Source organism: Roseibacillus persicicus, assembly GCF_014651675.1.
GTDB classification, from domain to species: Bacteria; Verrucomicrobiota; Verrucomicrobiia; order Verrucomicrobiales; family Akkermansiaceae; genus Roseibacillus; species Roseibacillus persicicus.
Map to the genome: position 1 here is coordinate 78085 of NZ_BMXI01000002.1, position 115343 is coordinate 193427.

At 56.4% G+C, this 115343-nt stretch carries 101 protein-coding genes (1 of these 101 running past the window's edge); 49 read left to right on the plus strand and 52 right to left on the minus strand.

Annotated features, from left to right (window positions below):
- From IE099_RS02600 to IE099_RS02615, 4 genes are all read left to right on the plus strand, one after another.
- Positions 1-668: the 3' end of a penicillin-binding transpeptidase domain-containing protein gene (locus tag IE099_RS02600; protein ID WP_189567087.1), read on the plus strand. It extends 1522 nt beyond the left edge of the window; 668 of the gene's 2190 nt are visible here — the last part of the coding sequence; its start codon lies beyond the left edge, outside the window; it ends in the stop codon at positions 666-668.
- A 94-nt stretch (positions 669-762) separates the two neighbouring features.
- Positions 763-1452 carry a CPBP family intramembrane glutamic endopeptidase gene (locus IE099_RS02605; protein WP_189567089.1) on the plus strand — a complete coding sequence of 230 codons (690 nt, stop codon included), beginning with the start codon at positions 763-765 and terminating at the stop codon, positions 1450-1452.
- A gap of 186 nt (positions 1453-1638) precedes the next feature.
- Positions 1639-2214: a CIA30 family protein gene (locus IE099_RS02610; RefSeq protein ID WP_229809358.1), complete on the plus strand. Its 576-nt coding sequence runs from the start codon at positions 1639-1641 to the stop codon at positions 2212-2214.
- Positions 2215-2282: 68 nt separating this feature from the next.
- Entirely contained in the window at positions 2283-3215 is a 933-nt protein-coding gene (locus tag IE099_RS02615) for a hypothetical protein (RefSeq protein ID WP_189567091.1), read from the plus strand.
- Between the two features lie 120 nt (positions 3216-3335).
- Here IE099_RS02615 and IE099_RS02620 read toward each other — a convergent pair whose 3' ends face one another.
- Positions 3336-6146 carry a metallophosphoesterase gene (locus IE099_RS02620; RefSeq protein ID WP_189567093.1) on the minus strand — a complete coding sequence of 937 codons (2811 nt, stop codon included), beginning with the start codon at positions 6144-6146 and terminating at the stop codon, positions 3336-3338.
- Between the two features lie 293 nt (positions 6147-6439).
- Between IE099_RS02620 and IE099_RS02625 the strand changes: the two genes are divergently transcribed.
- From IE099_RS02625 to IE099_RS02635, 3 genes are all read left to right on the plus strand, one after another.
- Positions 6440-6862, plus strand: a complete 423-nt coding sequence (locus IE099_RS02625; RefSeq protein ID WP_189567095.1) for a DUF6941 family protein — start codon at positions 6440-6442, stop codon at positions 6860-6862.
- 147 nt (positions 6863-7009) lie between these two features.
- On the plus strand, positions 7010-7822 hold the full coding sequence (locus IE099_RS02630; protein WP_189567097.1) for an SDR family NAD(P)-dependent oxidoreductase: 813 nt from the start codon (positions 7010-7012) through the stop codon (positions 7820-7822).
- A gap of 1 nt (position 7823) precedes the next feature.
- Positions 7824-9164: a glycoside hydrolase family 75 protein gene (locus IE099_RS02635; protein ID WP_189567100.1), complete on the plus strand. Its 1341-nt coding sequence runs from the start codon at positions 7824-7826 to the stop codon at positions 9162-9164.
- An 18-nt stretch (positions 9165-9182) separates the two neighbouring features.
- On the opposite strand, the gene IE099_RS02640 is transcribed toward IE099_RS02635, so the two are convergent.
- Both IE099_RS02640 and IE099_RS02645 read right to left on the minus strand, forming a co-directional pair.
- A complete protein-coding gene (locus tag IE099_RS02640) occupies positions 9183-10124 on the minus strand; it encodes a methyltransferase family protein (RefSeq protein ID WP_189567102.1) in 942 nt (313 codons plus the stop codon).
- On the minus strand, positions 10121-10993 hold the full coding sequence (locus IE099_RS02645) for a hypothetical protein (protein WP_189567104.1): 873 nt from the start codon (positions 10991-10993) through the stop codon (positions 10121-10123). Before IE099_RS02645 ends, IE099_RS02640 begins: the two co-directional genes overlap by 4 nt.
- A 253-nt stretch (positions 10994-11246) precedes the next feature.
- Between IE099_RS02645 and IE099_RS02650 the strand changes: the two genes are divergently transcribed.
- The 4 genes from IE099_RS02650 to IE099_RS02665 all read left to right on the plus strand — a co-directional run bounded on the left by IE099_RS02650 (position 11247) and on the right by IE099_RS02665 (position 14307).
- The gene (locus tag IE099_RS02650) at positions 11247-11477 is read left to right on the plus strand and encodes a hypothetical protein (protein ID WP_189567107.1); all 231 of its coding nucleotides are present in this window, start codon (positions 11247-11249) and stop codon (positions 11475-11477) included.
- Positions 11470-11688, plus strand: a complete 219-nt coding sequence (locus tag IE099_RS02655) for a VF530 family protein (protein ID WP_189567109.1) — start codon at positions 11470-11472, stop codon at positions 11686-11688. Before IE099_RS02650 ends, IE099_RS02655 begins: the two co-directional genes overlap by 8 nt.
- Positions 11689-11767: 79 nt before the next feature.
- Entirely contained in the window at positions 11768-13081 is a 1314-nt protein-coding gene (locus IE099_RS02660) for an MraY family glycosyltransferase (protein ID WP_189567110.1), read from the plus strand.
- 122 nt (positions 13082-13203) lie between these two features.
- Positions 13204-14307 (plus strand): lactonase family protein, encoded by a 1104-nt coding sequence (locus tag IE099_RS02665; RefSeq protein ID WP_229809359.1) that lies wholly within the window; start codon positions 13204-13206, stop codon positions 14305-14307.
- Positions 14308-14320: 13 nt separating this feature from the next.
- On the opposite strand, the gene lpxA is transcribed toward IE099_RS02665, so the two are convergent.
- The gene (gene lpxA, locus IE099_RS02670; RefSeq protein WP_189567112.1) at positions 14321-15097 is read right to left on the minus strand and encodes an acyl-ACP--UDP-N-acetylglucosamine O-acyltransferase; all 777 of its coding nucleotides are present in this window, start codon (positions 15095-15097) and stop codon (positions 14321-14323) included.
- A gap of 157 nt (positions 15098-15254) precedes the next feature.
- Between lpxA and mscL the strand changes: the two genes are divergently transcribed.
- The gene (gene mscL, locus IE099_RS02675) at positions 15255-15689 is read left to right on the plus strand and encodes a large-conductance mechanosensitive channel protein MscL (protein WP_189567113.1); all 435 of its coding nucleotides are present in this window, start codon (positions 15255-15257) and stop codon (positions 15687-15689) included.
- 186 nt (positions 15690-15875) lie between these two features.
- Here mscL and IE099_RS02680 read toward each other — a convergent pair whose 3' ends face one another.
- From IE099_RS02680 to IE099_RS02720, 9 genes are all read right to left on the minus strand, one after another.
- Positions 15876-17003, minus strand: coding sequence for a hypothetical protein (locus IE099_RS02680; protein WP_189567114.1), 1128 nt, complete (start codon positions 17001-17003; stop codon positions 15876-15878).
- A gap of 74 nt (positions 17004-17077) precedes the next feature.
- Positions 17078-17527 carry a hypothetical protein gene (locus tag IE099_RS02685; protein ID WP_189567115.1) on the minus strand — a complete coding sequence of 150 codons (450 nt, stop codon included), beginning with the start codon at positions 17525-17527 and terminating at the stop codon, positions 17078-17080.
- A gap of 85 nt (positions 17528-17612) precedes the next feature.
- Positions 17613-18944, minus strand: coding sequence for a polysaccharide deacetylase family protein (locus IE099_RS02690; RefSeq protein ID WP_189567117.1), 1332 nt, complete (start codon positions 18942-18944; stop codon positions 17613-17615).
- 145 nt (positions 18945-19089) lie between these two features.
- Positions 19090-20043, minus strand: coding sequence for a M56 family metallopeptidase (locus IE099_RS02695; protein WP_189567119.1), 954 nt, complete (start codon positions 20041-20043; stop codon positions 19090-19092).
- Positions 20044-20061: 18 nt separating this feature from the next.
- Positions 20062-20436, minus strand: coding sequence for a BlaI/MecI/CopY family transcriptional regulator (locus IE099_RS02700; protein WP_189567121.1), 375 nt, complete (start codon positions 20434-20436; stop codon positions 20062-20064).
- An 86-nt stretch (positions 20437-20522) separates the two neighbouring features.
- Positions 20523-21593 carry a hypothetical protein gene (locus tag IE099_RS02705; RefSeq protein ID WP_189567123.1) on the minus strand — a complete coding sequence of 357 codons (1071 nt, stop codon included), beginning with the start codon at positions 21591-21593 and terminating at the stop codon, positions 20523-20525.
- 92 nt (positions 21594-21685) lie between these two features.
- Positions 21686-22171: a magnesium-dependent phosphatase-1 gene (locus IE099_RS02710; RefSeq protein ID WP_189567125.1), complete on the minus strand. Its 486-nt coding sequence runs from the start codon at positions 22169-22171 to the stop codon at positions 21686-21688.
- Positions 22172-22189: 18 nt separating this feature from the next.
- The gene (lysS, locus tag IE099_RS02715) at positions 22190-23671 is read right to left on the minus strand and encodes a lysine--tRNA ligase (protein ID WP_189567127.1); all 1482 of its coding nucleotides are present in this window, start codon (positions 23669-23671) and stop codon (positions 22190-22192) included.
- 94 nt (positions 23672-23765) lie between these two features.
- The gene (locus IE099_RS02720) at positions 23766-24728 is read right to left on the minus strand and encodes a DMT family transporter (protein WP_189567129.1); all 963 of its coding nucleotides are present in this window, start codon (positions 24726-24728) and stop codon (positions 23766-23768) included.
- A 416-nt stretch (positions 24729-25144) separates the two neighbouring features.
- Between IE099_RS02720 and IE099_RS02725 the strand changes: the two genes are divergently transcribed.
- The 6 genes from IE099_RS02725 (at position 25145) to tal (ending at position 29533) form a co-directional block, all read left to right on the plus strand.
- A complete protein-coding gene (locus IE099_RS02725; RefSeq protein WP_189567131.1) occupies positions 25145-25837 on the plus strand; it encodes a hypothetical protein in 693 nt (230 codons plus the stop codon).
- 37 nt (positions 25838-25874) lie between these two features.
- Positions 25875-26357, plus strand: a complete 483-nt coding sequence (locus IE099_RS02730) for a hypothetical protein (RefSeq protein WP_189567133.1) — start codon at positions 25875-25877, stop codon at positions 26355-26357.
- Positions 26354-27448, plus strand: a complete 1095-nt coding sequence (locus tag IE099_RS02735; protein WP_189567135.1) for a hypothetical protein — start codon at positions 26354-26356, stop codon at positions 27446-27448. The genes IE099_RS02730 and IE099_RS02735 overlap by 4 nt, the downstream gene beginning before the upstream one ends.
- A 52-nt stretch (positions 27449-27500) precedes the next feature.
- Positions 27501-27914, plus strand: coding sequence for a DUF2147 domain-containing protein (locus tag IE099_RS02740; protein ID WP_189567138.1), 414 nt, complete (start codon positions 27501-27503; stop codon positions 27912-27914).
- 56 nt (positions 27915-27970) lie between these two features.
- Positions 27971-28414, plus strand: coding sequence for a hypothetical protein (locus IE099_RS02745; protein WP_189567140.1), 444 nt, complete (start codon positions 27971-27973; stop codon positions 28412-28414).
- Positions 28415-28576: 162 nt separating this feature from the next.
- Positions 28577-29533, plus strand: a complete 957-nt coding sequence (tal, locus tag IE099_RS02750) for a transaldolase (RefSeq protein ID WP_189567142.1) — start codon at positions 28577-28579, stop codon at positions 29531-29533.
- Between the two features lie 87 nt (positions 29534-29620).
- On the opposite strand, the gene IE099_RS02755 is transcribed toward tal, so the two are convergent.
- The 6 genes from IE099_RS02755 to IE099_RS02780 form a co-directional block, all read right to left on the minus strand.
- Positions 29621-30358 (minus strand): hypothetical protein, encoded by a 738-nt coding sequence (locus tag IE099_RS02755; protein WP_189567144.1) that lies wholly within the window; start codon positions 30356-30358, stop codon positions 29621-29623.
- A 114-nt stretch (positions 30359-30472) separates the two neighbouring features.
- The gene (locus IE099_RS02760; RefSeq protein ID WP_189567146.1) at positions 30473-31120 is read right to left on the minus strand and encodes a NirD/YgiW/YdeI family stress tolerance protein; all 648 of its coding nucleotides are present in this window, start codon (positions 31118-31120) and stop codon (positions 30473-30475) included.
- A 328-nt stretch (positions 31121-31448) separates the two neighbouring features.
- Positions 31449-32297 (minus strand): ABC transporter permease subunit, encoded by an 849-nt coding sequence (locus IE099_RS02765; protein ID WP_229809360.1) that lies wholly within the window; start codon positions 32295-32297, stop codon positions 31449-31451.
- Positions 32294-33181 (minus strand): ABC transporter ATP-binding protein, encoded by an 888-nt coding sequence (locus IE099_RS02770; RefSeq protein WP_189567149.1) that lies wholly within the window; start codon positions 33179-33181, stop codon positions 32294-32296. The genes IE099_RS02765 and IE099_RS02770 overlap by 4 nt, the downstream gene beginning before the upstream one ends.
- A gap of 4 nt (positions 33182-33185) precedes the next feature.
- The gene (locus IE099_RS02775) at positions 33186-33731 is read right to left on the minus strand and encodes a type II secretion system protein (RefSeq protein ID WP_189567151.1); all 546 of its coding nucleotides are present in this window, start codon (positions 33729-33731) and stop codon (positions 33186-33188) included.
- Positions 33728-34351, minus strand: coding sequence for a hypothetical protein (locus IE099_RS02780; RefSeq protein WP_189567153.1), 624 nt, complete (start codon positions 34349-34351; stop codon positions 33728-33730). The genes IE099_RS02775 and IE099_RS02780 overlap by 4 nt, the downstream gene beginning before the upstream one ends.
- 261 nt (positions 34352-34612) lie before the next feature.
- Between IE099_RS02780 and IE099_RS02785 the strand changes: the two genes are divergently transcribed.
- From IE099_RS02785 to IE099_RS02795, 3 genes are all read left to right on the plus strand, one after another.
- Entirely contained in the window at positions 34613-35032 is a 420-nt protein-coding gene (locus tag IE099_RS02785) for a hypothetical protein (RefSeq protein ID WP_189567155.1), read from the plus strand.
- Positions 35033-35156: 124 nt separating this feature from the next.
- Positions 35157-36122, plus strand: coding sequence for a tryptophan--tRNA ligase (trpS, locus tag IE099_RS02790; protein WP_189567157.1), 966 nt, complete (start codon positions 35157-35159; stop codon positions 36120-36122).
- 52 nt (positions 36123-36174) lie between these two features.
- On the plus strand, positions 36175-37107 hold the full coding sequence (locus IE099_RS02795) for an aryl-sulfate sulfotransferase (RefSeq protein ID WP_189567159.1): 933 nt from the start codon (positions 36175-36177) through the stop codon (positions 37105-37107).
- 18 nt (positions 37108-37125) lie between these two features.
- Here the strand turns inward: IE099_RS02795 and IE099_RS02800 are convergent, their stop codons facing one another.
- The 4 genes from IE099_RS02800 to IE099_RS02815 all read right to left on the minus strand — a co-directional run bounded on the left by IE099_RS02800 (position 37126) and on the right by IE099_RS02815 (position 40009).
- On the minus strand, positions 37126-38064 hold the full coding sequence (locus IE099_RS02800; RefSeq protein ID WP_189567161.1) for a type I phosphomannose isomerase catalytic subunit: 939 nt from the start codon (positions 38062-38064) through the stop codon (positions 37126-37128).
- Between the two features lie 36 nt (positions 38065-38100).
- Positions 38101-39171 (minus strand): mannose-1-phosphate guanylyltransferase, encoded by a 1071-nt coding sequence (locus IE099_RS02805; protein WP_189567163.1) that lies wholly within the window; start codon positions 39169-39171, stop codon positions 38101-38103.
- Positions 39172-39247: 76 nt separating this feature from the next.
- The gene (locus IE099_RS02810; protein ID WP_189567165.1) at positions 39248-39517 is read right to left on the minus strand and encodes a gamma-butyrobetaine hydroxylase-like domain-containing protein; all 270 of its coding nucleotides are present in this window, start codon (positions 39515-39517) and stop codon (positions 39248-39250) included.
- 51 nt (positions 39518-39568) lie between these two features.
- On the minus strand, positions 39569-40009 hold the full coding sequence (locus IE099_RS02815) for a c-type cytochrome domain-containing protein (protein WP_189567167.1): 441 nt from the start codon (positions 40007-40009) through the stop codon (positions 39569-39571).
- Positions 40010-40049: 40 nt separating this feature from the next.
- Here IE099_RS02815 and IE099_RS02820 point away from each other — a divergent pair, with 40 nt between their 5' ends.
- Positions 40050-40772: a hypothetical protein gene (locus tag IE099_RS02820; RefSeq protein ID WP_189567169.1), complete on the plus strand. Its 723-nt coding sequence runs from the start codon at positions 40050-40052 to the stop codon at positions 40770-40772.
- 8 nt (positions 40773-40780) lie between these two features.
- On the opposite strand, the gene IE099_RS02825 is transcribed toward IE099_RS02820, so the two are convergent.
- Positions 40781-41785 (minus strand): hypothetical protein, encoded by a 1005-nt coding sequence (locus IE099_RS02825; protein WP_189567170.1) that lies wholly within the window; start codon positions 41783-41785, stop codon positions 40781-40783.
- A 127-nt stretch (positions 41786-41912) separates the two neighbouring features.
- On the opposite strand from IE099_RS02825, the gene IE099_RS02830 reads away from it, so the two are divergent.
- The 6 genes from IE099_RS02830 (at position 41913) to IE099_RS02855 (ending at position 52586) form a co-directional block, all read left to right on the plus strand.
- Positions 41913-42581: a hypothetical protein gene (locus tag IE099_RS02830; protein WP_189567171.1), complete on the plus strand. Its 669-nt coding sequence runs from the start codon at positions 41913-41915 to the stop codon at positions 42579-42581.
- 18 nt (positions 42582-42599) lie between these two features.
- The gene (locus tag IE099_RS02835; RefSeq protein ID WP_189567172.1) at positions 42600-44621 is read left to right on the plus strand and encodes a flotillin family protein; all 2022 of its coding nucleotides are present in this window, start codon (positions 42600-42602) and stop codon (positions 44619-44621) included.
- A gap of 219 nt (positions 44622-44840) precedes the next feature.
- The gene (gene tnpA, locus IE099_RS02840) at positions 44841-45287 is read left to right on the plus strand and encodes an IS200/IS605 family transposase (RefSeq protein ID WP_189567173.1); all 447 of its coding nucleotides are present in this window, start codon (positions 44841-44843) and stop codon (positions 45285-45287) included.
- Between the two features lie 191 nt (positions 45288-45478).
- Positions 45479-50527, plus strand: coding sequence for a DNA repair ATPase (locus IE099_RS02845; protein WP_189567174.1), 5049 nt, complete (start codon positions 45479-45481; stop codon positions 50525-50527).
- A gap of 311 nt (positions 50528-50838) precedes the next feature.
- Positions 50839-51462: a transposase gene (locus tag IE099_RS02850; protein WP_189567175.1), complete on the plus strand. Its 624-nt coding sequence runs from the start codon at positions 50839-50841 to the stop codon at positions 51460-51462.
- A 413-nt stretch (positions 51463-51875) separates the two neighbouring features.
- Entirely contained in the window at positions 51876-52586 is a 711-nt protein-coding gene (locus IE099_RS02855; protein ID WP_189567176.1) for a sulfite exporter TauE/SafE family protein, read from the plus strand.
- Between the two features lie 254 nt (positions 52587-52840).
- Here the strand turns inward: IE099_RS02855 and argB are convergent, their stop codons facing one another.
- Positions 52841-53698 (minus strand): acetylglutamate kinase, encoded by an 858-nt coding sequence (gene argB, locus IE099_RS02860; protein ID WP_189567177.1) that lies wholly within the window; start codon positions 53696-53698, stop codon positions 52841-52843.
- Between the two features lie 182 nt (positions 53699-53880).
- On the opposite strand from argB, the gene IE099_RS02865 reads away from it, so the two are divergent.
- The gene (locus IE099_RS02865) at positions 53881-55035 is read left to right on the plus strand and encodes an FIST signal transduction protein (RefSeq protein ID WP_189567179.1); all 1155 of its coding nucleotides are present in this window, start codon (positions 53881-53883) and stop codon (positions 55033-55035) included.
- Between the two features lie 13 nt (positions 55036-55048).
- On the plus strand, positions 55049-57070 hold the full coding sequence (locus IE099_RS02870; RefSeq protein ID WP_189567181.1) for a response regulator: 2022 nt from the start codon (positions 55049-55051) through the stop codon (positions 57068-57070).
- Positions 57071-57150: 80 nt separating this feature from the next.
- On the opposite strand, the gene IE099_RS02875 is transcribed toward IE099_RS02870, so the two are convergent.
- The gene (locus IE099_RS02875; RefSeq protein ID WP_189567183.1) at positions 57151-58284 is read right to left on the minus strand and encodes a hypothetical protein; all 1134 of its coding nucleotides are present in this window, start codon (positions 58282-58284) and stop codon (positions 57151-57153) included.
- 160 nt (positions 58285-58444) lie between these two features.
- On the opposite strand from IE099_RS02875, the gene IE099_RS02880 reads away from it, so the two are divergent.
- On the plus strand, positions 58445-59602 hold the full coding sequence (locus IE099_RS02880) for a phospholipase D-like domain-containing protein (RefSeq protein ID WP_189567185.1): 1158 nt from the start codon (positions 58445-58447) through the stop codon (positions 59600-59602).
- A 282-nt stretch (positions 59603-59884) separates the two neighbouring features.
- The gene (locus IE099_RS02885; RefSeq protein ID WP_189567187.1) at positions 59885-60397 is read left to right on the plus strand and encodes a very short patch repair endonuclease; all 513 of its coding nucleotides are present in this window, start codon (positions 59885-59887) and stop codon (positions 60395-60397) included.
- 87 nt (positions 60398-60484) lie between these two features.
- On the opposite strand, the gene IE099_RS02890 is transcribed toward IE099_RS02885, so the two are convergent.
- From IE099_RS02890 to IE099_RS02905, 4 genes are all read right to left on the minus strand, one after another.
- A complete protein-coding gene (locus tag IE099_RS02890; protein WP_189567189.1) occupies positions 60485-61537 on the minus strand; it encodes a PDDEXK family nuclease in 1053 nt (350 codons plus the stop codon).
- Between the two features lie 700 nt (positions 61538-62237).
- Positions 62238-62723: a DUF2726 domain-containing protein gene (locus tag IE099_RS02895; protein ID WP_189567191.1), complete on the minus strand. Its 486-nt coding sequence runs from the start codon at positions 62721-62723 to the stop codon at positions 62238-62240.
- Between the two features lie 21 nt (positions 62724-62744).
- The gene (locus IE099_RS02900) at positions 62745-63329 is read right to left on the minus strand and encodes an HNH endonuclease (RefSeq protein ID WP_229809361.1); all 585 of its coding nucleotides are present in this window, start codon (positions 63327-63329) and stop codon (positions 62745-62747) included.
- Between the two features lie 218 nt (positions 63330-63547).
- Complete coding sequence (locus IE099_RS02905; RefSeq protein ID WP_189567195.1) at positions 63548-63817, minus strand: hypothetical protein; 270 nt, start codon at positions 63815-63817, stop codon at positions 63548-63550.
- A 459-nt stretch (positions 63818-64276) separates the two neighbouring features.
- Between IE099_RS02905 and murI the strand changes: the two genes are divergently transcribed.
- A complete protein-coding gene (gene murI, locus IE099_RS02910) occupies positions 64277-65074 on the plus strand; it encodes a glutamate racemase (protein WP_189567197.1) in 798 nt (265 codons plus the stop codon).
- Between the two features lie 56 nt (positions 65075-65130).
- Here murI and IE099_RS02915 read toward each other — a convergent pair whose 3' ends face one another.
- A complete protein-coding gene (locus IE099_RS02915) occupies positions 65131-65388 on the minus strand; it encodes a hypothetical protein (RefSeq protein ID WP_189567199.1) in 258 nt (85 codons plus the stop codon).
- A 338-nt stretch (positions 65389-65726) separates the two neighbouring features.
- A complete protein-coding gene (locus IE099_RS02920) occupies positions 65727-66005 on the minus strand; it encodes a hypothetical protein (protein WP_189567201.1) in 279 nt (92 codons plus the stop codon).
- A gap of 190 nt (positions 66006-66195) precedes the next feature.
- Between IE099_RS02920 and ilvC the strand changes: the two genes are divergently transcribed.
- From ilvC to IE099_RS02940, 4 genes are all read left to right on the plus strand, one after another.
- Positions 66196-67245, plus strand: coding sequence for a ketol-acid reductoisomerase (gene ilvC / locus IE099_RS02925; protein WP_189567203.1), 1050 nt, complete (start codon positions 66196-66198; stop codon positions 67243-67245).
- Positions 67246-67505: 260 nt separating this feature from the next.
- The gene (locus IE099_RS02930; protein ID WP_229809362.1) at positions 67506-69104 is read left to right on the plus strand and encodes an MFS transporter; all 1599 of its coding nucleotides are present in this window, start codon (positions 67506-67508) and stop codon (positions 69102-69104) included.
- A gap of 223 nt (positions 69105-69327) precedes the next feature.
- On the plus strand, positions 69328-72528 hold the full coding sequence (locus IE099_RS02935; RefSeq protein WP_189567207.1) for a DUF1553 domain-containing protein: 3201 nt from the start codon (positions 69328-69330) through the stop codon (positions 72526-72528).
- 4 nt (positions 72529-72532) lie between these two features.
- The gene (locus IE099_RS02940; RefSeq protein ID WP_189567209.1) at positions 72533-73987 is read left to right on the plus strand and encodes a DUF1501 domain-containing protein; all 1455 of its coding nucleotides are present in this window, start codon (positions 72533-72535) and stop codon (positions 73985-73987) included.
- 5 nt (positions 73988-73992) lie between these two features.
- On the opposite strand, the gene IE099_RS02945 is transcribed toward IE099_RS02940, so the two are convergent.
- Positions 73993-74457, minus strand: a complete 465-nt coding sequence (locus IE099_RS02945) for an FxsA family protein (protein ID WP_189567211.1) — start codon at positions 74455-74457, stop codon at positions 73993-73995.
- A gap of 88 nt (positions 74458-74545) precedes the next feature.
- The gene (locus IE099_RS02950) at positions 74546-75490 is read right to left on the minus strand and encodes an AAA family ATPase (protein ID WP_189567213.1); all 945 of its coding nucleotides are present in this window, start codon (positions 75488-75490) and stop codon (positions 74546-74548) included.
- A 93-nt stretch (positions 75491-75583) separates the two neighbouring features.
- On the opposite strand from IE099_RS02950, the gene IE099_RS02955 reads away from it, so the two are divergent.
- The 5 genes from IE099_RS02955 to yidC all read left to right on the plus strand — a co-directional run bounded on the left by IE099_RS02955 (position 75584) and on the right by yidC (position 79374).
- Positions 75584-75757 (plus strand): hypothetical protein, encoded by a 174-nt coding sequence (locus tag IE099_RS02955; RefSeq protein ID WP_189567215.1) that lies wholly within the window; start codon positions 75584-75586, stop codon positions 75755-75757.
- A gap of 30 nt (positions 75758-75787) precedes the next feature.
- Positions 75788-76249 carry a hypothetical protein gene (locus tag IE099_RS02960; RefSeq protein WP_189567216.1) on the plus strand — a complete coding sequence of 154 codons (462 nt, stop codon included), beginning with the start codon at positions 75788-75790 and terminating at the stop codon, positions 76247-76249.
- A 1-nt stretch (position 76250) separates the two neighbouring features.
- Positions 76251-77054, plus strand: coding sequence for an alpha/beta hydrolase (locus tag IE099_RS02965; RefSeq protein ID WP_189567217.1), 804 nt, complete (start codon positions 76251-76253; stop codon positions 77052-77054).
- An 87-nt stretch (positions 77055-77141) separates the two neighbouring features.
- On the plus strand, positions 77142-77420 hold the full coding sequence (gene yidD, locus IE099_RS02970) for a membrane protein insertion efficiency factor YidD (RefSeq protein ID WP_189567218.1): 279 nt from the start codon (positions 77142-77144) through the stop codon (positions 77418-77420).
- A gap of 4 nt (positions 77421-77424) precedes the next feature.
- Complete coding sequence (yidC, locus tag IE099_RS02975; protein ID WP_189567219.1) at positions 77425-79374, plus strand: membrane protein insertase YidC; 1950 nt, start codon at positions 77425-77427, stop codon at positions 79372-79374.
- Positions 79375-79763: 389 nt separating this feature from the next.
- Here the strand turns inward: yidC and IE099_RS02980 are convergent, their stop codons facing one another.
- From IE099_RS02980 to IE099_RS02990, 3 genes are all read right to left on the minus strand, one after another.
- The gene (locus IE099_RS02980) at positions 79764-80522 is read right to left on the minus strand and encodes an N-acetylmuramoyl-L-alanine amidase family protein (RefSeq protein ID WP_189567220.1); all 759 of its coding nucleotides are present in this window, start codon (positions 80520-80522) and stop codon (positions 79764-79766) included.
- 308 nt (positions 80523-80830) lie between these two features.
- On the minus strand, positions 80831-84148 hold the full coding sequence (locus IE099_RS02985; protein WP_189567221.1) for a LamG-like jellyroll fold domain-containing protein: 3318 nt from the start codon (positions 84146-84148) through the stop codon (positions 80831-80833).
- Positions 84149-84406: 258 nt separating this feature from the next.
- Positions 84407-87031 (minus strand): PA14 domain-containing protein, encoded by a 2625-nt coding sequence (locus tag IE099_RS02990; protein ID WP_189567222.1) that lies wholly within the window; start codon positions 87029-87031, stop codon positions 84407-84409.
- A gap of 648 nt (positions 87032-87679) precedes the next feature.
- On the opposite strand from IE099_RS02990, the gene IE099_RS02995 reads away from it, so the two are divergent.
- Both IE099_RS02995 and IE099_RS03000 read left to right on the plus strand, forming a co-directional pair.
- Complete coding sequence (locus tag IE099_RS02995) at positions 87680-88885, plus strand: glycosyltransferase family 4 protein (RefSeq protein ID WP_189567224.1); 1206 nt, start codon at positions 87680-87682, stop codon at positions 88883-88885.
- 14 nt (positions 88886-88899) lie between these two features.
- Positions 88900-90174 (plus strand): glycosyltransferase family protein, encoded by a 1275-nt coding sequence (locus IE099_RS03000; RefSeq protein ID WP_189567226.1) that lies wholly within the window; start codon positions 88900-88902, stop codon positions 90172-90174.
- Between the two features lie 12 nt (positions 90175-90186).
- Here IE099_RS03000 and IE099_RS03005 read toward each other — a convergent pair whose 3' ends face one another.
- Genes IE099_RS03005 through IE099_RS03025 form a run of 5 tightly spaced genes read right to left on the minus strand, consistent with a single transcriptional unit; the run spans position 90187 to position 95811 of the window.
- Positions 90187-91428: a glycosyltransferase gene (locus IE099_RS03005; RefSeq protein WP_189567228.1), complete on the minus strand. Its 1242-nt coding sequence runs from the start codon at positions 91426-91428 to the stop codon at positions 90187-90189.
- An 18-nt stretch (positions 91429-91446) separates the two neighbouring features.
- Entirely contained in the window at positions 91447-92205 is a 759-nt protein-coding gene (locus IE099_RS03010) for a PIG-L deacetylase family protein (RefSeq protein WP_189567231.1), read from the minus strand.
- Positions 92202-93044 carry a class I SAM-dependent methyltransferase gene (locus IE099_RS03015; RefSeq protein WP_189567233.1) on the minus strand — a complete coding sequence of 281 codons (843 nt, stop codon included), beginning with the start codon at positions 93042-93044 and terminating at the stop codon, positions 92202-92204. Before IE099_RS03015 ends, IE099_RS03010 begins: the two co-directional genes overlap by 4 nt.
- 13 nt (positions 93045-93057) lie before the next feature.
- Complete coding sequence (locus tag IE099_RS03020) at positions 93058-94416, minus strand: lipopolysaccharide biosynthesis protein (protein ID WP_189567235.1); 1359 nt, start codon at positions 94414-94416, stop codon at positions 93058-93060.
- A 60-nt stretch (positions 94417-94476) separates the two neighbouring features.
- Positions 94477-95811, minus strand: a complete 1335-nt coding sequence (locus tag IE099_RS03025) for a hypothetical protein (protein WP_189567237.1) — start codon at positions 95809-95811, stop codon at positions 94477-94479.
- 439 nt (positions 95812-96250) lie between these two features.
- Here IE099_RS03025 and IE099_RS03030 point away from each other — a divergent pair, with 439 nt between their 5' ends.
- From IE099_RS03030 to IE099_RS03040, 3 genes are read left to right on the plus strand one after another with little or no spacing between them, the layout of a single operon-like run.
- Positions 96251-97447: an outer membrane beta-barrel protein gene (locus IE099_RS03030; protein ID WP_189567239.1), complete on the plus strand. Its 1197-nt coding sequence runs from the start codon at positions 96251-96253 to the stop codon at positions 97445-97447.
- A 3-nt stretch (positions 97448-97450) separates the two neighbouring features.
- Entirely contained in the window at positions 97451-98017 is a 567-nt protein-coding gene (locus IE099_RS03035) for a polysaccharide biosynthesis/export family protein (RefSeq protein ID WP_189567241.1), read from the plus strand.
- A 30-nt stretch (positions 98018-98047) separates the two neighbouring features.
- Positions 98048-100255, plus strand: coding sequence for a GumC family protein (locus IE099_RS03040; protein WP_189567243.1), 2208 nt, complete (start codon positions 98048-98050; stop codon positions 100253-100255).
- 9 nt (positions 100256-100264) lie between these two features.
- Here the strand turns inward: IE099_RS03040 and IE099_RS03045 are convergent, their stop codons facing one another.
- The 7 genes from IE099_RS03045 to IE099_RS03075 form a co-directional block, all read right to left on the minus strand.
- Positions 100265-103423, minus strand: a complete 3159-nt coding sequence (locus IE099_RS03045) for a VIT domain-containing protein (protein WP_189567245.1) — start codon at positions 103421-103423, stop codon at positions 100265-100267.
- On the minus strand, positions 103420-104100 hold the full coding sequence (locus IE099_RS03050) for a hypothetical protein (protein ID WP_189567247.1): 681 nt from the start codon (positions 104098-104100) through the stop codon (positions 103420-103422). Before IE099_RS03050 ends, IE099_RS03045 begins: the two co-directional genes overlap by 4 nt.
- Positions 104101-104111: 11 nt before the next feature.
- Positions 104112-104867 (minus strand): hypothetical protein, encoded by a 756-nt coding sequence (locus tag IE099_RS03055; protein ID WP_189567249.1) that lies wholly within the window; start codon positions 104865-104867, stop codon positions 104112-104114.
- Positions 104868-104926: 59 nt separating this feature from the next.
- Positions 104927-105487, minus strand: a complete 561-nt coding sequence (locus IE099_RS03060; RefSeq protein ID WP_189567252.1) for a DNA-3-methyladenine glycosylase — start codon at positions 105485-105487, stop codon at positions 104927-104929.
- A gap of 136 nt (positions 105488-105623) precedes the next feature.
- Positions 105624-106433, minus strand: coding sequence for a PEP-CTERM sorting domain-containing protein (locus tag IE099_RS03065; RefSeq protein WP_189567254.1), 810 nt, complete (start codon positions 106431-106433; stop codon positions 105624-105626).
- Positions 106434-106687: 254 nt separating this feature from the next.
- A complete protein-coding gene (locus IE099_RS03070; protein WP_189567256.1) occupies positions 106688-107905 on the minus strand; it encodes a hypothetical protein in 1218 nt (405 codons plus the stop codon).
- Between the two features lie 60 nt (positions 107906-107965).
- Complete coding sequence (locus IE099_RS03075; protein ID WP_229809363.1) at positions 107966-109603, minus strand: peptide chain release factor 3; 1638 nt, start codon at positions 109601-109603, stop codon at positions 107966-107968.
- A gap of 178 nt (positions 109604-109781) precedes the next feature.
- On the opposite strand from IE099_RS03075, the gene IE099_RS03080 reads away from it, so the two are divergent.
- Entirely contained in the window at positions 109782-111326 is a 1545-nt protein-coding gene (locus IE099_RS03080; protein ID WP_189567258.1) for a pyridoxal-phosphate dependent enzyme, read from the plus strand.
- A 13-nt stretch (positions 111327-111339) separates the two neighbouring features.
- On the opposite strand, the gene IE099_RS03085 is transcribed toward IE099_RS03080, so the two are convergent.
- Positions 111340-111621, minus strand: coding sequence for a hypothetical protein (locus IE099_RS03085; protein ID WP_189567260.1), 282 nt, complete (start codon positions 111619-111621; stop codon positions 111340-111342).
- 137 nt (positions 111622-111758) lie between these two features.
- Between IE099_RS03085 and IE099_RS03090 the strand changes: the two genes are divergently transcribed.
- A complete protein-coding gene (locus IE099_RS03090; RefSeq protein WP_189567262.1) occupies positions 111759-112283 on the plus strand; it encodes a hypothetical protein in 525 nt (174 codons plus the stop codon).
- 32 nt (positions 112284-112315) lie between these two features.
- Here the strand turns inward: IE099_RS03090 and IE099_RS03095 are convergent, their stop codons facing one another.
- Positions 112316-114559 (minus strand): excinuclease ABC subunit UvrB, encoded by a 2244-nt coding sequence (locus IE099_RS03095; RefSeq protein WP_308428515.1) that lies wholly within the window; start codon positions 114557-114559, stop codon positions 112316-112318.
- Positions 114560-114576: 17 nt separating this feature from the next.
- Entirely contained in the window at positions 114577-115320 is a 744-nt protein-coding gene (locus IE099_RS03100; RefSeq protein WP_189567264.1) for a L,D-transpeptidase, read from the minus strand.
- Positions 115321-115343 lie beyond the last annotated feature (23 nt).

Consider the following 115343-nt stretch of genomic DNA (forward strand, 5'->3'; position numbering starts at 1 on the left):
ACCACGAAGGGGGAGTTCTGGAGGCTACCGTTCCGACCAAACGGAACTCTCTGGGCATCACCCCGAGCTCGGCCCGTATCGCTCGAACCGGGATGATGCAGGTCGTCAACGCCAGTTATGGAACGGGTAAGAACGGGGGCACGAGCTTCTGTCGCGTCGCAGGAAAAACAGGAACCGCCCAGTGGAAGGGGAGTGGTCGCAACAAGCAGGAGCTGGCGTGGTTTTCGGGTTTCCTTCCCTACGACAATCCTCGCTTTGCTTTTGCCATTCTCTACGAAGGCTCGCCGGGTCAATCAGTGAGTGGAGGGAAACGTGCCGCTCCCATGGTGGGCCGCTTCTTCAATCGCTTTGCGGGCGAAATTATGGAGAAAGCCAGCACCAAGATCGCCATCCCGACCGATGAAGTGATCGAGGAAGAGGCTGAAGAAACTGAGGAGATGGAACGTGAAGAACAGCGCGACCTTATCCTGCGGGCTCTCCCTGTTGATGGTGCTGGAACGGGAATCCCAGAGGCTCCAATCGTTGAAGAAGAGCCGAACGAAGGGCCTCTCGATAGCACCCCGCCTCTCCGTCCCTTGCGGGTTGCTCCCGAAAACGAGGGCCTTCTCCGCGCCGTTCCGATTCCGGAGGAAACTGAAGAGTCCGAAGAGCCCATCGTCGGCGAGTAGTTGGGCTGCCGCGTCACTTGATTGAGGGCGTTGATGTTCTCATTGACCGTTTCGATGACCGTTCGTGGCGGTTGTCGGATAAGCTATTCGCTCAATGTCCAAGAATTCTTCTTCCCTCGCGTGGTGCTATCTTCTGCCGGCTCTAGTGGTTCCCTTGTTGGGTTCGCTTCTCTATTTTGTTTGGCTCCCAGACAGCGCGGTGGCCCAAGGGACCTATACCGCGACCAAGATTTTCACGCTGGTCTATCCGCTCTTCTTCGTGGGGTGGAAAGAGCTTTTCACCGCTCGTCCTAACTCGAGCTGGGCCGCTGTTTTTGGAGTTGGATTGGCCTCGGGATTGCTCATCGTGGCGGCTGGGATTGGTCTGATGATGACTCCGGTAGGGGATATGGTGCGTGCTGGAGCTGAGCCGATTCAGGAGAAGGCTGAACTCCTTGGCTTTGCCAACCACTTCCTTCTTTTCGCGATCTTTATCTCGCTATTTCACTCCGCGTTGGAGGAGTTTTATTGGCGTGGCTTTGTCTTTGGAACGCTGCGGCAAAAGCTTGGGAAGGCAACGAGTCACGTGGTGGCCGCGTTGGCTTTCGCCGCACATCACTTGGTGGTGACCTGGCAGTTTTTCCCGCCGGTTCTCGCCATATTCCTCGCCTTTTGTGTCGCGGTGGGAGGGGTTATCTGGACGATTCTTTATCAGAAGCAGGGTTCGCTACTTGGCTGTTGGATCAGTCATCTGTGTGTGGATGTCCTGCTGATGGCCGTGGGTTATCAGTTGATCTTCAGCTAGAGACAAGAGCCCTTCGAGGCGGTTCTCAAGGGAGGGCTCGCAATGCCGGACATCTCTTTCCGACCATTGACAAACAGAGAAACTGTGACGGGTGAAATCGCGTTCAGACTCCGGATGGGATCTCAATTTTTCGCTTCGTGAAAAACAGGTGGACAGGCGTCAAATTGCGCGGAATGTGCCTTTGATATGAAATGGATTCCACTTGCGATGGCTTTTGCCTCAACCTCACTTTTTGCCGAAACTGAAAAGGAAGATTCGCGTTCTTCCTTCGTCCTCCAGTTTGAAGACACACAGTCAGAGCCACGATGGCAGGCCGTCAACGATGGAGTGATGGGCGGACTTTCTGAGGGAAAGGGAGTGATGGAAGACGGTATTCTCCACTTCACCGGAGTTCTCTCGTTGGAAAATAATGGTGGCTTCGCCTCGGTGAGAACCAACGACCTACAGTCCGACTTCAGCGGGGCCGATGGCATCGCGTTAAAGGTCAAGGGCGACGGTCGGACCTATCAGTTGCGCCTGGCAACCAATGCCCCGCGCATTTCCTATCAAGCAGAGTTCGAAACCCGGGAGGGAGAGTGGATTGAAGTCCAAGTTCCTTTTTCAGAAATGAAGCCCAGCTGGAGAGGGCGGATGTTGAGTGGACCGGAGTTGGATCGCTCGAAGGTCACCCAGCTTGGTATCCTTTTGGGAGACAAAAAGCCCGGGTCATTTGCCTTGGAAGTCGATTGGCTCGAGACCTATCTGACCTCCGGGGACTCATAGCGACTGAGTCCTTGAGCGCATTGAATTGAATTGACCTGATCGGCACATGGGGTGCTAGTTTGGGAAAGATGGATCGTAGAGATTGGCTCAAGCTCGCTGGACCGACTGCAGTTGCTTTGTCCCATGGCACGGCGTTTGGAGCAGAGAGCACGGGCAAGTGGTCTGACGAGGGTCGGATTGAGTATTCGGGGTTATTGATGGAATGGCTCAAGAATGACTTTGAGCTGCGGGCGAAGCGACTGGAGCTCTTGGACGGAAAGCCCTGCGACTTGTCCTACGATTACCTTCTGATTGGAGATGATCGAAAGAAGGAGAGAACTTTCGAAAGGTTTGCCGAAGGGCGTCTTTCGGATCGTCAAGCCTTCGAGCATATTGAGAAAAGTCTCGCTGAGTATGAGCTCGTGCGCCAAGAGCTCGCGGCCTTGGAAAAAGCTGCCGCCTTGAAATGGAAGGTCGAATCGGCCAAGCCGAAAATGGACAAGGGATACATCTACGGCATGGAGGTGAACGCTGGTCGGTTGGGAGTGATCCTCGATGGCAGCCGGAGCATGACCCGCTATCTGGAAAAATTGCGCGAGGAAATTGCTCGGGATTTTCCTGAGGCTCACATCGTGGAAGTCAATGGCTGTCACTTGGATCGAGCAGCCGATGTTCCTTGGTTCTATGCTTCCGCCGTTCCCGACGTCAATCCTTTCACTCCAGACCGTCATATCCCAGAAGTTCCTCAAGCCGACGATCGTCCTTTCAGTCGCTATATTTCTTGGACCCGCTCACTCCCGAGCGCGATTGTGAGTATGGTGGACTTGATGAAGGTCGATGCCATCTATTGGTTCTGCGATTTTGACGACGACGACGATGAGGATGTCATCAAGTATTTGGCTCGAATCATCCTCGATCAGAAAGTGAAGCTTTTTGTTCACACTGTGGATAAGCGGCCTCCCTCCCTGATATCCTTGCTAGCCGAAAAGTCTGGAGGAGAGGTCATCAAAAAGAGAATCTGAGTTGAGGGAAAAATCGAGGGAGGGAATCAACTGGGGTTGAAGAGTCCCGCCATATTGCACGGAAAAAAGCCGGAAGCGTTCAGCTCCCGGCTTTCTTGTGATTGGAATTGTGACCGCGTGTTAGTTCGTGGTCTCCTGAGCTCGAACTCTGAGAAAGGATTGGTCTCCCTCGACGGGCAGAGTCCATTCCACTGGGTCACCTTGCGCTTCGAAGGGGGCGTTTTCGAGGTCGGTGGTGGTTTCCAGTTGGAGCTCCAGTTTGAAAGCGTCGCCCTCTTTTCCCATTATTAAATTGCCCACATTGGCGTCGAGAATCTGAGCTTCGGAGAACAGGCCAAAGAGTTCGGCGTTGCCAAGAATGGCCTCGGCGGTGGCGTCGTTTCGAACTGATGGGCTGGTTCCGATCTGGGCTTCGATGGCATCGCTGAGACCGTCCCCGTCACTGTCGGTGTCGAAGGGATTGGAGCGCAGTTGCACGAACTCAGTGAAGTTGTCGATGCCGTCATTGTCGCTATCCAGTTCACTATCGAAATAGTCGGGGATGGAGTTCTCATTCACATCCTCGGGCGCATACCATTCGAAATCGAAGGAGAATTCCTGGTCAGCTTCGGAACGGAACTCGTTGTAGATCGGCGAGTAGCTTTTTGCTTCCACGGTGCCGTCGGGATTGACTGTGAGCAGGCGGAGAAAGCCGTTGCCGCCGAAGGGGGCCAGGAACTGATAGTTCACCAGCATCTGGTGGACGTTGAGACCGGTGTCGCTGGCGTCCATCCGATAACCGGTTCCATCACCCAGAACGTGTCCGTTGAGAGTGAGAACAAAGTCGTGTTTGCGAACCAGCTTTTGCCACAGTTCCTCCCCATCGTTTACTCCGCCGGGTGTCGAGTATTTGTGCGGATTGTAGAGCTGGGGGTTGTTGGCCTCGTCGGAGATGTCGTAGCGCAGATCGTTGTTGTTCATGTAGGCATGGGTCACGAGGATCGCCTTCTTGTCTGGGTTTGCGTTCATGATGTTGTTCGCCCATTGGATGGTCGCGTCGCGAGGACCCCATTCCAGGCAAAGAACGATCCACTCATAGCCGCCTGCCTCGAAGAAGTGGTAGGTGTTGTCCATCTCTCCCTCCACCATCGCGCCGCCAAAGTTGGGGCGGGAGGAATAGTCGTCGAAGAGGAAGAAGTCGTTCATGAGGGTCTCCCGCGTGGAGGCGTTGCCACTCGGGCCGTAGTCGTGATTACCCGGAACGAAGGCGTAGGGGATGTGGTCATCGAGCACCGCCATGGACTCGCGGGCGGCTTTCCATTCGGGTAGCGAATTGACATTCACGATGTCGCCCAGATGAAGAACGGTGCGGATGTTGTAGCGGTCGGCATTGTCGCGCAGCCAGGTGGTCTGTGCGGAGAAAACGCCCGGCCGATTCTGCGAATAGATCTGGGTGTCTGGCAGGATGGCGATGGTCCAGGCGCCTTCCGCGATTTCGGAGTCCCCGGGTTGCGGCGTGATGTTCACTGCGGGAGCGGTGCGGTCGCGCACATCGGCGGTGTGGCCGTAGAGGTTGGTGAAGAAGGCCGTGTTCAAAGTCGCATAGGTGGCATCGCCTTGTTCGGTGCCATTCGCACTGCTCAGAATCTTATCCGGAGCCATCGCTGCGAGTAGGAGCTGACCCTGGCCATAGGCCCCTTCCATGAGGGCGGGAAAGCGAGCCCGCTCGTCACCGGAGAGAATGACCTCGAAGCCGGCAAAGGAGGCAAACGCTTCCCAAATGACATCGTCAAAGTGAGCGGGAATGTGGTTCTGCTCATAGAAGACATCGCCCCCTTCATTGGTGGGAAAGTTCTGGATGATGGGGTGGTTGGGCGAGAGAATCTCGGCCTGTGGATAGTCGGTATCAATTCGGGCCGCATTCTGAGTGTCGGGCAGAAAGGCGGGAATGGATTCGGTCTGATCAGCCTGCGAAAGCTGGACCAGATAACCCGCTCGGTCGACATAGTCATCAAGGATGTCTCCGTAGGTCGCCATGTATTCCTGATAGCGGGGATCTTCGCTGAGAAAGGAACCGAAGAGAATCAGATCGACATCGGTCTCGGGGTCCGCGGCGAAGTCAAAGGGAGGTTGATCCAGTGGAAGAGGCATCACGTGGAAGCCCGCGCGCCGGAGCGATTCTCCCGCGCCGTAATGCGCCGAGAACTGGTCGGCGGTCTCCCAGACATAGGCGGTCAATCCCTCGGGATTCGTTCCACCCGCGGTGGCGGCGGGGTTGGGGGTCGCTCCGAGCAAGGACCAGCGGAGGGGCTGGGGATCGGGGGCCTCCGGGTCGGTCGGGGCCCGGCCCACGATTTCCAACACTCCCAGAGCCCCGAAGTCGGAAGACTCCTCAGCGGTGGAAATGGTCAGAGTAATTTGACCGGACTCATCGGGAACGATTCCAGCCACCGAGGCGACTCCCTCGGAGTTGCCAACGGCCTCCAACTGGGTCGATTCCGTATTGGTCCCGGCAACCTGATAGTCGGTGATGAATTTCTGCGGTGCCTGACGATTGGTGGAGACGAAGAACTTGAAGTCATAGACTTTCGCGGCATCCAGCCCTTCGACTTCGAGGACGGCAGTGGTGTTCCCGGTTTTTCCCAAATAGGCAAAGTCACCGGTGGCGGAGGGGGTATAGACCGTTTCCCCACCGAGGGTATTGGTGCTGACAGCTTGGAAGCCATCGCTCAGATTCAGAGTGATACCGGTCGCGTTTCCAGCGGCGGTTGTCGCCGGATGGAGAGTTTGGGTCGCGGAGCCCGAGAGATTGTTCCAGTGGTCTCCCCGCAAATCCGGGCTCGACGTTTCTTCAGTTGTTAGACCGAAATCGATGAGGATTCGCTCGGCGAAGCTCGCGCCCGACAGAGCGAAGGAAGCAATGGTTAGATAAAGAAAAGAGTGTGGTTTCATCCGTTGATTAGCTTGATGGATGGAGAAGTTATCTCTCTGGCCACGCCTTCCCACGGTTGGGCCGTGACGTTGTCGTCACTTTTCAGGCTATTGCTGGGAGCACTAAAGATTCATTCGGTAAGAAATAACTTTTGGAGGAAACGGGGGATTGAGTTTGGAGTAAGGCGCGGAAAGACCCTTTATCTTTTCAAGCTTTGATCGAGAGTCACTCGCTGGTTTCAAGGGCTTTATCGATTTCTCGGGAAAAAGGACTGGACCTATCGCCGGTCGGCAGGCAGGTAAGGGGCTCAATTATGGATTTTCAAATTGCTACTCTCTGTGACTACGCCGCTGACCACCAAGGTAAAATGACTGTCGTTGCTCCCTTCGACGCTCTTGCCGCTCGCGAGTTGCCCGTTCGTCACCCCCAGTGTGCTCTTGCCATGCGTGTTTGCATGACTCCTGATGACAATGGCGATCACACTATGCTCATCAGCCTGATCGACGAAGACGGTCAAGCGGTGAACCCACAGATGCCTATCAAGGCTGACCTCCCTGTGAAAATGCCGGATGATGTCGCTTTCGTGACTCGCAACCTGATCGTGAATTTCCAAGGTCTCGAGTTCAAGAAGACTGGCGTCTATTCGGTCGATATCACACTTGATGGCGAGCTTGCGGTTCGCATTCCACTTCGCGTCGTGAAGGTCGACGAGAAGGGTCAGCAGGTTCCTGCTTAATTTCCGACTTACCCTTTTTAATCAGCGGCTTTCCGGGACTTTCGTTCTTGGAAGCCGCTCTTTTTTTGCACCGGAATGTCCTGATGGGTTGGTCATCGTTCACCTTCAGGGCTTGAAAGTTCGCTTATCCCAGCCACCTTCCCAATCATGAGTTCAACTTTCGAAACGGGTCTGGTGACCGGAGCCTCGGCAGGTCTTGGTGAGGAGTTTGCGACCCAGTTGTCGCAGCGGCTTGCTCGTCTCGTTCTGGTTGCCCGCCGGGGTGAGCGCCTGGAGGAGATCGCCACTGAGTTGAGGGCCCGCTTCGAGGTGGAAGTTCTTGTGCTCAGTGCGGATTTGGCTGAGTCGTCAGAGCGGGAGAGAGTTTATCGCGAAGTCCGTGCCCACGGGTGGACCGTTGATGTGCTGGTCAACAATGCCGGTTTGGGTGATTACGGGGAGTTCCGCACTTCGGAGTGGCCTCGCAACGAGGCTATGTTGCGGGTCAATGTCGAGGCCTTGACGCATCTGGCTCACTTGTTTTTGCCCACCATGATTGCCAGCGAGGGAGGGGCGATCATCAATGTCAGCTCGCTCGCCAGCACTTTGCCTATCCCTGATTTTGCGGTCTATGCTGCGACTAAAGCCTACGTGAGCAGCTTCTCGGAGGCGCTTCGGATGGAAGTCCGGGAATTTGGCGTCGAGGTCCTCGCCGTCTGTCCCGGACCCGTGCAAACGGAATTCGGTAAAGTCGCGGCGCGTTCCGAAGGAGGCCCCGGGATGCCCGGAGGGCGTGAGAATTTCTACGTGCCACGCCAACAGGTGGTGGCGGAGTCGTTGGCTGCTCTCGAGGCTGGCCGGGCTCGTGTTTATCCTGGATGGAAAGTTGCCGCTGCTGCAGCTGGAATCTCGCTATTGCCCATGTTCGCCATCCGCCTCATCATGGCGTCCCGTCCCCGTCGTCAAAAGTTACTTGAGTGATATGAAGTCAACCCCCCCCAAGTCCTCTCTCTGGAAAATCCTTTGCGCTATCCTCGCGGTGGCGGTCGTCGTCCTTGGCCTGCGAAAACCCAAAACCGAAATCGTTGAGAAAACGGTGGAGGTGCCGGTTGTCAAAGAAGTGGTCAAAGTCGTTGAGAAGACGGTTGAAGTCGAAAAGCCTCCCGTCCGACCTCCCGTGATGGGGATTTCCCGTGATGCCGATCTCACCGAGACCTCCAAGGGCTTCACTTTCCGCTCTCAAGTAAAGTTGGAGAACGGCGGACTCGCCACCGAGGAACGGAAACAGAAGTCCTCCTATATGGCGGATTACGTGCTCACCGTTCGGGTCCCTCGTGCGGCAGCCACCTTGGAAGAACTGGAAAAAGGGTCGCCCGGATTGGGCTCGCTCTTTCCGGGATTGGTGCCGTTGGTGGAAAAGGCTTCGGTCTCGGACTTTTTTGAAAAGCTCTACAGCAACAAGACTGACAGGCTGAAGTCCGATGCCGCCAAGCTGGGAGGACTCCTGACTTCCCACAATTTCTTCGATTGTCAGACCATGCTCAATCTCACCGCGGAGAACGGGAGGCGCGTCTTTCTCATGCAGGGGGACATGGATGTGGTGAGCGATGGCTCGGATGGCGACCGACTCCCGACCATGCCGGATGAGATTGTCAATTCGAGCTACTACCAGCCGACGACCAGTTATGGCTGGGCCAAGGTGGGCGATACCCCCAACCCTCTGATTAAGGGCTATGAAAAGCGTTTGGTAGTTGCGCGGAAAGAACTCGCCGATCCCAACGTCGCAAAAGAGCGCAAGGACTGGGTGAGAAGCCGTATCCGCACCGTCTTGGAGCCTGGTTTGGAAGAGATGAAACGCCGCAGCTTTCTCATTGCCGACTACGATCCTTTCATTGTCATCCCGATGAACATCATTCTCGATCGGCGGGACAAGTATGGTCCCAAGGTCGGGGACTACGCGGTGGTGGTGCACGAGGGCATCGTTTATCCGGCGATTGTCGGTGACGCGGGGCCAACCTTCAAAGTGGGGGAAGCTTCGCTGCGTATGGCTCGGCAAATCAATCCCAAGGCCAGTCCCTACTGGCGCCCGGTCAGTGATCTGACGGTGACGTATCTCTGCTTCCCCGGCACGGCCAAAAAACCCCATCGCGCGCCTGACTACGAGGACTGGAGAGTCAATTGCGAGAGCTTGTTAGGGGAGATCGGCGGGCTGCGTGAAGGGGTTGAGCTCTTTCGATGGGAGAACACTTTGCCGCCTCTTCCTGGATCTGAAATTGAAAGCGAAGAGCCCGAAGAAGAGGATCCTGCGGAAGAGAACCCCTAGGCAAAATTTCGTTCCCGTCTATGAGCGAAGACGGATTCTCCAGGACGGGACCTGGTCGCGATAGTTTTCCCAATCCTTGCCAAAGCGTCTGCTCAGGTCGGAGTCCTCTGACCAGCGTGCGAACCCGAGCGAATAGACCAAAATCGAGATCGCGCTGAAGGCGATCCAAGGGTTGAAAAAGTAGAGCGCTTCGAGAAAGAGAAGCAGCGTGATCCCGGTCTGCATGGGATTGCGGATGCGGCGATAGATCCCCGTGGTGACCAGCCGTTCGGGAGCATCCATCGGCACCGGGGTCCCTCGGCCAATGAGGACGAATTCGCGAACCGCGAGGATTGGAGGAATGGAGAGAAGGGTGGCGAGGATGGCTGCGCAGACTTGGTTGATAGGGGGCTGTGACGTGAGCTTGTCGAGTAAGGTGGCCCAGCTTCCCACATGGGCTGCCAATGGGATTAGGACAAGAGCCAAGAGTGCAAAGCCGAGTGAAATCAGAGTGGTTCGCCGGCCGAGATGAGTGCTCTCTGCCGTCCAGCGATAGAGAAGCAGCCCGGGGAGAAGAACTCCCAGGATGAGAAAAAGTTCCCCAAAGATCCATTGCCTTCCGAGAACGAGAAGAGGCTCCAGCAACGGCATCACCAGAAGATCAATCAGGGCCATCAGGATCACGACGAGCCAGAGGGATAACTTTTTGCTGAGTAGACAGGCGAGCGCTCCCCAAAGCGCGGCCCAACCGATCCAGAGAGAGAGGGGCAAACCTCCAAGCCGGGGGCTGGACGTTTCGAAGCTCCACCAACCCGCCCATTCCGCAATTCCATTGAGACAAGGGAGGGTGGCCAGATTCCAGAGCACGGCGTAGAGCAGGCCGAGTTTTTCTCGGGGAGTGACTTGAAGAAGCAGCCCAAGAAGGATGGCTGTTAGAATTGGCCAGTAGAGTGCGATCGCCTCGATGGCTAGCGAGGTCATGGCTGGATGATGGAATCTAGAAAGTATTCGCCCGCCTGCCCGACTCCAAAACGCTGGATCGGCCCAAAGTAAAATGCGGGATCCAGGTTGCGACGGAACTGGAAGGTGAGTTCCACCTTGGTCGAGCCGTCTGAAGTCTCATTCCATTTCCACCTGATGCGTTCCCAGCTTATCCATTTGCCGATTTCGGTCTCGTCTCCTATGGGGACGAGGGTCATCGAATGCGGGGTGCTTTCGCTAATTTCGACAGTCAGGACTCGTGGAGTCTCCTCTCCGTGATCGAATGGAATGCTCCAGCGCGTCCCAACCTCCCGGTCGCCCCCTCCGGAGCTGGTGAGCGGCACAGGAAAGCCGGCACGGAGAAAAAGAGGCATCTCCGCATTGCTGAAAGTCGGTCCCTGAGCCAGCTTTTCCTGAAAGACGTCGGGCGAGAGGGGGATGGTTCTTTCGAGGGTGACCGACTCGCTTCGACCGAAGCTGAGGCTTTCGTGAGTCCCTTCCAGACTCAAGATCCCGAGGATCGCGATGAGAGAAAAGCGGGTTTTCGTGACCTCTTCGCGGGCTCTTGCTTTGTCGATGAAGATGCCGATGATAAACCCAATCGCCAAAAAGAACGGGAGGGCCACAAGAATGCAGATGAAACCTTCCAAAGCCAGCACCCCCACCGCCAGCATGCCTAAAGTGGTCCAAAGCAGTATCGAGCCGGTGACGGAACGTGGAGTTGGGACGAAAGAAAGTCCTATCGCGAGAAGGGCGGGGATGCCGACGTAGAGCGCGGAGGAGCGACCGTAACTAGAGCCAGATAGCAGGCGATAGCAGATGGAGACGCTCGCGAAGAGCAACACCATGCTGATGAATTTCTTTTTCATCTCCGGACCTTCCTTCTTCGGGACCCCGGGACCTGGACTCTCCGCCCTGCTGTTATTCATGTTTCGGAATTAATTGAAAAATCAGAAAATAACGAGAGAAATATCTTCCTCCGAAAAAGAAGTGGGGGTGATTTCGTAAACCTGATCATGCTTCTCTTGACACTGCGGGGGCGGTGGTGAAGCTCTCGCTTGGATCCGGGACGAATTCGTTGTTTTGCGAGCGCCCCGTTTCTTCTCAAAAGCTCCCTCAACTATGAAACTCGAACAAGGACAGGTCTGGAAAGTGGGGGATGCCTTTCTCCGTATCGTAAAGTGGCAGCGACTTTCGATCGAATACAAGCACATCACCAATTGGGAGACGCGGGAGGGCGAGGTCCACAAAGTCTCGAAAAAGGAGTTCTGCCGTTTGATTCGCCCGGGCAAGCTGTACTTGGGAGAAGCGGAAGAGGTTTCGGAAAGTGAAGATGTGACGGGAAATGAGTGAGGGGGCGTCCAAGGATCCGCTTCATGGCAAGACTTTGGAGCAAATTCTAACCCAATTGGTCGAACACTACGGTTGGGCTGAGTTGGGATATCGCATTCGGATCAATTGCTTCTTGGCGGATCCGTCGATCAAATCGAGTCTCAAGTTTTTGCGGAAAACTCCTTGGGCCCGGTCCAAGGTCGAGCACCTTTATCTCGACACCTTTTGGTAGGAGGGCGACCCGCAAGGCCTTGAAACACTGACAAACTGCGAGCCTAGTCAAGAGTGGGTCTTCCGATAGAGTCCTCCCCTTGTTTCGCGCATGGACAGCCCGGATTGTGCTCGCCGCTCTCACTTTGGAGATCGGTTTGATTTGTAGTCTCTACATGGGCGATTTGCCGCTTCTCCGTCGAACGGAGGAGGGGGTCTTCCAGACCTTTCTCTCGTGGGTGAGGGATTTTGACTCCAGGCAGGTGATTCTCGAGACCAATCCGGAGGCGGATGGCTGGAGCCTGCGGTCATTGGAAAGGGAGGAAACGGGTATTCAGAATTGGAGCTTCGTAGAGGTGCCGCTTGAGCCCGAACTCTTTGATGGCCATCAGCCCAAGCCTTCGGAATACGCGATTCTGCTGGCCAAGATGTATCAGTCGGGAGCACGCGAGTTGGCCTTCAGTCAGCCTCTGAATTGGGAGGAGGCTCCTGAGCTGGAATTGTTGGCGTTGGACAGTGCGCTCCGTCCTTTTTCTGAAGTTTTGCTGCCGCTTGACCTGTCGGAGGTTCCGCAACCAGAGGCTTCACCCGCTTGGTTGACGGAGTCATTGGTGGGTAGGATGGGACTCATCGGCGATGCCTCGAGCCTGCCGTTGATGAATCAGGTGATGGTGCCGCCCTCGGTGTCCGGACGGTCAGGGGTAGAGTTTGCTTTCCCGGATTTTGGCGGTCGTGATTTGCAGTTTCGGGCTCCGGGTCGTCTACCGGTCTTGGCCCGGTGGGGAGAGGACTTTTTGCTCTCATGGCCTTTGAGCTTGGCGATGCGGATGGAGGGGGTGACGCCAGAAGAGCTCATCATCGCGCCGGGACGAAGCTTGCGCTTGGGTCCGGACGGACCGGTCATCCCCTTGGACGACTTTGGGCGAGCCAAGATAGACGAGGTCGAACCTCCGCTGGAAGAGCTGCCAACGCTCTCGGCCAAGAGCTTTTTCCCATTGGGTGAAGTCGATTTGCCCGAGCTCTCGAATGGAGCGGTGCTTATTGGGCAGACCGATCTCAGAATGGCGGAGAAGAGTCAGCGACTCGTGGCCGAGGCCCGTCACCTGCTGCAATTTCCCCGTCCCGGAAAGGCCGAGAGCTTCCGGAGACTCAGCTTGGGGTGGGAAGTCTTTCTCTATTGCGAGATTGTTCTGGTGGCGATATTCGCGCTTTATCTCCGGCCTTTTCCGCAGCTGATTGCGCTGGCAGTTCTGTGCGGGGGGCTCTTCTTTTTTGCCTTGGGCCTTTTGAATTGGCGGGGACTGTGGACGCCGGTTTTACCGCTGGTGGCGGCGATGACAATGTCCTGGTGCCTCGTGGGATATCTCCAGCAGATCGCCCACCCGGTGAGGAAAAAGAAGCCCAAGGTCGTTTAGGTGAATCTCCTTGTTCGGGAGGAAAGAATGGAGGTGGTCTGCCGAATCGTATTGCGTCTTTGCGTCGTGCTTGCTGGAGTGGAGGGGTGAAATTCAAATCGTCGCTATTCGTTTCCATTCTCTTGGCTTCCTCCTCATTTCTGTCGGCAGGGGAGCGCGTTTATCTGGCTTGTGGAAGTGCGGGCGTGCGGATGGCGGAATTCGACTCGGCATCCGGAACCCTTTCCTCTCCCGTGGAGGCCATTAGCCTGCAGAACTCCGGCTTCCTCGCGATGCATCCGGAAAAGCCGGTTCTTTATTCGACCTGCAATCTCGATGAGGGCACGAAGTGGCGTGGAGGGGTGGCGGCATTGCAAATCCTGGAAGGCGGCACATTGGAGGTGCTCAATCAGGTTTCCACCCAAGGCAATGGCTCTTGCCACGTCTCGATAGATGCCACCGGAAATGTGGCGTTTGCCGCCAACTATGGCAGCGGTTCGGTAGCGAGCTTTCAGGTGAAGGAAGATGGATCGCTCTCCGAGGCGGTTTCGGCTATTGCGCACCCGGGCTCCAGCGTCCATCCCCAGCGACAGAAGGAGGCGCACGCGCATTACTTTGCGGCTGGCCCGCACAATCAATTCGCCTATGTGCCGGACCTTGGTTTGGATAAAGTGCTGATCTATCGCTTCGAACCGGAGACTGCCGCTTTGACGGCTGCCGGGGCAGGCTTGACCGAAGCGGGAGCTGGCCCTCGCCATATGAAGTTTTCCCTGGACGGGAAGTTTGCCTATGTGCTCAACGAGCTCAACCTCACCGTGACGACCTTCAAGCATGAAAAAGAGAGCGGGGGCCTTACCGCTCTAGGCACGGTTTCAACCATGCCTGAGGAGGCCGAGAAAGAGAAGATGAGCTGTGCGGAAATCCGGGTCCATCCCAATGGCAAATTCGTCTACACCTCCCAGCGCGACTTGCGTACGAATCCGGAGGGCAGTCCACTGGGGCGCAATAGCATCTCAGTCTACCGGGTGACCCGGGAGGGAACCTTGCAACGGGTCCAAACCATTTCGGCGGGAGTCAGAATTCCGCGGAATTTCAACTTTGACCCCAGTGGAAAGTGGATCTTGGCCGGTGGTCAGGCTTCGAAGGATATCCAAGTCTTTGAAGTGGATGAAAAGACCGGAAAGCTCAGCCCCCATGGGGAGCCGGTATCCTGCCCGGGCGGCCCGATTTGCTTTCTTTTTGAGTAATTCGGGAAACCGCCTAGCGGACGATACCGCGATCGGTGGTTTCGATGAATTGGATGAGAGCCTGCGCACTCGGATTCTGGGCTTCGGGAAGCTCGCGAAAGACCTTGAGTTGCTCGCCGAGGTTGAGGTCCTTTTTTAAGAACAGCTTTTTGTAAGCGGTCTTGAGGGCGCGGATATCCTCCTCGGGGAAGCCGCGCCTTTGCAAGCCCACGATGTTGAGGCCTCGGGTGGAGGAGGGATTGCCGTCCACAATCATGAAAGGAGGGACGTCTTGCACCACGCGCGCCAGTCCGGCGGTCATGGAATGCTCCCCGACGCGGCAAAACTGGTGCACGGCACTGAGACCGGAGATGATGGCGTGGTCGCCCACTGTCACGTGACCGGCGATGGTGGCGTTGTTGGAGAAGATGGTGTGATTGCCAACCTGGCACTCGTGCGCGACATGGGCGTAGCAGAGAAAGAGATTGTGGTTCCCGATGCGGGTGGGCGTTTCCGGCTTGGTGCCGCGATGGACCGTGACGTTTTCGCGGAAGGTGTTGTCATCCCCGATGTAGAGGTGAGTCTCCTCGCCCTGGAACTTCAGGTCCTGGGTGCGGCCGCCCAGCGCGGCAAAGGGGTAGGCATCGCAGCGTTCTCCAATCGTGGTATCACGCTCGATCACGACGTGACTGCGGAGTCGGGAATTGGCTCCGAGGGTGACGTTGTCGCCGATCACGCAGTAGGGACCGATTTCGCAATCGGGTCCAATCTCGGCTTTGGGGGAAATAATGGCAGTAGGGTGAATGGCCATGGGAAGCTGATTTCAACAAGGTTTGGCCCTCGAGGAAAGCGAGGAGTGTGGCCTGATTTTCGGCACCCTGAGTGCAAGAGGTTCTTTTTTTGTGACTTAAGCCTTTCTTGTCGTTTCTAAACTCTGCTGTTCTCATACAGATTAAACCTAGAAAACGATGCTTAAAGAATTCAAAGAGTTTGCCTTCAAAGGCAACATGGTAGATATGGCCGTAGGATTTATCCTCGGCGGAGCTTTTGGAACGGTTGTGAAATCACTCGTGGACAACGTGGTGATGCCACCACTGGGAGCCATGTTGGCTGGTGTTGACTTTTCCAACATGAAGAAAGTCATCCAGGTGGGACAACCTGCGGTCGAGGCCTCGGAGGATGGGACCGTCGAAGCCTCAGCCGAAGTGGCTGAAGTGGCCATCAATTACGGTCAGTTTATCCAAGACTTCATTTCCTTCACCCTCCTTGCTTTCGTGGTCTTCATCATCGTTAAAAAGTTGATGGCCGCCTTCGATAAGAAGGAAGAAGAAGCTCCACCCGAGCCACCGGCACAGGAGAAGCTCCTCGAAGAAATCCGCGACTTGCTCAAGAAGCAGGCCTAGGTCTTTCGCTAGAAAAATTTGCTAGAGCAGTTCCGGTCGAGTCCGGAACTGCTTTTTTTGTCGCTATATCTTAGCCTTGGCCGCGAAAGAGGCAGTTCGCGGGGAGAAATTGAAAGGGTCGAAAAGGAAAAATGTGACTCAATTCTCAATTAGTTAAGAAAAGTAAGACACAGGAATACGCAGGACCTAATTGCGAAAGGTCAGGGAGATGCCATCTTTTTCCCAACTGTTAGTCAGCAGTTTTTCAAGTGTTCGGTAATCACGGCCTGCAAGAAGTATCTTGCGGGCCGTGCCGTTTTCAGCCCCTTGATTCAGGGCCTTCGCGTAGTCACGGAGTCTTTGTCCATCTGCCTCTCCATCCGCGTGGGCGAAGTAGTGAAAGAGCAAAAGGGCGTAGGGATAACCGTTGGGGATTTCTTGGAAAGTGGGGTAGTCACACTCCATCAGAGTTTGGAGGGAGACGAATTCGATCTCGGGGCCCAAGTTGTGCCCGCCGCGGTCCTGGTATCCATAGTCGCACACATAGCTCTTGATGGCGTCGAGATGACTGTCGACATGGAGAGTGTTGGTCTTTTTGGGAATCGTTGCCACATACTCGGCTGCCCCCTCCACGAACCAGCCGTCCTTCAGCAGAGGGCCCCGCATCATCATGTGGGTCGCTTCGTGCATGAGGGTCTGGTTGGTGCGGGTGCTGTCGAGTTGATAGGTTCCGTCTTCCTTGCGCAGACCGATTCCTTCGAAGGGGATGAGAATGAGGTCCGGTTCGGTGAGGTAGATACCGCCGGATTCGGGAGTGCCTCCTTCGCGGAGATAGTTGGAGTAGTCCTCCATGAGGCGGACCTTAAGGCGGCCGGCGCGATGGTTTTTCCCTTTTTGAAAGCGCTGGAGCTCGAAAGGAAGGCGGCTGCAGTAGAGGTGGGTCAACTCGAAGAGGGAGGCGAATTCTTCGACCGCTTCGTCGGGTAAGGCAGCGTCGGAGACGAAGTCAAAGTGTTCACTGCGGTAGGACCAACGGCTGCTATCCTGGTTGCTCTCCAGGGTCTGAACCTCAAAGCCATCCGGGAGCGTGTGCCGAGTTTGATTTGGCCATTGCCGGATAGAAGGCGAGGAGCGGGATGATTGCGGGACCGCGATGGCCTTTTGGGCAATGGGCACCTGCCTCGGTTGGCTGAGGGAGGCGCTCGCAATGCGTTCCAAGCTGTTGTGGGACGCGGTCTCGCTGTTCGCCGCCAACCCTGCTTCTTGCCACGATCGAATCTCTCTTCCTCCAAGAATGAGAAAAACAAGCCAGAGGATTGCTTGGGCAACTTTCAATATCAGAAAAGACTAAGAAAGCGCGAATAGCTGTCCAGTCTTGTGTGTTTTCGCTTTTCCTCCCCGATGAACGGCTAGTTCGAGGACTGAGCGCTCCGCTTCCAGGTGAGCGCCGTGAGCCAGAAGGCGAAGGCGGTGAGGGTCAGGTCGTGGCCCTGGCCGCTGATTGTGGCCTTTCGGGTAAAGAGATGATTGGGGGAGAAGGTGAGGTCGTGCCCGCCGCCCTTCAGAGTCATGGGACGCCCCAGCCCGGCTGCAAGGAGAGTCGCCGGGCCCTCGGGACCAGTGATCTCGAAACGGCGGGTGAAGGGGTTTGGCTTCAGCGCCTTGTAGAAGACGTGGCCTTTTTTGAGATGCCACTCTCCGCTCATCATCCCTTGCTTTTCCACCTCATATCGGGTGTGGCCGACCGTGATGGTGCCCTGCTCGCTCATCCAATTGAAGGTTAGCACGCAAGGCTCCGCGCCGCCCTCGATTTTGAAGTTCCAAGAAAAAAGGCTTAAGGGAGTGCAGTTGAGGTTCATAGGAGAGGAGTTTGCCCCTCCTCCTCAACTGCGGCGATGATAACAGCGAGGCGGTTTTCTCATCACTCCGGGCCTGGCCTGCCGCTTAGCGGGGTTGGTAGGCTGCCTCCAAGTCGACACGGAAGGACCAGCGCATGGGGAGTTCATACTCGCGGTGATCGTTCAGTCTCCACTGCACCGAGACCTCGCAGGAAGGGATGCGCAGGGGGCGGTTGACTTGCCAGGAAAAGGTTTTGTCCTCCTCGCTCCAGACGGCGGGGACTTTGCCAAAGCCGGCGACCCGCATCACGATGGACTCGGGGTCGATCTCGGTTTCTTGGGAAAGATCGGCCGCGATCAAGGGCAGACGGTTGGTGATGACAGCTCCGGGCTCGGGCACGACGGGATGCTTGGTGGTCTGAACGACAGCTCCCTCCGCGCTCGCGCTGGCAGCAGTCTCGCGGAAAGTGGTGGCCAGCTCGAAGACTCCGTCGCGATTGCCCAGAATGATGAAGCGGGGCAGGGTGAAGTTGTCGGTATCCAAGCGGGTCATGCCGGGATTGACGGTGAAGAGGTATTCGTAACCGACCTCTTTGGCCACGGGGAGCATGGCGTCGGTCACATAGCCGCCGGGATAGGCGTAGGTGGGCACGGGCTTTTTGAACTTCTCCTCGAGGTAAGTCTTGGAGGTGCCGAACTCTTCATTGAGGAAGGCGAGGTGGGCTTCTTTTCCCTTTTTGGCGGCAGCCTTGAACTTGGAGGGGAAGGGGTGGCTGACCGAGTGGGAACCGATGGTGCAAAGGCCGGACTCCAGCATCTCATTGATCATCGGGGTGGTGAGGGCGCGGCCCCCGCCATCGACGTAATTTTTGTAAAGAAAGATGGTGAAGGGCATTTCCAGTTCCTTGAAGATGGGAAAGGCGTCCGTGTAGACCGACTTCCACCCGTCATCGATGGTGATGAGAAAGCATTGGGGCGGGATGGTGCCTTCGCCGCTTTTCCACTTGATGAATTCCTCCATCGTGATGATGGGCTTTCCTAGGTCGCGCAGAGCTTCCATTTGCTTGCGGAACTTGGAGGTTTTGATCCGCATTGCGGTGTTGGGGAGCTTCTCCGCAAATTCGTGATAGCCGAGGACGGACAAGCGGATGCCGTCGTCCTTAGGCGGGGTCTTGAGGCTTTCCGGAACCTCCTGGGGCTCTCCTTCTTCCTTCTGGCTTTCCTTGGAAGGGACAATCTCGTCGAAAGCGGGTTCGCGATTGGGATGGGGATCAGAGGGGATGAGGATGCGACCGCTCTCGGGAACGGTGGCTTCTTCACTCGGGGCTGCTTGTTCTTCTTCTCCTACGATCGGGAGCGGGGGGATGGGCGGAAGTTTTTCCTCTTCCTGGGCCCAAAGCCCAGTGGTGAGAAGGATGAGAAGAGCTATCGGGCGCATGTCGCGAAGACTCCCGAATTTCACAGAGAGAATCAAGAAGGAGTCGGTGGGAGGACGAGATTTTCCAACTCAGTGGAAGTTGTCAGGACTCCGATGTTCGGAGGAAAGAGGATTTCCTTTTCTCCCGAAGATCTTGGAAGGAGTTTCAGGGATTGCCCGGAAACGGATTGGCGGTGAGGCGGAGCTCGACCTCCTCCGTGCTGTAGGTGGAACTGGGCGAAAAGGTTCGCTCGATTGCGGGCCGCAGGGTCGATAATGCGAGAGCAGTCCCGAGAGTGAGGAGAAGAGTGGCGAAAATCGGGAAAATGGATGGGGGACGGCGGGGGGAAAGAAGGTTCTCCACCCGATCGCGTAGACTGGATTTGGTCGCCATGGCCATGGCGAGTGCGGGGGTGCGGCTGCCCTTGGGAAGGGCGAGGTCGCAGAGGGTGTGGGCGTAGCTCCTGGCATCGATGCCGGTGGCCAGAACGCGGGCGTCGCAGGCGAATTCGCACTGAGTCAGTAGCCGCCGGCGAAGAATCCACGCCAGGGGATTGAACCAGTGGACGAGGCAGGCGAGCCGAGCTGCCATGGAGGCCCACAAATCGCGGCGGACATGATGGCCAAGTTCATGCAGGAGAACCGCTTGGAGAGTGTTGGCGTCCCACGTGAGAGCGCTCTCCGGAAGGTAGACCGTAGGCTTGAAAAGTCCGGCCGCAACGGGAGATTTGAGGGTGCGGTGAATGCGAACCTGGGTCTTCTTGCTCATACCCAGCCGTTCATGGGCGGTGGCGAGAACTTCTTCCACCAGAGGGGCATTTGCCAAAGGAACAGAGGCTATTTTCCAACGGGTAAAAGCCGCCAGATCGAGCAATAGCTTCCCGCCAAAGACCGCCAAGCCAACCAGATAGATTCGCACATAGACACTGGCGGAGGCCTCAATGGCGACAGGCGCGCCGGTTGGCAGTTGCAGGTGAATTTTGGGCAAATAGGCGAAGAGTGGCAGCGTCAAAAGCGTGGCCAAGGTGATCGCGGTGAGCAGCGGAGTGCGACGTCCTGCCAACTGCACAGCGATTAGGCCGAGGGCGGCGATGAGGAGGCTGACAAAGGGGGAGGGCATGGTGAAGGAGGCGGCTATTTACTTATCGTCGATGAGACCGCGAATGCTTTCGATTTCTTCAGGGGAGAGTTTCTGATCCTTGGGATCGAGTAGGGCGGCAACGAGATTCTCGGGCTTTCCTTGGAAAAAGGTGCCGAGGAGATTCTTCAGCGCCGACCGCTTCGCAGTGTCCTCCGCGATTGCCGGCTGATAAAGGTAGCGTCGTCCGGCTTTGGTGTGCTTGACCATATCCTTGTTTTCCAGCGTCACGAGCAGGGCTCGCACTGCGGAGTAACTGGGAGGGTCAGGGAGGTTATCCTGCACGTCTTGCGCCGTCGCTTCACCGAGACGGTAGATGATGTCCAGAATTTGTCGCTCGCGGCGCGAGAGATGACCTTTTTCGAGTCGGTTCATGCCAAGAATCTAGCGGGTGCTGGATTTTTGGCAATTGAAATGTTGTTTTTTTGGCAGTGAGAAAAGGCTCTCTGAATGGGTTACCTTCAGAAGGGCAGGATGGTGTATTTGCGCACCTCCTGCCGATCGAGTGATTCGTTGACGAGGTCGAGGCTGTTCTGTCCGTCGAAGAGAAGCAGGTCGATGTAGGCGTATTGTCTGCCGAGACCGCCGCCGAGTATCCGGCCTGCGTGTTGCTTGTCCAAAGACTCTTGCAGGGCGTCCTCGATTGCCGCGCGGGTGTCGACTTGTTCGCCGTCGGGGAATTGGGTGATGGGGATTTGGATGAATTGATAGCTGGCCCCAGTGTTGGGAATGGGGTTGTCGAGGGCACCGTCAGCCTCGTAGTAGTCGAGGGTCACGCTGGGGTTCTGGGTGGTCAGCGTGACCATGTCCTTGCGGGGGGCGTTCTCCTGCGGGTTTTTGAATTGATAGCCGGTGTAGGAGTCTTCCAGGGGATACTTTTTCCACTGATGCTTCTTTTTAATGAGTTCGACTTGTTCGGGAAGTTCGGAGAGAGGGAAGGAGTCTGCCAGGCGGTCGTCTTTGATTTCGATTGCTCCCAGCCACTGGCTGACCCCGTTTTCCCCCAAGGCTTCATCGAGCAAAAGAAAGAGGACGTAGTAGGCCTGACTCTCTTCGATTTCGGCAAAGATGGGAGACCAAGCGGTGATGTGAATCTCCTCTCGCTCCTCATCGATGCTTGGGGTGAGCCAGAGTTCTTTGGCGGCGAGTTGAAAGTCGCCCACCCGAATCGAGCAGCCATCAAGCTCCAAGGAAGGCTGGCGGGAAGAGTAGAAATGCCAACCCTTGATGTTTGGAGCGTGCTCCAGCCAATAGCTGGTGAGAAAGAGGTAGTTGAGCATGCCGTCTGGCGAAAGGGTGAAGGAATGTCCCTGCTCCTTGCCTTCGGGATGTGGTCCCAGGACCCAGGCAAATCCCGAGCCCAAGCGGTTCACTTGTTCGGTGATGGTGGGCTGAATCGCTGCTCCTCCGTCTTGATCCACGCTCTCGCGAATCCAGTCTGCATTCTCGGCCCACCAGACCCAGAACTCGTTGACGCGTGATTTGAAGGTCGCTTCCTCGACTACCTTTTTCTTCTTTCTAAAGAGATTCATGAGACGCAGTGAACCATCTCAGCCGTCGGGGACCGCTGGCGCAAGCCTTGGCTGTGGGGTTTTTTGCGAGCCCCCGTGGGTAGCTGATGGACCTAGTCGAGCGAAAGGCCGGTCTCCAGCGCCCGGGAGACGATTGCTTGATAGACTCCGGAGGAGACGAGAACGGCCTGCGCACCGAGGCGACCCACGGACGAAACATTGCGCGGCTCATCGTCGAAGAACAGCATCTCGGAATAGGGGACTCCGGTCTTTTCCTGCAAGGAGGCAAAGTGAGTGGACTTGTCGCCGGGGTAGATCTCCTCGTGCTCGAAGTAGGAGCGAATGCCAAACAGTTCCAACAGTTGTCGCGCGATAGGAGGAGCACTGGTCCGCGAGGCCAGCGCGAGAAGGTAGCCCTCGTCTGCTAGATTTTCTAACAGAGTCGGCACTTCGTCGTAGAGGCGGACCTCGACTCCATCGGCATCCCGGACCCGGCCTTCCTTGTCCTGCGACAAAGGAGGCCTCAGCTGATCACACCAGAGGAGGGTGCCGCAGTGCCACAGCGTCAAGTCGAGGTCGAAGACGATCAATTGGGCCATGGCTCTTTCTCCCGCGAATTAGTCCTTCTTTTTCAAGAGCGGGAACAAGACCACGTCGCGGATAGTGGGAGCGCCGGTGAGCATCATGATGAGGCGGTCGATACCGATACCGATTCCGCCCGCGGGGGGCATGCCGTGCTCGAGGGTCTCGATGAAGTCGTAGTCGACGAGTTGCTCTTCCTCGCCCCCGGCCTGGTGCTCGAGGCGTTGCTTCTGCACGTCGGGGTCGTTGAGCTCGGAGTATCCGGGCGAGATTTCCTGTCCGTTGATGATGAGCTCGTAGACCTCCACCGTCTTGCCGCCGGGGGTGACTTTGGCCAAAGGAATGAGCTCGCTCGGGACGCGGGTGACGAAGCAGGGATCGAAGGTGTGTTCCTCGACCTTTTTCTCGAAGACTTGCTGGACGACTTCGTAGTCCTCCATGCCCTCGGAGATTTGAACCCCCAATTCGGCGCACTTGGCGCGGCGGGCTTCGGGAGTGATGTCGAAGAAGTCATCGCCGGCCACTTCCTTGACGAGGTCGTGGTAGTTGGCGCGCTTCCAGGGACGCTCGAGGTTGATGGTGCGGGTCACTTCGCCCTCTTCGTTCTTGTGCTCGATCTGCAGGCCGCCGCAGAAGGTGGCTGCGAGGTGGCAGGTCATTTCCTCCACCATTTCCGCCATGATCTCGAAGTCGGCAAAGGCTTGATAGGCTTCCAGCATTGTGAACTCGGGATTGTGACGACGGGAGATTCCCTCGTTACGGAAGTTGCGGTTGAGTTCGAAGATTTTGGTGAAGCCACCCACGAGGAGGCGCTTCAGGAAGAGCTCCGGCGCGATGCGCAGGGTCAGCGCCATGTTGAGCGCGTTGTGATGAGTCTCGAAGGGGCGGGCGGCGGCGCCACCGGCCACGGATTGCAGCATGGGGGTCTCAACCTCCAGATAGCCGCGCTCATGCAGGAAGTTCCGAATCTCGGCCACCATGCGGGAACGGGTCACGAAGATTTCCGCGCTGTCCTCGTTGGACATCAGGTCGAGGTGGCGCTTGCGATACTTGGTCTCGCGGTCGGTCAGGCCCTGCCACTTGTCGGGCATGGGGCGCAGGGCTTTGGAAAGGACGGTGACCTCGGCCACTTGCAGCGAGGGCTCGCCTTTGCCGGTGGTGAAGGTTTGGCCGGACACTCCAATCCAATCGCCCATGTCGAGGCACTGATAGACGGCCCATTGCTCTTCGCTGAGCTGCTTTTTATTGAGGTAAATCTGAATCTGTCCCTCGGCATCGCCCAGGGTGCAGAAGACGCTTTTGCCGAAATCACGAATGGCGAGGACCCGTCCGGCGATGGTCGCGGAGAGCTCGTTCTCGAAGTTGGCCTTCAGTTCGCCGGGGGTGTGGGTCGTTGCAAAGGATTGACCGTAAGGGTCGTGACCCATCTCGCGAAGTTTGCCCAGCTTCTCGCGCCGAACGGCAATGAGTTCTTCCACAGTGGACTTGGGCTGGTTGGTTGGGGCGTCGGCGCTCATGAATTTTTTGGAAAGGGTGGTTATTGTAAAGGATGGCGGTGATGAACAGGGAAATTAGAGAGGATTTTGGACTTGGCAGAAAAGGCCTGAATTTCTAGCGTATGGGTGTCTTTTTGGGGGGAATTGTAGTCCCGCAGGATTCCTTCGTGGTGTCCTGCGGGATTGCTACGTCAGGGGCACTCGTTGCGAGGACCGCACGAGGGGCAATGGTGATGCGCCAAGTGGCAAAGAGGGTCAAGATCGCACCGATGATCTCGATGATCGAAAAGCTCTCTGAAAAGAGAACGAACCCTCCCGCTCCCGTCAAAACCGGGATCAACATCTGAATCGCCGAGCCTTGTGCCACGTCCAGATGGTAGAAGCCCTTGGTGATGAGAATCTGGCCATAGGCCACGATGCCGCCTCCCAGCATCAGCAGGAACCAGATGAACGGCGTCGTCTCGCCAAAGGAAGGCATCGCCAGCGGGGTGGTGACGAGCAGGGTGATGATGCATTGCCCCGAATAAATGGTGGGCGCGGTCTCCGTCTGGGTCAGCTTGCGAATCACCACCACCGTGGCCCCGGCTAGCACTGCGCCAGCCAGCCCCAGCAAATCGTAACCTCCGAAGGTCGCGTTCTGCAGGCTTTCCGAGAAAAACAAACCCAGACCAATCATCGCCAAAATCAGCAGGCCCAGAGTGGCGGGGTGGGGTTTTTCCTTCAGGACGAGGGCGGCAATGATGGCGCCAAAGAGCGGGTAAGTCAGGTTGATCACCATCGCCCGCCCAGCCCCCAGATGGATGAGGGTGAAGTAGAGCATCGTGATCGTGGTCACTCCTAAGAAGCCGCGCAAGATGATCATGGGCTTGCGCAAATGGCTCAGGTGCAGACCCCGTCCCCGCGAGTAAACCGCAATTACGAAAATGGTCCCGGCAAGGCCACGGGTGAAGGACGACATCCAGCCATCAACCGACGCGAAGAGCCCAACCCAGCGAATGATGAGACAATTCACTGAGAAAAAGACAACGGACAAGAGCATCAGGACGATGCCTTTGCGGATTGAGACTGGTTCGTTCATGTTCGGTAGGGTTGGAGGCCGAACAGGAGGAAGAGGTGACAACTTAAAACTCCGGTTCGGATTGAGGTTCCGGAGTTGGTGATGATTTGTTCTATCTCACAACGACTCCAGCTCCCGTCGGCCAAATAAGGGCGACGCGAATCTTGAGAGGTTTGAGAAGGAGGGCGGTCACTGCGGCGCTGATGTGCCCTGAATGCTACGAATTGTCAAGAATGCGACGCTTGAAAAAAGGCTCAGTGAACGGAGGAACAGATAGGCAAGCCGGGAACTTGGTATCTGGATATTTGCGTAGTTATTTTTCAGAAGAGTTCATATTTTTTATTAAGTTTTTCGGGGCGAAAATGCTTTTTTAGTAAACGCCTTCTGATTGTTAGAAAGTCCTTGAATGTCTAACTCAAAAGAGTAAATTTCTTTTTATGACACGAATGTTCCTTGGGGTTTGTGCTGCTCTTTCTTCTGTGGCGCTCGTCTCGGCCGATGTAGGGGAATCAGATTCTTATCATATATCAATTTGGGTGCCGGGGATGGAGGAGCCCCAAGAATTCAGTTCGGCGGGAGAACCGTTGAAAATCGTGTTGGAGGAAAAGTGTTGGGCTTATGTGATCAAAGGGATTGCAGGTTCCATCACGTTGGGAGAACAGAGCGAAGAAGGTGATTTTTATTCTTTCGGGCAAGAGCAGGAAGGTCGTTGGGATGGGCAATCGTCGTGGGCAAGCTTCGGGCTTGGGGTGAACGGAAGCCCGCTCTTGGAACCCGACTTGTTTTTCTCCGTAACAGGCGATGCTCCCGGGGATAAGAGTGACTTTACCATCGCCTCTCTCGAGGATTTGTATGTGCTTCAGGCAGACTCTGACGGTCAGTTGGCCATCTCCTTTTCCCCTTTGGTCAACGATGCTCTTTTCCCCGAGGGCGAAGGAGTTGCCAATGTGAATCCTACCATTCAGCTGACTCTTCTTGCGGATTTCTATCGCGATCCTCCCGAGACTTCGGGTGATTTGAGAACCAGTGGATTGTTATCCTCGCGGAGCGGAAGGGTGACTCTCTCGTGGGATTTTACCCGAGGAGAAGAAGTTCCTTCTTCCCGCAGATTGGATCTGGCCTCGCTCTAGCGATTGAGGCCGGTTTCTTTCCAACCATCGAACCAGTATGAAGAATACGCTACTATTCCTGCTCGTTCTGCTGCCACTCGTCGAAGTGGGGGCTGAACCTCAAAAGGCCATTCCCACGTGGAGTGCTTTGGCAACTCGACCCAAGCCCACAGGGATGGACTTTGAAAAGCAATTTCGAAATCGCTACAAATATCTCGTCAGCAAAGAATTCTGCACCCGAGTGCCTCGTCAGAGTATTCTCCACCTGCCTGACCAGTATCGGGAGATGGTGGCGGATGCACCCCAAGGGCGACAAGTGAGTTGGATCGAGTTTCTTTCCGCGAATCGGAGTTGGCTCCGGCATAGCGAAGTGACTTGGTCCCAAGTTCTTGCCAAGCAGCCCTTGGCAAAAGAGTTGCGTGAGAATTTCGAGAAACACGGGTGCTTGGTGATAGCCACATATCAAGGTGGGCCGGTGACGGTTCTGCCATTCTTGGACAAGTCGGTTGACTCAAAAGTGATGGAGGTGGCATCCGAATGAAGGGTCGTTCTTTACTTTCTCTCTGGATCCTTGTGACGGTGCTGACCTTCTCAGCCCGTGCGGAGCCGCAAAACTGTGATGCTTGGATCTCCCAGAATTTGATTACTCTTTTGGGGCAAACCGTGACTTATGAAAGTCCTCTTTATACCGAGAAGGGGAGTATGCAGTCGGTGCCGATGAATGGCTTGATGGCGCGTTTCGACCTCTATGTCTATCCCTTGGCTGGGATTGATGGGGCACCCCCCAAGCCAACAATCGTCGATACCGAGGTCACTGGAATCCTCCCGCGAGTCGTTATGGAGTTCGACGGTCGCGACCCTCATGAAGAGCCAAGGACTCGTTCGGATTGGACTCACACCGTCACCACCACAATCCTCGATAGCCCGCTCCGGTTTCGTAATCCGCTTTCTCTTCCTTTGCCCGGTTGGTTGAGCCAGTTTGTGATGAGGAAACGCTTTCTGGCTGCGGAGCACATTGGGGCCGAGGACAGTGAAGATCATTGGGAAGAATATGAATGCCTCCCGGTTCTGCATGTGAGTCTCAATCAGGAAATCACTTTCTCCGACAATGCCTGGCCCCCAAATCTTCAGGAAGATGAGCGCGACACCTGGTCTGGAATTATCGAGTATCAACTGGCGCTGGATGCGGTGTTGGGTTGCCCCGTGCCCCTGCTGACGCTGGCCCGGATGCAGGTGCGGGTCTGGCCGAAATGGACAACCGACTTTGTCAACTTTCCGTCGACTCCCGTTCCGCAGTTGCCCGATGATATGCGTGTGGATGTGGGAGATATCTACCCCGCGAGTGAAAAAGTGATCGTCGAGTATTTCTATGATCCGAATGGAACCGGCGACTACGAAGACCTCGTGCCGGTCAATCTTTTCGACGAGCCTTGGGTGGCCAGTGTGGCTCAGGACCGCAAATACCCGCTCGCCGCGTTATCGGAAAAGACCGGGGAGGGGGATTACTATGTTCGGGTCGGGTGCCTGCTTTTCGGAGAGATGGAATATGCCGATGATTGGGCTGGTTTGCAAAAGATGACTCTCAAAGAGAACAAGCTCTCCCTTCGCGCCGGCCTGTATGCTCTTGAGTGACCGGTCTTCTTGCTTTCTTTTCCACTGAGGACTCCTCACCCTTTTTGACTTTATGAAAAACCTATTCGCCCTGATCCTTCTTCTAATCTGTAGTTCATCTCTGGCGGATGCCGCTGATCCCATCTTGGGCCTTTGGAAGAAATCCGATGGTCAGGCCACCATCCAAATCACTATTGAGAAAGGGAAACTCGTCGGGCGGGTCACCGCAGCCAAAGACACGACCCGGACTCATGATACCAAGAATCCGGATCCCAAGCTGCGAAATCGCAAGATCATAGGGCTGCCTGTGGTCTGGGGTTTTTACAAGAAGGATGGCAAGTGGGAGGGTGGTCGAGTTTACGACTCCTCCAATGGAAAGACTTATCAGGGTAAGATTTGGTTGGAAGGAAACGACAAGATGATGATGCGCGGCTTCAAAGGAGTTTCCCTGCTTGGTCGTTCGGCAGAGTGGTATCGGGTGAAGTGAGCTTTTTTGACAGGCTCCTGATGGACCTTTTGGATTAGTTTTGTTGAAGTTGGTTCATGAAGTTCAGTTTGGCTATTTCGCTATTACTGCTGGCCTTGGGGGTGAGCTCTTGTGGCCGGTATCAGAGTCATTTGCACGAGTCCGCCACCTGGCGCGCCTATCGCAATGGAAAGTCGGACGAACTTCCCGCCGCAGAGATTGTTCAGGGAGAGCGGCTGTTGGCCTTTGAGCATATCGTTGGTTTGCCCGTGCCCGGTGGATACAATGCGACCTTGGTCGCCAAGGATCCCGAACTCGTTCGGGTGGAATACGTCACCGTAAACAGGGGTTCCCGCACCTACGTAACTGGCCTGCAGCCCGGAGAGACCCGGCTCTATCTCGTCAATGGATTTGCGGTTGGGAATCAAATCCACCAGGGAGCAAGCGCTGTGGAAGACCAAATCACGAAACATACCCCGACCTTTCCTCTAGTCATCAAGCCGTCCCAAACGGGCTCCTAGGTCGAAAAAGCCATGGTTCGAGGCTGATTTCCCCGGAATCTGGAGGCTCTTTTGACAAAGATTGCCGTCATTTTGCCGTTTTCTTGTAACTGAGCGCCTTTTTCGGAGGAAAACCCCGTTTTTCTAGCCTTTCTCAGCATTTCAGCTTAGGAAGGCCCCGATATGGCAAGCCAATTAGAGCAACTCAAGCAATACACCAAAGTCGTGGCTGATACCGGCGACTTTGAGTCCATGAAGGAATACCAGCCCCTGGATGCGACCACCAATCCGTCGCTCATCCTGCAAGCTGCCGAAAAGCCAGAATACAAACACCTGGTGGAAAAGGCTGTTAGCGAGCTCAAGGATTCCGGCAAATCCGGCGATGAGCTGGTTGAAGCCATCATCGACCGTGTTCTCATTCTCTTCGGTCTCGAAATCCTGAAAATCGTTCCCGGCCGAGTGTCTACCGAGACCGATGCCCGTCTTTCTTTCGACAAGGAAGGCACCATCGCCAAGGCCCGCCAGCTCATCGAGATGTATGAGGCGGAGGGAATCTCCAAGGATCGCGTTCTCATCAAGATTGCTTCTACTTGGGAAGGGATCAAGGCCGCCGAGGAACTCGAGAAGGAAGGCATCCACTGCAACCTCACTCTTCTTTTCGCATTCGCGCAAGCCGTTGCCTGTGCGGAGGCGAAGGTCCAGCTCATCTCTCCGTTCGTTGGCCGCATCTATGATTGGTACAAGAAGGACACCGGCATCGACTACGTCGGAGCCGAGGACCCCGGCGTCCAGTCGGTGCAGAACATCTACAACTACTACAAGAAGTTCGGTTACGAGACCGAGGTCATGGGGGCTTCCTTCCGCAACAAAGGTCAAATCACCGAATTGACCGGTTGCGACCTCCTCACCATCTCTCCCAAGTTGTTGGAAGAACTCCAGAACGACGATGCGTCTCTCGAGCCTCGCCTGACTGCCGAGACTGCAGCTTCCTACGAGGGAGAGCAGATCAGCCTCGACGAGAAAGGGTTCCGTTTTCTCTTCAATGAAGACGCCATGGCGACTGAAAAGACCGCTCAGGGCATTCGCGCGTTCTCCGCTGACATCGTCAAGCTGGAGAACCTCATCAAGGAACTGCTCTAAGGCACTCCCTGATGTGAGATGAATCTTCTCCAAGCGCCCCGCATCTCGCGGGGCGTTTTTGCGTCCGGAGGGGACGCCGTTGGGACCTTAGTAATTTTGCAGATGATATTCCTCGGACTCGTCCTTCATCTGGTGCAGCAGAACAAACTTCCCGGCCCCAGAGAGGAGAATGATGAGACCGATACCCAGAGGAAAGAGAATGAGCTGTTGGGTCCCGATCATCCCGATGGCGACGATGGTCAGCAGGATTGGAAAGATGAGTATGTCTCTCAGTTGGAAGGTGGCTTCCATGAGCTTCTCCACTGGGCTGGATGCGGGTAACTCCTCCGCAATGGGCCATTCATAGAGATGGAAGGATTGACCGGATAGGCGGGTGGGCCGAGTCATGTCCACTTCCAGAGGATGGTCTGTTAGATGCTTTTGGAGAGATTCGGTGGGGGTGACATCGCTTGTCTTGGCTCCGCCAGAAACCCGCACGACGGAGCGTGAGGGCAGGTTGCGAACTTCGTATTCACCAGTCTCTCCCAAGTCGCTCGCTTTCTGTAAAACCAGACCAACGAAGAGGGTATTTTCTTTGTGGTTCCACTCGCGAACCACAACCGTAGAGCGCTGCTCCTTTGAGCGGACAAAGGCGTTGGCATCGATGAGAAACTTGCTGATTTCTTCCTTGCTCGTTTTTTCCGGAAAGGTTCGCCCGACCACCTGACAAGGTTTGGTGCGGAAGGTTCTCACCCAATGATAAAGAGAGCCGCGTGCTTTGATTCCCAAGACCCAAGCGACAAGAAAAAGTCCTAACAAGAGAGTCAACCAAAAGAGAATGATCATTTCGGCGAACGGTAATCCTCCGACGGGGGTCTGCCAAACGTTAAAAAGACTCCAGCAGCAGGTTTCCCTGCTGCTGAAGCCCCGTCATGTATTCTCACTCGAGAAATTGAGTGATTACTCGGTGATCTTTTTCAGAAGGTAGACGGTGTTCGCATCGAACTCATCTGTTCCGAAGAGCTTTTTATCCTGCACCCCGACAACGCTCAGAAAGTCACCAACCCGAAGCGTGTCCGAGATCAGCGCTCCTCGCATGTTGCGCAGCGATGCGTCATTCAGGTCGATTCGGTGGGTATGGGTTGCCGTTTGCAAAACCATTTTCCCGTCCTCGAATCGCTCGATGGTTCCCCGTAGTTCCAGAGCCGGGTGCACAACGGGGGACGGGGTGACGAATTTGACGATGATGTCCTCCTCATCCTCCGCGTTCGCTCGCAGAGTGACTCCATGGTCTTTCAGAACGACGGCTGAGGCTTCAATAGTTCGTTCTTCGTTGGGGTCGGCGTCCACTTTACCCCTGACCTTGACCCGGTCGTTTTCGATTACGTTGTAGGCTTCTTCGAAGAAATCATAGTCGTCGATTTCAACTCGGATCTCTCCCTTACCATAATCTAACAAGAATGAGCGGGAGTTCACCTCGGTCACTTTTCCGTCTAGTTCAATCCATGAATTGTTGGGCATGGTGTAGGGACTAGCGGCGAAAAGTGTGCCCGCAGAAAAGAGGGCAAGAGCCGAGGCAGACAATGTTTTGAGGTATTTCGCTTTCATAAGTTTGAATCAGTGAGTTCATCCTTACACTGGCAGCAATCGTGCCGGAAATGGGCGGCAGGCTTCTGAATAAAGCTTTAACTCGCTCAAGATAAACGAAATGAAGGGTTATTGTTCTCCGGTCAAATCCAGTCCATAGCTGTTCGGAAGTGCAAGAAAAGCAAACGAATTGCCCGACCTCCGCAACGTTTTCATGCAATTCGCCCGAGATTCGTGGTGTCGCATCCCGCGAGGTCCTTGATTCGCAGGCGGTTGCGGTGGCACCGAAGATTTGTTGAGGGAAAGGGGGGCGTGGCCCCATCCTCACTTCAGCGCAAATCGTGCGCTGTTAGGTTTTGAAGTCCCGCATCTGAAAAATCACGCAGGCGATGGCGAAGAGGCTGAGGTCGAGCCCGATGAGAAAGGCGAAATTGTCGACCAGCTTGGCCCATGGGAAGTTGTTTTCGAAGGCAAAGAGCCAGGTGCTCATCTTGTAGGTGATGAAGTTGGCCTCGTAGGGTTTGAAGATGGGGAACTCCTGCAAAACCATGTCGAGAAAGAGAACGCTCAGCGCCATGATGGTGGCGGTGGCGGGCTTCATTTTCATGCAGGAGAAAAGAAATCCGATAGCGGAGATGGTGCACATGCTGATACCGATGAGTAGGGCGGCAATGATCAGACGTAGCATCCCGCTGCCCCAATCCGGATAGACCGCAAAGAGCTTCATCTTGGGGCTAAAGGCCATCATCCCACCATCCACCCCCAATGCGATCACCGCCATGGCATACCCGGTAATGCCCACGAAGATGACGAAGGTGATGGTGTAGAGACAGGTGGAAAGAAACTTCAGCAAAAGGATGCGGAAACGCGAAACTGGCCGCGCCAAGACCATGCGCATGTTTCCGTCCTCAACTTCCTTCGCGACAATGTCACCCGAGACGAGTGCGAAGTAGATGGAACCTAACAGAAAGAGCGAGAAGGCCATCACCATGAAAGTCACGGTCAAGGAACTGAAGTATTCATCGGCCGCCAAACCATTCTGCACCATGAACTCCTCTTGCTTGGAGCGAATGGAATCAATTTGAAAGGTGACGAGCAGAATGAGCTCGAATACGAGGAAGACCCCATAGCCGACATAGGTGCGCCGACGGGCAAAAAGTTTGGTGAGCTCGCCTCGGAGCTGGGTGAGAAAGATCATCGGGTCACTTTTCTTGAAAATTCGAGGTAGAGGTCTTCCAGTGAGCGCTTCACCTGACGGACTTCGCGCACTTGTCCTCCGTTCTGCACCGCCTTGGCGACAACGAGGGCGATATCGGTAGTTTTGGGTAATACCAAATTGTTCTTTTTCACCCCGCCGCCGAACTCGACAGCCAGATTTTGCAAAAGAGAGGGAGGGTCGACCTCGAATTTTAGCACGAGCTGGTCTTCTTCCAGATCGGCACTGCCGCCTTGGAAGACCTTTCTGCCTTCCTGCAAGATCACCACACGGTCGCACATTTGCTCGACCTCAGCCAGGAGGTGACTGTTGAAGAGGACGGTCATCCCCCGGTTGTCCCTCAGGTCCAGGATGAAGTCCCGAAACCATTTGATTCCCTCAGGGTCCAATCCGTCAGTGGGTTCGTCTAACAGCAGCACCTCGGGTTCGGGCAAAAGCGCTTGGGCAAGGGCGAGCCTTTGCCGCATGCCATGGGAGTAGGTGCCGACCTTGGAGTGAATCCGGTCGTCTAGCTCAACCCGTTCCACCACCTCGTCGATCGCGGCTTTTGTAACGCCTCCGGAATAACTCGTGAGCAACTTCAGGTTGGCATAGCCACTCAGGTAATCGTAAAATCCCGGGCTTTCGAAGATTGCGCCGACTTTCGCGAGCGCTTCGGCCCGGTTCTTTTGGACGGAAATACCATCGATGCGCGTTTCGCCTTCGTCGGGAGCGACCATTCCCAACAAGATGCCGAGAGTCGTGCTTTTGCCTGCCCCGTTGTGACCCAGAAGGCCAAAGATTTCACCCTTCGCGACAGAGAATTCCACCCCTTTCAAGGCCGGCTTCCCCGCGAACTTCTTCTTCAGCCCAATTACCTCCAGCATTTTGTTAGTTTTTCGCGTGTCCGAGGGCTCCACCGCCCACCGAGAACTTGACCTCATCGTCGGTTCGAAAGTCCCCGTAGAGTAGGTTCGTTCCATTTTCATCTCCATGAAAGGCCTCCTTGTCGCCGACCAAAGGAATCTTGGAGGCTTGATTGCCTCCGAAAAAGTTCATCGCTTCGCGCGCGGTTCCGCTCACCACATTATTCCAAGCGTAACTGGATCCCGATTTCTTGAAAAATTCGCGGTCCGCGGGGCAGTGGAAGATGTCGGGGTTGGAGTTGTATTTCTTGAGAACGACTTCCAGCACCGGGACGTCCGCATTTCGACTGGCCCGCATGGATTGGAGGTCGGGCAAGCGTCCATGATTGTCGCGGCAGTATGAGTCCAGGGCAAAACCGATCTCGCGTAGGTTCGACTGGCAGCGCAGCTTCTGACTTTTCACCAAGACGGAACGCCCAATCGGAACAACCACTGCACCTAAAACAGCGATGACTCCGACAACGATGAGAAGCTCGGTGAGGGTAAATCCTTTTTGGGATGAACTTTTCACATTCCTCCTCCTTGAAAAGGTTGACCCCGAATACCTTGCATGACCTCGTTGGTGGCCTTTAGGAAAGGGGCCATCTCCATCTTGGTTTCGGCGCTGGCGTTTTCGAAATAGGCTTTCATTCCATTTTGCGTGATGCGCTCCATGATTTTGGGATCCTTCGCCATCATCTTCTCCAAGCGGCGCTCGGTGGTGCCATCTTCGAGCTCGCGAAATCCTCGCTCGACGAAATCGCGCCGTGCTTCCGGAGTGAGAGCGTCCAGCGCTTCGAAAAAGCGCGTGAAGGACTCCATCGTCAGGTCCACAAATTGACGGCGTTCGCTCGCGGAGAGTTTGTCCCACAGCCCTTCCAGGGTATCACGGGCCTCCTCCTGTCCGCTCAAATCGAGTCGATTCACAACGGAAGCGACTTTCTCCAACGACTCCCGGCGTTGGCGGGTGACTTCATCATTGGGGAGGTCTCCGTACTGGGAAAAGTCCTCGAGATTGGCTTCGGCAACGAGCTCTTCGATGCGCTCCGGTGTTGCCCGGTGGGGCGCGACGAGGGCCTTGATGCCGTAGACAACTATCCAAAGAGCGACCAAGCCTCCTGCCACCTTCACTATCAAGGACCAACGATTCACGGGCGCAACCTAACCTCACTTTGCTCCTGCGCAACTGCGGAAAATTGACCTTAAAAACTGCATCTTACTCTCGGGTTTCGTGAAGTCTGGTTTGGCCGATATTTCGGCGCTAAATATTATTAACGAGTAGTCATTATTCTCATAAATCGTTTATCCTTAAATTTTTAAACGGGCGAGATCTCCAAGGTCTGGGGAAGGTTAAGGTGTGAAAATTTCGGGTCGTTGACTGCTCAATATCAGTGTGTTCCGACTGGAGGAGTTATGAAGACCACCCTTACTGTTCTGTTCACCAGTTTGATGGCTCTCGCGTCGTTCGCGCAGGGAGACACCTATCGCACTCTTACGGGGTACTTGGATACGATCCAAGTTCCTTCGGGCCAGACGGCCTTCGTCGTCAGCGCCACCTCCCAAGTGGTTCTCGGCGTGGAGCGTTCGGGCGAATACCCGGTGCAATTCCGCTTCGCAGAGCCCCGCCACAATTGTCACTGCCAGTCCAGTTACTCGAGCTACCGGAACCGCAACCTTTTGCCCGCGCCGAGCATGAACAACCCCGTGCCGATTGCCGGACCGGCCAAGTTGGTCCTGCGCACCAGCGGAATGATTACGCTGAGCATTCCCGACCAACGCCGCAGCAGCATCACCACCTCTGGTCCTGCTGTTCGTCGTTTCGCGAAAAACTAAGCTCTTCAGGAGCGGGGGACGGGCTCTCCGAGGCCTTTGATGTCTTCTGGTGGTGTTGAATGAGGGAAAAGATTTCCCGCCTTCGCACTTTCCCCGTTGCCGCTCCCTCGCTATGAGAGGCGCCATGCGAATTCTCACTGGACTGCAGCCTTCGGGCAGGCTCCATATCGGCAATTACTTTGGGGCCATGGAACCCGCTGTTCGTCTGCAGGACGAGGGCGAGGCCTTCTATTTCATGGCGAACTATCATGCGATGACGTCGACTGGCGATCCTGCGGCTCTGCGCGAGAACGTGCGGGGGCTGGCCATCGACTTTCTCGCTTGCGGTCTCGATCCGGCAAAGGCCTTTTTCTTCCGTCAATCGGACGTCCCGGAGGTCAACGAGCTGGCTTGGATTCTCTCCACTGTTTGTCCTATGGGACTCTTGGAGCGTTGCCATTCTTATAAGGACAAAGTTGCGAAAGGCCTTTCCGCGAACCATGCCCTCTTCGCCTATCCCGTGCTGATGGCAGCAGATATTCTCCTCTATGATGCCAACCTTGTGCCCGTGGGCGAGGACCAGAAGCAGCACTTGGAAGTGACTCGCGATTTGGTGGGCAAAATCAACGAGCGATATGGTGAGGGCACGCTGGTGCTTCCCGAAGCACGTATTCGCGAGGATGTCGCGAAGGTGCCGGGCCTCGATGGGCAAAAGATGTCCAAGAGCTACAACAACACCATTCCCATCTTTGGAGCGCAGAAAAAGATTCGCAAGCTGGTGATGAAGATCGAGACCGACTCCACGCCTATCGAAGCTCCCAAGCCTACCGAAAACTCCATCATCCTCGACCTCTATCGCTTCTTTGCCAGTGAGGCTGACCAAGCCCAGTTGAAAGCGGACTTTGAGGCCGGCGGATTCGGCTACGGTGATCTGAAGCAGCGTCTCTTCGATGCCTACTGGGACTACTTCGCTCCCATGCGCGAGCGTCGCGAGGAGTTGGAAAAGGACGATGCCTACGTGGAAAAAGTCCTCGCGGATGGAGCAGCCCGAGCGCGCGAGGAAGCGGACAAGGTCCTAACCCGAGTGCGCAAGGCGGTCGGACTTCGTTAGTTCGTCACGACTGTAGGCTTGCTCTCGAGAGCTGGGTGAGGATGCTGGCGGCATGCTCAAGTTGCCCTTCTTGCTCACGCTTTTCTCCCTCTCGGTATTGTCGGCGGAGGAACCCTTTGGTCGTCAGGTGAGTGAGACTGGAGTGCGTCACTCCTTTCTTCTCGCGGGGGCGACCACGGCTTTGATTAGTGAGGAGGGAGAGGTGCTTTGGAAGACTCCGGGCAAAGCGCGCGATGGCTTTGTGCTGGAGAACAACAATGTTCTCGTCACCATCGGAAATGTTGCGAAGGAGTTCGCCGAAGGGACCCAAGATGTGGTCTGGAGCTATCAGCTGCACAAAGACAACCAAGAACTGGGCTCAGCTGTTCGGCTCGCAAATGGCAATACCCTTGTGGTGGAAAGAGGGGAAAATCCGCGCCTGTTAGAAATTGATCCGAAGGGTGAGCCCGTTGTTGAGGTTCCGCTGCAGCCTGAGACGGAAAGAATCCACATGCAGACCCGAATGGCGAGAAAGCTGCCCAATGGCAATTATCTTGTTCCTCATCTTCTGGCCTTTGCGGTGAAGGAATACACTGCGGAGGGAAAAGTCGTTCGCACCATTCGGACGGACTTGGAAGAGTGGGGTGGGCGCGAGGCCAAGACTTGGCCCTTTACTGCAATCCATCTTGAAAACGGCAATACCCTCGTCAACCTCACCAATGGCAATCGGACTGCTGAGTTTGATTCCGAAGGAAAGCTGGTCTGGTCGCTTTCGAACAAGGAGGTGGGAGGGCGATTTGCCGATCCGTGTGGAGGCCAGCGCTTGCCCAATGGCAATACGGTGATCTGTAGCTATGGGCAGAAAAACGGGGAGATGCCCCGTGTCTTTGAAGTCGACCGGGCGGGCAAGGTGGTGTGGGAGTTTTTCCACCCTTCGGTTGGGGGCGCGCACGAGATTCACGTGCTCACCACCAACGGAGAAGCGCTCGGAAAGCCCCTGAAGTAGTAGCGGCGAGTTGAACTGTTAGGCGGGTAGGGTCACCTGTAGGACGACACTGTCTTCACTGGCGGTGAGGGGAGCTGCTCCCTTGGGCAAGAGCAAGAAGTCACCGGCTTGATAGGAGCCCTCCGCTGAAGTCAGCTTTCCCGAAACAACCGCGAGGACTGAAAAAGAATCGGCTTTGGGATTGGCGATCTCTTCACCGGCCGCAACTTTGAGTTCATCGGTTTGAAAGTATTCGCAAGTGGCCAGGGTGTTCCCGACGGGGGTGTCCATGGCAGGCTCGAAGTCATCGAAGTCGATGGAGGCCAGGGACTCGTCGATGTGCAACTCGCGGGGCTCGCCATCCAGGCCCAGGCGGTTCCAGTCAAAGACCCGGTAGGTGGTGTCGGAGTTTTGCTGAATCTCGAAAATCAAGTTCCCGCCGCCAATAGCATGGAGCCGGCCTGAAGGAATGAAGATGGACTCGCCTTCTTTTGGAGCAATGCGGTGGACGTAATCCGCGACCGTGCCGACTTTGATGGAGGTCTCGAATTGCTCGCGGGTCACCCCGTCTTTCAGACCGATATAGAGACTGGCCCGTTCCTCCGCCCCGGCGAGATACCACATCTCGGTCTTGGGCTCGCCATTCAATGAGGGAGCCAATTCCGCGGGCGGATGAACTTGGATCGAGAGGTCGTCCTGGCAATCGAGGATTTTGATCAGGATGGGAAAGCGCTCCGAGTCCGGCAAGTTGTCGCCAAAGACTTCCGCGCGATGTTGGGTCCAAAGCTCGTGGAGGGTTTTTCCCACGTAGTTGTTAGAAGTGACGACCGATTGATCGTCCTCGCGGTCGACCAGCTCCCAAGACTCGCCATAGGGCTGGTCATCGGGAAGGGCTCGGCCATAGCGGCTTTCCAAAACACGTCCGCCCCAGACGCGAGTTTTATAAAGGGGCTGAAAGGTGAGGGGAGTTTGGCTCATCTCGTTGAAGTTCGCTGTTAGGTAATGCCTTTGCCTCTAGAGCAACTCGTCGGGCAGCAGGGCGGAGAGCTTCTTGATGGCGTCGGCCTGGTGGCGGTTGGCGACCAAGAGGGCGTCGTCGGTTTGCACCACGATGAGGTCATCCACTCCGAGAAGGGCGACTTTGATGCCTTTTTGATTATTGAAGACGATGTTGTTCTCCGAGTCGATGAGAGCGAGGTCGCTGTTGGTGGCGTTGTTGTTGCCTTGCTGCTTGAGGTATTTCGCGACTGAGATCCAAGAGCCGACATCGTCCCAGTCGAAGGTCGCTTCGATGTTGAGCACTCGCTCGGCATTCTCCATGAGCGCATAGTCGATGGAGATGGGGGTTAGGTCGGGGAACTGGGCGTTGACCGTTGCGGGGAGGTCGTTGGATTGGCAAAGCTCTTGAACAAAGTGACGCAGCTCGGGCGCGTGCTTTTCCAACTGGGCGAGGACGGTGGGTACCGACCAGATGAACATGCCCGCATTCCAGGCGAAGTTGCCGGCGGCGAGGAACTTCTCCGCCAATTCCGAGTCAGGCTTTTCGCGGAAGCAGGTCACTTCGTAGGGCGCGTTCTCCACGGTGCAATCGGTGAGGGTCGCCTTGCCACCGCGCTCGATGTAACCGTAGCTGGGGCAGGCCCAAGTGGGCTTGATGCCGACAGTGACGAGGGCGTCGGTCTTTCCGGCCACCTCCACGGCATCGCGCATCACTTGCTGATAGGCGGCGGTGTCTTGGATCAGTTGGTCGGCGGGGAGTACCATCATGGTAGCTTCCGGATCGCGGGCGGCGATGAGACCAATGCCCAGAGCCACTGCCGGGGCCGTGTCGCGTTTGGCGGGTTCGGCGAAAATGTTTTCCGCGGGCAGCATGGAGGCGACTTCGCGGGTCTTCTCCTCCTGAATGGCGTTGGTCAGGATGAAAATGTTCTCGTGGGGCACCAGGCCCTCCAACCGGGCGATGGTCTGCTCCAGCAAAGTGCCGTCGCCAAAGAGATCGAGCAGTTGCTTGGGCTGACTGTTGCGGGAAAGGGGCCAGAAGCGGGTTCCGGAGCCTCCGGCCAAAATAAGGGCATAGTTGGACATGGGGCGCAGACTACAGAAAGCCTAAGCTTTTTGAAGGGCGAATGTGTGCCCAAATCGTGATGGGTATGAAGACCCCTCAATCCCCAAGATTCCGAAGATACTGGTAGGAATAGAGCCCGGTGGAATGTCCGTCGCCCCAGCGAAACTGCAGCGCGTAACCGCCTACGGTCTCCCAGCTGATTAGGTCAAAGGCCTTCGGCCCCAGAGTGGGATTGGGGCGCACGACCCGTCCCAGTGCATCGGGCTCTCCCTGGCAATTCGCGCAGGGACAGGCCCGGCGCAGGGCCTCGAAGGTGTAGTAGTTCTCTTCGCCATCGCTCCAGGCCAACGCAAGTTGGTTGCCCATGACGGCGGCGTTCGTGAGTGAAAAAGTTTTGTCCACAAGAGTGTTCCCGGATTAGCGGCCTTTCAATTGACCCGCTGCGCCCTCGGGCCAGACGGCTCCCGCAGAGATCCAACGCTCGAGAACTTCCAGATCACTGGGCGCAATCTTAATGCCGACGGCCGGCATCTTCAGGGTGGGGTGTTGTCCGCTGGCGGCCAGATAGAAAAGGCTTTGGTTGGGTTTGCCGGGGACAATGCGTTTGTTCTTAAAGGCTTCCTCCCGATTGGTCAGCTTGTACGGCATCTTTTTGTCGCTTCCATCGTGGCACCAGACGCAACGCTCTTCCAAGATAGGCTTCACGTGGCGGGCGAATTCGATACGGCTTCTGGTTTCTGCCTGAACCCGGGCGCTGAGCACGGGCTTCCCGTCGAGCTGGGTTTCGGAGTCTCCATCCTTGCCGCAAGAGGCCAAAAGAAGCGCGCTTGCTAAAAAGACACTGGTTATTGCTTTCATCTGATTCAGTTTGTAAACTCTTCCTCGCACTTTGAACAGTATGTCCGCGCGTCAACTTTTCCTCTTCCTCCTTTTTGCTCTTCCTCTGGCTGGTCAGTCGCAGGGGCCAACAGTGACCACTCCCTCCCGTCAAGGTCAGGTGACCAATGGAGTTCCCAAGTATCCCTGGCACCTCGGAACCACCGCCACCATCTTCTGGATCGGGGAGGCGCCCAGTGGCCGGAACCGCACCCCGAATCACAAATCATCCTGGGATACCAACTGGCAGCGCAACTACGGCGGATATGACAACCCTGACCCCGCCGCACGCAATGGCTACATTCCCAAGGCCTTCACCCCGCGGCTCAATCCGTTCTATATCGCCCTGCCCTACAACGACGTTATCAATCATCGGCAGCATAAGCCCGAGGCCTCCAAGGTGATTCCCTGGTTCGCCCGCTACAATCCAGCTCCTGGCCAGACCGTCTGTCGCGGTCGCTGGGTCGAGATTGTGCGGAATGGCAAAACTTGTTTTGCGCAATGGGAAGACTGCGGACCCTTCAATACCACCGACTGGGAGTTTGTCTTCAAAAACAAAGCCCCCAAGAATACCGAGAACAAAGGAGCTGGAATCGATATTTCCCCAGCGGTCCGCGACTACTTCGGCCTCAAATCCGGCCAAAAGGTCCACTGGCGCTTCGTGGAGTTCGCCGACGTCAAGCGCGGCCCCTGGTCGCTCTACGGGACCAACAACCCCTTCGTGAATCCACGGGCGCGCCGTTAGTGCCGAGCCTATTCGCCGGCCTCATCGAACCAGGCCAAGGCCTTGGCGAACTCGTCTTGGTTGATGGTGTGCCCTCCGGTAAACTTTTCATCGCGGATCTGACGATAGCCCGCGCTCTTGATGCCTGAAGTGACGGTATCGGTCTGGCTCTGGTTCACCAGATTGTCGGAGTCGCCCCAACTCACCCACGCTTTGACCTTCTTGAAGGCGCTCTTTCTCGCTCCACTTTCCTCCAAGGCAAGGTCGGCAAAGGGCTGGTTGCATCCCCCGAGAAATACTCCCGAAACCGTGAGGTCATTGGCCAGGAGTTGAGCAGTGCGAAAGAAGCTCCCCTTGGAACCACTGGAAAATCCTCCGCAGGCGTGGGTCCAGTTCATGAATTCCGGCCATTCGGCGGCGATTTTCTCAATCACTTCAGCGTGAAAGTCAGCATCGCCTTCCCAAATCGCGATTGTGGTCTCGCGTGGATTGCCGTGCTCGGTGTCGGCGGCAATCACCACGTAACCTGCCGCGAGGGCTTTCGCTGACATCGCGCTGATGCGGGCGATGTTGCCCGAGAGACGCTCTTTCTCATTATTGATTCCGCCTACTGGCCAGAAAACCTTTTGGGGTTTCGACGGGTCGAAGTCAGCGGGGAGAGAGAGCGCGATCTTTATCTTGGTCGGTTGCAGTTTGTTGTCGGAAAGGCTTCTTTGTGTTTTTTCGGAAAGGTCGGTCTCAATATTGTTCAAGGAGCCAGCCTTCAACTCCTGTCCAAATAAAGAAAGAGCTCCGACCGAGGCCTCTTCCTCGGCGTTTTCGCTCTCTTCCCGCACATATTCCTGGTCGGCTTCCGAGAGCCGATCGAGAGGGATCTTGAATTCTTTACCCCGCATTAGAAGAACGACGGTGTCGCCCTCTGTCCGGACCAAATCGGCGGTGATTTTCTTGCCGTCATTTGAAGTCCACTCGCGAGCATTGGCAAAACTCGTAACCCCTAAAGTGGCACAACAGAGAAAGGAAAGTATCTTCATCTTGGCAAAGTGTTAGAAATTGAACTCAAACTGGCAAGAAAATCGATGCCTTTGTAAAGAGAGACTCCAATTCTAGCTCGGAATTATAATCGCCTTGATGTGACTTTTTCGCTCTTATGTCCTCGCCGTGAAAGAACTCTGGGAACAAGCCATCCTCTCCTATAACTTGCCATTGACGATCCTGTTGGGGTTGGTGGCGGTCTTTTGGCTTCTAAGCGTTCTCGGAACCGTTGATATCGATGGCTTTGACTTCGATGTCGATGCGGATGTTGACGCCGAAGGAGCAGGTGATGGTCTTTCGGGACTCTTTGGTTTCGCGATGCGTTTTGTGAATGCTCACGACGTGCCGGTGACAATTGTCTTGAGCCTGCTCAGTCTCTTCATGTGGGCCGGCAGTGTCCTGGCGAATTACTATTTCAATCCGGCTCAGAGCGGCCTGATAGCGGCGGGAATCTTTGTGGGTGTTTTCTTTGCTTCCGCTCTGCTGGTTAAGTTAGTGACCGAACCCCTGCGTCCTTTTCTCCGCCAGTTGAAAAACGAGGAAGACAATCAGGAGCCCATCGTGGGACTGGTGGGGAAGGTGAAGAGCCGGGTCCTCGACAGCAACTTTGGTCAGATTGAAGTCCCCCGCACCAATGGCGCCCCCGCTTTGCTCAATGCCATTCTCCCCGATGAGGGGGAAAGCCTCGTCCGTGGTGATGAAGTTCTCATTATCGATTTCGATAAAGACCGCGACAAATATCTCGTTCAATCCAGTGCCCGCCTGGGCGTGGACTCCCCAACTCCAAAAATCTAACAAACAACAACTCCTATAATGAATTCCACTTGGTTCACCCTTGCCATATTAGAGCCCGTTCTGATGATCACGTTCGTCGGAGTTGGTCTATTCGTCCTCTTTGGTCTTTACCTCCTTCTGACTTGTTACCGCAAGGTCGAGAAGGGAACGGCCCTGATTCGAACCGGTAGTGGCGGCACGAAAGTCTACTTCAATGCCGGCCATGTCTTCCCGATTCTGCACCGCGCCGATATGATGGATATCTCCCTCAAGCGCATCGAGATCGACCGCACCGGACGTAATGGTCTCATCTGTAAGGACAACATGCGCGCGGACATCAAGGTCGCCTTCTTCGTGCGGGTCAACAACGCGGGCGAAGACGTTCTTCGCGTGGCGGAAAGTGTGGGCTGTGTCCGCGCCAGTAGCGAGGACGAGATTCGCACGCTCTTCGATGCCAAGTTCTCCGAGGCGCTCAAGACAGTCGGTAAACGCTTTGACTTCACTTCTCTTTACGAGGACCGCGACACTTTCCGGGATGAGATTTTGAAAGTCATCGGCACCGACCTCAACGGCTTCGTCCTCGATGATGCTGCCATTGACTTCCTGGAGCAAACTCCGATCGAGATGCTCGATCCGGATAACATTCTCGATGCCGAAGGTATCAAGAAAATCACCCACCTCACCGCCGAGCAGAAGAAGCTTTCCAACCACATCGAGCGCGACAAGGAACGCGTGATCAAGCAACAGGACGTGGAAGCGCGCGAGGCCATTCTCGAACTCGAGCGCCAATTGGCGGAGACCGAGTCCAAGCAAATGCGCGAGGTCGAAACGGTCAAGGCCCGCGAAGAAGCGGAGACCCAGAAGGTGCGCGAAGAGCAGCGCCAGCGCAGCGAGCAAGCACGCATTGCCGCCGAGGAAGAGATTCAGATTTCAGAAGAGAACAAGCAGCGCCAGGTTCTCGTGGCCCTGCGCAACAAGGAGCGCACCGATGGGGTCGAGCTGGAGCGCGTCGAGCGCGAGCGCATGTTGGAACAAATCGAACGCGAACGCGTCACCGAGCTGAAGCGCATCGAGGCCGACAAGGCGGTCGAGGTCCAGAAGAAGGAAATCCAGGAAGTGATTCGCGAGCGCGTCGCAGTCGAAAAGACTGTGGTCGAGGAGCAGCAGCGCATGAAGGATATCGAGGAATTCGCGACCGCCGATCGTCAGAAGCAGGTGACCGTGACCTTGGCCGAGGCCCAGGCGCAGGAAAAAATGATTGGCCGCATCAAGGAAGCGGAAGCGCAGAAAGAGTCCGCGCAACTGGCTGCCGACGAGCATGCCTACGAGGTCATCAAGGAAGCCGAAGCCGGCCGCGCTGCTGCCGAGATGAACGCCGAACAGCGCATCATCGCTGCCGAAGCCGAGCAGACTGCATCGGAGAAAGAATCGAACGCCAAGAAGATGATGGCAGAGGCCATCGCCAAAGAAGCCGCCGCCATCGGATTGGGCGAAGCCGAGGTCCTCAAGGCCATGGGCGTTGCCGATGCCGAGGCCATCGAGCTGAAGGCTGCCGCGATGAAACTCTTCGAAGAAGCAGGTCAGGAGCACGAGGAATTCAAGCTCGAGCTGGAGAAAGAGAAAGCGGTCGAGTTGGCCGAAATCGACGTCCAGCGTCTCATTGCGGCCGAGCAGGCCAAGGTGGTGGGCGAGGCCCTCAAGAGCGCCAAGATCGACATCGTGGGTGGCGAGACCGAATTCTTCGACCGCATCACCAAGGCCATTACTACTGGAAAGGTAGTAGACCGGGTGGTCGACAACAGCCGCGTCATCGACGACGTCAAGGAGACCTTCTTCAATGGCGATCCGGATTACTTCAAGAGCCAGCTCTCGGGTTGGATTCAGGATTTCGGAGTCGAAACCGAAGACCTCAAGAACCTCTCCATTTCGGCTCTGTTAGGGAAGCTGGTCACCGATGCCAAAGGCGAACAGCGCACCAAGCTCATCGGCATGATGGGCGCCGCCGAACGCTTCGGCCTCTCCGATGCCAAGGCGGGAGAGTTGTTGAAGAAGTTGGGGTGATATTGCTTCCACGGAAATTCTCTTCAGCCCGTCGTCAAGCCATGTCGTCGCAAGCCCAACCAATACCTTCCAAAGTCTCGTTGTCCCAGCGGGACTTGGAGAAGGTAGCCCGGGGTCAGCGAGGCACGAGCGCAGCCCCTGGGTCTTTGGCAAAAGGTCCAGCGCTCTGGAAGAGCGCTAGAAGTAGGTTCATGTCGGTTCAACCCCAATCTCGCAGCTATGCCTTCTACTCATTCATCTCTCCACTTCCACTTGGTTTTCTCGACAAAGAATCGCGAAAATTGGTTCGAAGCAGATTTTCGGCCCAGGCTCTTTGCCTATCTGGGAGGAGTGGTGAAAGGGTTGGAAGGTCATGCTCATGCGAACGGTGGAATTGCCAACCATGTCCATCTCCTGGTAGGGCTCAAGCCTACCCATTGTCTCTCCGATTTGATGAGAGAACTGAAGTCGGATTCGACGAAGTGGATCAAGGGGCAATTGAACCGCAGTTCTTTTGCCTGGCAGACCGGCTATGGAGCATTTTCCGTGAGCGCACCCGACTTGGAGAAAGCGAGAAACTATGTTCTCAATCAGGAAGAACATCATCGAAAACAGAGTTTCCAAGAAGAGTATCTCATCTTTTTAAAGCGAGGATTGGTCGAATACGACAAGCGTTACCTATGGTGATTCCGGCTTGTTCGAGGACTTCTCGCACCCCTTCAGGGTGCAGGTCACTCGCTACCGGCTCCAGGGGCTGCGCTCGTGCCTCGCTGACCCTTGGCTACCGTCTTTTTCGTCCCGCTGGGACGCTTTTGGAAAGACCGGGGAATGAGTCCAATTTAGAACACTGAACGGATCCTCGCGGTCCAAAAAATTTAATGCCAGATACTGAACAGTTAGAAGGTGGAAGCTACGAGGTCATTCGGGCCCGGCTGGAGAAACATGGCGAGGACCTTCGTCGTCGCCTGGGAATTCTCAACGAAGCCCGCAAGGAGATCTTCGGCGCGGTCGAGACTTCTCTCGTCGCCACCGAGCGGGTCACCACCGAGCACAATTGCGTGCCTCGCGATCTCATCGCGGTGGGCGGCAATCGTTTCCTCTTTGGCTACAACATCCAGTTCGGTCTCAAGCAGACGACCGAAATCGCGGATGTGTTTGCCGCCTATGAGTACGATCCGGAAAGCCACGTCTTCCACGCCCTGGCGGTGGAGGAGGTGCTCAGCGACCCCGCTTTTTCGGACGACTTCAAATACCTCTACAAGTATTACAAGGAGACCAACTTCGCGAAGTTCATGGTCATTGGACCGAATCTTTACATGAAAATGCGGGTCGGCAAAGGGGTGGATGACTTCAAGACCTTCAAGTGGCTCCGGCCCGGGGATGGTCGCCTCGAATACATCGGCAATCGCTTCGACCACGAGTTCCAATATCCGCCTCAACAAGAGTTCGAATGGAAGCGGGCGCACCGCGACATGCAGCGCGCGGGGATGCATCCCCACATCTCGATCAACGACCGCGTTTTCGTCGAGACCGTGGGTGGGGACCTCACCATCAAGGTCGAGGACAATACCGAATCAGGCGAAGGCATTTATGCCGAGCCCGTCAACGATCCGGACCAGTCTCTCGACGATGCCGAGGTGCTCTATGCCGAGGTCGGGCCTCTCGTTCTTCTCAAGATTTTGCCCTATCGCGAGGAGCTTCATCGCTACTTTGTCTTCAACGAAAAGACCCAGGAGGTCAAACGCATTGATGCCATCGGTCACTCGTGCGTGCTTCTTCCCGACGATCAGGGACTCATTTTTTCGAACGGCTATCTTCTTCTAACAGGTGAGGTGCGCATCTTCGACACCGCGCTCTCGAACATGATGTTCGAGCGCCGCATTCCTTCCGCCAACGGGGAGGATACTCTCTACGTGTTCTACAATCGGGTCAGTGGGGACTACATTTTGCTCTCCTACAACTTGATCAGCCAGTCCGTGGAGACCCCGGTGATCTGCAATGGCTACTCGCTTTTTCCAAATGGGGAACTGGTCTACTTCAAGACCGAAGACGCGGCCCAGAAGCACCATACTTTGCAGGTCTGGACCACTCCTTATCTCAGTGAAGAGGCGCTTGCGGCCCAGCATCAGGATGAAGGCTCTTATCTCTTCAAGATTGGAAACGCCGACCTGGTTCGTGGAATGTCGGAGTGCCGGGAAGTCCTGACTCTGTTAGGAAAGGACGATAATTACGGAGGTCTCTATCTCGATCTCGTGAAGCGCACGGGCGACCTCGTGGACTCCTACTTTTGGTTGGGTAAAGAAGAGACTGCCGAATTGTCGGTGCCGGTGCGGGAGATCAATCGTGCGGCTCAGTCTGCCCTGGAGGAGTTCGACAAAGTGCGCGCCCAGCGTCAGTCGGCGGCCAGTCGCACCAAGGAGGTGCAAGAGGTGGTCGAGACTTTGTTAGCAAAAGTCCGCCACTCTCCGCCCGATGACATCTTTGGATTCGTGCATCATCTCTCCGAGCTGCGCACCCGCCGGGGCGAGGTCATCGGCCTGCGGGAAGTGCGCTATGCCAAGACGGAAACCATCGATGAGATGGAGGCCAAGTTGGTGGAGGCCGGGGAAGCCACTTCGCAAAAGACTGTCGAGTTTTTGCTGAAGGACGAAGCTCTCGTGCCCTATCGCAAGGCGGTTACCGAACAAGGAGACACTATCCCCGAACTTTCAAAAGTCACCGAAGCCGATGCGGTGGGGGCGGCCTTGGACAAAGCGGGAGACGAGCTGGAAATGCTCATCGACATCGTGGGCAATCTCAAAATTGAGGATGCCACCCAGACTACTGCCATCATCGACGGAATCTCGAGCATCTACGCCGAGCTCAATGGAGTGCGCGCGGACCTCAAGAACAAGCGCAACGATCTCGCGAAGGCCGAGGGGACGGCTCAGTTCGGAGCCCAGATGAAGCTCATCTCGCAAGCGGTGGTCAACTATCTGGAAGTCTGCGATACTCCCGAGAAGTGCGACGAGTCGCTCACCAAGCTGATGATTCAGTTGGAGGAATTGGAAGGACGCTTCTCCGAATTCGATGACTATGTCGAGGAGCTCGCCGGCAAGCGCGAGGAAGTCTACGAAGCCTTCGAGGGGCGCAAACAGCAGCTCATCGACAGCCGCAACAAGCGGGCTGGTTCTTTGCTTCGCTCGGCGGAGCGCATCCTGGCGGGTATCGAGCGGCGCTTGGAAAGTTTTGATTCGCTGGACGAGATCAACGGCTATTTCGCTGGCGATCTGATGGTGGAGAAAGTGCGGGGAGTCGTCGATGACCTCAAGGCTCTCGGAGACGGGGTCAAGGCCGACGACCTGAGCACGCGGTTGAAGACTTTGCGCGAAGATGGTGCGCGCCAGTTGAAGGATCGCAAGGAACTCTATGTCGATGGCAAGAACGTCATCCGTTTCGGCAAGCATGCCTTCTCGGTCAATACCCGCGAGCTGGAATTGTCGGTCGTGGCGCGCGACGAGGAGATGTGGTTCCACCTCGCAGGCACCGATTATTTTGAGAAGATCGTCGACCAAGAATTCAACGAGACGCGAAAGGTCTGGGACCTTGAAGTTCCCAGCGAGACCGCCGATCTCTACCGTGGTGAGTGGCTGGCCAGCCTCTTGTTAGAGGGTGAACTAGTAGGTGAGACTGCGGCTGAATTTTTGCCGCAGGTGCAAAGCTTCATGCAGGCCCGTTACGCGGAAGGTTACGTTAAAGGCGTGCATGATGAGGATACCGCCAAGATTCTGGAGGCCCTGGTGCCGATTGCCAAGAATGCGGGGCTCTTGCGCTTCAGTCCCTTGGTGCGGGGGGCGGGAGTGGTGCTCTGGGCGGATCGCGATCAAGAAGGACGCTTGGAGATTTCCCGTCTCATCGCTGGTCACGGGCAACGGCTGAAGGCCTTCGGCGAAAAGCAGCGCAGTCGCCACGAGCTGGAAGACGCGCTGGCATTGGAACTGAGCGATCAGTTGAGTCGATCGAGATTCGCGGGGCGGGTCAGTGCCGCGGCGGTGGCGGAGTATCTCTTTGCGCAATTGCGCGAGGGGGATGGCTTCGTGGTTTCCAATGCCGCCTCCGAGGCCATCAAACACTTGCGCAGTGAGCTCACGGCCAAGCGTGCGAGCGATTCCTTCGAAAACGCCATGGCGGAGCTAAGTCGCGCGGAGGCCCGGCATTCTCTCGCCTTGGATTGGTTGCGGGGAATTTTGGAAGGGGAAGAGTCTACTGCCGTGCTCATCGAAGCTGCCGCTCACTTGGCTCGGGGAGGGTACGAGCAACGTGAGGTCAAGCGAGTGGAATTGTCAGTTGAAGTGGCCGGAATGCGCGGATCACACAGCCGAATCGAAGGCGGCGTGCTGCCTATCCAGTTTAACGATTTCCTTGAACGAGTGGGACGACTGCGTGACGAGACTTTGCCGCTCTACACGCGTTTCCAAGAGCGCAAGAAAGACCTCATCGCGGCCAAGCGCGCGGAGATGAAGCTCGAGGAGCTGAAGCCCGAAGTGATGAGTGCTTTTGTGCGCAATCGCTTGTTAGACGAAGTCTTTCTCCCGGTCATTGGCGACAATTTGGCGAAGCAAATCGGCACCGCAGGCGCGGACTCGCGCACCGATCGGATGGGTCTTCTGCTCCTGATTTCTCCTCCGGGTTACGGAAAAACCACCTTGATGGAATACGTGGCCAATCGTCTGGGGCTCACTTTCGTCAAAGTGAACGGACCTGCCCTGGGCCATCACGTGGTCTCGCTGGACCCTGCGCAAGCGGGTGACATGTCGGCGGGCGAAGAATTGGAGAAGCTGAACCTGGCGCTCGAGATGGGCGACAACGTGATGCTCTACCTCGACGATATCCAGCACACCAATCCGGAATTTTTGCAGAAGTTCATCAGTCTTTGTGATGCCCAGCGGAAGATTGAAGGCGTCTATCAGGGCAAGGCCCGCACTTATGACCTGAAGGGGAAAAAGGTCGCGGTGGTGATGGCGGGAAACCCTTATACCGAGAGTGGTGGCAAGTTTCAGATTCCCGACATGCTCGCCAACCGGGCCGATACCTACAACTTGGGTGACATCCTCGGCAGTCACGAGTCAGCCTTCAAGGATAGCTACATCGAGAATTGTCTCACCTCTAACAGCACGCTTTCCAAACTGGCGAGCAGCGGTCTGAAGGATGTGCGCGCGGTCATGAAGATGGCTGCTGGCGCGGAGCTGGAGGAAGTGGACTTCGAGGCCAACTACACCCCGGGCGAGATTGAAGAATTCGTGCGCGGGATGAAGCTGCTCTATCAGGTGCGCGACACCATTCTGCGGGTCAACATGCAATACATCGCCAGCGCTGCGCAGGAAGATGCCTATCGCACCGAACCGGCCTTCAAGTTGCAGGGTTCCTACCGAAACATGAACCGCATCGCGGAAAAGGTGGTGCCGTTGATGACCGACGAAGAGCTCCGCGAGCTTGTGGAATCGCACTACGAGAACGAAGCGCAAAACCTCACCACGGGAGCGGAGGCGAACTTGCTGAAGTTCCGCGAAATGGAAGGATTGCTCAACGAGGAGGAAGCGGCGCGTTGGGAGCAGATCAAGACCGAGTTCCGCAAACAGAAGGTTCTCGGAGGAGCCGGGGAGACCGATCCGGTTGCCAGAGTCGTGGCCCAGCTGCAGGAATTTCGCGAAGGGCTCTCGTCCATCGAGCAAGGGATTGCGATGGCGGGAAGCAATTACGCCAAGCCCCAGACCCTCACCGATGCCACCGTTGCCCAGCTGCGCGAAATCATCGCTGGCTTGCGCGAGGTGCCGGTGAAAGTCGACATCAACGTCGTGCCCGTGCAAGACGAAGATGGCTCCATCGAACAAATGGAGAAACGACCTTCACCCATCGACATCCAGCCCAACGTCGAACAAGGCGACTGAGCAACGGAGCAAGGACATTCCTGTCCTTGAGCAGAGCCTCGGTGGTCAGAGCTTGCGTCAGAACTTCGAAATGGGGTGGACGGTTCGGCGGGGACGGTTCGGTCCAGGGACAGGAATGTCCCTGCTCCGGAGGACGACTAATGGAGCAAGGACATTCCTGTCCTTGAAGCAGAGCCTCGGTAGTCAGAGCCGGCATCAGAACTTCGGAGTGGGGTGGACGGTTCGGTGTGGACGGTTCGGTCCAGGGACAGGAATGTCCCTGCTCCATTTCTTGCTTGTCGTTTAGGGATATAGTTCGTATGAACATTTTTATGTTCTTTCAGCACGGAGAAAAAGTATTCCGGCACGGACGGGATCTTCCGCATTGGCAACAGGTGGGGACAATACAGTTCATCACCTTCCGTCTCGCAGACGCGATGCCTCAAAAGAAGTTAACGAATTGGAAAGAGGAGCGTGATTCCTGGTTGGCGTGGAATCCGAAGCCTTGGAGCGACCGCCAACAGAATGAGCATAGAAGGTTGTTTCACGAGAAGTTGGAGGAGTGGTTGGATGAAGGAGCAGGTTCTTGTCTTCTTGCCGAGAAATCGAATCGAGTAATTCTGGCTGATGTTTTGATGAAAGCTCATGGAGATAAGGCCAGCTTTGAGTCCTTTGTGATTATGCCAAATCATGTTCATCTTTTGGTACAGCCGTTTGTTGAGTTGGAGAAGTTGATCAAAATTTGGAAAGGTGTTTCGGCGCGGAAAATTGGAAAGGGTTCGATTTGGCAAGGGAATTATCGCGATACTATGATTCGCGATGCAGAGCATTTTCGAAATACGGTTCGATATATTCGTAAGAACCCGAAGCATTTAAAATCGGAAGAGTTCACTCTCTGGGAAGGAAAATCCGCGAAGACGATTCCATCGCTGGAGCAAGGACATTCCTGTCTTTGAGCAGAGCCTCGGTAGTCAGAGCTGGCGTCAGAACTTCGGAGTGGGGTGGACGGTTCGGTGGGACGGTTCGGTCCAGGGACAGGAATGTCCCTGCTCCGGGGGACGACTAATGGAGCAAGGACATTCCTGTCCTTGAAGCAGAGCCTCGGTGGTCAGAGCTGGCGTCAGAACTTCGAAATGGGGTGGATGGTTCGGCGGGGACGGTTCGGTCCAGGGACAGGAATGTCCCTGCTCCGGTGGACGACTAGCGGAGCAAGGACATTCCTGTCCTTGAGCAGAGCCTCGGTAGTCAGAGCTGGCGTCAGAACTTCGGAGTGGGGTGGACGGTTCGGTGGGACGGTTCGGTCCAGGGACAGGAATGTCCCTGCTCCGTTTGTCTTTCTTTAGAACTGGGAGCGTGATTTTCTTGCGCGGTGGCTTTGCTGCTTCTGATTTTCTTTGCGATTGCGCTTCTTTACTCGTCCGTGGGGTTCGGGGGAGGCTCGTCTTACACGGCGGTCTTGGCTTGGCGCGGGGAGAGTCCAGAGGTGATTCGCCTGGTGTCTCTGACTTGCAATCTGGTGGTGGTTTCCATTGGGGGCTGGGCCAGTCTGCGGGCTAAACAAGTGCGAGCCGGATTGCTTGCTCCCTTGCTAGCGACCTCGATTCCCGGGGTCTGGCTGGGGGCTCAGTGGAAAGTCTCGGACTCCCTCTTCTTTCAAATTCTCGGACTGGCGCTGGCGGTGGCGGGGGGGGTGTTGTTGGTCAAAGTGCAGGACCGCGAAGAAAAAGCGCTCTCTCTAACAGCCCTTCTTCCTATCGGATTGGCTTTGGGGATCTTGGCCGGAGTCACGGGGATTGGCGGCGGTATTTATCTGGTGCCCGTTCTTCATCTTCTTTCGGCTGGAAAGGCGCGCGAGGTGGCGGCGGTGGGGACGTGGTTCATTCTCGTGAATTCCACCGTGGGCTTGTTGGTTCTGGCACCGACCGCGGATTGGTCTCAGCCCGGCTGGTTGCCAGTGGTGGTGGCTGGGGGCGGCTTGATTGGCGCGCGCATGCTGCAGGGGGTCTTCGACGAACAGTTGGTTCGTAGGTGGACGGGGGTGCTGATTTTAGTCGTCGCCGGGCGGGTGCTCTTTTTTTAGAACGCTGCAAATTTGACGAGTTGATTGTAGCGCATTTTTCGGTAGGGCTGTTTTGCCAAAACAGCCGCGAATGTTCGGGGAAGGTCCCCAGGCTCACGCCCTTCGTCCGCGAGAGGATCGCGCGAGGAATTCAGAACTCTCGCGGTCCTTTTATCAAAAGGACCCTACCGGAGTTCGCGTCAGAACTTCGGGGTGGGGATGACGATTCGTGGGGACGGTTCGCGCCAGGGACAGGAATGTCCCTGCTCCGTTTTTTACAAGACAATTTCGGTGCCGATCCCTTCGGAGGTGAAAATCTCGAGCAAAAGCACGTGGGGCAGGCGTCCGTCGATGAAGTGAACTTTGCGGGTACCGGCTTGTAAGGCGTCGAGAGCGGAGGTGACCTTGGGAATCATCCCGCCCGAAATGGTGCCGTCTTTGATAAAGCCGTCCGCTTCGCTTGGGTTCAGCGACTTGATCAGGGTAGTGGCGTCCTTCGGGTCGCGAAGGAGACCGGGCACATCGGAGAGGTAGATCAACTTGGCTGGTTGGAGCGCCTTGGCCAAGGCAGCCGCCGCGAGGTCGGCATTGATATTGAGCGAGGCGCCGGTGTCGATCTCGCGTCCCAGGGGAGAAATCACCGGCACGATGCTGCTGGAGGTGGCGTAGAGAATCTCCTCCGTCACGCAGCTTTCGACCTCGCCCACGTAGCCGATGTCCTTTCCGCCCGGGGTCATGCGGCGCGCTTGAAAGACGTTGGTGCCCGGGATGGCGGTGGCGCGTCCGCCGTGACCATTGAGGAGCTTCACCAAGTGTGGGCTGAGGGTGTGGGTCAGGGTCTTTTCGACCAACTCGATGGACTTTTCACAAGTAACGCGGAAGCCTTCCACCCACTCCGGCTCCAGTCCGGATTCCGCCATGGCTGCCGAGATGGCCTTGCCCCCGCCATGCACCAGCACCGGATTGATGCCTACCGCTTCCAGAAAGAGGATGTCGCGCATGAAGTCGGAGACCAGCGCCGGATCCTCCATCACCGAGCCTCCAATCTTGATGAGAAAGGTCTCTCCGCGGAAGCGTTGCAAGTAGGGCAGGGCCTCGATCAAGGTGGCAGCTTTGGATTGCGCGTCAGTCACAGTGGGGCAAGCAAAGCAAAGACTGCGGGGCTGTCGAGCACCTGTTGCAGGAACTTTCGAAAACAGACCCCGGGACCAGGTGTTTCGCGACTCTTTGATTCTTAGTTAGATATACTTTAAATGTTTTTAAGCTCATAACTTCTCGGATATTGTGATTTTATATCTAACCGTAACGATTTTCCATGAAAGTTCACCAACGCACCTTACTTTCTGTAAATCAGGAGTTTACCGCCTTCCCTGCCGGGGGAGAAAGCCAGCTGCTGCTTGTCTTTGCCCCCCGCAGTTTTCTAACAGCGCCCGGATTTCTGGACCGCATTCGAGAATCCTGTCCGGAGGGAACACGAATGGCGGGATGTTCCACGGCGGGGGAGATTTGTTCGGAAGGCGTTCTCGACGAGGTGGCGACTCTCACCTTCGTGCAGTTCGCGAGCACCAGGGTCGAGGTCGTGCGCGAGGCGGTAGCGGAGGAGGGGATGGCGCCGAAGCTGAAAAGCGAGTCGCTGGGCGGCAAGTTGGCGCGGCGAGTGCACGATACGGTCCCCGAGCCATCCTATCTCTTCATCCTGAGCGATGGGCTCTATATCAATGGCAGTGACCTCGTGGCTAGTCTGGAGGCAGAGTTTACTGGGATCTGTGGCTTTTCGGGGGGATTGGCAGGCGACGGTGAATCGTTTGAAGAGACTATCGTGGTGGCGGACTTCACCATTGTCCCCAAGACCTGTGTGGCGGTGGTTTTCAAGGGAGATCGGCTCAAGGCCGAATCGGTTGCGGAATCTGGCTGGAGCCCTTTCGGGACCTTTCGCGAGGTAACCAGTTCGGAGGGGAATTGCCTCAAGTCGCTGGACGGCGAGAGCGCTCTGGAGGTCTACTCGGCATATCTGGGAGAGGAGGCCAAGGACTTGCCCGCGTCGGGTTTGCTCTATCCTCTGGAGGTCACCGCGCCCGGCTCCCAGTCCAAGGTGATTCGTACAGTCTTCGGGGTGGATCGGGGGGAAAAGACGATGTCCTTTGCGGGTGATGTTCCGCAGGGGAGTTCCGCCCGATTGATGAGCGCGAGCTATCAGCAATTGGTGGACGGTGCAGGAGAGGCTTCGCGAAAGGCAGCCTCCGCATTGCCCTCGGCGGACCTGGCGATTCTGGTGAGCTGTGGCGGGAGGAGGTTGGCGATGAGCGCTTACACGGATCTGGAAGTGGAGACGGTGAAGGAAAACCTCATGGGGGAAGTTCCAGTCTGTGGGTTCTATTCCTATGGAGAAATTGCCCCTTCCCAAAATGCCACGGGGTACGAGCTACACAATCAGACCATGACCATCACGCTACTGAAGGAGGAAGAGTAAAGAGCGATTCGTCATGAGTGAAAAATTACATCCCTTGTTGGCCTTGCAGCTGAAAAAGACTCTCCCACCGGGGAGCGGATTGATGAGCGATATTGATGCCGCGAAGTCTTTTCCCAGCGAGCTCTTGCCCGACCTTTTGGCGAAGGTGAACGAGAGCTACTACAGCGCGGAACTGCAGAACAAGCGCCTGGCCCACGCCTTGCAGTTGAGCACCAATGAAGCCAATGATGCGGTCAAGGATCTCCGTGTTATCGACAAAGAGAGGGAGGTTTCTCTGGCCTTCATCCATCGTCAGCTCAATGAATTTGCGGAGAGATACCCCGGGGTGATCACGCGCTGTGGCGACGAGGATGATGCTCTGCCGAGCCGTCACCTCACCGAGAGGTTCCAGCAATTGGTTGATGCCTGGCAATCGCTGGTCACCCAGTTGGAAAAGTCGAAAATGCTCTCCGAAGAACTGCGGGGGCAGGCTGACAAGGCGAGTGAGGCAAAATCCAATTTCCTCGCAGTAATGAGCCACGAAATCCGAACGCCCTTGAACGGGGTGATCGGGATGGCGGATTTGATTCTCCAAACCAGTCTTACCACCGAGCAGAAAGAGCATGCCGAGACTATTCATTCCTGTGGAAAAACTCTCCTCAGTCTCATCGACGACATCCTGGACTATGCCAAGATTGAGTCCGGGAATTTGGAGCTGGAGAAGAAGCCCTTCCTGATTCGCGAAGCGGTGGAGGATTCACTCGAGCTTTTTAAGTACGCGGTCTTGAAGAAGGATATCGAACTCCTCTTCAACCCGACGGACGAGGTGCCGAATGCGGTTTTAGCTGATTTGACTCGTTTTCGCCAAATCATCGCGAACCTTGTGGGCAACGCGGTCAAGTTCACCAGCACGGGGGAAATCGTGGTCAGCGTGAAACGGAATCAGGACGAAAGTCATCAGGGGCAATGGCTCTTCACCGTGCGGGACACTGGGGTTGGGATTCCGGCAGATAGCATTCCCCATCTCTTTCAGGTATTCTCGCAGGCGGATAGCTCAGTCTCGCGCAAATTTGGCGGCACCGGCTTGGGCTTGGCCATCACCCGTCGCCTCGTTCATGCGATGGGGGGCGAGATTTGGGTCGAGAGTGTCGCAGGGCAGGGGACGTCCTTTTTCTTCACCATCGACCTGCCCGCCAGCGAGGCTGAGATTCAGCCCGAGCGGCCGAGTCCGGTGCTGTCGTCCCTGACGGGAAAGCGAGTTCTGGTTGTCGATGACAATGCCACCAACCTCAGCATCCTTCGCAATACCTTGAGCGCCTGGCATGCGGAGGTGACCTGCTTCGATGATCCTTCGGCGGCCCTTGGCTGGCTGCGATCCAATCAAGTCCCGGACTTGATCATCTCCGATCAATTGATGCCCAAGATGACCGGAATGGAATTGGTGGAGGAAGTCCGCCGAACCCAGTCCGGCCTCATTCCCATCCTCATCCTAACCTCGGTCTTGCCACCCAAACATTCGCACAAGCGCTTGATGGTGGCGACCAAACCCATCAAGGCCTCCGAGCTGTCGCAAATCATTGCCGGCCTCTTGGAAGAAAAGCGCGAGCACTCGCCCCAGCAGGCAACCGTCCAGCGCTTCGTGAACTTTCCCGCTTCTGTTTTGGTGGCGGAGGACAATCCCATCAACCAGCGTCTCGTGGATCTGATTCTCAAATCGATGGGGATTCGCGCGGCCTTCGTCGAGGATGGAACGGCGGCAGTCGATTACGTGAAGGAGCATCGACCCGACATCATTCTCATGGATGTGCGCATGCCGCAGATGGATGGTTACGAAGCCACGGAAGCCATCCGCCAGCTCACCACCATTGGAGAGCAACCCGCAATCATGGGTCTAACAGCCAACGCTCTTTCCGATGAACGCAAGAAGGCCTTCCAGGTGGGGATGGACGATTACCTGACCAAGCCGGTCAAGGCCTCGATCCTCTCAGAAGCTTTGCATAAGGCCTGCAGCGCGAAGTACGGTCCCCCGCAAATGGAAACCGTCGTTCGCAATTAGGCGAAGTGGATTGGTGGCGTGGGGTTCGATGATTCTTTCCCTGTCTTTCCCCAGTCTTTCGCGGGCGATTCCGCAGGCCACTACTCCTTGTCTGCTTCCTCAGCCGAGCGCTTGATCTCGGACTTCGCCTTCAGGAGACGCTCGGGCCACTCGAAGGTGGGGGCGGTGGAGGGATCGTAGCCTTCCAGGTGACCGGTCAACCGGGTGGTGGGCTTGGTGTAGGTCAGCTCGGTATCGCGAAAGACTTCGCGGCAAAACTCTGCCAGCACGGGATCGTATTCGATGAGTTCCTCGCGGGTATTGACGTGGTTGTGGTCGTGGTCGTCCTCGCGGTTGTTGCCGAACCAAGACTGCACTCCCTCCGCGAAGTATTCGAAGCGGTTGGTGGCGGCGTACTTATTTTTCCAAAGACCCTTCTTCATTGCATCCTGATAGGCGGCCTCCAGCCGGTCATCGAAGGTCGGGTCCACATTCACCATTCCGCGCAGGTGAATATTGTGCGCGAATTCGTGGATAAGAATGTTCTCCGAGGCATAAGGATCGCCCTCGAAGCAGAGCAGGTTTTCCTCTCCGCAGGAGCAGAACGGGTCCTCCACGCTGCCCCCTAGACCACGTGCACGGGCATCCCAAAAGTCCTTCGCCGCGACCCCGGCCATGGGGCTTTCGTAATTGCCAAGGCGGGCGAACTCCGGCAGGTCGGTGGTGAACTCGTCGTGCGCCATCACACACATGCGTGCTCCGCTTTCAGCCATGGCCTTGGCGACATCGGGGCGCTTGGCCAGCATCCGGGTGACCAGGTAGGCTGCTTCCTTCAGGGCGTAGGGATTGACCTTTGCGGTAGCCACGATGGGATAGCCCATGGCCTCGACCCGCTGGGTGTAGATGGGGTCCAGGCCATCTTCCTTCTCCGCATCATAGCGAAAGCCCTGCACCGGGACCTTGCTGGCGACCTTCCGAACCACGCCGCTCTCTTGCCCGACGACCTCGAATTCGTGACCTGCGGTAGTGGTGATAACGGTGTCTTCGCCGGGAGGCAGCTTGCCATTGGGCACGCGCTCGCCCTCGGGATTCAGCCAGAACAGTGCAATTTCTTCCTTGCTGCCGTTGATGAATTGCAGCTTGGGTCGCTCTTCTTTTTCCGCCACATCCAGCGCCAGAACTCCGCCCCACCAGAGCAATAATAAACAGGGAATCATCAAAGGCAGCTTCTTCATGGCAGCAGTCTACCTGATTACTTCTGTGAAATCCTCTAGAAATTCACCTTTTTGAAAGGTTCCTTTGCGGCACCGGGTCCAGCCGAGGGCGGACTGGGACTTGGCGCCGGGTTGTAATCCCAAGTTGCATCTTTAGCATAAGGCGGCAGCTTAGGGACGAATGGAAGACTGCAGCCAGCCGCCTCCCGCCGATGCGCATGACGATCCCGACTTCGCTTCGCGCGAGGGCAACGAGCTGCGTCTTCTCATCAATGGCGACGAAATCTTCCCAGCCATGCTGCAGGCCATTCGGGAGGCGCGGCAGTCTGTCAATCTCGAGACCTTTGTCTACTGGGCCGGGGAGATTGCGGAGGAGTTTGCGCAAAGTCTGGCCGAGGCCGCCCGCCGGGGAGTCGCGGTGCGGGTAGTGCTCGATTGGTTCGGCTCGCAGGATATGCGATCGGAGCTCATCGAGACCATGGCCGCCGGTGGGGTGGAGGTCCGGCACTTTCGCCCCCTGCAGTGGTTCAATCTCCGGCGTTCCAATCGCCGGACACATCGCAAGCTCCTGGTCGTGGATGGCCGCATCGCCTTCACCGGTGGGGTCGGCATTGCGGAGGAGTGGACGGGCGATGCCCAGGACTCCGACCACTTTCGCGACAATCATTACGAGGTGCGCGGACCGGTGGTGGCGGATTTGCAGCAGCTCTTTTTTGCTCATTGGGATGTGGACGACGTGCCCTCTTCTGATGACGAAGCCTACTATCCCGTGCTCGAGAAAGCCGGTTCCGTGAGCTGTCGGGTCATTGCGGCCGAGCCCGATAAAGATTCCAATGAGATCGAAGAACTTTACCTCCAACTGCTGCGGAGTGCCCGGCAACGCTTCTGCGCGGTCGCCCCTTATTTCGCCCCCAGCGACCAATTGTTAGATGAGCTGGCGGCCGCAGCAGAGCGCGGGGTCGAGGTGCAAGTCATCGCCGCCGGCCGGAACAACGACAAGCGCGTGGTGCGCAAAGCCTTTCGCAACGACTGGGGACCTTTGCTCAAGGCCGGAGTGCGCATTCACGAATATCACCGCACCTTGATTCATGTGAAAATGCTTCTCGTCGACGACCGCAAAGTCCTTGTCGGGTCCGCCAACTTCGACGTCCGGTCTCTGTGCATCAACAGCGAAGCCAGCCTCCTGATCGAGGATAGCGACTGGGCCGAAAAGCACGCTCAAGTCTTCGCCGACGACCTCGCCGACTGCGAAGAAGCCACCCTCGCCGACTGGGAAAACCGATCCTGGTCCACCAAGGCCAAAGACAAGCTCTCCCACCTGCTGCGCGACTTTCTCTAGGGAAGGCGGGTTCGCGCGCTTGGGGTATTTTTCGACGCAGAGCCACAGAGTCCCGGAGATTTCGCTGAGTGTTTGAGTAGTGTGCGGAGAGCGTCGGTAGGGAAGTCTTTCGGAGCGCGGGACTTCAGCCCGCCCCACCGAACCGTCCCGAGTCAAGACCGCAGAGCGGCCCGCGCCGCCCGATGGGGATAAAGATTCTCACCTCCCCGTCACTCAGGCAGCGCCAGTGACCCCCAGCGGCCAGTATTTGGTCCTTTCGTTTTTCGTGCTACATTCGCCGCCATGGCCGACCTCTGGGATGCGGAAAAGCGCAGCTGGGTGATGTCGCGCATTCGGTCGCGCGACACCAAGCCCGAGATTGTGGTGCGCTCGATTCTCCATCGCCTCGGTTACCGCTTCACCATCAACGGGCCACTCAACAAGAGCCTCCCCGGAAAGCCCGATATCGTTCTCCCCAAGTGGAAAACCGTGGTCCTCGTGCATGGCTGCTTCTGGCATGCGCATGAGGGCTGCAAAGACTTCCGCATTCCCAAGACCCGGAGTGAGTGGTGGGCGGAGAAGCTGGCAAAGAACAAAGCCCGAGATGCCAAGGTGAAGCGCCAGCTGCGCGAAGCCGGTTGGCAGGTCATCACCGTCTGGGCATGCGAGATGAAGACCGTGGAAAAGCTCGCAGCCCTCGTCATCCGCCTCGGCACTGAGATGGCATCTACGGAAAAGAAGAGTAGCTATCGCCTCCCCGCCGAAACAGCCACCCGCGTTGCCGAAGAGGTCAAGGGCTACCGAGTGAGCAAATGAAAACCCTAACTTCCCAAGCCACCCCCCAACCGGAGCGCGGGACTTCAGCCCGCCCCATCGTTCCGTCCCCAGTCAGGTCGAACAGCTCTAGATCCTTCGGAAGGAAATTTCGCCTTTGCCAAACTTCGCAATCAACTGGCGCATCGTATCTTCGGTGTTTGTGCCCCATTGGTCGCTGAAAGCGTAAGTAACCCCGTTGTGAAAAATAAGGTCCTCCGGCTTGGTGAACCACCGTCTTGCGTCGAAGGTTTTTCCATCGGGTTGTTGGCTCGCTTCGCTGGCGGCCCGGAGGAAATCCTTTTCGTTCGAGAACTCACCCGGCACGGTATAGAACCGGGGTCGACTCATCAGGTCTTGCAGTTCGTCCGGGCTGGACCCTTCTTCCAAGATACAAGAGACAACCTTCAAGATCGCCCTTCGTTTCACCAAGTTCGAAAACGTTTTCTCACGGTGAGTGACTTCATATTTAAATCTCTCGCGAGAGCTACCCCCGCCGATTTTTTTCTCTAACTTTTTCTCCCTGATGCGGACCATGTAATCCGCCGCTTCGGGTAAGGGGATGATTTGTTGGATATCAACGAGAACCTCTGCTTCGTTGCGATAGGCTTGCATGCGCACACAGCTGATATCGAGGCCCTGCTCGTTTAACCAGAGAACGGTAGTCGTGATCTCTTGGTTGAAGTCGGCGGAAACCAGCACGATGCGGGTCTGCTGTCCAATTTCACCATCAGTTTCGTCAGACCAATCGAGGTGTTGGAGGAGGGTTTTCTCGGCGTCTCCTTCCTTTTGATTCTTATCAAGGTAGTCCTGAAAGATCTCAACAACACGATCAAAGGTTAGAGCCGAAACCATTGCTGCGTAGCGAACGGCCTGTAGGTCCATATGTCCGCCATCCGTGGTTCTCTTGAGCTCGATTACGACCAGATTGCCGGTCTTATCGATACCCAACAGATCGATTCGGCGCCGACTATCTTCCCATTCGGAAAATTCCTCCGCGATAATTAGGGTGTCGGGCGAAACTGCTTGGATCTGTTCCTTGATGACCTGCTGCAAGTTCTCCCGCTCAAGAATACCGAGCTTCGAAAACGTGGCTTGCGGGAGCGGGGAGAGAGCGGTTTTAGAAAGTTTATAAATCGGCATGGATAGATGGGAGAATTAGTATCTGGCCAAAGTCCCTCGGGAAAGGGCGAACTCTGAGAACTGAGTTGCCGTGGAATCGTGGACCAAGGTTCTATAGGGTCGACCTCTGGGATGCGGAAAAGCGCAGTTGGGTGATGTCGCGTATTTTGTTCTTCGGCACCATGCCCGGGATTGCGTCCCACTTCGTGCGGCTCTCCAACTCTGCCAAGCGGGTTGGCTTTCCCCAATATTCATCATGAGCCTCACAACAAAGAAGAACGTAAACCATTCCCCATACGCGACCTCGACTCCACGCGAGGACGCAACACCGTTGGCGTTGGGGAATGCGAGAGGACGAACGACCCGGGGTAGGCCTCGCGCTGCTCCGCCAACCCCGGGCTGAAAGACGTAAGCCCGTTGGGCTAGAAGAAGAAAACCATCGTGCTGGGGCACCCCAATGGAGCGCGGGACTTCAGCCCGCCCCGTCGTTCCGTCCCGGTAAAGACCCCAGGGCAACCTGTGCCGCCCAATAAGGATAAAGCTCCTTATCCGAAAGCTCCCCGGCCACCGCCCTCCGAAAAGCTTCCGCCACCAAACACCGCCACCCACTTGGCCACCCATCTTCGTCGTAATCGGATTCATCGGGATGGAGATCGGGTGCGATGAAAAAGAGACGACCAGCCGTTGAGGAAGATAAGTCTTCCCAAATCGAGGAATTAAATTAGCCGTTCCCAAGATGACTCCGAATATTCTCAGCCAGTTGGGCTTCGTCGTAACTTTGAACTACTTTAATATGCAGGAGAGAAAGGTCAGCCGCTGCAAAAACTTGATCAACGAACGCGTCTCGTTCGATCCGTTTTTTTCGGTTATGAGATGAATCGTCGAGTTCGATCGCGAGAGCTGGTTGCATGGACGTGCTTTCGCAGATCACAAAGTCGACGTGCTTCCGGTCAATCCTGTTTCGGGCACCTTTGTTCACATTTGGACGAGGGACATAGAAAAGGTCGGCTAGATTAACTTTGGTGATCAGTGTGAAGCCTTCGGGGATGAGGCGCTTCAGAATATGATAAAAACGAAGTTCACCTGCGGAGAGGAAGTTATCTTGTTTGGCGTAAGGAAAAAGGTTGGGAGGTTGTGGCTGTTCAAAGGATTTTCCCCAATTTAGGAAGACGCCGAGACAGCCTGCATTGTTACTTTTTGAGGGCATGATTCGCAATCTGCTCAGATTCTAGCTAACGAACAAGTTCAGCCGATGCCATTCGAGGGCTTCATAGGAGGGCAGGTTCTTTTCAGGGAGGGCGAGGGGTTTGCCTACTCTCGAGAGAAAAATAGTTTCGAGTTCTTCATTAGGGAGCTGTTTGGCTATTCGTGATGCAACTAGTAAGCGGTAGTGGTCATCGAACGAGATAAGACCTCGGTCGAAAGCTGCATCAAAGGTTGCCGAAAGACAAAGTCCGTTTGTAGGTTTGAGACGGAGTTCTTCGGACTGTGACCACGGAACGATATGGGATGCTCGCAGCAATTCGGGCAGGGGGTTCCCAGTAATGCAGCAAAGGTACTGATAGGTTTCTAAAACCGTTCGGCGAAAGAAGGATTGGTGGCGGCGTGTCTTGGTAAGCGAAAGACCTTCGCTCGGGCCATTGGGTTCCACCGCATCAGGCTCTAACAGTGGCTCGGACTCTTCGGCGAGTGCAGGGAGGTTGTTCTCGAATTCATCCCAAATCTCACGGTCCAATTTGCTGGCCCCTGAGAGCCCTTTTATGCCACGAGCCTTTTCAATCGGATCTAACGAAGTGAGATTGTTGAGTTTCATGGAAACCGATCCTGGTGTCCGGCCTAGTTTCTCAGCCAACTTCACAATGGGAGGGTAAGTGCTATGCTGCTTTCCGAAAGGAGTTCGATGATACAAGTTTAATGCTTGGAGAAGTTCGTTTCGCGTCCAGCGGGCCATAATTATCTTTTAGAAGAGGTCAGGGTGATTGTCGAGATGAAGGCTTGGTTTGCCTTTAGGCGAAAGGGGTAGGTCGTAGCTCAAGATTGTGCATGATATTGCCTTTCGATGAGAGAAAGGATTCGGGCGTAATTGTCGGCAACCCATTGCGCTTCTTGGGCGTTGGAGCCTTCTTTCAGGTGGGCGGGGAACTCAGATACTTTTCCGGAATGCCAGTCGGCAGTTTGTTGCCATTCCTCTTGTCGGCAGGAAAGGCCTTCGATCACTTGCCCGAGGTCGAGTCGGGTGAACTCGATGAGGAATTTTTGGTCTAGAGGATTGTTTGTGCTGGTGTCTTCGATTTTATCCACGGTCGGAATCTTGTGGGTATCGGGTGGGGTGGTCTACGGACTATAAGTAGCAATTGGTTTGGGAATCCGATGGCATACTGAGCTAGGATTCGCTCGCGGTAGAGAGGGGCGCGAGGTCGCGACAACTCGCTCGCGTTCTGTAGGCGTTGCGGTGAGGGGCGGAATGACCATGAGGGCAACCTGCGGGAGGTGGGCGAGAGCTTTGGTTTTTGGAGTTTGGTTTTTCTGCGGTTCGCGGGGACGGGTTTGGGCTGCGGGTGGCAGACTCGCGGTGTGGGGAGGACGGGGCTTTGGGGCGGGTGGGGGCACCCTCGGTCCGTGGTGGGAGGATGCAGTGGTTCGGCTTTGGTTTTTGAGTTTTTGGAGTTTGGTTTTTGGCGAAGCGGGAGGGTGATTTTTCCGCAGGTTCTGGAAATTTGATTTCCCCAACGGCCTCCCAAGTTCTTATAAGGAGGGCAGGTGATTGGTGTTCTTGATTCCGGAGTGGGGGGGCTTTCCGTGTTGCGGGAAATTCGGGCGCTTTTGCCGGGGGAGGATCTGGTTTATGTGGGGGATTCGGCTTTTTGTCCCTATGGGGCGAAGTCGGGGGAGGTATTGCGTGAGCGGGTGGGGGGCATCGTGGAGTTTATGTTAGGCGAGGGGGCGGAGGTGATTGTGATGGCGTGCAATTCGGCGACGATTCAGGCCATCAAGTGGTGTCGCGAGCGTTGGCCAGAGGTTCCCTTTGTGGGGATGGAACCGGGGGTGAAACCGGCGGTGGAGGCGACGCGCAGTCAGGTGATAGGGGTCTTGGCGACGGAGGCGAGTCTGACGGGGGAGATGTTTGCGGATTTGGTGGAGCGCTGTTGTCACGGCTGTCAGGTGCTGACGAGTCCTTGCCCGAAGTTCGTGGAGCTGGTGGAGGCGGGGACGTTGTGCGGGCCGGAGGTGGATGAGGCGATTTGGGAGTATGGTGGACCGCTGGTGATGGGGGGGGCGGATGTGTTGGTGCTGGGATGCACGCATTATCCTTTCCTAAAGAGCGAAATTGCGCGGATTTTTCCAGAGGTGACTTTGATTGATACGGGGGGAGCGGTGGCGCGTCGGGTGGGGGAGGTCCTGGGCCGGGGGTCTGAGCCGGAGGCGAGGGAGGGCGCGGTGAGTTTCTACACGAGTGGCAGCGTGGAGGTGATGGAGGGGCTCTTGCCAAAGCTGCTGCCGAAGGTGCGGGGGCAGATTGCGGGTTTGCCGCTGATGGCGGGTGGGGGGGCGAGGTGATCTTTCCGCGTTCCGCGGGGTGTTTCGGGGCGATGGATGGCTCGCTGAGCCGGTTTTCATGGGCTTTTCAGGAGGTAATACACTGCTGCGACTAGTGCGGCGGTGGCCAAACAGGCGGCTACGAGATGCAAATCGCGGCTATGCCAGAATGAATGGGAGCGCTGAAATTTTTTTCGACTGAGTTTTTCGAGTTTTTTTTGGGTCTCGCGGGACTGAATCTTCCATGAGTGGTAGCCGGTCGGAACCATGGTCAGTTCATCGGGCTGACGAGTGGTTGATTGTTCTTTGGATGGGATCGAGGTGCTTTTGTTCATCACGCTTTACTATAAAGTTAAATATGTCTATTTGGCTATCTAATTCTTGGAGGAGGCCCGCTACCGCAGGGCGTTGAGGGGCGGGGGGAGAGCCTGGTTTCGAGGGGAGCGCGAACTGCAACCCCTCACAGATTGGGGCGAGAATTTGGGTGTCCGAGCGAGGGTTCCGCGTGGTCCCGGAGGGGGCAGTTGGCTGGGAAGTCAGGGCGAGAGGAGGTTTTCGCCAACCTTTATTGGAGCAGTGGGACTGCTCAAGGAGGGGTGCGTTGGCTGGAGCTCCCGCCATTGTGGAATGGGATTCTAACAGTGGTTGTTAGGGGTTGTGAAGGGGGCGGGGGCTAGAGTCCTTTCATGGAATAGTAGACTGCGAGAGCGACTGAAGCGGTGAGGGCGACGGCGAGGATGAGCCGGAGGTCGCGGTTGTGCCAGAGGGAGTGATTCTTGCGACGTTTCTTGGCGGAAAGAGGGGCGTTCCCGGGTTGGTTCTCGAGTGGTGGAATGGTCTGTTCTTTCCATGAACGGAATTGAACCGGGCCTTTCGGAGCAGCAGGATTTTTTAACAATCCACGCCGAATTGCGTCCTTGGTCAGGGAGTTGTTATCAGATTGGGAGTCCATGCTTGTTGTTAAGAAAAGTTTATCAACAGGCGGGTCGGAGGGCGATCCTGGAGGGATGAAATGTCACGAAAGAACCTCGAAAAGGGTTGGGTGGGTTCTGGCTGGACCCAAACTTCTTAGCAGATAGGGGGTTTGTCTGCTTGACGATAGAGCCAGAGGTGTGCAGCCTGCGCCTCCTTTCACCGTAAGCATGGCAGCAAAAATTTATACAGACAAAGACGCGAACCTCTCCTCCATCAAGCGAAAGAAGCTCGCCGTCATCGGTTTTGGTTCCCAAGGGCACGCACACGCTCTCAACCTTAAAGACAGCGGCTGCGATGTCGTGATTGGCCTTTACGCCAAGTCCAAGTCCCGCGAAGTGGCCCAGAAGCTCGGTTTCGAGGTGATGGACACGGCTGAAGCGGTGGCTGCTGCGGACGTTATTTTCGTTGCCGTTCCCGACACGGTGATTCCTTCCGTCTATGAGAAGGACATTGCGCCGAATCTGACCAAGGGCAAGTGCCTCTTGTTCTCCCATGGATTCGCCATTCACTTTGGCACCATTGAGGTCCCCGAGGATGTGGACGTCATCATGGTTGCACCCAAGGGCCCCGGTCACACGGTGCGCAGCCAGTTCGTTGAGAAGAAGGGCGTTCCAACTCTCATCGCCATTCACCAGGATGCGACCGGCAAGGCGCACAAGATTGCTCTCGGCTGGGCCAAGGGCATCGGCGGCACCCGCGCGGGTGTTTTCGAAACAAATTTCCGTGAAGAAACCGTTACCGACCTCTTCGGTGAGCAGGTTGTTCTCTGCGGGGGCGCGAGCGCTCTCGTGAAGGCGGGCTTCGAAACTCTCGTGGAAGCTGGTTACCAGCCCGAGATGGCCTACTTCGAATGTTTACACGAATTGAAGCTCATCGTGGATCTGATGGTTGAGAGTGGAATCGCAGGAATGCGCTTCTCCATTTCCGAGACTGCAGAGTACGGTGACGTCACTGTTGGCCCGAAAATTATTGATGCGAGCGTGAAAAAGCGCATGCAGAAGCAGTTGAAAGCCATCGAAGATGGGAAATTTGCCAAAGAGTGGACAGAAGAGTATAATAACGGCTGTAAGAACTTTAACGCAATTCGTCGCGAGGAAGCCAAGCACCCCATCGAAAAGGTGGGAACCAAGCTTCGCGGGATGATGAGCTGGCTCGGAGGAGCCAAAAAAGTTGGCAAGGGTCAAAGCCAAGCCAGCTACGTTTCAGGATCAAAGTAACAACAACGCTTTAAAATCTTTGGGTAGTCCGGTGGGGACCGGCTCCCAATATCAAAGCCGCGCGGTGGGGGCCGCGCGGCTTTACTATTTTCGGCGCGAATCGGGCAGTTTGCCGAAAAATAGGAGTAAAGAAGGCGTATCGTTAAGGATTGCCTTGAGCTGAAGGAGGATTTGTCCAAACTCCGCGTCAGGCTTTCCTAAAAGACCTAAAAAAACCATAAGCAGCACAATAAATGACTAAATCAAATGAAGTAAATCGCATGAGACTGCTCTGGGCAGGATTCGTGGCGATCTTGGCAGCCGGAGTCGGTTTCGGCGTCCGGGGAGGTATCTTTACCAACTGGGCGGATGAGTTCGGATTTTCGGGTGCCCAATTGGGGATGATCGGGGGAGCCGGATTCACGGGATTCTGTTTCGGTATCATTATCGGGGGACTGATCGTCGATAAGATCGGCTACGCGAAACTCGTCATCGCGGCCTTCCTTTTTCATACGATTTCAGCGTTCGTCACTCTTGGCGCGACGGAAGGCCAATCGACCGCAGTCGCATTTAACTTCCTTTATTGGGGCACCTTCATTTTCGCGTTGGCAAACGGCACCCTCGAGGCGGTGGCCAACCCCTTGGTCTCCACCTTGTTCCCGAACAAGCGGACCCATTACCTCAACATTCTCCACGCCAGCTGGCCTTTGGGGATGGTCATCGGTGGCCTGATCGGTTGGTTCCTCGGCTCCGGCGACAACGCCTTGCACTGGAAGATCCAGCTCGCACTCTACCTCGTGCCTACATTGGCTTATGGAATCATGTTCCTTGGCCAGAAGTATCCCAAGTCGGAGGCTTCGGAGAAGGGTCTTTCTTTCGCACAAATGTTCCGCGAAGTCGGTTATCTCAGTGGTGGTGTTGTTTGCTTCATGCTCGCGTTGTTTGCCCGTGACACCGTGAACACCATTTCTGGTGGAGGCGTGATGCCTACCATCGCCGCGCTCGTGGTGGGAATCGGACTCTTTGGTTTCACTCTGAAGATTACCGGTGGCTATGCCGGTAGTGTGCTTCTTTTCTTCCTCTTCATCGCCCACGTTCTGGTTGGTGCGGTCGAGCTGGGAACGGATGGCTGGATTCAGAACATCACCGGGGTGATTCTTGACCCGACCCAGGGTAAGATTCTCTTCGTCTTCACTTCCCTCCTCATGTTCGCCCTGCGCTTTGCAGCGGACACTATCGAAAAGAAGGCTGGCCTCAGCCCAGTCGCTCTTCTTTTGGCCTGTGCCATCATCGCGGTGATTGGTCTGAACTTGATTGCGGCCATCAGCGGCTTCGGTTTCGCACTTGGTGCGGTGGCTGTTTATGCCGTGGGTAAGACCTTCTTCTGGCCCACCATGTTGGCGGTTGTGGGTGACCGTTTCCCTTCCACTGGTGCGGTTGCGATGAGCTTGATGGGTGGCGTGGGCATGATGTCTGCCGGTCTGATCGGCAACGTTGGCTTGGGTTACTTGAAAGACCGTTACGCGGTTGACGAGCTGAAGTCTGAGAACGTGGCTCTCTACGAAGAATACAAGAGCGAGGGTGCGCCGAGCTCTTTCTTCGGAATCGGAGAAGTGCAGCCTCTCGATGGCAAGCTCCTCGAAGCAGCCAAGGGTGCGGAAGCCCCAACTCCCGAGCAGACTGCAGTGGTGGAAGCCGACGTGCGCGGAGCCCGCAGCACTCTCCGGACGGACTCCCTCATTCCGGTTGGAATGGCGATCATCTACCTCGGGATGTTGCTCTACTTCAAGAAGATCGGCGGCTACAAGCCTCTGACGATTGCGGAAGAAGGCAGCGGCAGTGCGGCCAAGGCTGCAGCCGAACATGCGGGTGAGGCCTAAGCCCTTCATCCGGTATTGATTTTTGAAAGGCGGCCTCCTTCGGGAGGTCGCTTTTTTTTGCGAGTGGTAAAGAGGTTTTTGTCTAAACGAAAGTCTAGTTGGCAGTTACCTTTTGCGGGTTGTACAATGCTTGGATACCGATTCCCACGCTTCCTCTGGCGAAAGAAAGGCCGTAACGGAAGCGAATAAAGGGTGTTCTTCCGCTCTCAAACCCACATTAGCCATGCGACTGTTTACTCTTCCCCTAGTTCTGCTCATTACTCCGACGCTATCGGGTCAGGAGAAGGCTCCGATTGACTTTAATGACCAGGTGCAGCCGATTTTGTCGGAGTATTGCTATCATTGCCACGGGCCTGATAGCTCCACGCGTCTTCCCAATGCTGACAAAGGCGGACAGCCTTTGAGGCTGGATCGGGAAGCGGATGCCTTCGAGGTGCGGGAGGACCTCGGTGAGCCTGTGATCTTGAAAGGGGAACCAGAGAACTCGGAGCTGATCCTCCGTCTCATCTCCGATGACAAGACCGAGATCATGCCGCCGCCGAAGGCGCATAAGACGATGAAGGAGGAGGAAATCGAGATCCTCAAGCAGTGGGTCGCGGAAGGGGCACCCTATGAAGAGCACTGGTCCTTTATCGCTCCCAGTCGTCCCGCTTTGCCGGAGGTCAGTACGGAGAGCCGCGAGTGGAGTCAGAATCCCATCGACACGTTTATCGCCGCGGAGCACGAGAAGCGTGGTTTGACTGCGAATCCCCGGGAAGAGGACGCGCGTTTGCTTCGTCGTCTGAGTTTGGATTTGTCGGGGCTGCCTCCGACGCCCGAGCAGTTGGACAATTGGAAGAATGATCCCAATGCGGCCGTCGAGTCTCTGTTAGGCACGGATGAGTATGCCGAGCATTTCGGCCGTCACTGGCTGGACGCGGCGCGCTATGCCGACACCCACGGTATCCACATCGATAACTACCGCGCAATCTGGCCCTACCGGGACTGGGTGATCGATGCCTTTCGCAAGAATATGCCCTTCGACCAATTCACCCGGGAGCAAATCGCGGGTGACATGATGCCAAATCCAACGACCGAGCAAATGATCGCCTCGGGATTCAACCGCTGTCTGGCCACAACTGGCGAGGGCGGTGCGATTGCCGAGGAGTGGGAGGCGATTTATGCGCAGGAACGGGTCGATACTTTATCAGCGGTTTGGCTCGGTCTGAGCACCGGTTGTGCCGCTTGTCATGACCACAAATTCGATCCGATTACGCAGGTTGATAACTTTTCGCTTACCGCTTTTTTCCGCAATACCACGATGGCGGCGTTGGATAAAAACAATGCCGAGCATCCGCCCAACCTCTTCGTCACTGCCTTGGAAGACCGGGGTCGGTGGGAGGAGGTTCAAGCGGCCTATCAGGCGAAAAAGAAGGAAGCCGAAGACCGCCTGACGTCTGTGGAGAGTGACTTTGCCTCTTGGGCGGAGCAGTTGAGAGCCGAGGGACCCGCGGCCGATGAGGTGGCTGCCAAGGTGGATTCCAGTCAGGGTCTCATCTTCAATTTGCCATTGGATGCGAAGGGGCCAACCATCGACGGTTTGGTCCAGGGGCAGATGAAAAATTGGCCAGCCCCCAATCGCAAGTTCGTGGATGGGCCTTTGGGTCCAGCGACTTGGGTGAATGATTCCGGGGTTTCCCTCGGCGATGTCGGAGGGATGGATGCCAAGGGTCAGTTCTCCTATGGAATGCTGATCTACACCGAGGGCAAGGCGAATGGACCGGTCATTGCGAAGATGGACGAGCAGAGGAAGTTCCGGGGTTGGGACTTCTGGATGCAGGATGGTCGTCTGGCCTCTCACTTGATCGATGAGTGGACCAACAAGGCCCATAAGATTGTTTCCAAGGAAGTGCTTGAACCTAAAAAGTGGCACCACGTGATGGTGACTTATGATGGTTCGCAGAAGCCTGGCAGCCGGGTGAAGATGTATCTGAACGGGAAGCTGACGGCGAGCTCCACCAGTCCCAATAGCGCCGCGGACAGTTTCGTGACGGGGCAGCCTCTGCGACTGGGCGCCCGTTCCCATGGACAGAAGCTTTCCGGAGGACAGGCCGCGATTCAGGACTTCCGAATCTACGACCGAATTCTGCCGGAAACCGAGTTGCAGCAGTTGGCCGAGTTGGTGGACTACGTCCCCCTGGAGGTGGCTGCCACTGTCCCTCTCGACAAGATGACCGAGAGGCAGCGCAGGACACTGAAGACCTACTTCCTGACCAATCACGACGAGCCCTATCAGACCCTGCAGCGTGAGCTTGCGGAGCTGGAAAAGGAGATGGCTAGGATTCGGGCTCGTGGATCGGTCACTTTGGTAATGGACGACCGGAAGGATCAGGAAGCCTACGCCCACGTCTTGACGCGGGGAGATTACCGTCAGAAGGCGCAGAAGGTCCCGGCCGCAGTGCCTGAGATCCTGCCGCAATTGCCGAGTGGGGTGCGAGCGGATCGTCTGGCTCTGGCGGACTGGCTGGTCTCTCCCGAGAATCCACTCCCTGCCCGCGTCACCGTGAACCGGCTTTGGTATTACTTTTTCGGAACGGGAATTGTCGAAACGACAGAAGACTTCGGCATCATGGGCGCCCGGCCAACCCATCCGCAGCTTTTGGATTGGCTGGCGGTGGAGTTTGTGGAATCGGGATGGGATTTGCAGCACATGATTCGCCTGATCGTCTCCTCCGCGACCTATCAACAGTCGGGTCATACCACGCCCGAGCAATTGGAGAGTGATCCGGATAACCGTTATCTTTCGCGAGGACCGCGCTATCGGCTTGATGCGGAGCAGATCCGTGATTTGGCTTTGAGTGCCTCGGGATTGTTAGTGAAAAAGTTCGGGGGTCCCTCGGTGAAGCCCTACCAGCCCAAAGGAGTCTGGTCGGCGGTGGCGATGAACCAGTCCAATACGCGATATTATAAGGAAGATAGTGGGGAGGCCCTCTATCGCCGCTCGCTCTATACCTTCTGGAAGCGGACCGCGCCCCCTGCGTCGATGGACCTCTTTGACGCGCCTTCGCGGGAGACTTTCTGTGTGCGACGGAGCCGGACCAATACTCCTCTGCAGGCCTTCGTGCTGATGAACGATCCGCAGTTTGTGGAAGCTTCCCGCCGTCTTGCTGAGAATGCGATGAAGGAGGAGTCGGATTTTGAGGGGCGGGTCCGGTTTATCTACAAGTCCTTGTTAGCTCGGGAAGCCGGGGAGAAAGAGCTGGTCATCTTGAAAGAGAGTTTCCAGCCCATCGAAGCCGGATTCCAACAGGACCCAGCCCGTGCGAGCGAGTTGATCGGGGTGGGGGCCAGCAAGGCCGACCCGAACCTGAATCCGTCCGAGTTAGCCACGTGGACCGTGCTCGCCTCCCAAGTCTTGAACCTCGACGAAACCATCACGAAATAGCGCCATGAATTCCATTGAAGATTACAACGCCCAAGTCTCCCGCCGTCAGTTTTTCCGCAAGGGCGGGACCGGATTGGGCGTGGCCGCGCTAGCCTCCATGCTGCCTCGGGAAGCTCTTTCCATTGGGGCTGAACCCGAGTTCGACTTTCGAGCCATCGCGCCCAAAGCCAAGCGGGCAATTTACCTTTCCATGGTAGGAGCTCCGGCCCAGATGGAGACTTGGGATCCCAAGCCCCACCTCAGATCCGAGTTTAAGAAAGACCTCACGGGTTATCTCAAGGAGCAGGGTGAGCGTCTGACGGGGATGACCGCCGGGCAGTCCACCTTTCCACTCGCGCCTTCGGCCTTCGAGTTCGAGAAGATGGGCAAGAGCGGCATCGATGTCAGCGAGCTCTTTCCATACACCGGCAAGGTGGTGGACGAGCTTTGCGTGATTCGGTCAATGTATACCGAGGCCATCAACCACGAGCCGGCGAATCAACTTTGCTTTACCGGAAATCAGGTGGCGGGGAAGGCTTCGCTGGGGTCTTGGCTGAGCTATGGCTTGGGCAGTAGCAATGAAAACCTGCCATCCTTCGTGGTCTTGCATGCCAAGCACAGCAACCCGGCGGCCAACGTGCAGGCGATCTCGAATCGTCTGTGGGGCTCCGGCTATCTGCCGGGCAAGTATGCGGGGGTCGAGTTGCGTTCGGTGGGAGATCCGGTGCTCTATTTGCGCGATGCTCCGGGCATCGATCGGGCGACCCGGCGTCATATGCTCGATGGCCTGGCGAAGCTCAATCAGGAGTCCCTCCAGTTGGTGGGGGATCCGAATATCCAGACCCGGATTCAACAATATGAAATGGCCTTCCGCATGCAGGCCTCGGTGCCTGAGTTGACCGATCTGTCCAGCGAGCCGGAGTCGTCTTTCGAGCTCTATGGCGAGGATAGTCGCAAGGCGGGGACTTTCGCGAGTTCAGCTCTGATGGGGCGTCGGCTCTTGGAACGCGGAGTGCGCTTTGTGCAGATTTTTCACCGTGGTTGGGATCAGCATGGCAGCTTGCCCCAGCACCTGCCGGATCAGTGCCGGGACGTCGATCAGGGGTGCTATGCACTCATCACCGACCTGAAGCGTCGGGGAATGCTGGATGATACTCTGGTGATTTGGGGGGGAGAATTCGGCCGCACCATTTACTCGCAAGGCACTCTCAACGAAAGAACCTACGGCCGGGATCACCACCCCCGCGCATTCTCCATCTGGATGGCGGGCGGTGGAATCAAGGGCGGGATGGTTCACGGAGCGACGGACGACTACGGATACAACATCATTGAAAAGCCAGTGCACATCCGTGACTTGCACGCGACCATTCTCCATCAGCTCGGCATCGACCACGAGCGAATGTCCTACAAGTATCAGGGCCTCGATCAGCGACTCACCGGGGTTGAGCCAGCCAAAGTGGTGAAGGATATTCTGGCGTAGGAGCGCTAGATATCGATGACTTTTCCCGAGACGGACTTTGCCGATTCTCCTTCTTGTTCCGGAAGGGGATCGAAGTCCGGATCGAGGGGGTTTCCACCGACGGAGACGTGAACCTTCTTGGCGAGCTTGTCGGTGAGAACTTGCCTGATCACCGCTCGGACAGGAGGAAGAAGAAGGAGAAAGCCAACGGTATCAGTCAGGAATCCCGGGGTGAGGAGAACCGCGCCCGCAATGAGGATGAGCAAGCCGTCGACCATCTCCTTGTGCGGCATCTTGCCCATGGAGAGGGCATTCTGAAAGTTTGCGAGGGCCTTGCCCCCCTGGGATTTTGTGAGAGCCGCTCCGATAAAGGCGGTCACCACAATGATGAAGAGAGTGGTCCCCAGGCCCAGGTGTTTCCCCAAGAGCATGAACAGAGAGAGTTCGATGATGGGAACGAGGATGAAGAGGAGAAGTAGACGTCCGAACATGATTGGGAGAACAGGTAGTTCCAGCAGCAGTCTCCTGCGGAATGGGGCCTTTGCAAAATGGAAAGTCACCCCAATTTTGGAATCGGGTCTAAACCGGGACGGGGGTGTCGGCGAGAATCTGCTCCACGATGGAGATGTTGGTGAGTCCGGCGAACTTGGCGTCGGGCTCGAGGACCAGACGGTGTGCGATGACGGGGACTGCCAGCTTCTGGATGAGTTCGGGAGTCACGAAGTCCTGGCCATTGAGGAGGGCCATGGCTTGGGCGGTATGCATGAGCGCCAGCGAGGCCCGCGGAGAGGCGGGCAGCTTGACTTTGTCTGCCTTGCGGGTGGCATTGACCAGACTAACGATATAGTGCCGAACCTCGTCGGTGATGGTGACAGCCCTTGCCAGTTTGCGCACAGCCAGAAGGTCCTCCCGGCTGCAAACAGAGGTCAGCTGGTCCAAGGGGTGGGCCGTCTGCTGCTCGGTCAGGAGGGCGACTTCCTCTTCGACGGAGAGGTAGCCCAGGTCACACTGCATGGCGAAGCGGTCCATCTGGGCCTCGGGGAGGGGGTAGGTGCCTCGGAATTCGACCGGGTTCTGGGTGGCTACTACGAAAAAGAGTTCTCCCAAGTCATAATGGCGGCCTTCAATGGTGGTCTGACCCTCTGCCATCGCTTCGAGCAGGGCCGATTGGGTCCGGGGGGAAGCGCGGTTGATCTCGTCGGCGAGGAGGAGGTCGGTGAAGATGGGGCCGTGGTGAAAGCTAAACTCGGATTTGGAGGGGTCAAAGATGGAAACCCCGAGCACGTCGGAAGGAAGGAGGTCGGGGGTGAACTGGAGGCGCTTGAAGCTCATCCCGCCCACCGCTTGGGCCAATGCTTTGGCGAGGGTGGTTTTTCCTGTGCCGGGGTAGTCCTCGAGGAGCAGGTGACCGCCGCCGACCAAACAGGCCAGAACCTGGCGGACGGCCTCGTCTTGTCCCCGGATTACGGTGGAAATGGCGGCTTCGATTTGATGGAGGATGCTCGTGGCCTCGGCAGTCGTCATGTGTGCGGGAAGCTTGGAGGCGTATCAGGGCCGGCGCAATGTCTTTTGGCTCCGAAGCTTGCGAAGTCAGGAGGAGTCGTTAGGTTGGGGGTTATGGCAAAGTTCATTTTTTCCCTGTTTCTCCTCTTGGTTGCTTGCGCTGGCGCCTACGAGATTCCTCAAGGGGTCATGAGTATCAGCGAGTTGGAAAAAGCGCAGCAGAAGGCCAAGGAATCCAACAAGCCGGTGGTCCTGGTCGTGGCCATCAAAACCCAGCCCGAGACCTGAGTGACTTGCCCAGGCACCATCAGTTCGTTGGTGAGCAAAGAAGTTCTCGGTTGGTCGCAAGCGGTGGCCGTTGATCCCTCGGAAGTCCTCGCCTTGCCGGCATCGGTCCGTGCGGTGGTGAAGGGTAAGGCGGGCGTGACCCCCAAGGTCTTTGTGATGAATCCGTCTTTGAGCGAAAGCTTTGGCGCCTATAATCATGAAGAGCTATTGGGAAAAAACTGGAGCGCCATTTTCAAGGATGCGAAGGCCGGAGTGCGATCGGCCATGAGTGAGGGGACTTTCATTCAGGCAGGAAAGGTGGTGAAGATCGCGGATGCCAAAATTGAGAAATGGCAAAGCGCGGCAGGCTCCGCCATCGAGGCCAAGTTGGTTGCCATTGAGGATGACGCGACCTTTGTTTTCGAGACTGCGGCAGGCAAAACCATCCGGACAACCGCCGACAAGTTGAGCGAGGAATCCGTAACCCGGGCCAAAGCGCTGGCGACTGAATAGGATGTTTAAGAAAGGCAGCTGTCAGTATCGGGTCTACCGCGTTCTCAGATTGCTGGCGGTCGGTTATGGAACCTTGATGCTCTTTGCCTGCACAATGGCGGATCGGATGATCTTCATGCCGCCACCCGCGAGCTACTCCCTGACCGACGAGGGGGTGGTGCAGTTTGGGGTGGCTAAGGAATTCAGTGGGATTTATCGGCCGGCCTCCGAAGCTGGAGCCCCGACCTTGTTGTGGGCTCACGGCAACGCGGAGGACGCGGGTTCGGTGGGCGAAGTTGCTTCGTTGTTCTCGCGACAGGGATTTGGAGTGATGGTCTACGATTATCCGGGATATGGGCATTCGAAGGGAAAACCGAATGAACAGGGAGCCTATCGCTCGGCGGATGCGGCCTATGACTTTCTCACCAAGGAACAAGGGGTCCCGCCTGAAATGATTGTGTTGGTGGGGCAATCGGTGGGAGGTGGTTCAGCTTCCTATCTGGCAGAAGAAGGGAAGGGGGCGGGGCTGGTTTTGATTTCGCCTTTCAAGTCCGCCTTCCGGGTCATCACCAAGGTCAAGGTTCTGCCCTGGGACCGATTTGATAATCTCAAGCGGATGGGCAAGATCGAGATGCCTCTGTTGGTCATCCATGGCGATGCCGATGAGGTGATCCCCCATGAGCACGGGATCGCTCTCTACGAAAAGCACTCCGGGCCGAAAGAAATGCTGGGTTTGAAGGGCGTTGGTCACAATGACCTCTGGGCCCTCGCCAATCAGGCGGTTGTGGAGGCGATTGAGGAATTCTGGAGCCGGATCGAGCGTTAGAGAAGTGCGATTCCGGGCGGGGGAGAGGATTGGGCTGTAAGCTTTGTCCGTGACCTCGGGCGGAATGCAGTTCAAAGAAGGGCTCAGGTGAAATTCGTTCTCAAGGGTCTCGTTCACGGTTACCGGCTTTTCCTTCGGCCATTTCTACATTGGGCGAGTGGTGGCAAGGGGACCTGTCGCTACGATCCGTCTTGTTCGGCGTATTTTTTGGAAGCAATTGACAAGCATGGCAGCGGAAAAGGGGCCTGGATCGGGATAAAACGGATTTTGCGCTGTCATCCATGGGGTGGGTTTGGTTATGACCCCGTCCCGCCGCCGAAGGGCTCCGCTACCGGAGAATCTTCACCAAACGGCACACCGGATTGATATTATGGATCGCAAGGGAATTTTTGGCCTGCTGATTTGCGGAATTTTATTCGCAGCTCACCTCTATTATAGTGGCATCGAACGAAAGGAGTTTCTGGAGGAGCAAGCTGCTAAGAAGGAACTCGCCCTCCAGAAAGAGAAGGAGGAAGCCGAACGCCGCGCCTTGGAAGGCGACGATGTGGAGGACGGAGACATTGGGGAAGCTGGCGCTGAGTCCGCTGGCACCCCGGCAGCGACCGCCAAGTTGCCGGAGCAGGAGATTCGCCTCGAGACCGACAAGGTCGCATTTGTGCTCACCAACAAGGGCGGCGGCATCAAGTATGCCGAGTTTAAGGACCAGAAGGCCGTAGTGGTCGCCGGCGAGCGCAAGAAGCTCAGTGAAGAGGAGATCGCCAACCCGAAATTGGTTCATCTGAATCGTTACGGTGACTCCGCCATCGGAGCTCTGGTCGACGGGGGAGTGGACGGTGCGCTGGGGCTGGACTACATCGTTGTCAGTCAGGACGACAAAAGCGTGACCTACGGGGCCACGACGCCCGGGGGCCTGACCATTGCCAAGACCTGGACGCTGGTGGAAAAGACCAACGAGGCGAGTGAATACCTCATCGACCTGACCGTTAAGCTCAAGAACAGCAACGAAGCCGGCAACATTTCGCTCAAGCGATATGGCATTCACGCCGGTTCTGCCGGACCGCTCTTCAAGGGAGAAGATTTGCGCGGAACGGGATTCTTTTCCTATAGCAAGAAGCTGAAGTTCAAGGGCACCAATTGGTTTGGAAAAGGGTTCCTGCGTGGGCCGCGCGATCGCTACGAGGAGCTTGAGTCCGACGTTCTCTATGCCGGGGTTTCCAACCAGTTCTTTGCCACTTTGGTCAGTAAAAAGAAGCCGGCCGACGCGACCATCTGGGCCAAGGCACCGGAGATGAGTCTGGAAAAGACCGGTGGAGGCGGGAAGAAGCGCTTCATCAGCATGGCGTGGTCACTTCCCGACGAAGTCCTGGAGCCCGGCGACCGGGAGTCTCTCCAGTATGAGATTTTCATGGGGCCCAAGGACAATAAGGTGGTTCGCCAACTCGGCGAGGGTCGCGGTGACGTGATGCACTATGGCTGGTTCTCTCTGATTAGCCGCCCTCTCAACTGGTTGCTCAACTTTTACCACGATAGCATTTTCTCCAAGTTCGCCGACAAGTGGGCCTGGGGATTCGCCATCATCCTCGTGACCTTCACCATTCGTATCATCATCTGGCCGCTGCACAACGCCTCGACCAAGACCATGAAGCGGATGTCCAAGCTGCAGCCGATGATGGCTGAGATGAAGGAAAAGTATCCCGACGATCCGCAGAAAGTGCAGACCGAGACGATGAAGCTCTACAAGGAGTATGATATCAACCCGGTGGGCGGCTGTTTGCCGATGTTTGCGCAGATTCCCATCTTCTTCGGATTCTACTCCATGCTGCGCTCGGCGGTGGAACTTCGTGGGGCCCAGTTCCTGTGGGTCGATGACCTCGCCCTGCCCGACACTGTTTATGAACTGCCCTTCGGCCTGCCCTTCCTCGGTGACCCTGTGCCAGTGAACCTTTTGCCCCTGCTAATGATGGTGACCATGTTCATCCAAATGCAGCTCACCCCCAAGACCGGGGACCCCATGCAGCGCCGCATCTTCATGTTGATGCCCTTCATGTTCTTCTTCTTCTGTTACAACTTCGCGTCCGCTCTGGCCCTTTACTGGACCGCGCAGAACATCTTCTCCATTGGTCAAACCTGGTGGATGCAGCGTCAGCCCGAAGTTGACCTCAAGAAGCGCAAACCCGGCAAAAAGACCCTCATGGAGAAATTTGCGGAAAAGGCTGAAGAAGCCCAGCGCCTCCAGAAGCAGGGGAAAAAGCCCGGCCAAGGCAGCCAGCCCGCCACCAAGAAGCCCAAGAAACCACGCGGTCCGAAATTGGGCGGTTGATCTCCAGCCAAGCGGAAGCTCATTCTCCTCTCGCGGGCCTGAAGGGTAAGCGGGGGGAATCACCGTAAAAAGACTTGGGAGGCGACCCAAGCTTTGTTCCCTAAAGGGTGGATGAGGTGGGACACTCAATTCAATCTCGATATACTTGAGGAAAAGGGGAGGAAGCCCATCGTCTCCGAATTCTTCACGACCGAAGAGGGAACCTCTTTTCTGGCACCGAGCATGATTCGAGATTTCTTTTCATTGCCAATACCTTACGACCTGAATGCTCGGGCATTCCTCGAGAGCACGGCAAGGTGCCGGAAAGTGAAGGGAAACTGGACGGCGTTCATGGGCGGGCTGACCCCGGTTCCGCCAGCGCTTTGAGAACTTTTGCAAAAACTACCCTATCATGAGCCCGGAGGATCGGTGGGGCGGGATGGGGGTTGCCATAGGGGCTTCGGTCTGGGACCGGTGCCTTGATCGCCGAGCCGGGCTTGCGTCTTCACGGCGTCTGCGACGGTCTGGGCCAACCGTTCCCTATAGGTGGGAGAAGCGCAGAGCTTGGCTTCGGCCGCGTTGGAAAGGTAGCCAAACTCGATGAGCACACTGGGAACATCGGGATTGCGGGTGAGACGGAGCCGCCGACGACGGAGCCCCAAATTTCCTCGCTTGGATGGCACCGTTGCTTCCAAATTGTCCTGAATGCGGGTGGCGAGTCCGTGGGAGTCGACGCGCCAGTAGTAGGTTTCTGGCCCGCGGGTGGAACCAGTTCCGCTTCCGGTGGAGTTGTAGTGGAGACTGAGTAGGATGGCGCCATCACGTTGGCTGGCCAGGCGAACTCGTTCGTCGAGATCGATGAAGCGGTCGCCTTCCCGAAGCATAATCACCTCGAAGTCTTTGCTTAATTTTGAGCGAAGCCTTTTGGCTGTATCCAGAGCGAGGTCTTTTTCTCGATCTCCCGTAGAGCGAGAAACGGCTCCGCTATCCTGTCCGCCGTGGCCGGCATCAATGATGACGGTTCGGAAGCCCTTGGGTCCGGGCCGATGCCCCCATTCATCCCGAGTGAGGGATTCACCATCGCTGGCAGGGATTCCCACGCTTCCGGAAGGGCCGCACGAATTGGCGAGAAGGGCAAACGCGAGCAGGGAAAGAGGTAGGGAAGCCACTCGAAAAGCTCTCGAGAAGCGCAGTCCAAGTGGGGTATGGTGTCGAGTATGGAAGCGCCTCTGTCGTTTCATCATCGGGACATTTCCAGAAGAGAGAGAGAAGCGAAAGCGAAATTGTTGGGTGATGCTGTTGTCGGTGCAACGGCACGGGCGATTCAGTGCCATTTGCTTCTAATGAGGACCGGGAGAAGAGGGCGAGGTTGAAAATGAAGCCTCCATCTGACGCACTCAATTTATTCGGTTAGACATTCACGCCAAACACCCTTCATTTCGAACTATTCGGGGGGTGGGAAAGGGAAGGACGGTTTCTAAGGGGTGAGAGGAGTCGGCTGACCTCCATTGTAAAGCAGGGTTACTTCGGCTGGACTTAAGACACGATTCCAGACCGCTATTTCGTCAATAGCGCCATGAAACCATCGTCCAGTGGCATTTCGGTAAGTTCCAATGTTCAACCCGGAAAAGTCCGCAATTTCGCCGTTGTTCTGTGCTTCGCCGATTTCGACCCCGTTGATGTAAGCGGCAATCTTGCCAGTTGAGGCGTCGAAGGTGAGGAGGCTGTGGAAGAGTCGACCAGCGAGGGTGTTGTCAGCAACGGGGTAGTTGATGATTTTGTCAGCGTCACTGCTCTGGGTGAAGAACTGGATCTGAGTATCCTCGCTGTTGCTTCCCTCGCGGAGCCCAAGAGAGATGGCGTAGCTCGGGGTCGTCTCGTAGACCATCATTCGGGTGCTTCCTTCCGGGACGACGCTGGGATTGAACCAAGCAGAGATCGAGTAACTGCCGTCGGGGGCGTCTTCGACGATCTCCCCAGACACGCTGACATAATCGCCGTTACCGTCGAAGAACGCCGCTTCGCCGAGAATCCCGGATTCAACAAACGAGGTGTCGCCCAAGGCAACACCATTCAGCCTCTCTCCGGCTGCCACGTCGCCGTGTGCATAGAGTGAATTGGTGGCGTCGCCCTCGAAATTCCAATAGGCGCGGAGTCCATTGATGAACGTGGAATATTGAGCGACGCGTAGGAAAACACGCTGTTGGGAAAGAGGCAGACGCCAGATAGCGACATCCGGTTCGGACCCCAAGAAGTGAGTCTGTGCGTTTGGGTCAGGCTCAAAGACTTGCAAATCTTCGCTGAACTCAACCAAGCAAACTGGTCCGGGAGGAATCCACGCGGCGAGATCGTAGTAAGGATTTGCGGGATCAAATTCGGGCTCTTTGTCGAATGCCAGTATGCTCAAGGGTCGATGCTCTGTCGCTCCGATGTCGGCCCCGCCATGGCGGGCGAATCCGTTCTGATCGTGGGTGGGAATGGAACTTCCGGTCGCTCCGTTGATGGCCAAAGAATTCGTTTCCGGCGGCATCGAAGGGGTGCTGCCTCCGTAAAAGCCAAGGGGCGCCAAAAGGGCATCAACGTCTATGAGGTTGGCTCCTTCGTAGGTCTCGGTTCCTGAGTGGTGGAAGTTATCCGCATTGCCGAAGTCGGCATGATTGCCGGCAATGATGGTGTTGCGGATCGTGACGTTGCCGCCCGAACTTAGCCCTCCACCGTCCGTACCCGCCCTGTTCGCACTGAAGGTGCAGTTCTCGAAAAGTCCTTCCGAGGTGCCTATCAAGCGGACTGCTCCTCCGAAGGTGGTAGCCTGATTGTGGGCAAAGGTCGTATTGCGGATCGTCAGGTTGCTTGTGCCCATTGCATAGATTGCTCCGCCCTCGCTTGCTTGATTTCCATAGAAGGCTGCATTTTCAATAGTGAGGTTTCCCCCGAACATCCAAATGGCACCTCCTGAGAAAAACTCAGGCAGGTTTGCCCCAGTGACGTTCACTCCATTGAGGGAGAGACTTGATTCGGAATCGAGTTCGAAGAGGCGGGCGGATTCGTTCGCTTGCAAAGTCAGCCCCTCGGAGAGCATTGAGGCATCAATGGTAATTTGCCGGTGGCCGATCGCGATTTGCCCGCTCTCAAAGCGCAGCACTCCGCCGGAAAGGCTGGGGTCGAAGGTGATGGGTTCACCTTCAGGTAAAGTTGAAATCACTTCGCGGAGGGAGCCCTCACCGCTATCGGCCAAGCTGGTCACCTGCGTAGGTGGCAGGTCTATTGCCGTTACGAACTGCACCTCGCCAATCTGCATCGCGCTGAGGCGAGGGTCCTTAATGTTGGTGATAAGGAGCTTGTAGGACGAATAGGGAGTGCTGTTTTCGAAAATGTTCAAGCTGCCAACTGTTGCGCGCGCGGAAGGCAGGGTGGTGGTGCTGGTGCTGATCAAGCTCCAGCGTTCTTCCAAGCCTTCGCTGTGTGCCGTGCTAGTGATGAGGTCATTGGTGCCGAATAGCTCCCAGCCGACAGGATCGAACCCTTCCTCATCGATTGCGGTTGCCATGACCAAGCCCCGCACGACCGCTGGTTGGGCCCTTGGCGTCACAATGAAGCCGGAGTATTCGCGACCAAAGTTCAAGTATTTGGTGTCGAGCCGGCGGTCGATCGCCTTTTCGGCATCATTTTGCCCATCTTCCGGTGAACTGCTGCTTCGACCGTCAAACAACCCGATGGGTATAATGGCATCGCCGGGCGAAAGCACGGGCTGCGCGAAGGCGAAGGGCAGGCCTCCCGGATGGAAGTTGGAGTGGAGCAAATAGTCGCCGGTGTGGGTTCCGGCTGAATTCACCATGAGATAGTAGGAGCCAGGCGTCAGCTCTTGAACCAGACGGAAATTGCGATCTTGCGAGCCATTGATGTCGTCATGTGTTGCCAGGATCTCGTTCGTGCTGCCATCGTAAAGGGTGCCCTTGCTGTCGAGGTTACCTGTGGTCCAAACTTCCAAAGTGCCACTTTCTGCTACAGAAATTTCAAACCAGTCCTGGTCGTTTCCCTCTTCGATTTTCCCATGGCGCAACACCCCGATGTCGGGGAGCAATAGACTGGCGAAAGTGCTGTCGTTGCCGTGATCGTCCCCTGCGATTGGTCCGGGACTCACGGTGAGGTCACTGTTGTCGCCCAAAATGGTCGCCTCGCGGGCGCCCTTGAGGTCTGGGAGGCTTCCATTTGCCGCGATGGTGTCCATACGCCAGTAGGACTCCAGCCCCGGGGTGTGAGCACTGATTGAGCGGCGCAGGGTGGAGGCAATTTGCTCTCCGGTGCGCGTGACATCCCAAATCCGCAGCTCGTCTATCAGGCCAACGAAATTTTCTCCAAACATCCCATCTCTCCCAATGCTTACCGGGTGATTGGGGTCGGTGAGCACGGCTGGTCCACTCAGGGGCCCGCTCGCTGCCAGAGAGCCATTGAGATAGATCGAGTAGTCGCTCGGCGAGACCGCATAGGCCACGTGGATCCATTCCCCTGCGCGATAAGTCTGCGTGACGCTGGCCCCGGACTCCTTCCATTCGACGGCGTCCCCGAGGTGGCCAATGAATTCAGTCCCATCACGCACCTTCAAGGTCGTGCCATAGTTCGAAGTCATGGTGCGGGTGCTGAAGAAAGTCTTGCTCCCAGAGATGTCATCCGGCCGGATCCAAGCCTCGACCGTAAAGTTTCCCGAAATGGTGGCTCCGGGCAGAGCAGTAGCGTGACCGTCGCCTTGCAGCTCTAGGGCAGAGGCTGAATTGAGCGAGGCCTCGGGTTGACCCATGAAGGCCCAGCGATTCCCGCTGTCACTATCTTGTTCGCGCTGAATGCGGAGGCGGTAGACGCCCGGATCGATCCAATCGCTGAACGGACTATAACGCGCTTTCCCATTTTCCCCCCAATTGCCAGAGTGATACTCGGGAGCAGTGGAGGCAAAGGATCCGTCATTGTTGCTATCGATCCAGAAGCGTGTTCCGTCTGCCCCGTAGGTCAGAAAGCGCGTTCGGCGTAGAACTTTGATCCACCCGTCGTATTGGACCGACTAGTTGATCCAATGCGAATAGCTATTGCTCGAGATGCCCATTGAGGAAGCCGTGCCCATAGTATTGTCCCAATAAAGGGGCATGGCTTCGGTGCGAGTGCCCGAGATCGTCTGGCTAGTGCGCCAATCGCTTTGGGAAGTGTTGTTACGTAGGCTACTGTTAACGAAGCTGGCGGTGAGCCCGCGATTCTCCAAGGTCGCTTCTTGATAGAGTTCGAAGTCTCCAGATCCTTTGCTGCCTTGGTCGCCAAACTCGAGGACACAGTAGTTCCTTCCTGCGGCCTCTTCGTATTGCAAACGCATCTTGTAGGAACCTGCGGGAATCGGAACAGTATAGGATGAAAGGCCGAAAGAGTTGTCGATCACCAGCTCGTCTGCAGTTGATCCAAGCGTGCCATCGGAATCCAGATCGATCCAAAGCTTCGTCCCATCGTCACTGAACAACCTCAAGGTCTGCTCGGTCCCGTGTGGGACATGAAGGTAGCCGTCCCATTGCACGGAGAAATGACTCCAATCTGTATCGTTCCCGCCAGTGATGCCCAGGGCGGCGCGGTCACCGAAGTCATTTTCCCGAAAGGTAATACTGGGGTCGACCCGAGTCCCGCTAGGAGTGCTAGTTGTGTTCCAGTCCAAGGAGTTTGTCGCCCGTAGACGTTCGTTGAAGTAGCTTCCGGTCAGACCGGGACTTTCTCCGTTTGGATCCGTGGAGAGTGTGACGTGGTTTGCGTTCGCTTTTAGAAATTCAACGCGAAGGTCGAGATATTCATTGGGCGATATCCCACCAAGTCCGGTGTTGGTGACACGCACCGAACCATCGGGGCTGGTCCATGAGGCTCCCTCCGCGAGTGCCGAGTCATCGCGATCAAAGTCGGCGTGGTCGTAGTTGTCCTCCAGGATGCCATCAATCTGGGAAAAAGGCGTGCAGTCGATCTGGCGATGATTCCGATCACTGTGCTGCCACACCATGTAGGCACCGGTACTGAGAGTGTGGTTGCTGGGGAAGTTCCGCCGCAACCCCGCCCAGATGCGTTTGCCTTGTCCAGTCAGGAATGTCAGTCCGACCTTCTGGTTGGGATTGGTGTCAGGATGATCGAATCGATAGATGCGATAGGTGCTCGTTTTGGTGACCTCCTCGACCCGACTGTCCTCGATCCACCCGAGAATTTTCTTGCTGCTCATCGCAAAGTGGCCGTTGGGCCACACATTCTCGATCCCCGGGCGCTGGCGATAATGGACTGCCATCAGGTCAAAGACATCTCCGTATTCGTCGTTCCCTGCGGCCCCGAGACTTGTGTTTACTCCTCTCACTTCATTCCAATCCCCGCCAGCCTGATTGCGCACCCAGAAGTTGGCATGCCCGAGACCGTAGTTGTGTCCGAACTCATGCATGTAGGTGTTTTCGCTCGCTACCCCTTCCCACTGATCACGACCGCCAATGCTAGCGAATCCTGCCCCAATGTTTGAGTTGGTCCGATATGCGTAGACCACGAAATCAAAGTCGTTCACGGCATATCCGGCCGCGAGGGCGGCACCTCGAGCATCGGTCGCCAGCGTTCCGCTTTTTGAGTTTCCAAGAGCAGCGTATTCGGCCGTTGTTTTTGGTAGCCGAATGACTTCGGAGGTAACCGTGCGATTGATCAGGCTGCTCTTGCCGTAGGAGTTGTCAGCCACCCAGTCCGAACAAATTTCCAGATAATCCGAAGCCGTGGCTGCCGACAGAGCTTCGCCCGAAAGGTCGGAAAAATCACAGCGGATGACGATCACCCGCTTGGGGGTGGCGCTCCAATCAAGAGAGGCCTGAGAGGCCGCCCCGATGACCCCTCCTCCGTTGCTTGCGCCGCTGCTGAACGCCACCGCAAGCCCGGCATTCACCGTATGTGGGCCAATCATACCGAGTGCCTGCTCAAGGTCTGCGGCAACCTCCTTGATTTTTGTCTCATTGGCCGCGAGCAATTCGCCACCCAAGAGAGCAACCGGCACCCCACCTTCATCCCGCAGGGGAAAGTGTTCCATCACCGCTTCGCGATCAGTTTCACTTAGGATCTGAATTGGTCCTGGAAAGAAGGTGGCCACCTCGCCCACTCGGATCCCTTGCACGGGCAGGTCGTGCTTGGTGATGACATCTCTCCATGAGGCGGTCGGAAAGACACGTAGAGCTTCTTCGCCCGACTGGAACCAATGGCGGTGGCGTCCTTCGTTGTCCCCACAACCGGAGTAGACCGCATACTCCCCGCGAAGACTAAATGGTTGCTCGACCAGCGCCTGCAATTCTTCCGGGAGGGATAACCATTCTTGCCAGGAAAGCGCTGCTTTCAACGCTGCCGCTGGCTCGCGTTGAATGAGTTCCGCCATAGCCGCTCCCCGTGCTTCTGCGAGCGGTCGTGCCTCGGTCAAGTCGATATCCTGCACCGGCTTAGCCAATTGAGACTGCATCCACTCGTCGAATCGGATCATCGCAAGAGAATCCGCAGGCCGGGCGGTTCCGTGGGAAATGCGGTGAGAGAAGCTCCCGGATTGCTTAGTGGCCTGAGGTGGCTGAGGGTGATCTTTCTTGGGAAAGAATACAAAGATGAGGCCGAGTATCAGCACCAAGAGACTGGCAGATAGGGATTTGAAAGTATTCATTTATTCTTGGAGTTTCGAAGGTTGGAAAAACGACTCAGCGCAAAGAGGCAGAGAGAGACTTGTTAAAATGGCAGGCAGGAGGTTTCTTATTTGGCTCATTTGATTGGGAATCAGTTTTGGTCCAAAACGACGAACCCTTCTCAGCTGGAGATGGGGTCTTCAACGCGGCGTGAATGGCGGCTTCGATCCTACTATCTCCAAAAGGAAGAGATTGTTTCCGCCTTTTTCGCTCTTTCTTTCGCCTTGAAGCGAAATAGAAAACGGCAGTCCCCGTGAGAGAACTGCCGTTGGATGCATGAAGGGTTCGTTACTGCTAACGTCTGCGACGAAGAAGGGTGAGCATACTCGGAGAGTCAGTCTTGCCTGAGCAAAGCTGCGTCGTCCTAATCCATCGTGTTGATCCCGTGGCCCAGCACCTTGTGATGAGACAGTTCCCGCCAGTTCGTCGGGCGCGTTGTGAGGTTTGAAGGGGCTACCCCAAGGGGGTGTTTATCTTCTAGGGAGAGCCACGCTTTCTGAGCTTCGGTTTTCTTTGTTTCTTAAATTTCCAAACTAAGAGTGTTCAAGATACCTCTTATTGGGTAAACTCGCAGCGGCGGTTGCGTGTCGGGTGAAGGCTCGGAGGCGGCCCCTTACCGATCCCCCTTGATGAAAATTCTTGTTCACGATTACGCCGGACACCCTTTTCAGGTGCAACTTAGCCGCGAGCTCGCCAGTCGCGGTCACCATGTCCGCCATGCTTATGCCGGTGGCTTGCAAACTCCCCGCGGTGAGCTGCAAAAGCGCGAGAGCGATCCCGATAGCTTCGATTCCTTCGAGGTGCCGATGAGCCCTGACTATGCGAAGTTTAAGTATTCCTTCATCAAGCGCCGGGCGATGGAGATTGAGTATGGGCAGTCTGCGGCGAAGATGATCCGCGAGTGGAAACCCGAGCTCGTTATTTCCGCCAATACTCCCACCGAATCTCAAACGGGAGTGCTGGCGGGCAGCCAGGCAGTGGGGGCCAAGTTTGTTTATTGGTGTCAGGACTTTTACAGCATCGCGGTCGATAAACTCGTTCGCAAAAAGATTCCCGTCTTGGGAGGATTGATTGGCAATTACTACAAAGGCTTGGATCGCAAGCATCTCCAAGCCTCGGACCACGTGGTGGCCATCACCGAGGATTTCAAGCCCATCATGGTGGATGAGTTTGGAGTAGCCGCAGACAAGGTTACCGTGATTCCCAACTGGGCGCCCTTGGAAAATCTTCCGGTCGATCCCAAGGACAATGCTTGGGCTGCGGAGCAAAACCTCACCGGCAAGTTCGTGGTGCTTTACACTGGAACGCTGGGGATGAAGCACAATCCCAACCTTTTGTTAGGGGTGGCGGAGCGATTCAAAGACAACGACGAAGTGCGGGTCGTCGTAATATCCGAAGGCATGGGATCGGATTGGCTCAAGGAGCAAAAGGAGGCCAAGGGACTCTCGAACTTGATTCTGTTAGGCTATCAACCTTTTGACAAACTTCCCCAAGTCTTGGCCAGTGGTGATGTTCTCACCGGCGTGCTGGAGGAAGATGCCGGGGTCTTTTCCGTGCCAAGCAAAGTGCTCACCTACCTTTGCGCGAAGAAGCCCATTCTTCTGGCGGTGCCGGAGGTGAATCTGGCAGCTCGCATCATCCGGGAGGAAGAAGCGGGGCTGACCGTGGGACCAGCTGATGAGGCCGGATTCTGGGATGCAGCCGAGAAGCTTTACAACGACAGACCAATGGCTGATGCAATGGCGGAACGGGCGCGGTCCTATGCGGAAAAGACATTTGATGTGAAGTTGATTGGCAACCGCTTCGAGGACCTGATGAAGCAACTCGAGAAGTAAAACACTCTCCGAACATGAATGCAAACGACCCTACCCCCAAGACTGTCGTGCTTGCGGATCCGCGTTGGGATGGCCACCACCCGACCTACTTTTTTGAGTTCACCGCCTCCCTCTTGCGCCTGGGTCACCGGGTGATGGGGCTCTGCCGTGAGCCCGGCGAATTCGAAAGCGAGGTCCGGCAGATTTGCAAAAGGATGGACCTCGATTTCGATACTCGAGTGATTGTCGGTCAGCTCGATGACCCCGACAAAGCCTACTTCCGTCCTGGGCAAGACCATGATCCGGTTAGCACGGTGGTGCGGTGGAATTGTCTAAAGAAAGCCATCGATACGGCGAGCAAAGCGAGTGGCGCGAAAGTGGATTTCGTTTTCTTGCCCTGGTTGGACTCCTATCTCCGCTTCCAACCATCCACCAAATTGGCCAATAAGCTGGGTGTACCTTGGTCGGGCCTTTATTTTCGCAATCATCACTTCGGTGGGACCCTCAGCTCGGTGCGCAAGGCCGCGAAAGGGGATCGCAGTCTTCGCAATCCGAACTGCGTTGCGGTGGGAATCCTCGATGAGCGTTTTAGCGAAGCGATGGCCCATGAAACTGGGAAGAAGATCATCGCCTTTCCGGATATCACGAATGAGAACCCGCCAGAAGTCCCCAGTCCATTCGCCCTGGAGGTGATCAAGCAAGCCGCTGGACGCAAGATTATCGGGATGGTGAGCCTTGAGAAAAGGAAGGGATTTCTCACCATGCTGAAAATAGCGGAAGCGGTTGCGGGTCGCGAGGACTGGTTCTTTGTCGCTGCTGGCAAGTATGCCAAGGAGACTTGCAGCGAAGAAGAGCAAGCCTACTGCACGGCGATACAGGCCAAAGTTGATTCGGGAGAACTCAATAATCTCTACCTCCAGCTGCCCGGTGAGCGGGTGAATGATGGCGCGGATTTCAACTCATTGATCAAAGTCTTCGACGTTATCTATGCCGCCTACGAGGACTTCGAGGGCAGCAGCAATGCCTTGACCAAAGGAGCGATATTCGAGCGTCCCCTGATCGCTACGAAGGGGGAATGTGTGGGTGGTCGCGTGGAGGAATTCGGGATGGGCTTGACCATTGAACAGGGAAGTGTGGCCGAAGGCGAGCAAGCGATTCGAAAGGTTCTCGCCGGAGAAGACTGGGAGGGCAAGGAACTCAAGAAGCGCTATGCGGACTACCACGCGCTGCATGATCGGAAACGACTCGATGAAGTCTTCGCCGAGTTGCTGGAGCTCGGAGCGAAAAAGTCAGTAGCAGTCGGCGAGTAGAGTGCGGCTTGGTCAGGCCAAGTGCTTCTCGTAGACCTCACGGTGTTTTTTCACGACTTGAGGAAGGCTGAAAGTAGAAACTACCTTTTCGCGGGCATTCTCGCAGAGGGTCTCGTAGCGGGCGGTATCGGCCAGGACGAAGCGAATTCCTTCCGCGAGGTCGCTAGGCTCAAAGGGCTCTGCGAGGTAACCGTTCTGCTCGTGGTCGACGATGTCCTTGAGACCTGAAGTGTCGAAAGCGACCACTGGGGTGCCGCAGGAGAGGGCTTCCGATGCAGTTTGACCGAAGGACTCTTGGAGTGAGGGCACCACCATCACATCGGCCGCGGAGTAGAGGGCTGCAAGGGTGAATTGATCACGCAGGACTCCCATCCAGTGGGCGGGATAGGGGAGGGGGGATTCTCCTTCGGCGGGAGCGGACATCCCGAAAACGGCGAGCTCGATTTCGTCTTTAGATAAATTGAGTTGTTCGAGAGCCTCCCGCAGTTGGTGGTAGCCTTTGTTCTTATCCGAGCCGGCATACATGGCTCCGAAGAGAATGAGTTTCTTATCAGCCGGGAGATTGAGCAGGTCGCGCGCGGCGGCCTTTTGCAGGGGCTTGAAGATTTGGGTGTCCAGCCCGATTGGGATTACGGTCAACGGGCGGTCCCGCCAAAGGCTGGACTTGCGGACTTGCTCCGCCATCCAGTGGCTGGGAACGATGGCCTCGATGTTATGCTCTTTATACGCTTTTTCCTTCCGGAGCGCTACGCGGCGATCGAGATCCAAACCACGCCGGGACCTCGGACGATTTGCCGCAGTATAGCCTTCGTGATAGCGGAGATCGTTCTGATACTCATGGTGCAAGGCCCCGCAAACGGGCCAAAGATCGTGGAAGGTCCACACCAGCGGAGCCGTCAGCTTATCTAGCAGGGAGAGTGGCATGAAGCCGTTTTGAGTCCAGTGGAGATGAATCAGATCGGGATTGCGGGCGGCGATGGCTCGCTCGAGTTTCTTGTTCGGCAACCAGGCGAGAGAGCGGTAGCTAATTGATTCGGGAGCCTGGTCCAGCTTGAGCGGAGCGAGATCGAGATTGCGCCGGAGAGAAAAAGTCAGGTTGTTATCGAGCCCGATGGTGTCGGGATCTCCTCCCATCTTTTCGCCCACGATCAGGGTGGAATCCATTCCGTCGGCCTTGAGTCCCAGATGGAGACGAGTGGCGGCCACGGCGGCCCCTCCTGAGAGATCGGATGCGGAAAGGGAAAGGAGCTTCATGGATGGAGGGGGAGGAAACTATCGCTTGCGGTAGTTTTCGGTAGTGGTGAGTTTGATGAAGTCCTCCAGAGTGCCGTTGGCAAATCGTTGGAAAACGTCCTTTTGAGAGAAATGACAGCTCAGTGAGCGAAGACGCCTTTCCTGATAGGCCGAGCCATCCAATGACAAGTTGGAGACGTCGTCTTGATTGAGAACCGCGGGCAACGGATGCTGGGGAGACCAGGCATTGAAAGTCCAGAGTTGCAGGTTGGCCAGGCGGCGGGTGAGAAGCCTGGCATGCCGATGGAGGCAAAGATGAGCCGGGTGCCAGTACTCGCCGCTGGAACCGTGGGTCACCAGATCCTCCGCGTTCTTACTCGCGAGCAATTGCGAGAGTTCCGCCAGTAGCTCGGAGCTGTCGTGTTCGGGCTCCGACAGTTCTCCTGTCTCACTGATGGGGTCGAGGTAATCCAGGAAGGTGAGGCTGGTGACCTCCAGCGCTTCTGCTGCGCAATCAAGTTCCCGCTCCCTCACGCTGGCGAGTTTGGCGTCATCCGCGATTTCACCCCGTTCTCCACCTTCGCCACGGGTCATGGATACGAGGTGGACCTCTTTTCCCATGGAAAGGAGCTCGCAGATTAAACCGGAGCAGAAGACCTCATCGTCAGGGTGGGCGATGAGCACCATGACCGAACTGCCGAAGTCATCCGGCGAGCAGCAGGGGGATGAACTCTGCAGCACCCGCCGGATAGGCCGGACGAGTTTGCGGGCAGCTCGGTAATAGCGATGGCTCTTCATTCAGGTTTGGTTGCTTCCAGATAGAGTGATTCCGGTTTTCGTTCAATGCCTTGTTCGTCGCTGTCGAAGCAGTAGCTCTTGAAGTTGGGAATACGGCTCTCATCGTGGTGAACCTTTCGAATATCGAAAAACCCAATCGCGAGAAGGTCGCGGGTGAGGGAGTATTGGTCGTAGATGCGCCATTGCACCTCGCCGGAGAAGCGACGGAAGCACCCTTCGCGGAAGGCGAGAGCGGCTTCCTTACCCGCGAGGATTCTCACCACTCCGCGGGTCAGTTTCAGGCGGGCCTTTTGGAAGTAGTGGCCAAGATGATCGAGTTGGGGGCGGGTCTGAATGATGGACTCGTCCACCCGCCCTTCGATGAGATCGCGACCTTCTTCTCCGATTCGGGAGATGACGTAGTCGGGATTGGGCACGGGATCCTGCGCGAGAAATTTTGCGAGCTTTCCGCCGTATTCGGAGCGCCCGATCTGGTCGTGAAGCTCGATGAGGTTCCATTCGTAATCAGCGGCGCGTTCATAATCGCCTTCGCAGAGGGGCCCGATCAGTTCGCGGTATTGTTGCACGACCTGCTGGAGGTCGGGGACCGCGAAGCGGGCGATGCCGCCTGGTCGCAGAACCCGGAATTGCTCTTTAAGGAAGGTTTCCACGACATCGTCGCGAAAGTGGCCGAGGACATGTGCTGTATGGCAGCACTCGACGCCGTAGGTGGAGTAGGGGAGGGGAGTGGTGAGGTCGTGGACGATGACGCCTTCAATCCGCGGGACAAAATCTAAGTTGTCCCAGTCGGGGTGGAAGCGTCGGCCACAACCCAAATTGAGTTTGGGGAGTTCGGACATGGTTCAGGGGATTTCAAACAATAGCTGGGGTGAGGGATTCGGTTCGGATGCGATTGATGAGCATCAGGGGGAAGATCCAGCCAGTAATGGCAATCATTGCGAGGGCCATTCCAACAAAGAGTCCGGAAAGGCCAAAGAAGCAAATGCCGATAGCGGCAGGGATGAGGATGATGCTGGTCTCGGCAAGGGAATAGACTGCGGCCTTTTTCACCAGTCCCACTCCGATGAGGAGGGCGTTGTTGGTGTGACCCCAGGACGAAGTGGCGAAATAGAGTCCAAAGGCAAAGAGAAGAGCGGGAGTGACTTGAAACTCTTTTCCAAAAATCAGTGGCAGGATGAAAGTGCCCACCAGGGGGAGACCAATCAGGGCTGCTCCGCAGTATCCGCCCACCAGTAGCCAGAGCCGCTTGGTTACCCGCTTGACCCAATCAAAGTCCCGTCGGGTAAAGGCATCCACGATGGCGGGCCAAGTCGGGGTGGTGAACATGATGATCATTCCCAACATCAGACCGGAGAGCTGCATGAGGATTTGAAACTGGCCCACGGCAACCGGCCCCCCGAAGCGCGCCACCAGAAGGCCGCAGCCGTTGATCTCGATGATGCCGGTGAGGGATTGCGAGACGGTGAAGGCGAAGCCGTCGGACAGCATCTCGCGGGAAAGTGGCTTCTCGAAATACTGAAGTTTGGGAGCGAGGTCGGGACGTTGCAGAAAGAGATGAATGGTGTTCGCAATGCGAGCCAGCGCCCGAGTCCCGAAGATGGCAATGATGAGAAACTCGATGGTTTGGAAATAGTGGATCCCGATCGCAATGGTGATTGCGCCCAGAATATTGCCGGCTGCCCCGAAGGTGTTGTTGATGTGGACCTGTAGAAAACCTTCCCGGGCCCGTTCGGTGTGACTGAGAATAATCTCCAAGAGAACAATTCCCAAAGCCAGCCACAGCCCGGGCAGAAGCTTGGGTTCGAGACCGGCATAATGCTCCCCGAAGAAAAAGGTGAGGGGAACGAAGGTGAGCACCAGCCCCGCGACCAGTCCTCCTATTAAAGTGAGGATGAGGAGGAGAAACCAGGAAGTGGAGAAGTATTGTTTCTCCAAGAGGTCGTCCTTGGCAGTGAGGGCGCGGGAGATGCCGTGGGTCAATGCGGGCCCGATACCGATCTGGAAAAGAATGACGGTGCCAATGGAGACCGCGATGGTTGCGTAGAGACCAAAGGTCTCCTCCCCCAGAGTCCGGTAGGCGATCGGAATCGAGACGAATTGGAGAACGACAGTCCCGATTTTTGACGCCAGAGAGGTCGCGATGGCACTGGTGATCGCGCGATTGCGCCGCTGACTACCGGCCTCGTTTTGCTCTGGGTTTGTCTCGTTCATGGAGGGGGCGATTCTCTTCCAGAACCGACTTCGAGACCTTTCCTTAACATCTTTTGACGATTAGTAAAAGCTTGATGAGTCGCCTTGTCCTGATTTTTCCGGAGGTTTGGGAGCCCAGGTGGTGGCTATGATTTTTTCCAGCCGAAGGGTTGGGTTGCTGGCTCCGTTGCGGGAGATTTCGATAATGAGGGGGATTCCATCTTCCTCCATCGCTTCTTCGAATCTTGCGCGATCCCCTTGCAGATAGGATTGAAAGATCTCGGCCAGATTCTTTCGGGCGGGCGAATCCGTGGCGGAGGTGATGGGGTAGATCTCAGGATTTTGGTTGGTTGTGATTAAACAATGCGCCGGACTTAAAGGAGAGGTCTCCCCGGGAGCTGGTTTAAGTAGCACGCGGAAGACTCCCTTCATGGCTCCATCCATTCCTCCGGCGAAGGCCCGCAACCGATCGTGATAGAAGTCCGCAAACCCTTCCCAGTCCACGAGCCAGTGTCCGTCGACCTTGATGAGGATGACGCTGAATTCGGCGGGGAGCTGGGGGGCCTTGAGCTGAAAGACCTTCATGTCGGGCTCGTCCATCTCCAAGCGGATGGAATCGACCTGATAGGGGCCATCCCCGTGAACCTCGGCGCTGGCCTCCATGTGGGGCAGGATTTGGTCTGGAAAAAGAACGAAGGCGCTTCGCGTGGTCCACGTTCCCGCCGCGAGAAAGGCCTCCAGACTGGCGCGCGCGGTCGCGACTTCCGCTTGGTTGGGGTTGGTCTCTGGTTCTTTCTTTTCGGGGAGTGAAGGGGACAGGTCGGTATTGGCGGCGAAGTTTCCTGCCGGTGAAGGATTGTCCGCCAGTTCGTCTCCGCCTTCCTGCTGGGCTTTCGAAGCGTCCAGGATTTCCTGCCAGCTGACGGCTCCCGTCTTGCCGAGAAAGAACCCGAGGATGAAGAAGGCCACCGATGAGAAGAAGCATAGGAGGAAGGCTTGCAAAAGAGAGAGGGATGCCTTGCTGCGAGTGTTGGTAGAATTTGCTTTTGCCGGATGCGCTTCGGACTCGTCGAATAGGGGCGCGTCGGAAGGGCGAGGTTCCGGTTCGGGAAGGCGTTCGGGGAGCGGAGCGGGCTCCACTTGTTGAGGGGCACGGTCAGCTGGAGTGGGTTGGACCGGAGCGGATTTGGCGAAAGCAGTTGGGGTGGGGGCGGGTTCTTCTGGCGACGGATTCTCTGGGGCTGGCTGTGCCGGTGGAGGATTCTGTGCTTGGGGTGCGGGCGCTCCAAAGTCTTCGATGGGAAGAGTGAAATCCTGCTCTTCCGGCACGGGTGGGTTGAGCGGCTGGGGTTGCGGGGGAGAGTAAAAGTTGGGGCCTTGAATGAAGCTGTGGCAATTCGGGCAGGGGCCGGACATGCCCGAAGCTTCCGGAGGAACAACAAGGAGGTGGTTGCAAGAGGGGCAATGAAATCGGATGTAATCCACAGCGGTTCATAAGTGCCAGAGCGGCCTTCTGGGGTAAAGCGAAACGGAAGCTGATTTTGCTCGCGGAATGACGCGGTTTCGGTCGGAGACGGCTAAATTCAACCGGGAACAGGTGGGTGGGGTGCTTTTGGGGAACGCAATTAATGGTTGAGTGGCTTTCTGAAAATTGCTTATCGCTGGGCGTTTTTGGTGAGGTTCTTCTGTTGGGTTGTATGGTCCTAGTTATGAGTGGTTTGCGAATTCGGAGAACGGTGTTTTTTCTGGAGCTTGGGATTCTCAGATCAGAAAATTAGTCAAGAGGTGTGAAATGATTTGTTAAATGGAATAAAATTTTATAACTTTGGACTGCCTTGTGACGAAATTTCAAAAAATGATTTCTGTGCTTGCCCGCCCATTGTTTACTTTCCTTGTCATAGGAGGGGTTTCGCTGGGGCACGGACAGGATCTTTCAAGTCAAAGGCTGGACAGCAAATTGGATCGTCGGGCGGTGCAGAGTGCGGGAACTCGTTCGGCAAGCACGAAAGAGGGCCTCGATATCTCGCTCGTGACCTCGCTGGCCTACGACAACAACATTTTCCAAACCCCGGACAATGAGACCGCGAGCGCGGTTGCGCAGATTGAGCCGACCATCGGCTGGACCGTGGGTGAGCGGGACAAGGCTTGGTTGCGCCTCGCCTACGAAGGCGCGGTGGTTCTCTACCTTTCCCGCCAGGAAGACAGCCGCATCGACAACCGCGTCACGATGGAAGGCGGCATCAAGGGGAAAAGTGTGGCTTTGGCCTACTCCGCCCGCTGGGCAAAGCTGGGGAGCCCCAGTGCCGATATCGGCGGAGCCTCCGACCGATATGAGTGGGGTGGGGGCATTGAAGCTGTCTATAGCCCGAAGGGGAAGGTGTCCTACATCGTCTCCGCCGACCGCTCCGTAATTGATTTGGTGGAGCCGGGCTTCTTCGATTTCTACCAATCCTCTTTCGGCATCGCCGCTGCCTATCGCTATTCGCCGAAGACCGAAGTTGAGCTGGCCTATCGAATCGGCAAGATCGAAGTCGATGGTGCGGGCTCACAGACATATCAGCGTTTCGGAACGCAAGTGAACTGGGCTCCCCGTTCCAAGCTTCGCTTCTCGCTGGCGGGTGGTTTGGAGCATCGCAATTATGAATCTGGCTCGGGTTCGGAACCTTATCTTGCCGCCCGCGTGGATTGGACTCCACGGGCTAAGACCGCTTTTTTCCTAGAGGCCTATCGTCGCGAGGAGACTTCCTCCGCTTTGGAAGGGGAGAACTACAAGCTGGTCGGAATTCGGGCTGGGGTGAATCAGCGTTTGCGGGATGGATGGAGTGTGGCGCTGGAGGCTGGTCGCGAATCGGCGGATTATTTCAATGTCGTTGGAGGTGACTCTTCGGGGCGGGAAGACACCATCACCTATATTCGCCCCAGTGTGAGATATGCTCTCAGTGAGGATGCTGAGATCGCATTCCTCTATCAGTGGTCGAAGAACGATTCCTCTGATCCCGGGTTCGGTTATAGCAATCAGCAATTGGGGCTTTCCATGAACTATCGATTCTAACAGATGATGAAAACGCTTCTCTCTCTTTTAATTCTCATCCTTTTCTCCCCCTTTACCAGTGCGCAGAATGGGCAGGCGATGAGCGGTCTCATCAGCTCGACCGATACGGTGAGGATCTCGGTTCATCGCGAGCCGGATCTCGATACCGCTGGCCAGTTGGCTTCGGATGGCACCCTCTCCATGCCTTTGATTGGAGCGGTCAAGTTGTCGGGCCGCACCACAACTTCCGCCGAGTCGCTCATTGAGGCGAAGTTGAAGGATGGCTACCTCGTCCGGCCGCAGGTGACCGTGCGCATCACCCAGCGCCAAGTGCAAACGGTCTCGGTCGGGGGCGAAGTTGCCAGCCCGGGAATCTTTACCCTACCCCACAACCAGCCCGTCACCCTTTCCCAAGTAATCAATATGGCAGGCGGGGCAACTGATATTGCCAATATCAAAAAAGTGACCTTGCGCCGGGCCTCCAGCGGGAAGGTCTATACCATCAATTTGAAAGAAATTATCCAAGGCGCCAAGAAAGACATCGTTCTAGTGAAAGGCGATTCCATCAATGTCCCTGAAGGCCTCTTCTAGTTGTCTGCCGACTGCGTTCCCCATTATTCCGTGAGTTCACTAATCCCACAGTCCAATCAATCGCTTTCCTCCCAGGTTGGAAAGGAAGCGGCATCAGCTCCTGCCGGGGGCGGATTACAGATGCCCAAGATCGACCCCAAGGAGATATGGCACGCCGTCCTGCGATGGTCTTGGGTGCCTCTTCTTTGTCTCTTGATCGGGGCAGTGGGCATGTATGCATTCATCCGGACCCTGCCAGTCTACTATACGTCCACGGGAAGCCTTTATATCAAGACCAAGGCTCCCGAAGTGTTCGACGGAGTGGGGCTGGGTCAGGAGGAATCCAACGATCTGGAACAGATGAAGACGGTCGAGCAAGGAATGATTTCTTCGACTGTGCTCTTGAAAGTCGCGGAAAAACACAATCTTGCGAACGACCCACTTTTTCAGGAAGTGGGAACTAGCCAGCAAGCCGTCTTCGAGACTCTCCGCGATCGGGTCTCGGTTGAGCTTCGCAAAGGCACCCGCTTGATTGATATCCAGGTCAAGGACACCGACCCGGCCCGGGCTGCCAAGATCGTGGAAGACATTGTCACGGAATATGAGATTTGGCGGGACGGTGGACGCAACGACTTGATTGCCAAGACCACGGTCGGGCTGGCCTCGGAAGAGGAGCGCTTTCGAAAGAAGATGGAGGAATCCGAACTGCGCTTGCAGGAATTCCGCGCCGAGAATTCAGTGCTCGGTCTAACAGGTGAGCAAGATCCTTTGCAGTCCGGTGAGCTGGAGATGCTCAGCCGCGAGCTCTCCAATGCCACAGCAGAGCGGTTGAAAGTGGAAGCTGAATTTCGAGCAATGGCGGCTGCGCCCAAGGAGAATGCGGCACCCATGCTGGCTGCCCGAGGAGCTCGGGGTCAGCTGGCATTGACATTGGAGAGTCAGATTGCAGCCAAGAAGGCGGAGTTCGCCATGCTGAAGGAGCGCTATCTTCACAAGCATCCCAAATATATCGATGCGGCAAGCGAATTGGCGCGACTGGAGGAAAGTCTCGCTCAAGTGATGACCGATGCCAAGGAGTCGGTGGCGGAGGATTTGGAAGTTGCACGCTCGCGCGAACAAGAGCTGGAGAAGTTGGTTGAGGAGGCAAAGGTGAATGCCATTGGTGATGAAACCCTCCGCGAAAAATTTGCGCAACTCACCCGGGCGGCCGAGATCGACCGCAGTCTTTACTCTCAGGTCGCGACCCGATTGCAGGAGACCCAGATTGGCGCAGCGCTCAGTTCGTCCTTCTTGCGTTGGGACGAGAAGCCACTGATTGCGGAATGGCCCAGCTCGCCGAATAAGCTGGGACTGATGCTTGTGGGCTGTTTCTTGGGTGGTTTGTTAGGGGTGACTCTCGCTCTGATTTTCACTCTGGCGGATCCGAAGGTTCGGGAGCCTAGCGCGGTCGAGCGCAAGCTGCGTCTTCCGCTTTTGGCGCGCCTCCCCGTCTACTCCCGGCATGTCGTTGATGACCTCAGTATTGCTGGCGATGGCTTGGCGACTCTCAACCGGCCGGCTCATTTGGCACGCTATACCTTCACGCCGCGCGAGGAGTCCGAGAAGATGCAGACCCTACTCTTTGCGAGCCCCTTCGATGGTGATGGTAAGAGTCTTTGCGTGATGAAGTGCGCGCGCACCATGGTCAAACAGGGTTACCGCACTCTCGTCATTGACGCTGACTTCCGTATTGATGGCCTGAGCCGCGAGTATAGCAGCCAGCGACAGGAACGTCATGGATTGGCCGCCTATCTGATGGGCGAGGCCGAAGCCGCAGAAGTGCTTTTCGAGACCGGCCTTCCCGGTCTTTGGTTCTTGCCCACTGGCGCGCTTGCAAGCGACACGGGTGACCTTTTGGCAGGCCCAGGATTGCGCCGCTTGTTGGAAGCCATTGAGCCCATGTTTGAGCGGGTGATCTTTGATATGTCTTCGGTCCTCGAGAGTGATGACGTGCAGGCCGTCGCCCGTCATTTGGGAGCGACCTACCTTGTTGCGCAAAAGGGGAAAGGGAAGTATCGCGACCTTCGGGAGACGACCGAAGTCCTCAATTCATGCGGAGCACAAGTGGCCGGATTCATCTGGAACGAGGGCGGCAGCCGTCGTCGACGGGATGCGCAAGGTCCCGTGATCGAGCCGGTGACCTATCCAGCGGAGGTGCGGGAAGTGACCGCGCCTGCGGACCTGGCAGAGAAGGTTCGCGCCCGGAAGGAAGTTGGCTAGCAACGAACTCTAGTCGAAGGAGACAGCCTTCAACAACTGTCCGTCTCCGCCGCCTTGGAGGAGGACAACCTCATGGCTGGCCTTTTGCTGGGAACTACTAAATTTCTCGTAGGTGGAGATCACCAGCAGTTGATCTCGGTCACAGCGACCCTCCAATTGATACTCACCCGCAACCACCTCGCGATCGGTGATCTCGTGCAGGCCAACTGTGCTGATATTCACTACTCCGGTCGGCGAGATTTCCCCATGCCCGGTGCGGAAGGAGGTGGGATCTTGAATCGTGAGTTGAAAGCTGGGGTCGGGTTGCAGATTGGTAACCACGATTCGTAGGTCTTTCGGCAACTTGCTTTCCATCACCGTCGAGGGCCCGCCTGTCAGGAGGGCATTGCGGTCCGTCAGAAGAATCGTCTGAGCCAGGAACTCGTCGCGTCCCCAAGCGGAATTCAAAATCCGCCGATAAATCTGCCTCGCTTTTTCGACGCTGTCCTTACCCTTATGGAGTGCGATGGTGGCGATTAGATTGGCGGCGAGGTAGTCTGTCCCGTTGATTTCCAGGGCTTCTTTCAGGGTGGTTTCTGCCTTGAGAAGCTCACCCATTTGCCAATGGCAGAGAGCTTCAAGCCGGAGCGCTGAGCTCCGATGGGGAAAAAGCTCGCGGATGTTGGAAAGGTGCCGCTCCGCTGCGGCCTCCTCGCCTTTGCGAAACAGGTCCAAAGCTTGCGCCGCAATTGGCACGGGATCGAAATGGCTCTCGGTGGCTTCCTGACTGGTTTCGGCTTCGACTCCGAAGGCATTGAGGTCACGGGTGAAAATGGATTCGGGAATCTCTTGCGCGGGGAGATTGCCTGCCGACGGGTTCTCCACAACCGCAGGTTGCCCTTCGAATTCTGCTGCCCGATCAACGGGTTCCTCGGAAGAGAAAGGATCGGAATTCGCAAAAGGATCGGCATCCGCGAAGGAGGAGGAGCGATTCAGTCCTTCGACGACGACCATGTCACCCGGCAAGAGCGGAAAATCGCGGAAGGCCTTGGAAAGGGTGTTGTAGGTTTTTTTGGTTCCTGAGCGATAAAGTGACACCCGGCTCAAGTCCTCGCGTTTTGAGGCTCCGGCTTCAACCAAGGCTTGTTTCAAAGTGGTTGGACCCTGAAATTCAATGGTGCCAGGTTTTCTAACAAGTCCACGGATGGAAACGGCGAGGGGGCTGCGGGCTGCCGGGACTTTTTGCGTTAACTCTTGAGAGGCGATACGCAGTCGGAGCAACTCTTGCTTCCATGGAGCTATCTTCGCTTGTTTCGAGGCTTCTTTTCGGGTTGCCAAGAGCTGCATAGCTTCTCTTTCCCAGTCGAGAAAAGCCTTCCTGACGGAGGGATCGAGCTGTTCGGCTTGGAAGGCATATCGCTGTGCTTCATTGAATTTCTGGATTTTGCTGAGTTCGTTATAGATCAGAACCTCGATGCCCGGTGCCTTCATCCGGTGGCGCTGAAGGACTTCCGACCAAACATAGGTGAGGCGTTCCTCGGATTGCTGACGTCGCTCTTTGAGCTTCGCGTAGTATTTTTCTCTGAGATCGGCTTCTGGTGGGGGGATTTCGAACTCTATGTGGTCGGCGAAGTTTTCCAAGACGATGAGCGAGGTGAGGTCGGAAGCGAGGGTGTATTCTTCACAATGATCGATGATTTGTGAGGGGCTGGCATCACTGGACTCCAATCTCTGAAGTTCGGTGACCCCGTAAAGATGGGAGAGCCAGCGGGGAGGCAGGGTCTCGGTGGTGACCTTCATTTCATCGAGCGCGAGTTTCAATTTCCTCTTGTTGCCAAACCGTTCTTTTAAAAGAAACCGGTGAACGAAGGGCGCTCGAGAAGGGAGGGGGTAGACTCTGATGTTGGAGCTTTGAAGAGGGAGCCGGAAGGCGCGTTGTCGGGTGAGGGCGATGGCCTGAGCGACTTCCATATTTTGGAGGTCGAGAACTCTTCCTCCGGTTTGGTAGGTGAGGGAGGACAAGGGGTGGAGAGCAGAGATGGGGCGAGTGGCGAGGGCAAGGTAAGGTGTGTTTGCCTTGAAGAACGAAGTGTGAGGTGGCAATTGCGTGGCCAGTCCGTCGGTCACCAGGAGGTTGAGGTCGCAGTTGTTTGTTTGCAGGTTCGAGTAGTTACTGGATCCATCGTAGGTCACCCCGGCGATGGCTTTACGGAGCTCCTGCCATTCCCCGCCCCGGACCTGGAATTCCCCGCCCTTCTCCCGAACATTGCGGAGTAAACTGAGTGAGACGGTGAGGTTGGGATGGGTTTGGAAAAAGGCGTCCAAGTAACCTAAAACCTTCTCAAAGTTGGTTTCGCTCATTGAGCGGGAAGCATCCCAGAGAAGGGCGACTCTCTTGAGAGCAGGGTGCGGGACCGGAGCTTGTTCGTCCTCGTTGAATTGTCCATTGAGAGTGAGGTAGGCGAGTCCGCCTGCTCGGTCTGCGGTAGCGGCAACGGAGTGATGGGGGTCGGTTGCCTCTATGGTGAGTTTGCCGTTCAGCGTCTTGTTCTGGAGAATCGCCTCCAGGTGGCCATGGGAGTTCTTCAGAAATTCGAGGGACGGATGAGTGACTAAGTCCTCGCCGGGATTCTTGACTAAGACCGAGATGTTGTCGACTTCACTCGTGAGATTGAAGGCCAGATTGTAGGTTGGGCGAAAGGGGAAGGGTCCAGTGATGGGGAGGTATTCCAGATAGGAAATGCGCACGCTCTTGGTGCTGCGTCCCAGGATGGGATAGATGCGAGTGCGGTAGATTCCGTCTGCTTCTTTCTCCACGATTCCGGGATCAACCCGCCGGGCTTTGATAGTCTCGTAAGCTAGGCGGGCCCTTTTCTTTTCCACTGCCACCGCTTCGCGAAAGGCGCCGTTCACCTCCAGGGCATAGCCGGAAATGGTGGCGTGCTCCGGCAATGGCAGGAGGAGTTCTCCTTCCAGCGAACGGTAGGTCTCATTGTTGAAGGTGAGGGTCAGAGTCGTTTCCACCAAGTCTTGATGGCGTTCGATCTCGACCGCGTATCGTTGGAGGTCGAGGGGAAAGGGGTTGTTGCGGGCATCGCGGCAGACAATCTGCGGAGCACGAATCTCAGCGCCGGAGATAGGAAAGAGGAGAACAAGGTGAAGGAGGCAAAGGGTGAGGCGGGAGATCATGATGGTGAGCGAACTTCGAGTAGTGAGGCGGTGAGAAAGAGAAGGATGCGGCGGACCGGATCCGCCGAGCCGTCATCCCGGCGTGGGGAGTAGATGGCAAAGAGTTGCGGCCGATTGGCCAAGAAAGTGAGACCGAGGTTTTGGCGATGGCTTTCGAAGACGGGCATCTTGAGGTCGGCGTTTCCGTAGTGATCTTTGTGCGGTATGACGACCTCTATTCGTTGGAGACTGACTTCGTCGGCAGCGAGCCTGAGGTCGATAAAATTGTTCGTTGTGATGCCGGGCTGGATTTCGAGAGTGAAGCCGGTGTTTCTCGTTTCGAACATTGTGGGCGTGGGAGGGCGATAGAACAGCCGCGTAAAGTCGGGTCGGTTTTGTCTGAGGTAGTCCCGCCAGCGTTCCGAACCCGGAGGGTCGTAGTCGCTTCGATAGATCATCTCCACGATGGACTCAGTCGTTGCGGTTTCGCCGGAGCGGGCCATGAGGAGTTCTGTGTTGTAGCGGCTGGCGCGCTTTTGCTCGATTTCCTTTAGGAGAAAGGAATAGGGCGTTCGGTGTTCGGTGACGCGGGGAAGGTTCCCGGCGGTGGTTTCAATAAAATCCAACTGCACCCGCACCATCTCGGCAGCCCACAGGGGACCAGCGAGTAGAAGGAAAAGACCAGTGAGCAAATGCATGGTCGGGAGGACTAAAGTCCGGCTGTTAGAATATCAGCTCGGACAGAGAAGAGCAGTTTGCGTTGGTGGTCCGGTTTCCCGTCTTCGCCCTTCATCGAGGTCGTCCCGGCAAGGCAATATTGACCGTTGATGAGGGTGAGTCCGGTGTTGATGCGAGCGCTGGAAAAGAGCGGCATTTGAATGGGCGCTTTCCCGTGAACCCCATTCCACTCCGACCAAATCTCGTTGCGAATGTGTTCAACCAATTCCGGGGCGAGACGAAGATCGATTGTTTTGTCGTCGGCTCCGATGGTGGGCTGAATCTCGAGAGTGGATCCCGTGTTCCGAGTCTCGAATGCGGTGGGAGTAGGGGGCGTGGCGACCATCTTGGCTATCTCCATCGCTTGTCCGGTATCCTGATTGGAGCTGATTTCGTTGGGCACCTCGGACGGCTCGTACTCTTTCGGATAGATGTATTCCAAGATTCCCTCCGTGGTCGCGGTTTCGCCGGAGCGGGCGATGATGAACTGGGTTTCCTGGTGCTTGGCCGTGCCTGCTTCCACCAGCTTGCCAACTGTTTCGCGCAGGTCACCATCGTTGGCCGACTTGCGGGGTTCGGCGAGGAGTTTGGTCAACTCGGGCAGGGGGACTTCGATATACTCCACCATAACGCGAATCTGTTTCGGCAAGTTCAAGTGCTCTCCCAAGGGGTCGAAGTCTTCAGCATTTTGAGCAAGGGAAGAGGTGGCTAAAGTGAGAGAACAGAGAGCGAGCAAAGTGTGTTTCATGCCCTATCACTGCAAGCGATCCTGTTAGCCTAGACAAGCTCAAACCTTTGCTCGGCTTGCTATGGGAAAGGCCGGCTGAGGTGGGGGCTGTCCGCCAGGCCGTAGCGCCAGGGGAGTTCGGTGGCCTTGGAGATGCCGATGCGGGGACCGGTTAGGATCTCGGGAGCACTGGAGCGAGGACTGAGTGTGAAGGGCTTGCCGCGAAAGTCTTGTTCGTGATGTTCGGGACCGATTCCGAGGGCGATGGAGAGTTTGCCCGGGCCCGAGCAGAGGTCGGTGAGCTTGCTCTTTTTGCGCCGCTCTTTCATCAGTTCGATCCCGGTGAGAGGTTCGAGCGCGCGGATGAGCACAAAGCCGCGTTCCCCGTCGGGGGCTTGCACCAGTATATTAGCCAGCCAGTAGACTCCATAGTTCAGATAGATATAGGCGGTGCCGGGCGCATGCTTTTCCACAAACTCCCGCGCGTGTCGGCGGATAAAGGTGTGGCAGGCTTCGTCATTGATCTCGGAGTAGGCTTCGGTTTCCACAATGAGCCCCGAGGTGGTCCCATGGGTGAGTGTCGCGCCAATGAGCAGCCTTGCGATCTCGGTTGGGCGAGCGCGAAAGAAGTCCTCGTTCATATTCTGATGAAAACACTCATGCGCTCGCCTGAGGAATAGGCAAATGGCTTTTCACCCGTCCAGCTATCGCAAAAAAAACTCCAACCGCACAGGCGGTTGGAGTGATGAAATGGGAGGGGTTGCTTTCGGGAATCGCCTACAGCGTTCTCCGACGGCGAAGAGTCATCATCGAACCCAGGGCGAGGAGCGCCATGCTGCTGGGCTCGGGGATGACGGTGTAGTCGACCACCAGGTTGGGCGCAAACTCTTGGGAAGCCTGGGTGTTGATGGTCGCGAAGCGGGTTTGGGCAGCGCTCGCGTCGCCAGCACTGCTATCCCAAGTGACGAGCAGGTTGGGGGCCGCGGAGGGATCGGATAGCCAGTCGTTCAGTTCGCTTCCGCTCAAAGGGACGGTGAATTTGGTGTCACCGATCGCGCTGCCTCCTCCCACGGTGTAGGAGGATGTGAGCGAGCCAAAAACTTGTTGGCCAGCGGTTCCGACATTGTTGTTGCCGGCTCCCGTGGAAGCAGCCCAATCGGCTCCGGTGCTTTCGATTTTGTCGCTCCAAGAGCTGACCCCGTTTCCGCCGTTGTCAGGTCCATTCAAGGTCGCCCAATCGGTATTGCCGGCAGCAAGTCGGGAGAAAAGCAGGGTGGTCGAATTCCAGTTGTTCGTGGTGTTCCAGAGTTCGAGGGTGACGCTGTTGACGATGACGGTGCCGTTCGTGATTCCTGACTGGATCGCGGGATCCAAGGCTGCGAATTGGACCAGCCCGTTTCGTCTTTGACCGATGCCGCCATCAGCAGTGCCCCACAGGGTGTCTGCCCGACCGTATTGGCCCACCGCATTGCCAGAATTTCTCACCAGACCCGAGTGATCTGCGGTGGCGTCCAAGGTGACGACCACGGCTTCAGCCGAGGTTGCCGCAGCAAGGAGAGTTAGTAATGAATAATTGCGAAGTTTCATTGGTTTGGTTCTTAGGATTGTTTAGGTTCGTGGTCTTTGCTGGCCGGATCGATCGATACAAGCCACAGAGACTCTAGGGTTAACTGCTCCTCCTTGAAAAAATTGGAACGAAAACGTCAATTTTTTGTATAAAACGGGAGACGTGTGAGGAGCGTTGGGGCCGGCGCCTTATCTCTCGCGGATAAGAGTCGGGGCGCGGCTCAGACCGACGCGGTTGAGCATCCCGCCGTCGACGAACTCCCTTTTGTAGAGGCTCAGCTGCTCAAGACATCGTCCCCTCGGCCGTATCGCAAAATGCTTTCGGCTAGAGCGGGATTGGCGGAGGCCCAGAGGTCGTCGAAGAAGATCCAATGCTTCACCGTTTCCGTCTTCAGGGGGGAAGGAGGTCGGCCGGAGGCAATTTCGGTGAAGAGGACTTGTTTGAGATGGGGAGTCGTTTGAAAGATGCTTTCGCCGGAGGAATAGGTCCAAAAGGAATGCGGGCTCGTCTCCCCGGCCTTGCAGGCAATCTGCCGAATCTTATCCAATTGGGTGCGGACGGTTTCGGTGTCGGTGGTGAGCGCTTCGGGCTTCTTGGAGCGCTCTCTGATCGTTTGAAAAGTCCGCGGAAACCAACCGGCGAGTTCGCTGTTAACCTCGTCGAATTTGGCGAGGGCTTGGTCGAAAGAGTGTTCTTCGGCGAAGATGGCAAAGGCCCGGAGAAGGATGAGATTGTCCGACCAGGCTGACTCGATGATCTCGTAGCCGTCGTAGCCGTCGTAGCCGTCGTAGCCGTCGTAGCCGTCGTAGCCGAACTGCACCGCATGCTCCGCCAACCAGGGTCCTAGGTTCGGCAGCCGAGTGGGCACCCGGAAGCAGCCGTCGATATCCGTGATGGTCATGCCATCCGAGCTGGAGAAAAAGCAGCAGTAGGTGGCCCCGTCGGTCTTGTCTTCACTCGGGACGATACTTTGGACGGGGAAGGGTTGCGCCCAGTCCGGGGATCCGACCTCGGAGGGAAGTTCCACCGGCTTGTGGATGAGAAAGCTCGTTCGCTCGGGATACTTGTTAGAAAAGTCGTCATCGAATAGATACCAGGCCAGATCGATCTCGTCGTCATTGGTATCGGCTTGGATCGCGGACTCGAACATTGCGATCGACCCTTCAGAGAATTGGCCTTCGAAGGAGGAGATGAACTCTTCCACGTCCCTCAGGCTTTCGGGACGGTCCCGATCCAGCATTGCGAAAAGGAATTGCAAGAAGTCATAGAAGTTGCCTCCAAAGACCTCTGCCCGTTGCCGCACGATCTCATCGCACCATTCCCAATCATCCTCTGGATCGGCTTGGGCGAGTTTGGGTTCCGCCGCGATGAGCTCTTCGCGGGTGAGCCAATATTTCTGGAACCACGCGAGCAAGTTTTCGCAATCAGGGAACTCGACGATGCGCTTTCCGTGAGGCTTCTCGTATTCGCTTCGGCAGACAAAGTAGACCATGATTCCAGAGCAAAGCCTTGGCAAAAACCAAGGCTTGTCAAGGTCCGGTCTCCTGGGGGGCTAGGCGTATGCGTGGTCGCGGAAGACGAGGTGCTCGTTGCGCTCGTGGAGGCTCTTGACGAGGTATTTGGCCGGTAGCAGCACCACCCATTGACCGTCTTGGTCACGGGCCACGACGCTGCCGGAGGGGAGCAGCACTTGCGGTGGGTCGCGGTCGCTGCGTCCCTTTTGCGGCTCCTTCTCCTCGAACCATTGCACCACGGTCCAGGAGGGGGGCTCTTGGCGGGTTTCCACTTGGTATTCGGAGAGGAGGCGGGCTTGCAGGACCTCGAACTGCAGGGGGCCCACAGCTCCTAACAGTGGAACGGCCTGCGCACTGTTGTGGACCTGATAGGCTTGCGCCACCCCTTCCTTCATCAACTGCTCCATGCCGGCGCGGTAGCGTTTGATGTTGGAGGTGTCGTTGTTGAGGATGTAGGTGAAGCACTCGGGGGTGAAGCGCGGCATCTCGTTGTAGGTGACCTTGGGGTCGCTGGTGAGGGTGTCGCCGATGAGGAAATCGTAGTTGCCGACGAGGGCGAGAATGTCTCCCGCATAGGCGGTGTCGAGGGTTTCGCGATCCTGTCCAAAGAGCTTTTGCGCACTGGCGAGGCGCACCTTTTTCCCAGTCCGCTGGTCGACGACTTGCATGTCGCGCTCGAAGATGCCGGAGACGATGCGAACGAAGACCGCGCGGTCGCGATGGCGGGGATTCATGTTGGCCTGAATCTTAAAGACGAAGCCCGAAAAGCTGTCGGTGTTCGGGGCAATCATCTCCTCATTGCTCACCCGACCCGCAGGAGGAGGCGCCATCTCGAGAAAGCTCTCGAGCATGTTTTGCACCCCGAAGTTGTTCATCGCACTACCGAAGTAGATGGGCATTTGCTCGCCAGCCAACACGCGCTCGAGGTCGAGAGGTTCGGTCAGCTCGTCGAGCATCTCCACCTCCTGCACCACGGTCTCGTGGAGCTCGTCGCTGAGGGCCTCGCGCACTTTGTCGTCCTCGATGCCGGCCACTTCGAGCGGAGCTTTGAAGGCTCCATGCGAGGTGCGCTCGAAGAGATTTACTTCGCCCTTTTGCCGGTCGAAGACGCCCTTGAAGCGCGGCCCATCACCGAGGGGCCAGTTGACGGGGGCGGGGGCGAGCTTGAGCACGTCTTCCAGCTCGTCCATCAGCTCCAGGGGAGGACGGGAAGGGCGGTCCATCTTGTTGATAAAGACAAAAATGGGCACGCCGCGACGACGGCAGACCTCGAAGAGTTTGAGGGTCTGGGCCTCGATACCTTTACCCGCATCGATGACCATCACCGCCGCATCGACGGCGGAAAGCACGCGGTAGGTGTCCTCGGAAAAGTCGTGGTGACCCGGGGTGTCGAGGAGATTGACGCAGTGACCGTTGTATTCGAACTGCAGCACGGTGGACGATACCGAGATGCCCCGCTCCTTCTCCATCGCCATCCAGTCACTGGAGGTCGAGCGCTGTTCTTTCTTGGAGGTCACGCTACCGGCCAAGCCAATGGCACCCCCGTAGAGCAGGAGCTTTTCGGTGAGGGTGGTCTTACCGGCATCGGGGTGGGAAATGATCGCAAAGGTGCGGCGTCGCGCGATCTCCTTCGCGGCGGCGGCGGGAACGGGGTTGGTGAGAGCTGAAGTGGTCAAGGGCAGGGCTCTGGTAGCGGGAACTGGCGCGATTGGCAACCTAGAGGTCTTTCCTTTGTGGAGGTCGGTTGGGTTGTCTTGGCAAAAGAACCGTGAATCCTTGGGCCGGGCAACACGCGCCGTTGGAAGATTCCAAATCCCCCTTGCACCCGAGACGAGTCGGGGTTCATCTTGCGCCATGCCGAATGAGGAGCTGCCGATGGAGAGGCAATTGCGTCAGGAAATCCTTTTTGCGCGCGAGCGGGTCTATCGATTCGGGGTGGCAACGCCGCTGGAGCGTCTGATTTTGCCCGGGAAGGGCCCGGAGATTTGGGTCAAACGGGAGGACCTTTCGGCGGTGAAATCCTACAAGTGGCGCGGCGCTTGCAATCGCATGGCCACTCTTTCTCCTGAGGAAAAGGCGCGGGGCGTGGTGACGGCTTCGGCGGGTAATCACGCCCAAGGCGTTGCCTTGGCATCGCGAATTCTGGGTGTGCAGGCGCGCGTCTACATGCCGCGCTCCACCCCCAAGGTGAAGCAAAACGCGGTGCGGCATCACGGGGGCGAATTCGTCGAGATTCAGCTCGCGGGCGATAGCTACGACGAGGCGGTTTCCGCCGCGCGGGCGGATGAGGCCGAGAGCGGAGCGGTCTATGTGCACGCCTATGACGACCTCAAGGTGATGGCAGGGCAGGGGACGCTGGCGGATGAAGTGGTGCTGTCGGGGCAAGGGCCTTTCGATGCGGCCTACTTGCAGATTGGGGGCGGGGGTATGGCGGCCGGGGTGTCCACTTGGCTGAAAACCTATTGGCCCGAGATCGAGATCGTGGGGGTGGAAGGCGAAGGACAGGCCTCGATGACGGCGGCGCTGACTGCGGGGGAGACGCAGACTTTGGAAAAAGTGGATCTGTTCTGCGACGGCACCGCGGTGAGAGAGGCGGGCGCGTTGCCGTTCGAGATTTGCCGCGAGTCCCTCGCACGCATGGAGACGGTGAGCAACACGGAGGTGGGCCAGGCAATTCGAACTCTTTGGGACGGGCTGCGGGCCATCTCGGAGCCTTCGGGAGCGATGGGTCTGGCGGCGGTGTTGAAGAATCGCGAGGCCTTGGTGGGCAAGAAGGTTCTCGTGGTGCTGTGTGGAGCCAATGTCGATTTTTTACAGTTGGGTCATATCGCGCAATCGATGGGCGCGGGGGCGAAAAGCAGCCGCACCTTGCGAGTCAATATTCCCGAGCGACCCGGGACGATGTTGAAGCTGCTGGATACCTGCTTCGAAGGGCTCGATATCGCGGACTTTCAGTATGGAAAAACTTCTGCGGACCAAGCTTGGCCGGCCTTTACCATCTCCGCCGATGACCAGAAGGTGTTGGAGGAGTTGCCTGAGAAAATGGAGGCGAACGGTTTCGCGTGGGAGGACCTCACGGGGGCGAGTGATATTTCTTTTAGGGCCATCGCCTTGCGCGAAGACTTGCTGTCTTTCCCAGCCTTTCTCAAACTGCATTTCTACGAGCGGGCGGGGGCGCTGCATGACTTCTTGGATCGGCATATTCGAGGGAGCGCGAGCATGTGTTACTTCAACTATCGCCAAACTGGGGAGCGCATTGGACGGGCTTTGATCGGATTGGATTTTTCCTCGGCGGAAGAGCGTGAGCGTTTCCTTGCCACCATTCCCTCGCATGGGGATGGCTATCGACTTTGCGAACCGGTGGACGAAGCGACGCACCGTCGGTTGTTAGGCATCTAACAGCGAGTGGGCGCTAGGCCTCGGGCTCGAGGGACTTCGCGACTTCTTCTTCTTTGCCTGCGAGGGTGCGGATGTAGATTTCCTGCAGGCCTTTCTCGGATTGCATTACGGCCTTCAGGCCCCCGCTGACCGTGCGTTGAATCCGCAGTGAGCCGGTGGCGCTTCCTTTTCCCAGAGATTTTCCGCCATAGGAACGGCCGATGATGACCCCGACCACGCCTTCGAGAGCCTCGATTCTCTTGAGGAGAATCCGGCACTCTTTGGAGGTGGATTGGTGGCGTCCGCGGGATGGCATCGGTGTGGGAGGGTTAGGGGGTGAGGACCGTTCTGGCAAGCGGGACCATAGGAAATCTGGGCGTCAGGCCGCGTTTGGGCGGTCACTTTTGGAAAGCAGGCTAGCCACGGGAGCGAAAGTTCTCTAACTTCGCGCTCATGAAAAAACAATGGATCTGGACGCTCGCTCTTTTGCTTCTCTTGCCGACTTCGCTGTTGGCTGGTTCCCGGGGAGTGAGTCTGGCTTTTCTGGATGCCACTACTGGCTCGCGTTCGAAGGCAAGTCTACGGCTGGCGGAGCTTCTCGAGAAGGACATGCGCTCTCTCTATGTGAATCCCGAGCTGGCGACCGCCTTTCCCTGGAGCGAGCAGGACTTGGAGCTTAAGGTTCTCAAGCCCGCGGATGCCGGCATCTCATTCGACCGCCTTCTCAACACCAAGGATGGGGCCAAAATTGAGTCTCTCTTCAAAAAGATCGACTATCCCGACGGGCTCATTGTCTTTTTCCACGATCCCGAAGGCGGTTACGCCCGATTGAAACTCTATAGCTGGGACGGCACCGAAGCTTTGCTTCTTCGTCTGCCTTTGGAAGGCAAGGAGTCGGCGATGTCGGATTCCCTCATGAAAGGTCACCGTCAAGGTGCCCTCATTGCTTTGGGTGCAGCGGTTCGCTGGAGCCCGTAGTGGACTCGTTCGTCACGGTTCGGAGAGGGTGACTATTTGCCCTTCTTTCGGGCCTGATAGGTGACCTTCTTCTTAGGGATAGCGGGCTTGTCGGTGAGGCCGGCTTTTTCCTTGAGCTGTTTGATTTGGTCGCGCAGGTGGGCGGCGCGCTCGAACTCGAGCTTGCTGGCCGCTTCCTGCATCTCGCCCTCGAGCTCGCGGAGGACTTCGGTGGCGTTGAAGACCATGTCGTCTTCCGCCACCAGGCCCATGTTCACCTTGCGGCCCTTGCTATTATTTTCATCGTAGGTGTGGAGACTTTCCTGCACTTTGCGAATTACGCTTTGGGGCGTGATGTTGTGTTTCTCGTTGTATTCCTGCTGCTTCTGGCGGCGGTATTCGGTGACGTCGATGAGGCGTTGGATGGAGTCCGTGATTTTGTCGCAGAAAAGGACGCACTCGCCATTGAGGTGGCGGGCGGCACGTCCGGCGGTCTGGATGAGTGAGGTCTCGTTGCGGAGAAAGCCTTCCTTGTCTGCGTCGAGGATGCAGACCAGCGAGACCTCGGGAAGGTCAAGACCCTCCCGGAGAAGGTTGATGCCGACGAGGATGTCGAATTCGGCCGCGCGGAGGGCGCGTAGGATTTCGACGCGTTCCACCGCGTCGATGTCGGAGTGCAGGTAGCGCACCTTGAGGTCGACGCCGACGAGATATTCGGTAAGGTCTTCGGCGGTTTTTTTGGTGAGGGTGGTGACGAGGACGCGCTCGTTCTTCTCCACCCGCTGGCGGCAAAGCTCGATGGTCTCGTCGATCTGGCCTTTCAAAGGCTTGAGATGCAGGATGGGATCGAGAAGGCCGGTGGGGCGAATGATTTGTTCCACCACGAGAGGCTTGCCCCGTTTGGTGGGGTCGAAGTCTTCCACCGACTCGTCGCTGCCGCTGGTCTTGACCTTCATTTTTTTCAAGGTCAGGAAGTCGAGTCCGCGGGCTTCGGCATCGCGCTTGATGTCGATGTAGCTGCGGTTGTCGGGACGCGAGTTGGCGAGCTCGAAGACGCTCGGAGTGGCCGAAACATATAGCCGCTGCATGGTCTGCTCCATGAACTCGGGGAACTTGAGCGGGCGGTTGTCCAGCGCGCTGGGCAGGCGGAAGCCGTGGTCGACGAGGACGGTCTTGCGGCTGCGGTCGCCTTCATACATGCCTCCGATTTGCGGGATGGAGACGTGGCTCTCGTCCACCATTAGCATGAAGTCCCGCTCCGCGAAAAAGTCTAACAAGGTGTAGGGGCGGGCTCCCGGTGGGCGGCCGGTGAGGTGGCGGGAGTAGTTCTCGATGCCCTGGCAGAAGCCCATCTCCTCCATCATCTCGAGGTCGTAGTCGGTGCGCATCTTCAGGCGCTGAGCCTCGATGAGTTTGCCTGCTTTTTCGAAGGCAGCGACTTGTTCAGCGCACTCCTTCTTGATGGCGTGCATGGCATCCTTCATCTTGGTGCGGTCGGTGACGAATTGTTTGGCAGGGAAAAAGGTGTGGGACTCGATGCGGTCAATGACGGTGCCACGCAGGGAGTCGATGGTCGAGATGCGCTCGATCTCGTCGCCAAAGAATTCCACCCGAATCGCGGTCTCGTCGAGGTAGGCGGGATGGACCTCGACGACGTCGCCACGCACCCGGAACTTACCGCGTCCAAAGGCGATGTCGTTGCGTTCGAAGAGAAGGTTCACGAGTTCTTTGAGGAACTCGTCGCGTCCGATTTCTTTCCCCACCCAGACGGGGAGCATCGCGCTTTCATAGTCATCCGGTGAACCTAAACCGTAGATGCACGAGACCGAGGCCACCACGATGACGTCTTGGCGAGTGAGCACCGAGCCCATGGTGGAAAGGCGCATGCGCTCGATCTCGTCGTTGATCGAGGAGTCTTTCTCAATGTAGGTGTCGGTGCGCGGGATGTAGGCCTCGGGCTGGTAGTAGTCGAAGTAGGAGACGAAATATTCGACTGCGTTGTGGGGGAAGAAATTCTTGAACTCGGAATAGAGCTGCGCCGCGAGAGTCTTGTTGTGCGACATGATCAGGGTCGGCTTCCCGATGTTCTGAATCACGTTCGCCATCGTGAAGGTTTTGCCCGATCCGGTCACCCCCAGCAGGGTCTGGTGCGCGTTCCCGGCCTTGATGGACTTGGTGAGCTTGGCAATAGCCTGCGCCTGGTCCCCGGCGGGCTGGTAGTCACTGGCAAGTTGAAAGGGCATGGGGAGAACGTTCAACATCGAACGCGAAACGTCCAATGCTGAAGTGAAAAACATTCCGCGGCGAGCGTTCGCTACTGCCGGTTGAGAACGTAGACCGCCGCCCCCAGTCGGTTTCTTTGATATTCAGTCACTTGTCCGCCGCGAATGAGGCTTTGCAAATTGGCATTGGGATTGGCGGTGGGGTCGAATTTTCCAGCGCCTTGGATGAGGTAGGGGATGAGCTTGGGGGCGTCTTCGATATCGGGGACGGGACAACCAGTGGTGCAGGGGACGCGACCGATGAGGCGCTGGGCGCGGCGCTGGCGGAGCATTTCGCTGGCTTCAGGATTGTAAGAGTGAATGACCACGCCATTGGGCACCATGCCGCGGAGCGTGGGGTCAGGATGGCTGGGTGGGTAGAGCATCTCGGCGTAGATTCCGCTGACGCCTTTTTTGGAATCACCGGTTTGTATGGCTGTGTTGCCATTCTTCGCGATGCGCACCCCGCCCATGGTGAAAAATCCGGGAGGGGTCTGTGAGTCCTCGATGCCGAGACCGCCTTTTCCAGTGCCGCAGCGGAAGGTCTCCTTCACTTGGCCGGACTTGCGATCGATGATGTGCATGCGTTGCGCGGCAGGATCGACCACGAAGAGCCAAGTGGGATCGTAGTCGGGATAGCCCGCTTGTCGTTGGGCGGCGATGGCAGACTCGATGTTGCTCCACTCCACACCGACCAATCGGGCCGCAGGCGAACTGCTCGAACTAGACGGACTGGTGGGGGAGCAGGATGGGAGCAGGGGAAGGAGCAATAGGAGGGCAAGAACTCGGAGATTCATGCGGGAAAGATGGGGCCTTCCGG

What these genes read in the sequence shown, in the direction of transcription:
- IE099_RS02605 (WP_189567089.1), top strand. Translation starts at nt 763, where the DNA reads ATGTCCAAGAATTCTTCTTCCCTCGCGTGGTGCTATCTTCTGCCGGCT.
- IE099_RS02610 (WP_229809358.1), top strand. Translation starts at nt 1,639, where the DNA reads ATGAAATGGATTCCACTTGCGATGGCTTTTGCCTCAACCTCACTTTTT.
- IE099_RS02615 (WP_189567091.1), top strand. Translation starts at nt 2,283, where the DNA reads ATGGATCGTAGAGATTGGCTCAAGCTCGCTGGACCGACTGCAGTTGCT.
- IE099_RS02620 (WP_189567093.1), bottom strand. Translation starts at nt 6,146, where the DNA reads ATGAAACCACACTCTTTTCTTTATCTAACCATTGCTTCCTTCGCTCTG.
- IE099_RS02625 (WP_189567095.1), top strand. Translation starts at nt 6,440, where the DNA reads ATGGATTTTCAAATTGCTACTCTCTGTGACTACGCCGCTGACCACCAA.
- IE099_RS02630 (WP_189567097.1), top strand. Translation starts at nt 7,010, where the DNA reads ATGAGTTCAACTTTCGAAACGGGTCTGGTGACCGGAGCCTCGGCAGGT.
- IE099_RS02635 (WP_189567100.1), top strand. Translation starts at nt 7,824, where the DNA reads ATGAAGTCAACCCCCCCCAAGTCCTCTCTCTGGAAAATCCTTTGCGCT.
- IE099_RS02640 (WP_189567102.1), bottom strand. Translation starts at nt 10,124, where the DNA reads ATGACCTCGCTAGCCATCGAGGCGATCGCACTCTACTGGCCAATTCTA.
- IE099_RS02645 (WP_189567104.1), bottom strand. Translation starts at nt 10,993, where the DNA reads ATGAAAAAGAAATTCATCAGCATGGTGTTGCTCTTCGCGAGCGTCTCC.
- IE099_RS02650 (WP_189567107.1), top strand. Translation starts at nt 11,247, where the DNA reads ATGAAACTCGAACAAGGACAGGTCTGGAAAGTGGGGGATGCCTTTCTC.
- IE099_RS02655 (WP_189567109.1), top strand. Translation starts at nt 11,470, where the DNA reads ATGAGTGAGGGGGCGTCCAAGGATCCGCTTCATGGCAAGACTTTGGAG.
- lpxA (WP_189567112.1), bottom strand. Translation starts at nt 15,097, where the DNA reads ATGGCCATTCACCCTACTGCCATTATTTCCCCCAAAGCCGAGATTGGA.
- mscL (WP_189567113.1), top strand. Translation starts at nt 15,255, where the DNA reads ATGCTTAAAGAATTCAAAGAGTTTGCCTTCAAAGGCAACATGGTAGAT.
- IE099_RS02685 (WP_189567115.1), bottom strand. Translation starts at nt 17,527, where the DNA reads ATGAACCTCAACTGCACTCCCTTAAGCCTTTTTTCTTGGAACTTCAAA.
- IE099_RS02690 (WP_189567117.1), bottom strand. Translation starts at nt 18,944, where the DNA reads ATGCGCCCGATAGCTCTTCTCATCCTTCTCACCACTGGGCTTTGGGCC.
- IE099_RS02695 (WP_189567119.1), bottom strand. Translation starts at nt 20,043, where the DNA reads ATGCCCTCCCCCTTTGTCAGCCTCCTCATCGCCGCCCTCGGCCTAATC.
- IE099_RS02700 (WP_189567121.1), bottom strand. Translation starts at nt 20,436, where the DNA reads ATGAACCGACTCGAAAAAGGTCATCTCTCGCGCCGCGAGCGACAAATT.
- IE099_RS02705 (WP_189567123.1), bottom strand. Translation starts at nt 21,593, where the DNA reads ATGAATCTCTTTAGAAAGAAGAAAAAGGTAGTCGAGGAAGCGACCTTC.
- IE099_RS02710 (WP_189567125.1), bottom strand. Translation starts at nt 22,171, where the DNA reads ATGGCCCAATTGATCGTCTTCGACCTCGACTTGACGCTGTGGCACTGC.
- lysS (WP_189567127.1), bottom strand. Translation starts at nt 23,671, where the DNA reads ATGAGCGCCGACGCCCCAACCAACCAGCCCAAGTCCACTGTGGAAGAA.
- IE099_RS02720 (WP_189567129.1), bottom strand. Translation starts at nt 24,728, where the DNA reads ATGAACGAACCAGTCTCAATCCGCAAAGGCATCGTCCTGATGCTCTTG.
- IE099_RS02725 (WP_189567131.1), top strand. Translation starts at nt 25,145, where the DNA reads ATGACACGAATGTTCCTTGGGGTTTGTGCTGCTCTTTCTTCTGTGGCG.
- IE099_RS02730 (WP_189567133.1), top strand. Translation starts at nt 25,875, where the DNA reads ATGAAGAATACGCTACTATTCCTGCTCGTTCTGCTGCCACTCGTCGAA.
- IE099_RS02735 (WP_189567135.1), top strand. Translation starts at nt 26,354, where the DNA reads ATGAAGGGTCGTTCTTTACTTTCTCTCTGGATCCTTGTGACGGTGCTG.
- IE099_RS02740 (WP_189567138.1), top strand. Translation starts at nt 27,501, where the DNA reads ATGAAAAACCTATTCGCCCTGATCCTTCTTCTAATCTGTAGTTCATCT.
- IE099_RS02745 (WP_189567140.1), top strand. Translation starts at nt 27,971, where the DNA reads ATGAAGTTCAGTTTGGCTATTTCGCTATTACTGCTGGCCTTGGGGGTG.
- tal (WP_189567142.1), top strand. Translation starts at nt 28,577, where the DNA reads ATGGCAAGCCAATTAGAGCAACTCAAGCAATACACCAAAGTCGTGGCT.
- IE099_RS02755 (WP_189567144.1), bottom strand. Translation starts at nt 30,358, where the DNA reads ATGATCATTCTCTTTTGGTTGACTCTCTTGTTAGGACTTTTTCTTGTC.
- IE099_RS02760 (WP_189567146.1), bottom strand. Translation starts at nt 31,120, where the DNA reads ATGAAAGCGAAATACCTCAAAACATTGTCTGCCTCGGCTCTTGCCCTC.
- IE099_RS02765 (WP_229809360.1), bottom strand. Translation starts at nt 32,297, where the DNA reads ATGATCTTTCTCACCCAGCTCCGAGGCGAGCTCACCAAACTTTTTGCC.
- IE099_RS02770 (WP_189567149.1), bottom strand. Translation starts at nt 33,181, where the DNA reads ATGCTGGAGGTAATTGGGCTGAAGAAGAAGTTCGCGGGGAAGCCGGCC.
- IE099_RS02785 (WP_189567155.1), top strand. Translation starts at nt 34,613, where the DNA reads ATGAAGACCACCCTTACTGTTCTGTTCACCAGTTTGATGGCTCTCGCG.
- trpS (WP_189567157.1), top strand. Translation starts at nt 35,157, where the DNA reads ATGCGAATTCTCACTGGACTGCAGCCTTCGGGCAGGCTCCATATCGGC.
- IE099_RS02795 (WP_189567159.1), top strand. Translation starts at nt 36,175, where the DNA reads ATGCTCAAGTTGCCCTTCTTGCTCACGCTTTTCTCCCTCTCGGTATTG.
- IE099_RS02800 (WP_189567161.1), bottom strand. Translation starts at nt 38,064, where the DNA reads ATGAGCCAAACTCCCCTCACCTTTCAGCCCCTTTATAAAACTCGCGTC.
- IE099_RS02805 (WP_189567163.1), bottom strand. Translation starts at nt 39,171, where the DNA reads ATGTCCAACTATGCCCTTATTTTGGCCGGAGGCTCCGGAACCCGCTTC.
- IE099_RS02810 (WP_189567165.1), bottom strand. Translation starts at nt 39,517, where the DNA reads ATGGGCAACCAACTTGCGTTGGCCTGGAGCGATGGCGAAGAGAACTAC.
- IE099_RS02815 (WP_189567167.1), bottom strand. Translation starts at nt 40,009, where the DNA reads ATGAAAGCAATAACCAGTGTCTTTTTAGCAAGCGCGCTTCTTTTGGCC.
- IE099_RS02820 (WP_189567169.1), top strand. Translation starts at nt 40,050, where the DNA reads ATGTCCGCGCGTCAACTTTTCCTCTTCCTCCTTTTTGCTCTTCCTCTG.
- IE099_RS02825 (WP_189567170.1), bottom strand. Translation starts at nt 41,785, where the DNA reads ATGAAGATACTTTCCTTTCTCTGTTGTGCCACTTTAGGGGTTACGAGT.
- IE099_RS02835 (WP_189567172.1), top strand. Translation starts at nt 42,600, where the DNA reads ATGAATTCCACTTGGTTCACCCTTGCCATATTAGAGCCCGTTCTGATG.
- tnpA (WP_189567173.1), top strand. Translation starts at nt 44,841, where the DNA reads ATGCCTTCTACTCATTCATCTCTCCACTTCCACTTGGTTTTCTCGACA.
- IE099_RS02845 (WP_189567174.1), top strand. Translation starts at nt 45,479, where the DNA reads ATGCCAGATACTGAACAGTTAGAAGGTGGAAGCTACGAGGTCATTCGG.
- IE099_RS02850 (WP_189567175.1), top strand. Translation starts at nt 50,839, where the DNA reads ATGTTCTTTCAGCACGGAGAAAAAGTATTCCGGCACGGACGGGATCTT.
- IE099_RS02865 (WP_189567179.1), top strand. Translation starts at nt 53,881, where the DNA reads ATGAAAGTTCACCAACGCACCTTACTTTCTGTAAATCAGGAGTTTACC.
- IE099_RS02870 (WP_189567181.1), top strand. Translation starts at nt 55,049, where the DNA reads ATGAGTGAAAAATTACATCCCTTGTTGGCCTTGCAGCTGAAAAAGACT.
- IE099_RS02875 (WP_189567183.1), bottom strand. Translation starts at nt 58,284, where the DNA reads ATGAAGAAGCTGCCTTTGATGATTCCCTGTTTATTATTGCTCTGGTGG.
- IE099_RS02880 (WP_189567185.1), top strand. Translation starts at nt 58,445, where the DNA reads ATGGAAGACTGCAGCCAGCCGCCTCCCGCCGATGCGCATGACGATCCC.
- IE099_RS02885 (WP_189567187.1), top strand. Translation starts at nt 59,885, where the DNA reads ATGGCCGACCTCTGGGATGCGGAAAAGCGCAGCTGGGTGATGTCGCGC.
- IE099_RS02890 (WP_189567189.1), bottom strand. Translation starts at nt 61,537, where the DNA reads ATGCCGATTTATAAACTTTCTAAAACCGCTCTCTCCCCGCTCCCGCAA.
- IE099_RS02895 (WP_189567191.1), bottom strand. Translation starts at nt 62,723, where the DNA reads ATGCCCTCAAAAAGTAACAATGCAGGCTGTCTCGGCGTCTTCCTAAAT.
- IE099_RS02900 (WP_229809361.1), bottom strand. Translation starts at nt 63,329, where the DNA reads ATGAAACTCAACAATCTCACTTCGTTAGATCCGATTGAAAAGGCTCGT.
- IE099_RS02915 (WP_189567199.1), bottom strand. Translation starts at nt 65,388, where the DNA reads ATGAACAAAAGCACCTCGATCCCATCCAAAGAACAATCAACCACTCGT.
- IE099_RS02920 (WP_189567201.1), bottom strand. Translation starts at nt 66,005, where the DNA reads ATGGACTCCCAATCTGATAACAACTCCCTGACCAAGGACGCAATTCGG.
- ilvC (WP_189567203.1), top strand. Translation starts at nt 66,196, where the DNA reads ATGGCAGCAAAAATTTATACAGACAAAGACGCGAACCTCTCCTCCATC.
- IE099_RS02930 (WP_229809362.1), top strand. Translation starts at nt 67,506, where the DNA reads ATGAGACTGCTCTGGGCAGGATTCGTGGCGATCTTGGCAGCCGGAGTC.
- IE099_RS02935 (WP_189567207.1), top strand. Translation starts at nt 69,328, where the DNA reads ATGCGACTGTTTACTCTTCCCCTAGTTCTGCTCATTACTCCGACGCTA.
- IE099_RS02940 (WP_189567209.1), top strand. Translation starts at nt 72,533, where the DNA reads ATGAATTCCATTGAAGATTACAACGCCCAAGTCTCCCGCCGTCAGTTT.
- IE099_RS02945 (WP_189567211.1), bottom strand. Translation starts at nt 74,457, where the DNA reads ATGTTCGGACGTCTACTTCTCCTCTTCATCCTCGTTCCCATCATCGAA.
- IE099_RS02950 (WP_189567213.1), bottom strand. Translation starts at nt 75,490, where the DNA reads ATGACGACTGCCGAGGCCACGAGCATCCTCCATCAAATCGAAGCCGCC.
- IE099_RS02955 (WP_189567215.1), top strand. Translation starts at nt 75,584, where the DNA reads ATGGCAAAGTTCATTTTTTCCCTGTTTCTCCTCTTGGTTGCTTGCGCT.
- IE099_RS02965 (WP_189567217.1), top strand. Translation starts at nt 76,251, where the DNA reads ATGTTTAAGAAAGGCAGCTGTCAGTATCGGGTCTACCGCGTTCTCAGA.
- yidC (WP_189567219.1), top strand. Translation starts at nt 77,425, where the DNA reads ATGGATCGCAAGGGAATTTTTGGCCTGCTGATTTGCGGAATTTTATTC.
- IE099_RS02985 (WP_189567221.1), bottom strand. Translation starts at nt 84,148, where the DNA reads ATGGGTCAACCCGAGGCCTCGCTCAATTCAGCCTCTGCCCTAGAGCTG.
- IE099_RS02990 (WP_189567222.1), bottom strand. Translation starts at nt 87,031, where the DNA reads ATGAATACTTTCAAATCCCTATCTGCCAGTCTCTTGGTGCTGATACTC.
- IE099_RS02995 (WP_189567224.1), top strand. Translation starts at nt 87,680, where the DNA reads ATGAAAATTCTTGTTCACGATTACGCCGGACACCCTTTTCAGGTGCAA.
- IE099_RS03000 (WP_189567226.1), top strand. Translation starts at nt 88,900, where the DNA reads ATGAATGCAAACGACCCTACCCCCAAGACTGTCGTGCTTGCGGATCCG.
- IE099_RS03005 (WP_189567228.1), bottom strand. Translation starts at nt 91,428, where the DNA reads ATGAAGCTCCTTTCCCTTTCCGCATCCGATCTCTCAGGAGGGGCCGCC.
- IE099_RS03010 (WP_189567231.1), bottom strand. Translation starts at nt 92,205, where the DNA reads ATGAAGAGCCATCGCTATTACCGAGCTGCCCGCAAACTCGTCCGGCCT.
- IE099_RS03015 (WP_189567233.1), bottom strand. Translation starts at nt 93,044, where the DNA reads ATGTCCGAACTCCCCAAACTCAATTTGGGTTGTGGCCGACGCTTCCAC.
- IE099_RS03020 (WP_189567235.1), bottom strand. Translation starts at nt 94,416, where the DNA reads ATGAACGAGACAAACCCAGAGCAAAACGAGGCCGGTAGTCAGCGGCGC.
- IE099_RS03025 (WP_189567237.1), bottom strand. Translation starts at nt 95,811, where the DNA reads ATGTCCGGCCCCTGCCCGAATTGCCACAGCTTCATTCAAGGCCCCAAC.
- IE099_RS03030 (WP_189567239.1), top strand. Translation starts at nt 96,251, where the DNA reads ATGATTTCTGTGCTTGCCCGCCCATTGTTTACTTTCCTTGTCATAGGA.
- IE099_RS03035 (WP_189567241.1), top strand. Translation starts at nt 97,451, where the DNA reads ATGATGAAAACGCTTCTCTCTCTTTTAATTCTCATCCTTTTCTCCCCC.
- IE099_RS03045 (WP_189567245.1), bottom strand. Translation starts at nt 103,423, where the DNA reads ATGATCTCCCGCCTCACCCTTTGCCTCCTTCACCTTGTTCTCCTCTTT.
- IE099_RS03050 (WP_189567247.1), bottom strand. Translation starts at nt 104,100, where the DNA reads ATGCATTTGCTCACTGGTCTTTTCCTTCTACTCGCTGGTCCCCTGTGG.
- IE099_RS03055 (WP_189567249.1), bottom strand. Translation starts at nt 104,867, where the DNA reads ATGAAACACACTTTGCTCGCTCTCTGTTCTCTCACTTTAGCCACCTCT.
- IE099_RS03060 (WP_189567252.1), bottom strand. Translation starts at nt 105,487, where the DNA reads ATGAACGAGGACTTCTTTCGCGCTCGCCCAACCGAGATCGCAAGGCTG.
- IE099_RS03065 (WP_189567254.1), bottom strand. Translation starts at nt 106,433, where the DNA reads ATGAAACTTCGCAATTATTCATTACTAACTCTCCTTGCTGCGGCAACC.
- IE099_RS03070 (WP_189567256.1), bottom strand. Translation starts at nt 107,905, where the DNA reads ATGGTCTACTTTGTCTGCCGAAGCGAATACGAGAAGCCTCACGGAAAG.
- IE099_RS03080 (WP_189567258.1), top strand. Translation starts at nt 109,782, where the DNA reads ATGCCGAATGAGGAGCTGCCGATGGAGAGGCAATTGCGTCAGGAAATC.
- IE099_RS03085 (WP_189567260.1), bottom strand. Translation starts at nt 111,621, where the DNA reads ATGCCATCCCGCGGACGCCACCAATCCACCTCCAAAGAGTGCCGGATT.
- IE099_RS03090 (WP_189567262.1), top strand. Translation starts at nt 111,759, where the DNA reads ATGAAAAAACAATGGATCTGGACGCTCGCTCTTTTGCTTCTCTTGCCG.
- IE099_RS03095 (WP_308428515.1), bottom strand. Translation starts at nt 114,559, where the DNA reads ATGTTTTTCACTTCAGCATTGGACGTTTCGCGTTCGATGTTGAACGTT.
- IE099_RS03100 (WP_189567264.1), bottom strand. Translation starts at nt 115,320, where the DNA reads ATGAATCTCCGAGTTCTTGCCCTCCTATTGCTCCTTCCCCTGCTCCCA.